The organism is Streptomyces tateyamensis (genome assembly GCF_003205575.1).
In the GTDB taxonomy this organism is placed as follows: Bacteria; Actinomycetota; Actinomycetes; order Streptomycetales; family Streptomycetaceae; genus Kitasatospora; species Kitasatospora tateyamensis.
The window spans coordinates 151,699-236,249 of record NZ_PYBW01000030.1; the positions used below are offsets into that span (position 1 = coordinate 151,699).

Below are 84,551 nucleotides of genomic sequence, written 5' to 3' on the forward strand. Positions count from 1 at the left end.
CCGGCCCCAAGGAGCTGCTGCACGGGCTCACCTGGAACCTCGGGCCCGGCGACCGGCTCGGCCTGCTGGGCGTCAACGGCGCCGGCAAGACCTCGCTGCTGCGGGCGATGCAGGCCGCGTACGCCTCGCAGGGCGACGTGCAGCCGGCCTCCGGTGTGATCAAGGTGGGCAAGACGGTCCGGCTCGCCTACCTCTCCCAGGAGATCGCCGAGCTGGACCCGGCCACCCGGGTGCTCCAGGCCGTCGAGCAGGTGCGCGGCCGGGTCGACCTGGGCAAGGGCCGGGAGATGTCGGCCGGCCAGCTGTGCGAGCAGTTCGGCTTCGGCAAGGACAAGCAGTGGACCCCGGTGGGCGACCTGTCCGGCGGCGAGCGGCGCCGGCTCCAACTGCTGCGGCTGCTGATGGACGAGCCGAACGTGCTCTTCCTCGACGAGCCCACCAACGACCTGGACATCGAGACCCTCAACCAGCTGGAGGACCTGCTCGACGGCTGGCCCGGCTCGATGATCGTGATCAGCCACGACCGGTTCTTCATCGAGCGCACCACCGACACCGTGTACGCGCTGCTCGGCGACAAGCGCCTGCGGATGCTGCCCAACGGGGTGGACGAGTACCTGGCCCGCCGCGCGGCGATGGCCGCGGCAGCTGCGACGGCGGTGGCCGTGCCTGCGGCCGGGTCGTCCGGGGCCGCGGACGCCGCTCCCGCGAAGTCGTCCGGCGACGCCCGCGCGGCGAAGAAGGAGCTGGCCAAGCTGGAGCGCCAGATCGCCAAGCTGGAGCAGCAGGAGACCAAGCTCCACGAGCAGCTGGCCGAGCACGCGGCCGACTTCAGCAAGGTCGCCGAGCTGGACGCCCAACTGCGCAAGGTGCAGGGGGAGAAGGAGGAGCTGGAGCTCAGCTGGCTGGAGCTGGCCGACTCCTGACGGTCGGTCAGGCCAGCCTGGCGGCCCGTCAGGCCAGCAGCTGCTCCAGTTCGGCCGCAGCCTGGTCCAGCGCGCTGCGGGCCGGGTCGTGCGGGCCCGGCGGGCGGCTGGTGGTGCCGGTGGGCGGGCGGTGCGCGCGGGCCGCGGCGGCCAGCCGGTCCAGCGCGGCCAGCACCCGGGCCACCTCGGCCGGGTCACTGGTGCGCCCGCCGTAGCGCAGTTGGGCCGCGTAGGCCGCCACCGCCCCGCTGAGGCGCTCCAGCGCCGCCGTGGCCGGCAGCCAGCTGGCCGCCCGCCGGGCGGCCGGCGGCGGTTCCGCCAGCCCCTGCCGCACCTCCTGGCGGGCCTCGGCCAGCGCGCGGTAGGCGGCGCGCCGCAGCCAGACCTGGGCCTGGTCGCGGCTGCGGGTGGCGCTCACCAGGTAGGCGCGCAGGCTGTCGGCGGCCGCCACCAGCCGCGGCTCGATCCGGTGCGGCGTGCGCTCCGGCCACAGCAGGTACCCGAAGACCAGCACCACGGCACTGGCCAGCGCGGTGTCCAGCACCCTGGGCCAGGCCTGGCCCACCCCGCTCTGCCCGCCCAACTGCACCAGGGCCAGCGCCATCGGCGTGATCACCGCCGCGTTCAGTCCGTAGTGCGCCGCCGCCGTGTACGGCAGTAGCGCCACGCACAGCGCCGCCACCGCCGCGAGTACCCACCGGTCGGTGGTGAGCGAGAGCAGCGCCGCCGTCACCGCCACCCCGGCCACCGTGCCCACCGAGCGGCTGACGGCCCGTAGGAAGACCGAGCCCAGGTCCGGCTTGAGCACGAAAGCCACCGTCATCGGCACCCAGTAGCCGCGCTCCAGCGGCAGCCCCGCGCAGAGCAGTCCGGCCACCGCGATGCACAGCGCCACCCGCGCCCCGTACCGCAGCGAGCCGCGGGAGAGCAGCCGCACCCGCAGCCGCCACGGGTCGGGCGGCGGCGCCGGAGCCGTCCGCACCAGCCGCGCCGGGTCGCCCGGGCGCCCGGCCACCGCGTCGGCGGCGGTGCGCAGCGCCTCGTCCAGTGCGCGCTGGGCGGGGGTGGCGGGGAACCAGTCGGGGACCTCCGCCGGATCCTCCGTCAGGTCCGCCGTCGGAGCCGCCGTCAGGCCCGCCGCGGTGCTGCCTGCTGGGGTGCGGGCCAGCTCGCGGGCCAGCCGCGCCGGCACCGCGACCACCTCGGCCGGTACCGGACGCCGGGCCCAGAGGAGCCCGTTGGCCGCCTCGGTGGCGGCCAGCGCCGCCTCGAAGGCCCGGCGCAGCTCGGGCGGGTCGTCCCCGGTCAGCAGGTCCTGGAACTGGTTCAGCCGTGCCGTCAGCGCCTGGCGGGCGGCGGCGCCCTGCGGCGTGTCGAGCCGGGCGAGCAGCTCGCCGAGCGCCTGGTACACCGTCACCAGGGCGCGTCGGCGCGGATCGTGCCGGGGTTGCCGCCGGTGGTGCAGCCCGAGCAGCAGCACCGGCAGCGCGCCCACCCCCAGCACCGCGGCCGCCGCCCACCACGGCCGGGTCGGCGCCATCCCGCTGCCCAGGGTGGCCGAGACCAGCAGCAGCATCCCGGCCGCCGAGCCGCGCGGCCCGGTGGCGCTCACCGCACCCGAGACGAAGCCCACCACGGTCAGCACCAGCCAGACCAGCGGGGTCCCCAGCCGCCCCTGCTCGTGCGCCAGCCCCGCCCCCACCAGCATGCCGAGCGCCGAGGCACCCAGTGCGGCGCCGATCCGGCTCAGCCGCAGCCGGGCCGGCTCGATCCGGTCGTTCAGCGTGGCGTGCATCGCGCCCAGGCCCGCGTACACCCCGAGCACCAGGTGCCCGGTGGCCAGCCCGGCGGCCAGCGGCGCCCCCATGCCCACCGCGGCCCGCGCGGCCGGCGCCCAGGCCGGCACCGGCCGCGCAGGGCGGGCGGCACGGGCCCACCAGGGGTCGGGGCGGGCGGCGTTCGACTGCTGCGGGAGGGCGTCGCCGGTCACCTCGGCCACCGTTGCCACGTCCGCGTCCGCCTTCCTGCTCGGTCCTGGTCTGCGCCGGCTTGCTGTTCTGGTCTTACTGCTCTGGCCCGCCGTCCTGGCTCGATCCTGGTGCGGCGCTGTTTCGCCGGATCGTCCGGTGCGTGACAACTCCGTACCGATAACGTCCCTTCCCGCCAAGGCCCCTGCCGCCCCGACAGTGCCGCTGGCTAGGATGTGAGGCTGGCAACTGCGGCTCGCTGAATGCCTGGTGGCCGCTCGGAACGACAAGGTGTTTTGCGTCACGGCGGCGTCGAGTCCGCCGTGCACGGGGGAGGTGGACCACGTTATGTTGATCGCAGCGGGGGACGGTCCGGGGGCGAGCCCCGCCTACTGGGCCGACCTGGCGAAGAACCACGGCTCGGACCTGGCGGTCGAGGTCGACACGCTGACGGGCTTCAAGAGCCGGGTCGACGGCATCCTCAAGTCGCTCAGCAGCAACGGGCTGGACCAGAAGACGATCGCCGCCCAGAGCCTGGAGCAGGGCCACGTCGGCACCGGGTTCGGCGAGTCGACCGAACTGCTCGGCGCGTACGACGTGGTGCACCGGAACCTGCAGACGCTCTCGCAGACCCTGGCCGACCAGATCGAGGCCATGAGCATCGCGCTGCACGTGAACATCAGCGGCTACCAGAACGTGGACGACTCGCAGCGGGTGGCACTCTGGCGGATCCACCGGCAGACCGACGCGCAGTACAACTCGGGGGTCAACCCGAACGGGATCGTGCCGACGGGCACCACGGCAGGGACCAGTACGACTACCACCGGCGGGACCACCACGACCGGCGGGACCGCCACCACGGGTGGCGGCAGCACGACCGGTGGCGGCAGCACGACCGGCGGTGTGGGATGACCACTGCACGGTTCCGCCGGGTGTGCGGGTTCGACAGCGGGAGGGCTGCCTGATGCCGAGGCCTGGAACCGACGACCTGTACTCGTACTTCGACAGCCTGACCCACCAGCAACTGGTGGACATGGTGAAGGACGCGCAGCCCAGCGTGCTCTCCGACCGGGGTGCCGCGCTGACCAAGGCCGCCAGCGACCTGGCCGACATCAGCGGCCAGCTCTCGGCGCACAGCCAGCACCTGGAGTGGACCGGCCCGGCCGCCGACAGCTTCCGGGACTGGGTCACCAAGGTCGCCGACGCCACCACGCAGTTGAGCGGCTACGCGACCACGGCCTCGACCCAGATCCAGGCCGCCGGCACCGCGCTGGGCACCGCCAAGGCCATGCCGCCGGTGCCGACCGAGCAGATGACCACCGTGCAGACCCGCACGGACCAGATGAAGTGGGCCACCCCGGACATCGACGCCCAGCGCTCGTCCGTCGACCGGTACTGGGTCACGGAAAGTCAGGCGGCAGCCGCGAAGGCGCAGATCGACTCGGACCACCAGGCGGCGGTGAGCCACATGGTGTCGCTGGCGCAGGCGTACCAGCAGTCGACGACCGTGCTGGAGCAGCAGACTCCGCCGCTGTTCCCGCCGAGCCCGACGGCGGTGATGGGGCCGCAGCCGCCGATGGTCGATAACCAGACCGATCTGAACTACAGCGGGCCCGGCAAGTCCACCAGTGGTGGCGGCAAAACCACCACGATCCGCAAGGTCTCGACCCCGCCCGCCACGCTGACTCCGGCGCCGGTGCAGCCGGGGCCGGTGCACCCGCCGGGCACGGTCCGCCCGGGGCCGCCGGTGAAGCCGATCCCGGTGCCGCCCACGTCCGACCCGGTCCAGCCGCCCAGTACGGGCATCGACCACACCCCGCCCACCAGCACGCCCACGTTGCCCGCCCCGACCGGGCCCAGCAGTCCGAACCCGACCGGTCCGGAAGGACCGACCGGGTTCGGCGGTCTCCCAGGCGGGTTCCCCGGCGGGTACTCGGGGAGCCGGTCGCTGTCCGGCGGTGGCGGCGACTTTCCCGGAATCACCGGCGGCACCCGGGTGCCGGGCCGGGTGATCGGGGGCGTGACCAACCCGGAGGAGGGCATCAGCGGCGGGATCAAGCCTGGCGGCACGTCAGCCAAGAGCCCGTTCGGTGGCGGCCGGGTGATCGGTGGCGAGGAGGAGCCTTCCACTGGTCGCGGCGGCATGGGCGGCATGGGTGGCGGGATGGGTGGCATGCACGGGGGCGGCGCTGGCCGGGCCGGTGGCCTTGGGCGTGGCCGTGGGCTGACCTCCACCGAAGGTGGCGTTGTCGGCGGTCGGCGCAGCAGCGTCGGGGCCGAGGGCGAGTTCACGCCCGGCGGGACCGGGCTGCGACGCGCGGGCGGCGAGGCTCGTGCTGCGGGTGAAGGCGAGCCCGGCTACCTGCCTGGCGGTGGATCCGGCGGTGCCGGCAAGCGCAAGGACCGCCGCAACCGGGCCGACTACCTCGTCGAGGACGAGGAGACCTGGACGGATGGCACTCCGGAGAGCAACCCGGACGTGATTGAGTAATACGAACGGATCTCCTGCCCGGTCACTGGGTCAGCCCCAGTGACCGGGCAGGCCCGTTCGGTCCGGCAGGAACCCGGAGACGACGAGGAGTGTGCGATGCGGTCGACCCGTACGAGGCTGCGAGTGGTGGGGACTGCCCTCGCGACGGCGCTGGCCCTGACGACGGGAAGCGTCTTCGCGGTGGGCGCCCAGGCCGCTGATAATCCGCGCCAAGGCGAGTGGTACCTGGACGCGTTGCACCTGCCTGAGATCTGGCAGACCAGCACCGGGAACGGGATCACCGTCGCGATCATCGACACCGGCGTCAAAGCGGACCACCCCGACCTGGTCGGCCAGCTGCTTCCGGGCAAGGACTTCAGTGGGCTGTCCGGCGGTCCGGAAGTCGATCCGGACGGCCACGGCACCGGTATGGCCAGCATCATCGCCGGATCGGGCAAAGGCTTCGACGGAAACGGCGTCAAGGGCCTGGCGCCGGGTGCTCGCATTCTGCCCATCAAGATCGACTCCAGTCGAGATCCGAGCAAGATGCTCCCGCCGCCCGCCTTTCTCAAGCAGGTTGACCAAGCGATCACCTACGCGGTGGACCAAGGCGCCCAAGTGATCAACATCTCGCAGGCCGTCCGGAGCGTGGACATCTCCCCGGCTGACGTTGCTGACCTGCAGACTGCGGTCAACTACGCCATCAGCAAGGGACGTCTGGTCGTCGCCGGCGCTGGCAACAGTGGTCAGGAGGGCAACCCGGTCATGTACCCGGCCGACGTGCCCGGCGTCGCCGCTGTCGCCGCGCACGACCACAACGGATCGGCCACCTCGGAGTCCGAGCACGGCAAGTACGTTGCACTGGCTGCTCCGGGCGTAGACACGGTCGAGGCCTGTATCGGCAGCTCCGGCTACTGCCAGGCCCACGGCACCTCCGACTCCACCGCGATGGTCTCCGCCTCGGCGGCCCTGGTCTGGTCTCTGCACCCCAGCTGGACCGGCAACCAGGTCCTCAAGGTCCTGATCGACACGGCGAACAAGCCCAACGACGGTGGTCAGCACAGCGATTACATCGGCTTCGGCAACATCAGTCCGCGCACGGCCGTCCAGTACACCGGTGACCCGGGCCCGGCGGACGTCAACCCGTTGGTGGCGGCCGGGATCAGCGTGACACCCCCGGCGTCCGAGTTCCTCCCCGGCACCGCGTCTTCTGCCTCGGTGGCAGCCACTCCCACGCCCGCCCCCGCCACCACCCACCCCGGCACCGGTGCCCTCCCCGGGCCCGCCCAGGCCGGGGCCGGCCCCGCTTCCGGCTCCGGCGCCCTCCCCCTCGTGCTCGGCGGCGCCCTCGCCGCCCTTCTGGTGCTGGCACTGGTGATCGTGCTGGTGGTGCGCCGCAACCGGATGAACTCCACTGGGCAGCCCCCGTACGGCCAGTCCTGACCTGCCCTCAACTCACTCTCTCCATGGACCGGATGCCCCAGCTCGAGATCTCCGACCTGATCACGGCGGCCGACCCCGCCACCCGTCGGCGTCTGCCGGTACGCCGTGCCGAGGTCGTGAACCAGCACAGCGCCCACGGGCACCGCCGCGCGGCCCGGATCGGCGCCGGCCTGCCGGTCGGCCCCGACGGGGTGCTCGATCCGGTGGCGGTCGACCACCTCCTCATCAGCGTGCACACGTTGGGCGCCTACTTCCTGCTCCCGTTCCGGGGCCGACGGGGGTTCGGTGACTGGGGGGCGTCGCGGCGCGGGCCTTACCGGGCTGCCGGGCCGGAGGCGAAGAACGCCCGCGGTGGCCAGGGCGAGGCCGAGGTTGTTCTGGAGGTCCGTCAGCAATCCGGCGCGCGGGCCCTGCATGAGGGGCCCTGGTCAAGCCTGCCGAGGTCCTTGAGGAATCCCTCTGGACCGAGCGAGGTGTAGAAAGCCGAGGCGAACCGGGGATCCGTCCCGTGCGCCTGCAGTAGCGCGTCGAGCTGGGCGAGCTGGGCGTCGGTGGCCTTGTCCCCGAGCCGCATCAGATCCGCTGCCTTCTGTGCCTCGACCTCCGAAATGCCGCCCAGAGGGCTGCTATTGAAAGCGCCGGTGTTGCTGCCGGTATCGGCGGCCAGGGCAGTCACCAGCGCCTTGTCGGCCTCGGTGGCCCGGGCGACGGCGGCGATGGCCTGGTTAACCAGGTCGGCGTTCTGCTTGGCGGACTTGGCGCGGGCGGTGGCCTGCGGGTCGCCGGGGTCCCCCTGCGGCGCCGCCCAGTGCACGGTGCCGTCGCCGTCCACCGTCATCGCGTGGTCGGCGGCCCCCTGCAGGGCCCGGGCCAGGTCCTGCTGCGCTCCCAGGAACTCGGTGTGCGCGTCACGCAGGGCGGCGGCGAGGGCGCCGGCCTCGTCGAAGGCGCCGTCGAGCTGGGTGCGGATGCCGGTGATGGCGGTGGCCGCACTGCTGGCGGCATCGCCCCGCCAGTTCGCCCCGCGGAGGGTGGCGAGCACGCCGCTGTCCAGGGATTCGCCGAGATCCCACCTGCGGACCAGCCGCTCGAAGGCGGAGGCGAGCGCGTCCAGCGCGGCGAGGTTGGTGGTGTGGAGCTCGTAGAACGTCACCATGACCGACTCCTCAGGAGGGCTGGAACCGCCGCTGGTTGTGGTCCTCGCCCTGCGCGTAGGTGCGGGCCGTGGTCTCCAGCTGGTGATCAGCTGGTCGAACGCACTGTTCAGTGCCTGGCCTTGCAGACTCCAGGTGTGCCACGCCGCACTGATCGCCGCGCTGCTCGCCCACCCGGTCAACGATGCGACGGCCGCCCCCAGACTCGCCTCCGGACCGCCGCACTCACTGCGCGCGGCAGCCTGCAAGGCGACAGCCTGCTGTCCGGCTCGCTGCACCGCCGCCGGATCGACCGTCACCACCGACCCCCCACCGGCCGGACTCCAACCAGGAGCCGGTGCCCCCGCGGCCGCCGCCGCGAGATCGGGAAACTGCTGTTTGGCCTGCTCGGTCAACTTGCCGGCCTCGTCGAACAGCCACGGATTCACCCGGCGTTCGAACTCCCGCGGATCGCTCCTGCGCCCCCCAGCGCTCCCACGCCACGGGGCGAGTTCTGTGACCGTGGATCAACATACCGTCACATCGGCCAAGTGTCCCGCGAACTCAGTGGGACCAGAAGGGGTCGTCGATGGTGGGGAGGAGAGCAAGGTTGCCGTTGGGGGCGCTGGGTTCGGCGGGCCTGGGACCGAAGGGGTTGCCCTTTGTCAGGTCAGGGGCGTCGATCGGGCTGACGTTCGCAGTGAACGTGATGTTGCCCGGGTAGCCGATGGTTAGGTGGATGGCGGAGCGGTCAGGGGTCCTCGCGAAGATGGCTGGCATGGCGGTATCCGGGTTCACACTCTCGATCGTGTAGCCGCGAGCCTTCCAGTGTCGTTCAACCAGACCTAGCAGGGCTCCGTATTTGGTCGGGTCGACCCTGGTCGTGACGAACCGGTCGAGCGAGACATTGGCAGTCCCTCGGGGGGTGTCGTTCTCCGTGACGTCGGGCCAACTGTCCCTGAACCCAAGAGGTGGAGTGACCGCGGTGAGGGTGTCGTCGAGCAGGGCGGTCAGCCTGGCCCGCGCTTCGGTCGGAGACATCACAGTGGCCTCGGATCTGGGCCTCGTGGCTTGGCAACCGCTCGCGGCCGTGAGCGCCAGCAGGAGGGCGAGCAGGAGCGCGAGTGGGTGGGGAAGTCCATGACGCTTCATCGGTAGGGCTGGCTCTTCACTCGGTCGGCATGCCCGGTGACGATCTGTCCGATGTTGGTCAGTGAGCCGCCTCCGCTCGAGTCAAGGTAGTTCGAATGCGCGGCGAAGCTATGCGGCGGTCCGTCGGCGACCTCGAACCGCTGGGCGCCGAATTCGGCGCTCGCCGGATCGCGGCCGAACCAGCGCTCGCCCAGGTCGCCGGTGAGATTGCTGAAGGGATCGGGAGCGTAGGTGACCGGATCGTTGTCGGCGGCACCCACCCACACGTGGTCGGACGCGACGCCGAGTTGTGATGCATGTTCAGCATCCGTGCCCGGACTGCCGATGAGGATCATGTCGTCGGCATGGTCACCACCAGGTAGCTGGCCGGACAGGCTGACGGTAAGTGATCCGTAGCTGTGCCCCAGTGCGGTTACGTGGGCGGACGGACCGTCATGGCTGCTGGCCCGAAGGCCTGCCAAGAAGTCCGCGTAGCGGGCGGCTCCGGCCTTCGCGCGCTGGTCGTCCATCACTCCCAGCGAGGTCGGATCAAGCTGGTCGAGCCCTGGGGGAGGGTCGTAGCCGAGCCAGACGATGGAGGCCGCTGCGCGAGTGGGGTCCGCCTTGTTGGCGGCCTTCCACACGTTGTACGCCCGATCCCCGTCCTTCCCCCCGACGTTCCCCAACTCCGTGCCCAGCCCCGGGACGTACGCGCTCACGTTCTGCGCCGTGTCGGGGTTGCCGAAGGACAGGATGGCTCGCCCCTGGCCCGTGTCCGACAGGCCCAGGAGCAGGACAGGGGGCGTTCCCCTGGTGGTGCTGGCCAGCCTTGCCTGGATGGCGCGGAAGCCGGCCAGCTTGGTCTGGTCGGCGGCACCCGCCCGGCCTGCGTAGGTGGCCAGGTAGCCGGCCAGGGTGGCGCGGTTGGCCTGGTCGCGGGCGGGGCTGGGGAAGCCGTCGCGGTTGCCGATCAGGTCGGGGCGGGTGGCGATCAGGTGCTGCTGTTCCGAGGCGGGCAGGCTGCGCCACCAGGCGGCGGCCTCGGCCGGGGTGGCCGTGGCGGGCGGGAAGGCGGCGGCGAGCAGGTCCGGGGCGGTGACGGGCGGGGAGAGCGGGTCGGGGGCGAAACCGCGGTAGTCCAGGGCCGTGCCGTCCGTCGCGGCCCTGGTGTGGGCGGCGAGCAGTGCGGCCAGCGAGCGGTCGACCGTGTCCGCGTCGATCAGGGCGGCGCTGATCCGCTGCCCGAAGTCGCCCTCCTGGCTGCCCGTCACGTGGCCGTCGCCGTCCACCGCCACCCCGGCGGCCGCGGCTTCGGCCAGGGCGTCGGTGAGGCGGGCCTGGGCCAGCAGGAGGGCCTCGCCGCCGCTCTGCAGGGTGGCCGCGAGGGTGCGCAGTTCGGTGTGGGCCGAGGTCAGGCGGTGCTCGGTGCCGGCCAGGGTGGTGCGGCAGCTGTCGGCGGCGGCGCCGAGCCAGCCGGAGTTGACGGTGCGGCAGATCACCTCCTGCTGCCACTCGACGGCCTGGTCGCGGAGGGCACCGGCCAACTGCTCGCAGGCCTCGGCCGCGTCGGGCAGGGCGGTGGGACGGGCGTCGCGCAGCGTGGCCAGGTCCATCAGCGGCCGGCCAGGGCGCTGCGGAAGGCCGCCGCGGCGGTGAGCTCGCCGCTGCGGTACCGGTCGGCGGTGTCGGCCAACTGATCGGCCTGGCCGCCCAGCTCCTGCCCCAGCGCGCCGAGCACCCCGTGCCACGCGGCACCGAGCGCCCCCAGTGCGGCAGCGGTGCGCCAGCCGGGCAGGCCTACCGCCGCGCCCTCCACGGCGGCGCCCAACTGCTGGGCCTGGGTGGGGAGAACGGCGGCCACGGCGTGGGCGGCGGAGCCGGCGGCGGTGAGCTCCTCGGGGCGGACCTGGAACCCGTCGCCCGTCACCGCGCCCACTCCAACCGCCATCGCCACCGCGACCGCCGCTGCCGTCGCCCTGATAGCCGCAACGTCATGTCGCCAAGCATATACAAAGGGTGACGATCGTCTGCAAACCGACGCCGCGCCCGCTGCGCCTCTCCCGCCTCGGGTCGCTGTCGGCGCACCGCCAAGGAGTGTGTACGAACTTTGCGCGCCCCCGTCACCCGGGCGGCGGCTGTTGGCGGCCGTCCGCGCCCGGCAGGGTCGGTGGCATGACGATTCGGCAGTGGCATGACGAGTGACACGGCGTCAGGGCAGGGGGTACCGGCAGGCCTGGGGCGGGTGGCGGCTGCCGCCTTCGTCGGGACGGCGATCGAGTTCTATGACTTCTTCCTGTACGGGCTGGCCGCGGCCCTGGTCTTCGGGCGTGAGTTCTTCCCTGTGCTCGGTGCCGCCAATGCCCTGCTCGCCGCGCCCTCGGTGTACGCGGTGGCCTTCGTCGCACGACCGCTCGGTGCGGTGTTCTTCGGGCACTTCGGGGACCGGTTGGGGCGCAAGGCCGCACTGGTGGCGTCGCTGCTGCTGATGGGGCTGGCCACCGCGGCGGTCGGCCTGCTGCCCGGGTACGGGCGGTGGGGAGTCTGGGCGCCGCTGGTGCTGGTGGTGCTGCGGTTCGGGCAGGGGTTCGGGCTCGGCGGCGAGTGGGGCGGCGCCGCCCTGCTGGTGGCCGAGTACGCGCCGCGGGAGCGGCGCGGGCGGTGGGCGGGCTACCTGCAGCTGGGGCCGGCGGTCGGCAGCGTGCTGGCCACTCTGGCCTTCCTGAGCCTGTCGCTCTTCCTGACGGAGCAGCAGTTCACCTCCTGGGGCTGGCGGTTGCCGTTCGTCGGTTCGCTGCTGCTGGTCGGGGTCGGGCTCTTCGTCCGGCTGCGGATCGCCGAGACCCCGGTCTTCGCCCAGGCCCGGGCAGCCGCCCGGGCGGCCGCCGAAACGCAGCCGGCCGCCGAAATGCAGCAGCCTGCCGCCGAGGCCGAGGCCCCCGGGGGCGGCATCCCGGTCCGCACCGTGCTGCGCGAGCACTGGCGCACCGTGCTGCTGGGCGCCGGCGCCCTCTCCTTCGGCTACGCGCTCTTCTACCTCGCCAGCACCTACGCGCTCGGCTACGCCACCGGCCAGCTCGGCGTGCCGCGCACCCTGATGCTCGCCATGCAGCTGCTCGCGGCGCCGACCGGGGGGTTGGCGGTCTGGTTCAGCGCGGGGCTGTCGGACCGCTGGGGGCGGCGGCGCACCGTGCTGATCGGCACGGGGTTGGCCACGCTCTGGTCACTGCTGCTCTTCCCGGCGCTGGAGAGCCTGTTGCCCGAGGTGATGCTGCTGGCGCTGGTCGGCTGCTCGCTGCTGATCGGGGTGCAGCTGGGGCCGATCGCCGCCTACCTGCCGGAGCTGTTCCCGACCCGGGTCCGGTACACCGGGGCCGCGCTCACCTACAACCTTGGCGGGGTGGTCGGCGGCGGCACGGCGCCACTGCTGGCCACCCGGTTGACGGCGAGCTACGGCACCGCCGCCCCGGTCGGCTGGTACCTGGCGGGGCTGGGCGCGGTGGCGATCGGCTGCCTGCTCGCGATGCCGGAGACCAGCGGGGTCGACCTGACGGAGAATCAGCTCACCGCGATCCCGGAGCCCGCCCACCGCTCGGCGGCGATCAGCGGCGGCCCGGCCGGGTGACGCCGCCGACCGGAGTCCGGGCGGGCCCGGACTCCGGTCCCGCCCGGACCGCAGCCCGGCCCCCGTCCGCCCCCGCATTCACCCCCTCGCCCGGGGGCGTACCCCCGGCCGAGGGGCGTGCGCCGCCCGGCGGTCACCGATTTCCCAAGAGCGCCGATGGCCATGTAATGTCTTCCTCGTTCGACCGGTTCGCCCCTATAGCTCAGTCGGTAGAGCGTCTCCATGGTAAGGAGAAGGTCTGCGGTTCGATTCCGCATGGGGGCTCCAGAGAAAGGCCTCCGCCATCACGGCGGGGGCCTTTTCGCTATTCTCCTGCTCTCCCGGGTGCCACTGTCGCACCAGCCGGCGCCACTGTCGTGCTAGCCCTAGCGGCCCGGGACCGGATGCGCTGTGATGGGGCGTCAACAGGCAGGTGGCGTACGGCCGGTACGCGGCGAGCGGGGTGTCCCGCGCAGGGCAGGGGAGGACCCCTTGGGCGTACGGCTGGTCGTGGTGGACGATCACAGACTGCTGGCCGAGGCACTGGCTGCCGCGCTGCAGGTGCGCGGGCACCGGGTGCTGGCGATCGGCTCGCCCGGCTCCAGTGCCCCTGAGCTGGTGGCCCAGCGCCGCCCGGACGTCTGCCTGTTGGGCGTGGCCCGCCCGGGCAGCCAGGGCGCCTTCGCCGGGGTGCGGCGGCTGCGCCAGGAGCGCCCGGAGGTCGCCGTGGTGGTGCTCGCCCCGGTGGACGACCTGCGCGGGGTGGCCAACGCCTTCGCAGCCGGCGCGGCCGGCTACGTGCGCAGCGACGAGCGGATCGAGGTGGTGGACCGCTCGATCACCCGGGCCCGGGCCGGTGAGGCGGCGGTGGCCGTCGAGGTGCTGCAGGCCGCCTTCGACTGGCTGCTGCACCCGGTCCGCGAGCCGGACGACGAGGCGCTGCGGCTGCTCGGCTCGCTGACCCGGCGTGAGGTGCAGGTGCTGGCCCGGATCGCCGAGGGGCAGGACACCCACCAGATCGCGGCCGGCATGGGCATCGCCCCCAGCACCGCCCGCACCCACGTGCAGCGGGTGCTGATGAAGCTCGGCGCCCGCACCCGGCTGGAGGCGGCCGCGGTGGCCGACCGCACCGGCCTGCTGGCCCGCCTTACCCGCGAGTAACGAAGCCCCGACCCCCGCCCCGCACAGGCGCGGGGCCCCGGCATGCGCGGATCCTGCCCAGTCTGTTGACTGCTGATGAGTAATGTTTGATTATGTGTGAAGCAGGCGGCGATGCTGGCTTCACCGAGGGCGGAACACTGTGCGCAAGACCACGACCAAGCTGGCGGACGGCCGCGAGCTGATCTACTACGACCGGGACGACCGGCAGTTGCGCGACGCTCCGGACCGGCGTCCGCTCGAGCCGACCAGCAGCCTGGCCGAACTGCGCCGCGATCCGGTCTCCGGCGACTGGATCACCGTCGCCGCGCACCGCCAGGGCCGCACCTACCACCCGCCCGCCGACCAGTGTCCGCTCTGCCCCAGCCAGGGCGAGCACCTGAGCGAGGTCCCGGCCGCCGACTACGACGTGGCGGTCTTCGAGAACCGCTTCCCGTCCCTGGACTTCGACTCGGCCGCCGCCGTGCGCGCGGTCGAGGACGATCCGCTGCACCAGGTCCGCCCGGGCATCGGCCGCTGCGAGGTGGTCTGCTTCACCGCCGACCACCAGGCCTCGTTCGCCGACCTGGACGAGGGCAAGGCCCGCCTGGTGCTGGACGCCTGGACCGACCGCACCGCCGAGCTGAGCGCCGCGCCGGGGGTGGAGCAGGTGTTCTGCTTCGAGAACCGCGGCGTCGAGATCGGGGTGACGCTGGCTCACCCGCACGGACAGATCTACGCCTTCCCCTTCACCACCCCGCGCACCCTGAAGATGATCGCCAGCGCCGACGAGCACCGGGCCCGCACCGGCCGCAACCTGTTCGAGGACCTGGTGGCCGCCGAGCGCGCCGAACCGGTGCGTGTGGTGCTGGCCGGCGAGCACTGGACGGCCTTCGTCCCGTTCGCCCCCCGCTGGCCGTACGAGGTGCACCTGTACCCGAACCGCCGCTCCGCCGACCTGACCGAGCTCACCGAGGCCGAGCGGGCCGAGTTCCCGGGCCTGTACCTGGAGCTGCTGCGCCGCTTCGACCGGCTGTTCGGCGAGGGCGCTGCGCCCACGCCCTACATCGCCGCCTGGCACCAGGCCCCGCGCCGGGGCGGGGCCGAGCTGGCACTGCATCTGGAGCTCTTCACGATCCGTCGTACCGTAGGCAAGCTGAAGTTCCTGGCCGGGGTCGAATCCGGCATGGACGCGTTCGTCAACGATGTGTCGCCCGAGGCGGCGGCGCAGCGCCTGCGGGAGGTCGCATCATGAGCAAGTACCTGGTCACCGGCGGTGCCGGTTACGTCGGCAGCGTGGTCGGCGCGCACCTGCTGGAGGCGGGGCACCAGGTCACCGTGCTGGACGACCTGTCCACCGGCTTCGTCGAGGGCGTGCCCGCGGGCGCCGAGTTCGTCCGCGGCCGGATCCAGGACGCGGCCGAGGTGCTCGACTCCTCCTACGACGCGGTGCTGCACTTCGCCGCCTCCTCCCAGGTCGGCGAGTCGGTCGCGGACCCGGAGAAGTACTGGCGCAACAACGTGGCCGGCTCGCTCGAGCTGATCAGCGCGATGCGCAAGGCGGGGGTGCGCAAGCTGGTCTTCTCCTCCACCGCGGCCACCTACGGCGAGCCCGAGTCCTCCCCGATCGCCGAGACCGCCCGCACCGCGCCGACCAACGCGTACGGCGCCACCAAGCTGGCGGTCGACCACCTGATCACCAGTGAGGCGATCGCGCACGGGCTGGCCGCGGTCAGCCTGCGCTACTTCAACGTGGCCGGTGCGTACGGCGCCTACGGCGAGCGGCACGACCCCGAGTCGCACCTGATCCCGCTGGTCTTCCAGGCGGCGCTCGGCCAGCGGCCGCACATCTCGGTCTTCGGCGAGGACTACCCCACCCCGGACGGCACCTGCATCCGCGACTACATCCACGTCGCCGACCTGGCCGACGCCCACCTGCTCGCGCTGGCCGCCGCCAAGCCGGGCGAGCACCTGATCTGCAACCTGGGCAACGGCAGCGGCTTCTCGGTCCGCGAGGTGATCGAGTCCGTCAAGCGGGTGACCGGGCGTCAGATCCCGGTGGTCACCGCGGGCCGGCGCCCGGGCGACCCGGCGGTCCTGGTGGCCTCCGCCGAGCGGGCCCGCCGCGAGCTGGGCTGGGAGCCCAAGCGCCCGGAGCTGGACGCGATCGTGGCAGACGCGTGGGCCTTCACCCTCAACAGGTACGAGCAGCAGAAGCAGCAGTAGCAGCACCAGCAGTTAGCAGGACCAGCAGGGCCGAGGCCCCCAGGCCGAGGCCGCCCCCCGGGCCGGTCTGACCATTCCCTAGCGCGGGAGAGCGTGACGTGACGGACGAGTTCGAGCAGGTCTTCGGATCGGTGGCCGCCGGTGTCTGGGCGGCCCCGGGCCGGGTGAACCTGATCGGTGAGCACACCGACTACAACGACGGCTTCGTGCTGCCGATCGCCCTCCCGCACGCGGTCAAGGTGGCCGCCGCCCCGCGCACCGACGGCCGGCTGCGGCTGTACAGCAAGCAGGGCGACGACCGGATCACCGACATCGAGCTGGGCGCGCTGGCCCCCGGGGCGCCGAACAGCTGGGCCGGCTACCCGGCCGGTGTGGTCTGGGCGCTGCGCGAGGCCGGGCACCAGGTGGGCGGCGCCGACCTGTACTTCGACAGCGACGTGCCGGGCGGCGCCGGGCTCTCCTCCTCGGCGGCCCTGGAGTGCGCCACCGCGATCGCCTACCGCGACCTGTACCAGTTGGACCTGTCGGCCGCCGAGCTGGCGGTGCTGTCCCAGCGCGCCGAGAACGCCTTCGTCGGGGTGCCCTGCGGGGTGATGGACCAGATGGCCTCCGCCTGCTGCGAGGACGGGGCCGCGCTCTTCCTGGACACCAGGGACCTGAGCTGGCGCCAGGTGCCGCTGCGGCTGGCCGAGCAGGGGCTCGCGCTGCTGGTGATCGACACCCGGGTCAAGCACGACCTCGGGGACGGCGCCTACGCCGGGCTGCGGGCCGGCTGCGAGGGGGCCGCCGAGCTGCTCGGGCTGGCCGCCCTGCGCGACCTGCCCGAGGCCGGGCTGGCCGAGGCGCTGGCCGCGCTGCCGTCGGAGCTGGCACCGCTGGTGCGCCACGTGGTGACCGAGGACGCCCGGGTGCTGCGGGCGATCGAGCTGCTGGACAAGGGGGAGTTCGCGGCGCTGGGGCCGATCCTGACGGCGGGCCACGCCTCGCAGCGGGACGACTTCGCGATCTCCTGCGCGGAGAGCGACCTCGCGGTGCGGACCGCGTTGGCGGCGGGCGCCCTGGGGGCCCGGCAGACCGGCGGCGGCTTCGGCGGCTCGGTGATCGCGCTGGTCCCGCAGGAGCTGGCGGCGGCGGTCGGGACGGCTGTGCACAACGCCTTCACCACCGCGGGCTTCACCACCCCGGTCAGCTTCCTCGCCACCCCGTCCCGCGGCGCCCACCGCCTGGCCTGACCCGGGTCCGGCCCCGCCCCACCGCCCCCGGGCGGTCAACTCCGCAGTGCGTCCGAGGTCTCCGGACGGTGACGTTTTCCTGGGGAAGTTCACGGATCCACCACCTGACGGCCGGTCAGACCGTACTCTGGTGCGGGTATCGGTGGGGCCGGAGCAGGGGGGACACCGAGATGGGGCGGATCCGCGTGCTGGTGGTGGACGACCACCGGATCTTCGCCGAGGCGCTCGCCACGGCCCTCTCCGCCGAGCCTGAGATCGAGGTGGGCGCGGCGGGCAGCGCCGCGGCCGCCGAGCACGCGCTGGAGCGGGCTGCCGCCGAGGGCCGCCCGTTCGACGTGCTGCTGGTCGACGTCGACCTCGGCTCCACCGGCACCGCGCTGGCCCCGCCGCGCCGCCCGCGGCCGGGCGGCGAGCCCGAGCAGCCGCACCCCGGCCCGCGCCGCACCGGCCCCGGCGTCGTCCCGGCCCCGCGCGGGGCCGGCAGCAGCCTGGCCGCCGTGCCGCGCGCGGGCACGCCGGCTTCCCTGACAGCCGATCAGCAGTCCCCGGCCGCGCCGCGCCGCCCGGTGGACGGCATCACCCTGCTCGGCCGCGCCTGCCACGGCTACCCGAACCTGCGCGCGGTGGTGCTGGCCGCCGAGGAGGATCCGCGCCGGGCCGTCCGCGCGCTCTACGCGGGCGCCAGCGGCTGGGTGGCCAAGGAGAGCTCGCTGACCCGCCTGCTGGCGGTGCTGCGCGGGGTGCTCCGCGGCGAGACCCACCTGCCGCCGCTGCTGCTGACCGGCGTGGTCCGCGAGCTGACCACCGCCCGCCGGGACCGCACCGAGAGCGAGCGCCTGGTCGACTCGCTGACGCCGCGGGAGAAGCAGGTGCTGCGCTGCATGGTGGCGGGGCTGGGCCGCCAGGCGGTGGCCGAGCGGCTCTACCTGTCCCCGCACACCGTGCGCACCCATATGCAGAACGTGCTGGGCAAGCTGGGCGTGCACTCCACCCTGGCCGCCGTGGCGCTGGCCCGCCGCGCGGGCGTGGGCCCGGTGGAGGCCGGCTCCGCGCTGTAGCCGGAGCGGCCCCGGTCCGGCCCTAGCCGGGGATGTTGTCGAAGGGGGCGACCAGCTGGCGCAGCAGCGCCGCCAGTTCCGACTGCTGACCGCCGGACAGCTCCGCGAGCAGCTCCCGCTCGTGCGCCAGCAGCCCGGCCAGCGCCTCGTCGGCCTTCACCTGCCCGCCCTCGGTGAGCCGGACCAGCACCCCGCGCCGGTCGTCGGGGTCGGGCAGCCGTTGCACCAGGTCCTTGCCGGCCAGGCGGTCGATCCGGTTGGTCATGGTGCCGGAGGTCACCAGGGTCTGGGTGAGCAGCTGGCCGGGGGAGAGCTGGTAGGGGCGCCCGGCCCGGCGAAGGGCCGTCAGCACGTCGAACTCCCAGGGCTCCAGCCCGTGCTCGGCGAACGCCGCCCGGCGGGCCCGGTCCAGATGGCGGGCGAGCCGGCTGACCCGGCTGAGCACTTGGAGCGGCTGCACGTCGAGGTCGGGGCGCTCGCGGCGCCACGCTGCGACCAGCCGGTCGACCTCGTCCTCCATGTGGATCAGTGTATCGGTGGTTCTGTCGATATGAAGCCTCTTGACATCGAGAAAACAACCGCTGAACTCTCCCGACACCGCCCGCGGGTGCCGACCGCCCGCCGCGGGCCGGGCCGTCGGCGCCTCCCGGGCCGTCAGTTCTGCCGCTCGCCGACCAGCTTCGGGTGCCGCTCCATGCCCTCCAGCCCGTGCCAGGCCAGGTTCACCAGGTGCGCCGCCACCTCCGACTTCTGCGGCTTGCGCACCTCCAGCCACCACTGGCCGGTCAGCGCGACCATGCCGACCAGCATCTGCGAGTACATCGGCGCCAGCCGCGGGTCGAAGCCCCGGGCCTTGAACTCCAGGCCCAGGATGTCCTCGACCTGGGTGGCGATGTCGCTGATCAGCGAGGCGAAGGACCCGGTGGACTGGGCCACCGGGGAGTCGCGGACCAGGATCTTGAAGCCGTCGGTGGAGGTGTCGATGTAGTCCATCAGCGCGAACGCCGCCTGCTCCAGCAGCTCCCGCGAGTGCCCGCCGGTGAGCGCGCCGGTGACCATGTCGAGCAGCAGCTGCATCTCGCGGTCGACCACCACCGCGTACAGCCCTTCCTTGCCCCCGAAGTGCTCGTAGACCACCGGCTTGGAGACCCCGGCCCGCTCGGCGATCTCCTCCACCGAGGTGCCGTCGTAGCCGCGCTCGGCGAAGACCGAGCGGCCGATGTCGAGCAGCTGCTCGCGGCGCTGCTTTCCCGTCATCCGCACCCGCCCGGCGCGACCGCGGGGCGCTCCGGCGCCCTGGCCGGCGGTCCGGGCGGGCGGACGATGGCCGGAGGTGTCTCCGTTGCTCCCGTTCACCCCCCCATCATGCTGTAGTCGAGGGGTCATGCGGCGCGCCGGGCGGCGATGCGCCCCGCGTCGGGCCAGCGCACGTCCCGCGCCCAGCCGGCCTGCTCGAACCAGCGGATCAGCCGGGCGGAGGAGTCCACCTGGCCGCGCAGCACCCCGTGCCGGGCCGCGGTCGGGTCGGCGTGGTGCAGGTTGTGCCAGGACTCGCCGCAGGAGAGCACGGCCAGCCACCAGACGTTTCCGGAGCGGTCCCGGGACCTGAACGGCCGCGAGCCGACCGCGTGGCAGATCGAGTTGATCGACCAGGTGACGTGGTGCAGCAGCGCGACCCGGACCAGCGAGCCCCAGAAGAAGGCGGTCACCGCACCCTGCCAGGACCAGCTGAGCAGGCCGCCGATCAGCGGCGGGATCAGCATCGAGAGCAGCGTCCAGAGCCAGAACAGCCGGGAGACGGTCCGGATGTCACGGTCCTTCACCAGGTCCGGGGCGTAGATGTGCTGCGGGGTCTGCTCGCCGTCGAACAGCCAGCCCATGTGGGCCCACCACAGGCCCTTCAGCAGCGCCGGCACGGTCTCGCCGTAGCGCCAGGGCGAGTGCGGGTCGCCGTCCTGGTCGGAGAACTTGTGGTGCTTGCGGTGGTCGGCCACCCAGCGCACCACCGGGCCCTCGACGGCCAGGCTGCCGGCCACCGCCATGGCGATCTTCAGCGCCCGGCCGGTCTTGAAGGAGCGGTGGGTGAAGAACCGGTGGTAGCCGACCGTGACGCCGTGGCAGGTGAGGAAGTACATCGCGGCCGCGATCAGCACGTCGCGCCAGCCCAGGCCCCAGCCCCAGGCGACCGGCGCGGCCGCCAGCAGGGCCGCGAACGGCACCAGGATGAAGAGGCCGAGCGCGAGCCGCTCGGCCAGCCCCTGCTTCTCGCCGCCGAGGGTGGCCGAGATCCGGGTGTTGGGGTGGGTGGCGGGCTCCGCGGTGACGGTGAGGGTGACGGGGCGGACGCCGCTCGGCGCCTCGTCTGCCTGAATGGTCATGGGCGTGTCCCTAGGGAGGCGCAGCGGGCACCCGAGCCAGGCGGCCGGACCCTACGACTGCGTAACTTACGGCATCGTAGGTTGCCCTGCGGCCGCAGGGAAGCAGGCCACACCCCAGTTGAACGGATCGTCGGCCCCCCGACGCCGGGGCGCCGTTCGCACGTCACTCTGGGGATCGATGGCGATACCCAGGTGGCGGATGGGTCCGGTAAGGTCTGAGCTGCTATCCGCCGTGGGGTAATCGGCAGCCCGCAGGCCTTTGAAGCCTTGCAGTGTTGGTTCGAATCCAACCGGCGGAGCAGGAGCGGGCGGCCGGGGCGAGGTGCCCCGGCCGGTCCTCGCCGAGTGCGGCCGCCAGAATGCGGCGCGGTTATCCTCGGGTCTGGTCCAGGGTGCGGCGGGCTCAGCCGCGCGGACGGACCCGCCCGCCCGCCCGGTCCCAAGCCAAGGAGCCTCCCGCGTGAGTGCCAACTCCCCTGCCGCCGTCCTCGTGCTCGCCGCGGGTGAGGGCACCCGGATGAAGTCCAAGGCGCTGCCCAAGGTGCTGCACCCGGTCTGCGGGCGGACGCTGCTGGGCCACGTGGTGGCCGCCGCGGAGGAGCTGACGCCGCAGCACCTGGTGGTGGTGATCGGCCATTTGCGGGAGTTGGTGGCGGATCACCTGAAGCAGGCTCACCCCGAGGTGCGCGCGGTGGTCCAGGAGCGGCAGAGCGGCACCGGCAACGCGGCCCGGGTCGCGGTCGAGGCGCTGGGTGCCGACGGCATCGCGCTGGACGGCACGGTGATCGTGGCCTACGGCGACACCCCGCTGCTGACCGCCGACACCCTGCGCCACCTCGCCGAGCAGCACGCCGCCCAGGGCAACGGCGTCACCGTGCTGAGCGCCAACGTCCCCGACCCGACCGGCTACGGCCGGATCCTGCGGGCCGCCGACAACTCGGTGCACGCCATCGTGGAGCACCGGGACGCCACCGTGAGCCAGCGCGGGATCCACGAGATCAACTCCGGCGTCTACGCCTTCGAGGGCAAGCTGCTGGCCGACGCGCTGGCGAAGATCGGCGCCGACAACGCGCAGGGCGAGGAGTACCTGACCGACACGGTGGAGATCCTGCGCGAGGCCGGCCACCGGGTCGGCGCCGTGGTCGCCGCCGACTACCGCGACATCCTGGGCATCAACGACCGGGTGCAGCTGGCCGAGGCCCGCCGGCTGCTGAACGACCGGCTGGTGGAGCGCGCGATGCGCGCCGGGGTCACCGTGGTGGACCCGGCCACCAGCTGGTTCGACGTCCAGGTCAGCTACGAGCCGGACGCGGTGGTGCTGCCCGGCACCCAGCTGCAGGGCGCCACCCATCTGGGCGAGGGCTGCCAGGTGGGCCCGAACAGCACCCTGACCGACACCGTGGTCGGGGCTGGCGCCACCGTCAGCAACACCACGGCGGAGCACGCCGAGATCGGCCCGAAGGCCACCGTGGGCCCGTACGCCTACCTGCGTGGCGGGGTGGTGCTGGGCAGCAAGGGCAAGATCGGCACCTTCGTGGAGATCAAGAAGTCCCGGATCGGCGACAGTGCCAAGGTGCCGCACCTGTCCTACCTGGGCGACGCCACCGTGGGGGAGGGCGCCAACGTCGGCGCCGCCACCGTCACCTGCAACTGGGACGGCGTGAACAAGTACCCGACCGTGATCGGCCGGCACGCCCGGGTCGGCTCGGACACCATGCTGGTCGCCCCGGTCACCGTCGGTGACGGCGCCTACACGGCGGCCGGCTCGGTGATCGAGGGCGACGTGCCCCCGGGCGCGCTCGGCGTGAGCCGCGCGAAGCAGCGCAACATCGAGGGCTGGGTGGCGCGCAAGCGCTCCGGCACTGCTTCCGCCGAGGCCGCGGCCACCGCGCTGGAAGCGGCCACCGAGGCTGCCGGGGCGTGATGCGCCTCACGTGACGTCCCGTCCGGCCCTCCCGGGCCGGTCGCTTCCCGACCGGGCGCGTAACCTGGTGTACATACGTGCGCCAGGGGCCTGTAGCCCGGAGCGAGGCGTACCCAATCCCCTGTCGACCACCGGTCCGGGCGGCCTGCGCCGTCCGAATGCGGCGCGGCGGAACCATGCGGCAGCAATGCGAGGAGACGGTGCAGTGAGCGGGATCACGACGTCGGGTGAGAAGAAGCTGAAGCTCTTCTCCGGCCGTGCCCACCCCGAGCTGGCGAGGGAGGTCGCCGCATCGCTCGGCACCGAGCTCGTCCCGACCAAGGCCCTGGACTTCGCCAACGGCGAGATCTACGTCCGCTTCCTGGAGTCCGCCCGCGGGGCGGACTGTTTTGTGATGCAGAGCCACACGGCTCCGATCAACCAGTGGATCATGGAACAGCTGATCATGATCGACGCCCTGAAGCGGGCCTCGGCGCGCAGCATCACCGCGATCCTGCCGTTCTACGGCTACGCCCGCCAGGACAAGAAGCACCTGGGCCGCGAGCCGATCTCGGCCCGGCTGGTCGCCGACCTGCTGGCCAAGGCCGGCGCCGACCGCCTGATGGCGGTGGACCTGCACACCGCGCAGATCCAGGGCTTCTTCTCCGGCCCGGTGGACCACCTGTTCGCGCTGCCGATGCTGGCCGACTACATCGGCGCGCGGGTCGACCGCAGCAAGCTGACCGTGGTCTCCCCGGACGCCGGCCGGGTCAAGGTGGCCGACCAGTGGTGCGACCGGTTGGACGCCCCGCTGGCGATCATCCACAAGCGCCGCGACATCACCCAGGCCAACACCATCCTGTCCGCCGAGGTGGTCGGTGACGTCCAGGACCGGGTCTGCGTGCTGGTCGACGACATGATCGACACGGCCGGCACCATCTGCGCCGCCGCCGACGCGCTGTTCGACAACGGCGCCGCCGACGTGATCGTGGCCGCCACCCACGGCGTGCTCTCCGGTCCGGCCGCGGACCGGCTGAAGAACTCCCGGGTCAGCGAGTTCGTCTTCACCAACACGCTGCCGACCCCGGCCGAGCTCGGCATGGAGAAGGTCACCACCCTCTCCATCGCCCCGTCGATCGCCGCCGCGATCCGCGAGGTCTTCGAGGAGGGCTCGGTCACCTCGCTCTTCGAGGGCGTGCACTGACCCGGGATCCGCTGATCGGCCCCCGCCGCCCGACCCGGGTGGCGGGGGCCGATTTCATGTCGGCGTCGTCCTCCGGTTAGACTTGCGAAACTGCTCGGCGAGGGATGCGTTCTCCGCTCCGTGATCGACGCGCTGGACTAGTCCGCCGAGCCGACCCGTGTTTCTTGAGGGTGTGGCCCCGGCGGTTTTTCGCTATCTGCACCCGTTTTCCCACGCAGGAGTGCAGACATGTCCGAGATCCGCCTTGCCGCCGAGCCCCGCAACGAGTTCGGCAAGGGTGCCGCCCGCCGTGCCCGCCGGGCCGGCTTCGTCCCCGGTGTCGTCTACGGCCACGGCCTCGCGCCGGTCCACCTGAACCTCCCGGGCCACGAGCTCATGATGGCGCTCAAGACCCCGAACGCCCTGCTGGTCGTCCCGATCGAGGGCAAGGACGAGTTCGTCCTGCCGAAGGCCGTGCAGCGCGAGGCCATCAAGCGCACCATCGAGCACGTCGACCTGCTGCTGGTCAAGCGCGGCGAGACGGTCACCGTCGAGATCCCGGTGCACACCGAGGGCGAGCTGGCCCCCGGCGGCAACCTGGTCGAGAACGTGCTGAACGCGCTGCCGATCGAGGCCGAGGCCACCCACCTGCCCGAGTCGGTCACCGTCTCCATCGAGGGCCTGGAGGCCGGCGCCTCCATCCTGGCCGGCGACATCACGCTGCCCGCCAACGTCTCGCTGGCCGTCGAGGCCGACACCGTCGTGCTGCAGATCATCGGCGCCCAGGCCGCCCCGGCCGACGAGGAGGCCTCCGCCGAGGCCGCCGAGGCCTGAGCCTCCCGGTAGGTTCCACAGCGCTTCACTGCCCCGGCTCCCGTTCAATGGGAGCCGGGGCAGCGCCATGAGGTCTTGACGGAAGGAGTTCCGGATGACGGAGTACAGCGGTCCCTGGCTGGTGGTGGGCCTGGGCAACCCGGGTGAGGGCTACGCCCGCAACCGGCACAACATCGGGTTCATGGTGGTCGACCTGCTGGCCCAGCGGATGGGTGCCAAGTTCAAGGCGCACAAGAGCCGCGCCCAGGTCGCCGAGGGGCGGCTGGCCGGGCAGCGGGTGGTGCTGGCCAAGCCGATGAGCTTCATGAACCTGTCCGGCGGTCCGGTGGCGGCGCTGCGCGACTTCTACAAGGCGCCCACCGCCGCGCTGGTCGCGGTGCACGACGAGCTGGACGTGGACTACGCGGCGCTGCGGCTCAAGCAGGGCGGCGGCGACAACGGCCACAACGGGCTCAAGTCCATCACCAAGGCGCTCGGCCCGGACTACTACCGGGTGCGCTGCGGGGTCGGCCGCCCGCCGGGCCGGATGGAGGTGGCCGACTTCGTGCTCAAGGACTTCTCCTCCACCGAGCGCAAGGAACTGGACTGGTTCGTGGACCGCGCCGCCGACGCCGTCGAGGCGCTGCTGGCCGACGGCCTGGAGCGGGCCCAGGGCACGTACAACTCCTGACGCGACGTCAGGCGGCTGTCTTCTCCTGGTGACCGTCAGGGCAACAGTCGTACAACTCTTCCCCGCAGCCCCCACTCCGGTGCCGGGGCGGTCCGTTCCATCGGGTACGGTCAAGCCGGACTTGGGAAGGTGGGGGCGCTGGTGGGCGCGGGGTTGGGTACGGCACAAACGGCAGGTGCGTGGGTGCTGGCGAGCGCGGTGGTGCTCGGTGGTGCGGCGGTGGCCTGGGGCGAACCGGTGGGCGCCTCGCCCGCCGCGCAGGCGAGCGGGCCGGCCACGGCGCCCGGGACGGGCCCGCAGCCCTCGACCGGTGGGCCGAGCGCCCCGGCCTCGACGAACCCGAGCGCGTCCCCGAGTCCCTCGGCCCCGTCCAGCTGCCTTCCGGCGGTCGGCGGCAGCGCCACTCCCAGCACCTCGCCCACCCCGACGCCCAGCGCCTCGGCCACCGCCGGCCGGGCGGCCTGCCCCAGCACCGGCCCCTCGCCGTCGCCGACCGGCAGCCGCACCGTCGCACTGGCCGGTGCCGTCCGGGCCGGCAGCCGGCCGCACCAGGCACTGCCTGGTGCCGCGCCCACCGAGCCGGCCGTCCAACTGGCCGACGCCCCCTCGGCGAGCGCCGACCCCAGCACCACCCCGGCCCCGGTGGCCGGCGAGTTCACCGGCACCATCGTCACCACGTTCGGCGGCGACGCCGGGCTGACCGCGGTGGCCGGCGGGCTCTTCCTGGCGGCCGGCGGCGGCGCGATGTGGCTCAAGCGGCGGCGCAAGGCCGGCCCGGCTTCCTGACGGGCCGTCCGGAAGTCGCCCGACGATCTGTCAGGGCGGTCATCCGTTCCGCCTACCCGGTGCATCCAAGGGTCATGACCGAATCGACCTACCGGGGGTGGCCGCTTGAGCCGTCAGGACACGGCCGACCCGTTCGACACCTTCGTGGCCGCCCGGTACACGGCGCTGCTGCGGGCCGCCTACCTGATCACCGCCGATCCGCACGAGGCAGGCGACCTGCTGCACGACTCGCTCGCCCGGGTCTACCCGAAGCGGCACGCGATCCGCGATCCGGCGCTGGTCGAGGGCTACCTGCGCCGGACCATGGTGCGCACCCACGTCTCGCGCTGGCGGCGGTCCAGACGCGAGGCGGCCACCGACCGGCCCCCGGAGCTCCCGGTCGAGCCGGCCGAGCGCGACCTGGCGCTGGAGGCGGCGCTGCGCGCGCTGCCGCCGCGGCAGCGGGCAGCCGTCGCGCTGCACTACTACCTGGACCTGTCGACGGCTCAGGTGGCCGAGGAGCTCGGGTGCTCGCAGGCCACCGCCAAGACCCACCTGGCGCGCGCCCTGAAGGCCCTGCGCATCCGACTGGCCGAGCAGCGGGAGGAGGCCGGCCGTGGCGAGTGACGACTGGTTCGAGGCGGAGCTGACCCACCGGCTGCGCACCGCGGCCGAGGGGCTGGGCGCAGCGGAGCCGCCGTTGGCCGAGCTGCGCCAGGCCGGCCGACGGCGCGCCCGCACCCGGCAGGCGCACCGGGTCGCGGCCGCGGCCGACGCGGTGCTGCTGCTGGCGGGTCTGGGCTGGGGCCTGGCGGCCGGGGGCGGCACGGCCGGGCCCGCGACGGGTGGGTGGCCTTCGCCGCAGGCCGGGTCGCCCTACCGCTGCCCGGGCGCCACCGAAGCCCCGGGCCGTACGCCGAACGGCGCGGACCCCACGGTCTCGGAAGGCGCGGCGCAGCGGCTGGGTGAGGGTCAGTACCGCGAGGTGTACAGCGGGACCTGCGGCGACTCCTCGCACCACGCGTTCTACGTCTACCGGCTGCGCGGCGCCAAGGCGTTCGACCAGGCGGTGCGGGCGGCAGCCGAGCCGGGGGTGACGGTGCACTTCGTCGACTCCAAGTACCCGCAGTACAAGCTCCGCGAGCTGGCCGACCGGATCATCGACGACCCGTACTGGCACGAGCGCGGTGTGGTCATCCAGGGCACCTGGGCGCTGCCCGACGGCAGCGGCGTCCAGGTCGGGGTGCTGGGCGACCTGAAGGCGCTGCGTCCGCAAGTGATCGCCCGCTACGGGCCGATGGTGGCCGGGGTGGAGCAGGGTGCCGCCAACAGCGGCTACTGAGACGGCGGCTGCCCGGCCTTCCCGCGGGGAGACCGGGCAGCCGCCGTGCTCGGAGCCGAGCCGCCGTCAGCCGGTGTTGCGCAGACCGGCCGCGATGCCGTTGACGGTCAGCAGCAGCGCGCGGGCCCGCAGCGGGTCCTCGGTCCGGCCGGCCGCCGCCTCCTCGCGCTGGCGGCGCAGCAGCGCCACCTGCAGGTAGGAGATCGGGTCCAGGTAGGCGTCGCGGACCGTGAAGGTCTGCTTCAGCACCGGGTTGTGCTCCAGCAGTTCCGACTCGCCGGTCAGCCGCAGCACCTCACGCAGGGTCAGCTCGTGCTCGGCGGTGATCTGGTCGAAGACGTGGTGCAGCTCGGCCGGGACCAGCTGCTCCACGTAGTGCCGGGCGATCCGCAGGTCGGTCTTGGCCAGCGTCATCGCGACGTTGGACAGGAAGTTGCGGAAGAAGTGCCACTTCTCGTACATCTGCGGCAGCACGTCGCCCAGGCCCGCCTCGCGGGCGGCGGCCAGGCCGGAGCCGACGCCGTACCAGCCCGGCACGATCTGGCGGGACTGGGTCCAGCCGAACACCCACGGGATGGCCCGCAGGCCGTCCAGGCCGGCCCCCGAGTCGGGGCGGCGGGACGGGCGCGAGCCCAGGTGCAGCGAGGCCAGCTGGTCCACCGGGGTGGCGGCGAAGAAGTACTTCGGCAGGTCCTCCTGCTCCACCAGCGCCCGGTAGCAGCGGTGCGCGGCCTCGGAGACCTGGTCCATGCAGGCGTCCCAGCGGGCCAGCTCCTCGGGGGCCTGGCGGGGCGCGGTGTGCAGCGCGGAGGCGGCCAGCGTGGCGGAGAGGGTCAGCTCCAGGTTCTCCCGGGCCAGCGAGGGCAGCAGGTACTTGTCGGAGATCACCTCGCCCTGCTCGGTGACCTTGATCTCGCCCTCCAGGGTGCCCCAGGGCTGGGCCAGGATCGCCTCGTGCGAGGGACCGCCGCCGCGGCCCACGGTGCCGCCGCGGCCGTGGAACAGACGCAGCCGGATGCCGTAGCGGTGGGCCACGTCGCGCAGCCGGCGCTGGGCCCGGTGGATCTCCCACTGCGAGGTGGTGATGCCGCCGAACTTGGAGGAGTCGGAGTAGCCGAGCATGACCTCCTGGATGTCCCCGCGCAGCGAGACCAGCAGCCGGTAGGACGGGTCGGAGAGCATCTCCTCCAGGATCCGGTCGGCCTGCTGCAGCTCGTCGGTGGTCTCCAGCAGCGGCACGATGCCGATCTTGGCGATCCCGGCGTGCAGGTCGATCAGGCCGGCCTCGCGGGCCAGCACGGCCGCGGCGAAGACGTCGTCGGCGCCCTGGCACATGGAGATGATGTAGCTCTCCACGATCTCGTCGCCGAACCGCTCGAAGCCCTCGCGGATGGTGGTGAACACGCCCAGCGTCTTGGCGCCGGCCGGGTCCAGCGGGGCCGGGGTGGGGGCCAGCGGGCGGCGCGAGCGCAGCTCCTTGGCGAGCAGCTTCTGGCGGTACTCGCGCGGCATGTCGCTGTAGCGCCAGGCCTCCTCGCCGAGCCGGTCGAAGAGCTGGCCGAGCGCGTGGTGGTGGGCCTCGGCGTGCTCGCGCACGTCCATGGTGGCCAGCTGCAGGCCGAAGGCCTCGACGGTGTTGATCGCCCGGGCCAGGCGCCCGTCGGCGATCAGGCCGCCGCGGTGCGCGCGCAGCGAGTCCTGGATCAGCCGCAGGTCGCCGACCAGCTGACGGGTGCCCAGGTAGTCCCGGCCGGGCACGTGCGGGGTGCCGTTGGCCAGCCGGTCGCGGGTGTTCTCCAGCTTCAGCCGCACACAGGTGGCCTTGAGCCGGTAGGGCTCCTCGGCGTTCATCCGCTTGTAGCGCGGGCTCAGCTCGGGCAGCACCTTGAGGTCGGCGTCCAGCGAGGCCAGCAGCTCGTCCGAGGCGCCGGCGAGGCGGACCGAGGTGGAGAGCGAGTTGCGCAGGTCGTCCACGGCCGCCAGGGCGTCCTTGATGCCGTACTCGTGCTGCAGGTTGAGCACGTCCCAGGTGACCCGCGGGGTGACGTTGGGGTTGCCGTCCCGGTCGCCGCCGATCCAGGTGCCGAAGGTCAGCGGACGGACCCCGTCGGGCAGCGCCAGGCCGACCCGGGCCAGCTCCTCGTGCAGCTCCTCCAGCACCTCCGGGACGGCCTCGCGGTACAGCTCGTCCAGGTAGTAGACGGCGTTGCGCGCCTCGTCGGTCGGCTCGGGGCGGGCGATCCGCAGCTCGTCGGTCTGCCAGAGCAGGTCGATCACCTCGGCCAGCCGGCGGTCGGCGGACCGCTTGGCCGAGGTCTGCCGGGCCGAGTCGGTGCCGGACTGGCCGGCCGCGGCGTGCTCGCGGTGGCTCATCTCCACCTGGAAGCCGCGCTCCAGCAGCTCGCCGATCCGGCGCAGCTTGTTCAGCACGCTGCGCCGGGCCGCCTCGGTCGGGTGCGCCGTGAAGACCGGACGGACCGCCAGGTGGGCCAGCGTGTCGGCCAGGTGCTTGGGGTCGGCCTCGGCCAGCTGGTCGGCGGTCTGCGCCAGCAGCGATCCCTCGCGGGCCCGGCGGGCGGCGAACTCGCGGCCGCGGTGCACCTGCTCGGTGACGTTGGCCAGGTGGAAGTAGGTGGAGAAGGCGCGCACCAGCTTGGCGGCGGTCTCCAGGTCGATGTTGGCCAGTAGTTCGGCGGTGGCCTCGCCGTCGGTGCGGCTCAGCAGGCGGACCTGCTCGACCAGGCCGAGCACCTCCGCGCCCTCCTGCCGGACCAGCGTCTCGCCGAGCAGGTCTCCGAGGCGGCGGATGTCGGCACGCAGGGCGGCATTGTCGGCGGCCGGGTCGACGGCGTTCCCGGTGCTGGACTGCTCACTCGGGTGGTCGGCCGAGGTGGGGACCGAAGCGGTCACGGCTGGCTCCCTGGGGTGGTGGGGTACGGCAACGGCGGACCGCGCTGTCCGACCGGGTCAGCATATGTGGCCACCGCCCGCTGTCCGCGGCAGTGGCCGGATGGCGGACACCTTGGACAGCCCCGCTCGGGCGCGGCTGGAACCGGGAAGTCGGTGGGGCCGCTGCCGGGCCCTCACTTAGGCTGACCCCATGAGCTTGTCGCCTGGGGAGGGCGCGCGGGGCCGCGGGTTGTGGTGGTGGGATCGGCGGCGCAGTGCGGCCCTGGACATGTGCCTGGCCGCACTCGCCGCGCTCGAGTGCGCCGCGGGCGGCTGGTCGCTGGCCGCCAACCAGTTCCACGTCGGTGGGGCGCTGGCGGTGGCCTGGGCCGTGGTCGGCGCGCTGGGCGGGGCCACCCTGCTGGTGCGCCGGCGCTGGCCGGCCGTGCCGGTGCTGGTCACCATCCTGCTGGTGCCCGCGCTGTTCGGCATCGTGCTGCTGGAGGTCGCGCTGTACACCCTGGCGTCGACCTGGAACTGGCCGATGCGCCGCGGCCGGGTGGTGGCGCTCTCCGCGGTGGTCTTCGTGGAGACCACCGCGATGGTGCTGCTGATCTTCCTCACCGGGACCCCGCGGCCCGGCGAGCAGGTGCCGGCCACCTGGGTCTTCGTGCTGATCGCGGTGCTGGTCGCGGTCGGGCTGACGGTGCCCCCGGTGGTCACCGGGCTGTACCTGGGGGCCAAGCGGCGGCTGGTGGAGTCGCTGACCGACCGCGCGCTGGGCCTGGAGGCCGAGCTGGACCTGCTGGCCGAGCGGGCCAGCGAGCGGGCCCGGCGGGCGCGCCTTGAGGAGCGGACCCGGATCGCCCGCGAGATGCACGACGTGGTGGCGCACCGGGTGAGCCTGATGGTGGTGCACGCGGGGGCGCTGGAGCGGATCGTGGCCGGGGACCCGGACCGGGCCGCGCAGAGCGCCAAGCTGATGGCCGAGACCGGTCGGCAGGCGCTGAACGAGCTGCGCGAGATCCTCGGCGTGCTGCGGATGAACGAGGAGGCCGCGGCCGGTCCGGCGGGCAGCGGGCCGCTGGCCGAGCTGGCCCGCCTGGTGGAGCAGTCCAAGGCGGCCGGGATGCGGGTCACCCTGACGGTGAGCGGGGACCGGCAGCCGTACCGGCACGAGGCGGAGCGGACCGCCTACCGGGTGGTGCAGGAGGGGCTGACCAACGCGCACAAGCACGCCGGCGGGGCCGAGGTGCTGGTACTGCTGACCTACCTGCCGAACGGGGTCCGGGTGGCGGTGGCCAACGACTGCCCCGACGGCGGGGAGCAGGTCCGGCTGCCCAGCGGCGGCAACGGGCTGCTGGGCATGGAGGAACGGGTGCGGGCGCTGGGCGGCAGCTTCACCGCCGGGCCGGAGAACGGGGGCGGGTTCCGGGTGGAGGCACTGCTGCCGTCCCGGCTGGTCGAGCGGGCCGACCGGCTGAGCTGATCCGGTGGACCGGGCAGCTGCGCGGACCAGCCCGGTGCGCCGGCTCAGACCAGGTCGGTGATGGAGCGCAGCCGCTGCGGCGCGGTGCCCAGCACCAGGGTGGAGACCGCCTGGTCCAGGTCGTTGCCCAGGAACCACTCGCCGGTGTGGTCCAGGCTGAACACCCGCCCGCCCTCGTCGATCGCCAGCAGCGCCTGCCCGGGCAGCTCCTCGCCGAGCGGGGCCAGCCGGGTGTCCAGCGCCCGGCCCAGGTCGGCCAGCGTGCGCGCCTGGTGCAGCCCGCGCAGCGGGTCGAGTAGGAACGGGGTGCGAGCCACCTCGCGGCCGGCCCCGGACAGCTCGAAGTGCAGGCCGCCGAACTCGGCCCAGGCCTCGATCGCGGCCGGGAAGACGGCATGGCCCGCCTGCTCGCCTGCGCGGTGGTCGAGCAGCTGGTCGGCCCAGTCCTCGGCGCGGCGGATCTCCCAGCGCCCGGGGTGCCAGCCGGCCTGCTTGAGGGCGGCGGCGACGTCGGCGGAGAACCGGGGCGTGGTGCGGGCCGGACCGGCGGTGGGGGTGGCGAGCGGCTTCAGCGGGTGCTCCGAGATCGGTGGACAGGAACGGCGGGCGGCGGGGCGGCCGCCGGGCCGGGTGCGCCGGGGACGCGGACGGCGCCTCGGTGGCGGGCGGTGGCGGGGCGGCTCAGGAGGCCGGGGCGACCGCCACGCCGAGCACCGCGAAGTGTTCCAGCAGGGGGGCGCAGGACCGGCAGGGCGGGGCGTGGGTGCCGTGCGCCGGGTCACCCTCCTCGCGGATCCGCACCGTGGTCAGCTTGGCGCCGCGGAACGCCTTGCGGGCCTCGTGCAGGGTGAGGGGCTTCTTGGCGGCCCGCTTGGACCGGGCCGCGTCCACCGAGTCCAGGTACTGGGAGAGCAGCACCACCTCGGGGCAGCGGCCGGTGAACCGCTCGCGCTGCGCGACCGGCAGCTGTGCCAGGAACTCGCCGACCAGCGGGTGCGGCTGCGGCAGCGCGTCCGCCTTGCGGCCCACCAGGGTGTGCACCTCGCCGTTCTTCAGCGACAGCGCGGCGGCCACCGTGGGCAGCAGGCTGTCCCGGAGGTGGCGCAGCAGCGGGGCGCCGGGCGGCGGGGGCACGGGCGTGACCGGGGTCGGGTGCGGGGCGGTGGTCAGGTCCACGACGGCGCTGCCTTCCTCTGGTCACGAACGGACTGGTCTTCGGCCCCCAGCCTGCCAAACGGCTCGGACGGCCGGGCAACCGGGGGTCTCGGCGGGGTGCTGATGATCCGTCAGTAGTCCTCGGCGGACACCCGGGCCGGCCGGGGCGGATCAGCACCGGGCCGGGGGGACCGCTCGCAGCCCCGACCCCATACCCTGGTGCCGGCACAATCCGGCTTCAGCCATGGGGGCTTGCAGATGACGACAGGTCGGCCCGGCGCCGCCGCCGCGCCCAACGCGGCCTACGCGGGTCAGGTGGTCCACTTTCCCGATCCGGTCCGGGCGGCCAGGTACCCCGAGGGCGTCCGGGTGGACGCCGGCGGCTACCCCGACTTCGGCCCGTACGCGAAGGCGGTGGCCGAGGTCGCCGACCCGCCCGAGGGCTTCGGCGTGGACGAACTGCGGCTGACCGACTACGTCTCGGCCAACGCCGCCCTGTTCAGCCAGGGCCACGAGCTGTGGGCCGACCAGGAGAGCGCCGTCGCCACCCCGGCCGGCTGGACCTGGCACCACGCGGTGGGCGGCTCGGCCCCCGGCTGGCGCCGGATGGAGCTGGTCCCGGTCGAGGTCAAGGCGCTGCTGCGGCACCACGGCGGGCTGGCCCGCTCGGCCGCCGACCACGGCCGGCGCGGCACCCGCCCGCTGCAGGAGCACCGGGCGGCGCACTTCTCGATCTCCAAGGAGGGCGGCGACCCGGTCACCGTCTCCGAGGACCTGGTGCAGGCGGCCGAGGAGCGCCTCGGCTACCGGCTGCCCGGCCCGTACCGCGAGTTCCTCAAGCTGGCCGGCGGCCGCGGCCCGGTCGGCGTGGCCCTGGACACCGAGCTGGGCCTGCTGCTGGACCAGCCGTTCCTGACCCTGTGCGAGGAGTACGGGATCGACGACCTGGTGTACGCCAACAAGTGCCTGCGCGACCACCTGACCAAGGACTACCTGGGCATCGCCTACGTCCAGGGCGGCATCCTGGCGCTCAAGGTGCGCGGTGAGCGGCTCGGCTCGGTCTGGTTCTGCCTGTACGACGACGCCCGGGACACCGGTGCGCCCGAGGAGGCGGCGGACCGGGTGGCCCGGCTGCTGCTGCCCTGCGGCGACACCTTCGACGACTTCCTGCTCCGGCTGGCCGGCAGCCCGCCGGAGCTGGAGTCGGTGGCGGAGCTGATGGTGGACGGCGGCTTCGCGCGCGCCGTGCCGATGGGCTGAGGGACGGGGAGCGGCAGTGGCTGAGACGGTGAAGGTGAAGGCGGTCCTGGCATGGTGACGTACGCGCAGGCGCAGGACCTGGCGACCGAGTGGATCAACGGCGGGGTCCCGCAGTTCCAGCAGCGCGAGGTGCGGGTGCGGGAGTTCGAGCTGGGCTACGTCTGCTGGGCCGAGGACCGGGCCGGCGGGCCGGCTTCGGACGGCGGCGGCGCCAAGCTGGTCATCGCCCGGGAGAGCGGGGCGAGCACGCTCTGGCCGGCGCTGCCGGTCAACGAGGTGGTGCGGCAGTACCAGCAGCGGTACGGCCGGCCGGCCGGTGCGGGACGGGTCGACCTGTCCAAGCCGCTGCCCGGGCCGGTGGAGGCGACCTCCTTCCTGCTCAGCCCGCCGCAGTGGGTGCAGGAGGCGGCCGTGGCGGCGGTCGCCGCTGAGTCGGAGCGCCTCGGCGCGGCACCGGCCGGGCCGGTCCAGGCTCCCGCGCCTGCCCCTGCTCCCGTCCCGCCGCCGGCTCCCGCGCCGGTGGTCCAGGCCCAGGTGGCCGCCAGCCCGATGCCGCCGGCGCCCGCGCCGGTCGCCGCCGCTCCCATCGCCCCCGTGCCGGTCCCGCCGGTGCCGCCGGTCGCCGACCAGCCGCCCGTGCCCGCACCCGCTCGGCTGACCGCGCCGCCGGTCTCCGACCGCCCGGCCGGGGATGCGCCGACCATGCTCGCACCGCCGCCCAGCTGGGAGCTGGACGAGCACGGCGAGGAGGAGCCGGAGCCGCTCACCCCGCCCGAGGCCCGCACCGTCCGGATGCCCCCGCCGGTGTCCACCCGCAAGCTCGGCAGCACCCCGCCCGCCGCCCCGGTCCACCAGCCGCCGGTCCAGCCGCCGCCGGTGGTCCAGCAGCCCCTGGCCGTGCAGCAGCCGCCGGTCGGCGGGTACGCGCCGACCGTGCTGGCCACCGACGGCCCGCCCGGCCTGCTGGGCCTGCCCGGTGCCCCCGGCACGCCCGGCACCCCCCAGCCCCCGGTCCCGCCGGCGCCCGCCGTCGAGTACGCGCCGACGATGCTGGCCACCGACGGCCCGCCCGGCCTGCTGGGCCTGCCCGGCGCCCCTGGCACCCCCGCGGCCCCGGCCGGCCGCGGCCGCGGCGAGAGCAGCCCCCCGCCGCCCCCGCCCCCGCCGGGCCTGCGCGGTGGCGAAGGCCGCCCCGGTGCCGCCCCGGGCGGCGGCCGCGGCGCGGTCGGCGCCCCGCCCCCGCCGCCCCCGGGCGGACTGCTGCACGCGCCCGGCAGCACCCCGGACCACCACGCGGCCGGCGGCCGCAGCGCCGGCACCACCCCGCCGCCGCCCCCGCCCGCCGTGCTGCGCGGCTCTGGCCAGCCGGCCGCCGCGAGCACCCCGGCCCCGGGCGCGGCCGACCTGGCCGACGCCGCCACCAGCAAGGCGGTGCTGCCGCCGCGCCCCGGTGCCGCCCAGGCCCAGGCGCCCACCCAGCTGGCCGCCCCCGGCCCGGGCGGCTACGGCTTCCCCGGTCCGGTCCCGGCCCAGTCCGGCGCCCCGGTGCCCGGTGCCGCCGCCCCCGTGCCCGGCCTGCCCCCGCAGGGCGCGCCGGTCCCGCCCGGCGTGCCCGCCATCGGCCCCGGCTACCTCGCGGTGCTCAGCTACCGCGCCCCGGACGGCTCCGAGCAGAAGGTGATGTTCCGCAGCGAGCCCGGCACCCCGCACCCGGAGTGGCGGATCCTGCAGGAGCTGCGCCGGCTGAACGTGCCGGCCGAGCAGGGGCTGGAGCTGCACACCGAGCTGGAGCCCTGCGACCTGCCCGGCGGCTACTGCCTGCGACTGGCCAAGAACTCCTGGCCGAACGTGCGGATCAGCCACACCGCCGCCTACGGCCGCGACCTGCCGGCCCGCCAGCAGGGCATGGCCCACCTGCTCAACCACCTGGACGAGCTGCACCAGACGGCCGGCGGCCCGCGCCGACCGCGCCCGGTGCGCGCGCCGCTGCCGGCGCCCGGCACCGTACCGCCGCGTCCGCCGGCCCCGCCGCAGCAGCTGGCCGCCGAGCTGGGCCAGGTCTTCGGCCCGGCGGTGTTCCGCTACGAGCAGCGGGCGGTCTCCCGGCAGGGGGTGCCCGAGGTGGTGGCGCAGACCCTGGTCTGGGCCGGGCTGCCGACCAACTTCGGCCCGTTCTTCTGGGCCCACGCCTCGGAGAACCGGCCGATCCCGACGCTGGCCGAGCTGGCCGCCGAGCGCGGCCGCCCGGCCGCCCCGGACGCCGGCGGCTACCTGGTGCTGGGCAACGACTACGGCCGCCAGCTCTGTGTGCAGTACGGCACAGCCGCGGTGGTCGCGGTGGACCTCGACGGGGGAGGAACCGGCGAGCCGCCGCGCTTCGTCAACAGCGGTGTGCCGGAGTTCGTCCGGTCGCTCGCCCTGCTCGGTCGGATGTGGCCGCTGCGCCACGGCCTGACCCCCGATCAGGCCGGTCGCTGGACCACCGACTTCCAGGCCGAGCTGATCGCGCTCGACCCGGCCGCCCTCCAGACGCCGGACACCTGGTGGGCGATCCTCCTTGAGCAGTTCTGGGACGGCCTGCTGTAGGCCCGCGGTCCGGTCCACCCGCCCGGGTGGACCGGGCGGCGGTGTCGCTTCCTTTGGCTTTCCAGATGATCTGCGCAAAATAGGTCAAGAGGAACAGGTACCCGGCCGGCCGGAACCGAGGGGACTAGGACGTGAGCGAGCCAATGAAGCACACCACCGAGCGATGGGGGCACCCCCTGCCGACGGCTGGGGGAGAGGCGAGCAAATGAGCGACGCGATCCCCTCCTACGGCTTCACCAGCGCCCGCCGCGGCTACGCGCCGGAGCAGGTCGACCATGCGCTGGCCGCACTGACCGCCCAGCGGGACGAGGCCTGGCACCACCTGAGCCGGCTCGGCAACCAGGTCCGCGACCTGGAGGCGGCGCTGACCGCTGCCCAGCAGGCCGTGGCCGAAGCCCCCGAGCCCGACTACGCCACGCTCAGCGAGCAGGCCGGCGACCTGATGGCGATCGCCGACAACGAGGCCCGGCAGATCCGTGACAAGGCGGAACGATTCGCCGAGGACACCCGGGACGAGACCTACCAGGCCGGCCAGGAGCTGCAGCGCAAGGCCGCCGAGTACGCCGCCACCACCCGCTCCGACGCCGACCAGGCGGCCCGCCGCACCGAGGAGCGCACCCGGGCCGAGGCCGAGAAGCTGCGCGGCGAGGCCGACCGGGACGCCCGCGCCATCCGGGACGCCGCCACAGCCGAGGCCGCCGCCATCCGGGTGCGCGCCGCCGAGGCCGGCGAGCGGGCCGAGGCCAAGCTGGCCCAGCTGCGCCGCGAGGCGGACGAGAGGTTCGCCGGCGAGGAGGCCGCCGCCCAGGCCGAGGAGGCCGAGGTGGCCGCCGCCGCGGAGAGCCGGCTCAAGGAGGCCGAGCAGCACCGCGAGACCACCCTCGGGCGGATCAAGCAGCTCGACCACGAGGCCCAGGCCCAGGCCGACAAGCTGGTCGAGCAGGCCCGCCGGGAGGCCGAGCGGATCCTGGCGGCCAGTGCCGCCGAGCACGCCGCGTTCGAGGAGCGGCTGGCCACGGTGCAGACCCACCTGGACCACATCAAGGGCACGCTGGCCTCGCTCACCGGCAAGGCGGTCGGCATGATCGAGCCGGGCGAGCTGCCGAAGGCCGCCCTCGAGACGGCAGCCCCGGTGCCGGACGCCCCCGCACCGGCGACCCCGAAGCAGGACGCTCCCGCACCGGTCGCTCCCGCACCGGTCGCTCCCGCTCAGGACGCTCCCGCACCGGTTGCTCCCGCGCAGGGCGCCCCCCGCACCACGGGCGACGAGCCCACCGCCGCGCTCCGCCTGCCGGACGCGCTGCGCGAGGCGGCCGCGGCCCGCCCGGCGCCTCCCGCCGGACCGGTGGACCCGCGAACCGCGCTGCGCGCCGCTGGCGCCGGCCGGCCCCCCGTGCCGCCCCGCCCGGCCACCCCGCCGCCGACCGCCCCGGTCCAGCCGCCGCAGGCCCCGGCGGTCCGGCCCGGCGCGCCGCAGGACGCGGCGCCGCACAAGGCCGTGCCGCAGGACGCCGTGCCCCCCGCCAACGCCGAGGACGAGACGGCGATCATCCCCAAGATCATCATCATCGACGACGGCACCACCATCGACAGCCTGCCCAACACGGTGGGCCGGCGCCGCGCCTGACCACTCGTCAGAGCGCTTCGACGCAGGCCCCGCTGAGCCGGTTGCGGCAGTCCAGCACGTACCTGGCGTGCGTGGTGACCGCCGCGTAGTCGAAGTCGTCGTGGTCGGCCAGCAGCACCACCGCGTCCGCCGCCGCGAGCTCCTCGGGGCTCGCGGCGACCCGGCCCACCTGGCTCAGCGGCCCCGACCGCTGGCCGGGCAGGTGCACCCCGGCCAGCACGTGCGGGTCGGCGGCCCGCACCTGGGCGCCGAGCCGGGTGAGCAGCTCGGCCACCCGGGCGGCGGGGGTCTCCCGGGCGTCCCCGGTGTTCTTCTTGTACGCCAGGCCGAGCAGCAGGATCCGCGAGCCCTTGACCGCCAGGTGCCGCTCGTTGAGCGCCCCGATCAGCCGCCGCACCACGTAGTCGGGCATGTGGCTGTTGACGTCGTTGGCCAGCTCCACGAACCGGAACGAGTGGCCCAGCGCCCGCTCGACCCGCCAGGACAGGAAGGACGGGTCGATCGGCAGGCAGTGGCCCCCCACCCCGGGGCCGGGGTCGAACCGCAGGAAGCCGAACGGCTTGGTGGCTGCCGCCTCGATCGCCTCCCAGACGTCGATGCCCAGGTCGTGGGCGAACATCGCCAGCTCGTTGACCAGGGCGATGTTGACGTGCCGGAAGGTGTTCTCCAGCAGCTTGGTCAGCTCGGCCTCCTTGCAGGAGGAGACCGGCACGGTGCGCTCCACCAGCTGCCGGTAGAAGCCGTCCACCGCGGCCAGCGCGGCCGGGTCGGTCCCGGAGACCACCTTGGGGGTGTTCTCCAGCCGCCACTGCCGGTTGCCCGGGTCGATCCGCTCGGGGCTGTAGCCGAGGTGGAAGTCGGTCCCGGCGGTCAGGCCGGAGCCCTTCTCCAGCACCGGCGCGAGCAGCTCCTCGGTGGTGCCGGGGTAGGTGGTGGACTCCAGCACCACCAGCGCGCCCGGGCGCAGGTGGCGGGCCAGCAGCTCGGCGGAGGCCTCGATGTAGGAGAGGTCGGGCACCCCGTCGCGCAGCGGGGTGGGGACGGTGATCACCGCGACCTCGAAGCCGGCCACCTCGGCGGGATCGGCGGTGGGCCGGTAGGCGCCGCCGGCCAGCAGCGGGCCGAGCCGCTGGTCCGGGATGTCCTCGACGTAGGAGCGGCCGGCCGCGAGCGAGGCGATCCGCTGGGCGTCCACGTCGTAACCGACCACCCGGTGGCCCACCTCGGCGGCGCGTACCGCCAGCGGGAGACCGACATAACCCTGTCCGGCGATGACCACACGCATGGCCGCCAGCCTAGGCAGCGCCCCGGCCGCCGCAGCGCCGGTGCGGGCCGCGGGCGGCAAAGATCACCGGAAAGAGGACGGTACTCGAACAGTGCCGGTCCGTGAACGCGGAAAGGCCAGGACCCGTGGCGCCCTCCAGGACAGGGCGCCACGACTCCCGACGCTTGGGCGGGCGCCCCCACCCAGGGTCGCCCGGCCTCGCATCCCGACCCCCATCGAGATGCGATGGTGCCGACCAGTCCATCCCCCACGGTTGGAGCGGCGGGCACGAGAACCATGGTGCGCGGCGTCCATGGACAGCCAGTGACAGGAGTATGTCCACTTCTTGACAATCGGCTGCGCGGTCCGAACCGCAGGTCATGGCCATGGCGGCAAGGACGCGGTACGCCGCGGCCCCGACCCGGGGGCGCCGGGGACCGTGGCTGGCCGCGTCAGCGACTGCCGCTCGGCGTACCCTGGAGCCCTGACCCGGCCCCCTGCGCCACCTGCCGGGCCCTTCAAGCTGCCCGGGCGCAGGAGCCGCTGCGGCCACCGGGCTCCGCCGCGACGCAACGGGACGAAGAAGATCGCATGAGCCTGACCGGTTTGCTCGATGTCGTGGTCCGCGACCCCGCCCTCGCCGAGGCGATCGAGGCGGCGTCCGGCGGCCACCGACCGCAACTGGACGTGGTCGGCCCGCCCGCCGCCCGGCCGTTCGTGATCGCCGCGCTGGCCCGCTCGCTGGCCGCCGGTTCCGGCGCCGGTGCTGCCGGCCGTCCGGTGCTGGCCGTCACCGCCACCGGGCGCGAGGCGGAGGACCTGGCCGCCAGCCTGCGCTCACTGCTGCCGCCGGACTCGGTGGCCGAGTTCCCGGCCTGGGAGACGCTGCCGCACGAGCGGCTCTCGCCGCGCTCGGACACGGTCGGACGCCGGCTCGCGGTGCTGCGCCGGATCGTCCACCCGGCCGCCGACGACCTGGCCGCCGGGCCGGTCCAGGTGGTGGTGGCCCCCGTCCGCTCGGTGCTGCAGCCGCAGGTCAAGGGACTGGCCGAGCTGGAGCCGGTGGCGCTGCAGCGCGGCCAGTCGCACGACCTGGACGCGGTGGCCCGCCGGCTGGCCGCGGCCGCCTACGCCCGGGTCGAGCTGGTCGAGAAGCGCGGCGAGTTCGCCGTCCGCGGCGGCATCCTGGACGTCTTCCCGCCCACCGAGGAGCACCCGCTGCGGGTGGAGTTCTGGGGCGACGAGATCGAGGAGGTCCGCTACTTCAAGGTGGCCGACCAGCGCTCGCTGGAGATCGCCGAGCACGGGCTGTGGGCGCCGCCCTGCCGCGAGCTGCTGCTGACCGAGCAGGTCCGGGCCCGGGCCGCCGAGCTGGCCGAGCAGCACCCGGAGCTGGCCGAGATCCTGGACAAGATCGCCCAGGGCATCGCGGTGGAGGGCATGGAGTCGCTGGCCCCGGTGCTGGTGGACGACATGGAGCTGCTGCTGGACGTGCTGCCGGCCGGCTCGGTCGCGGTGGTCTGCGACCCGGAGCGGGTGCGCACCCGGGCCGCCGACCTGGTGGCGACCAGCCAGGAGTTCCTGCACGCCTCCTGGGTGGCCGCGGCCTCCGGCGGCGACCGGCCCATCGACGTCGAGCAGATCGACGTCTCGGCGGCCTCGCTGCGCTCGCTGGCCGAGGTGCGCGAGCACGCCCAGCGGATCGGCCTGCCCTGGTGGTCGGTCAGCCCGTTCGCCACCTCGGACTCCGAGGTCAGCGCCATCCTGGAGTTCGACACCAACACGCTCACCCTGGGCATGCACGCGGTGGAGGCCTACCGCGGCGACACCGCCCGCGCCATCGCGGACGCCAAGGAGCGGCTGGCCGCCGACTGGCGGGTCGTCATGGTGACGGAAGGCCAGGGCCCCGCCTCCCGGCTGGCCGAGGTGCTCGGCAACGAGGGCATCGCCGCCCGGCTGGTCGCCGAGCTGACCGAGGCGCCGACCCGGGACGTGGTCTACGTCAGCTGCGGCTCGATCGAGCACGGCTTCGTGGACGAGGCGCTCAAGCTCACCGTGATCACCGAGACCGACCTGTCCGGCCAGCGCTCCTCCACCAAGGACATGCGCCGGATGCCGTCCCGGCGCCGCAACGCGATCGATCCGCTGGCCCTGCAGGCCGGCGACTACGTGGTGCACGAGGCGCACGGGGTCGGCCGCTACGTCGAGATGGTGCAGCGCACCGTGCAGGGCGCCACCCGCGAGTACCTGGTGCTGGAGTACGCGCCCGCCAAGCGCGGCCACCCCGGCGACCGGCTCTTCGTGCCGACCGACCAGCTGGACCAGGTGACCAAGTACGTCGGCGGCGAGGCCCCGACGCTGCACCGGCTCGGCGGCGCGGACTGGGCGAAGACCAAGCAGCGGGCCAAGAAGGCGGTCAAGGAGATCGCCGCCGACCTGATCAAGCTGTACAGCGCCCGGATGGCGGCCCCCGGCTATGCCTTCGGCCAGGACACCCCGTGGCAGCGCGAGCTGGAGGACGCCTTCCCGTACGCGGAGACGCCGGACCAGCTGACCACCATCGCCGAGGTGAAGTCGGACATGGAGAAGTCGGTCCCGATGGACCGGCTGATCTGCGGCGACGTCGGCTACGGCAAGACCGAGATCGCGGTCCGGGCCGCCTTCAAGGCCGTCCAGGACGGCAAGCAGGTGGCGGTGCTGGTGCCCACCACGCTGCTGGTGCAGCAGCACTTCTCCACCTTCGCCGAGCGGTACGCCAACTTCCCGGTCGTGGTGAAGGCGCTCTCCCGGTTCCAGACCGACAGCGAGGCCAAGGCCGTGCTGGAGGGGCTGCTCGACGGCTCGGTGGACGTGGTGATCGGCACCCACCGGCTGTTCTCCTCGGACACCAGGTTCAAGGACCTGGGCCTGGTGATCGTGGACGAGGAGCAGCGGTTCGGCGTCGAGCACAAGGAGCAGCTGAAGAAGCTGCGGGCCAACGTCGACGTGCTCACCATGTCCGCCACCCCGATCCCGCGCACCCTGGAGATGGCCGTCACCGGGATCCGCGAGATGTCCACCATCACCACCCCGCCGGAGGAGCGGCACCCGGTGCTGACCTTCGTCGGCCCCTACGACGAGAAGCAGATCTCGGCCGCGATCCGGCGCGAGCTGCTGCGCGAGGGCCAGGTCTTCTACATCCACAACCGGGTGGAGTCGATCGACAAGGCGGCGGCCCGGCTCAAGGACCTGGTGCCGGAGGCCCGGGTGGCCACCGCGCACGGGCAGATGGGCGAGACCCTGCTGGAGAAGGTGGTGGTCGACTTCTGGGAGAAGGAGTTCGACGTGCTGGTCTCCACCACGATCGTGGAGTCCGGCATCGACATCTCCAACGCCAACACCCTGATCGTCGAGCGCGGCGACACCTTCGGCCTCTCCCAGCTGCACCAGCTGCGCGGCCGGGTGGGCCGCGGCCGCGAGCGCGGCTACGCCTACATGCTCTACCCGCCGGAGAAGCCGCTCACCGAGACGGCGCACGAGCGCCTGGCCACCATCGCCCAGCACACCGAGATGGGCGCGGGCATGTACGTGGCGATGAAGGACCTGGAGATCCGCGGCGCCGGCAACCTGCTCGGCGGCGAGCAGTCCGGGCACATCGCCGGGGTCGGCTTCGACCTCTACATGCGGATGGTCGGCGAGGCGGTGGCCGAGTTCCGCGAGGCGCTCGAGGCCGGCGGCGAGGTGGAGGAGGAGCCGCTGGAGGTGAAGATCGAGCTGCCGGTGGACGCCCACGTGCCGCACGACTACGCCCCCGGCGAGCGGCTGCGGCTGCAGGCCTACCGCTCGATCGCCGCGGTCAACTCGGAGGAGGACATCGAGCAGGTCCGCGCCGAGCTGACGGACCGTTACGGGAAGCTGCCGGAGCCGGTGGAGAACCTGCTGATGGTGGCCGCGCTGCGGCTGTACGCGCGGCGCTGCGGGGTGGCCGACATCACCCTGCAGGGCAACTTCGTCCGCTTCGGGCCGGTCGAGCTGCGCGAGTCGCAGAGCCTGCGGCTGAACCGGCTCTACCCGCGCAGCCAGGTGAAGGCGGCCACCCGCCAGGTCCTGGTGCCGCGGCCCGCCACGGCCCGGATCGGCGGCAAACCGGTGGTCGGCCGGGAGCTGCTGGCCTGGAGCGGCACCTTCCTGACGGCCATCTTCGAGGAGCTGGCGGCGGGGCGCAAGTGACCGCGGGAGAAGCGGGCGTGACGACCGGACTGCCGGTGCGGGACCACTCGGTGCCCGCCGAGGTGCTCGACCGGCGCGAGGGCCGCTACGGCGAGGTGGTGCTGCGCCGGCGCGGCGAGCTGTTGGAGATCATCGCCAACGGGTGCTTCCTGATGGACACCCACGACGGCCGCTCGGAGCGGCTGCTGATGGACGCCGCACTGGAGCGGCTGACGGCTGACGCCCCGGCGGTGCTGATCGGCGGGCTCGGGGTCGGCTTCTCGCTGGCGCACGCGGCGGCCGAGCCGCGCTGGGGCCGGATCGCGGTGGCCGAGCGGGAGGGCGCGATCATCGACTGGCACCGGGCCGGCCCGCTCGCCGCGATCTCCGCCGCCGCGCTGGCCGACCGGCGGGTGGTGCTGCTCCACACCGACCTGGTGGCCTACCTGGCCGGGACCGGCGACCGGTACGACGCGCTCTGCCTGGACATCGACAACGGCCCGGACTGGACCGTCGACGAGGCCAACGACGCGCTCTACGGCCCCGCCGGCCTGGCCGCCGCCCGGGCCTGCCTCAACCCCGGCGGCATCCTGGCGGTGTGGAGCGCCCAGCCGTCCGCGGCCTTCGAGCAGGCCCTGCGGACGGCCGGCTTCACCGAGGTGCAGACCACCGAGATCCCGGTCGGCCGGGGCGTGCCGGACGTGGTCCACCTGGGCCGGCGGCCCTGACCGACCGTCAACCCGCCGTCCCCCGTTGGGGTGAGGGCGGGCGTGGCAGACGGCCGGGGCGGCGGAGCGGCTGTCCTAAGCTCGGCACACGTGACCCAATTCGGGAGGCCCCGGGTGCATCGCCGTACCGCTGTCCGCCGGTTGCTGCCGGCCCTGGCCGGCACCGTCCTCGCCGCCCTCGCGCTCACCGGTTGCGGTGCGCGGGCCGGCGGCTCGCCCGGGACGGCCGCGCTGGTCGGCGAGGACCGGATCACCGACCAGGCGGTGCAGGCCCGGGTGGCCGAGTTCCGGGCCGAGGCCGCGGCGCTGCCGCCGGGCCAGTACCAGGAGCAGGCCGGACTGGTCGGCACCACCGTCTCGGCGATGGTCTTCGACGCGGTCGCCGGACACGCGCTGGCCGCGCACGGGCTGGCGGTCTCCCCGGGCGAGGTGGCCGGCTTCCGCGAGGAGCAGGCGCGCGGCTGGGGCGGCGAGCCGGCGCTGGCCCAGATGCTGCTGCTCAAGCACGCCGTCCCCGCCGACTGGATCGACCGGTACTGCGCCGAGCAGCTGGGCCTGCGCAAGCTGGCCGAGCTGAGCGGGCAGCAACTGGGCACCGCCGAAGGCAACCGGACGGTCCATCAGCTGCTCGCCGAGGCCTCCGCCGAGCTGCGGATCGCGGTCAACCCGCGCTACGGCGCCTGGGACTCGCAGCAGTCGGTGCTGGACGGCCCCACCGACCCCTGGCTCCCCGCCGCGGGCGCCGCGGCCTGAGCCCGCACCGGCGCGGTAGGTTCGAGGGGTGCAGACCGCGAAGCTCACCCTGTTGACGACCACCCACCGGATCGCCCCCGGGCTGCTCAGCTGGCCCGCCTGGGAGGCGCTGCGCCAGGCACCCCTGGTGCTGACCGCCGACCCGGCGCACCCCCAGCTGCCGGCGCTGGAGCAGGCCGGGGTGCGGGTCGAGCAGGTGCCGGCGCAGAGCGCCCCGGCGCTGGCCCGGCTGCTGGTGGAGCGGTCGCCGCTGGTCTTCCTGGTCGGCTCGGACGGCGACCCGGGGCTGACCGACGCGCTGGCCCGGATCGCGGTCGAGCAGGCCGGCCAGGCGCCGGAGATCGAGCTGCTGCCCGGCTCCTACGACCTGCCCGGCGCCCGGCTGCTCGACCTGGTCACGGTGATGGACCGGCTGCGCTCGCCCGGCGGCTGCCCGTGGGACGCCGAGCAGACCCACGGCTCGCTGGTGAAGTACCTGGTGGAGGAGGCCTACGAGCTGGTCGAGGCGATCGAGCAGGGCGACCGGGCCACGCTGCGCGAGGAACTCGGCGACGTGCTGCTGCAAGTCTTCTTCCACTCCCGAATCGCCGAGGAGGACACCGAGGACCCGTTCTCCATCGACGAGGTGGCCGGGGACATCGTGGCGAAGCTGATCTACCGCCACCCGCACGTCTTCGCCGACTCCGATGCGGCCACCACCGACCAGGTGGAGGCCAACTGGGAGACGCTCAAGGCGGCCGAGAAGCAGGACCGCGAGTCGGTGCTGGACGGCGTGCCGAGCGGCCTGCCCGCGCTCGCCTACGCGGTCAAGCTGGTCTCCCGGACCCGCCGGGCCGAGTTCGGCAAGGTCCCGGACGCGCCCTACGCGCTGCCCGAGCAGCTCACCGAGGCCAGCGCGGGCGAACTGCTGCTGGCCGTGGTGCAGCGGGCCCACGACGCCGGCGTGGACCCGGACGCGGCGCTGCGCGCGGCCGCCCGCGACTACCGCCGGGCGGTGCGCGCCGCCGAAGGGCTCACCGAGGACTGACGGGGAGCCAGGGCCGCCGCCTAGCGCACGGCCGAGCCGCTCGGCGCCCGGCGCTGGGCCGGCAGCACCTCGCCGATCGCCTCGCCCAACGGGTCGAGCAGCTCGGCCAGTCGATCCAGGTCGCCGGGCAGGTCGGCCAGCGCCACGATCCGCTCGCCGTCGGGGCCGGCCACGCAGAACAGGTCGATCCGGCCCAGGTGCTTCTCGGCGGTGTCCACCAGTGCGGCGATGTCGCTGGGCTGGTGGATGTCGGAGCTGACCCCGGCCACCGGGCAGCCGGTCCGGTCCAGCGCGGCGGCCAGGTCCTCGGCCACCCCGGGCCGCGGATCGGCGATGAGCAGCCCCGCAGCGCCGGCCGCGGCGAACCGGCGGGCCGGCCCGTCCCCGTCGCCGCCGTCGAGCACGGCGATGACCACCACTGCCCCGGCTACTCGCATGTCCTGCTCCTCCCTGTGGACGACACCGCACCGGCGTCCACACCACGTATCGGAGGATCGTAGGCGTCTCCTGACCCTCCGCAACAGGGATTACCCCCCAGGTGAGCAGACTCACTCTCCCGGCTGAGCGATAACGTCGGGGCATGCCGGACCAGTTCCAGAGCCCCGCGATGCCACCCCTGTTCACCTGGGAGTTCGCCGCCGACCCCTACCCCGCCTACGCCTGGCTGCGCGAGCACGCCCCGGTGCACCGCACCACGCTGCCCGCGGCCCTGACCGTCGGGGCTACGCGGGAGTGAATTCGACCGGGAGTTCCCGCAGCCCGCGCATGATCAGACCGCCGCGCCAGCGCAGCTCTGCGGGGTCCACGGCGAGCCGCAGGTCCGGTAGGCGGGTCAGCAGGCTGGAGAGCGCAACCCGGCCCTCCAGACGGGCCAGTGGGGCGCCGATGCAGTAGTGGATCCCGTGACCGAACCCCAGGTGCGGATTGTCAGCGCGCGCCAGGTCGAGCGTGTTCGGCCGGCTGAACCTGGCCGGATCACGGTCAGCGGCGGCGAGGACGACGAGAACCGGGTCACCGGTCGAAACGGCTTGGCCGCCGATTTCGAGCGGCTGGGTGGCGTAGCGCCAGGTGGCCAACTCCACCGGGCCGTCATAGCGCAGCAGTTCCTCGATCCCCGTGTCGAGCAATCGGGAATCTCCGGCCGCAACGGCAGCCTGAAGGAGTGCTCGCTGCGGCGGATTCTGAAACAGCGCCAGCGCGCCGTTGCCGATCAGATTAATAGTCGTCTCAAATCCTGCAAACAACAGCACGAAGCACATCGCGACAGCTTCGTTCTCGGTGAGGTGCTCGCCATGGTCGCTGGCCCTGATCAGGCCGGAGATCAGGTCGTCGCCGAGGTCCGCCCGCTTGCGATGGATCAGGTCCGCCAGATACGCGCGGATGCGTTTCACGGCGCGGCCCACCCCGCCACGTGGACCGCCGCCGTGGCGGATCATCATGCCCGCCCAGTTGCGGAAGTCCTCCTGGTCTTCTTTGGGAACACCGAGGAGGTCGCAGATCGCGTAGATCGGCAGCGGGAAAGCAAACTCATGGATGAGGTCCGCTGCTCCCGCGCCGGAGAATTCCGACAGAAGTCGATCCGCAAGGCTCTGTACCTGGGGCTCGAACCCCGCTACCCGGCCCGGTGTGAACGCCTTGGAGACCAACCGACGCAGGCGGGTATGGTCCGGCGGGTCGATGTTGAGCAGGTGCGTCATCAGATTGGCGCTGCGCTCCCCCGGGATCCCGGTCTTCCCCTTCGCGTGCGCCGACTCGTCGTGGTGAGCCGGGTTCTTGCTGAGACGGCTGTCCGCGAGCGCCTGGCGGGCATCGGTGTAGCGGGTTACGAGCCAGGCTTCGACGCCGCTCGGCAACTGGGCCTTGTACACGGGTGCATGCTCACGCAGCCACGCGTATGCCGGGTAGGGGTTGGAGGCGAACCCCCAGGTGAAGAGTTCAGGCCGATCAGACATACCCCGACGGTATCCCGCTGCGGGTGCTCGGAGAGCATCGGATCTCTGGACGTCCGGGCCGCCGCGGTGTGAGCCGTCAGCCGATTTCGATTCGGGAGAACACGCTGTTCGTGTCCGGCCTGACGATCAGACAGATACACTCGCCCGAACATGGGTGACCCCGACGGCGCTGCGAACACCTCGGGGTCCGGCCACTCTGGTGAGGAGTGACATGAGTAATTCAACCTTGCCCGGACGCCGCGTCGCAAGCCGCGTCGCGGCTCGCCAGAAAGCCGGCCTGTCGGTTCGGATCGCCGTCTACCTCCGCGTCTCCACCAGGAATCAGGTCGAAGGCTCCGGCCTGGATCAGCAGGAGAAGGACGCGCGAGCGTGGATTGAATGCTGGTTCCGCGACATGCCCTTCGAAATCGTCGGAATCTTCGTCGATGACGGTATCTCAGGGAAGATCGACAACCGTCGCGACCAGGTGAAGCTCAAGACGGTGATCACCGCCGGTGAGGTTGACCTCGTCATCTCGCAGAGGATTGACCGGTTCGGGCGCACCATGCGTGATATCCAGCGCTGGGTGTGGGAGATGAACGACCTGGGCCTTCGAGTCGTCACCGCCGACGGCCGCATCGACTCGGAGCACGAGATCGCAGACCTCCTCCTCATGTGTCACAAGAACAAGCTGTCGGACCGGGTGCGAGAGAAGTCGCTCGCCAGGCCCCACCGGGAGCTGATGGCTCTTCAGGCATCCCTTCAAGAGGCCCAGGCATGGCTGAAGGACTGCGAGGCGACACAGCAGGAGGCGAAGGAGAGGGAGGAGTTCATCTCTTCGGCGCGGCTGCGGGTGGGGAGTCTGACCCTGGCGGAGAAGTCGGCGCTGTTCGCGATGTTCGATGTCCGGGTGTCAGCGGGGAACCACCGGTTCAGGAAGCGGTCGGGTAGGCCGTGCCCGGTGACGGAGTGGCACAAGGGCACGCAGCACCCGGTGCCGGCCGATATCGACGAGGAGGACTGGGCGGGAGTGAGGGAGATCCTCGCGGGCTACGTGGCGAAGTCGTCGTTCACGAAGACGACGATCGACCTGCGCCTGGCCTTCAACGGCATGTTCTACCGCCTGCGCACCGGGACACCGTGGAACGAGATGACGGACGCCTTCGGCAACCCGCAGCGGATTCGCGAGCGGCAGCTGACCTTCTTCCAGCGCGGCGCGTGGCAGGCAGTGGTGGAGATGCTGAACCAGCGCGGTGGCGGGACGCCCGTGTACGTTGCGCCGACGGTTCCTCCGCTGAAGATCACGAGTTGCGCCGGCGCGGCGTTCTGATCATGCGCGGGCTGTGGGAGTTGCCGGTCTCGTTCACAGCGGAGGCCGCAACCCGCGCTGCGGCAGCTGCTGACGGCGTGTCGACCTGATCAGTCGCCAGGTGGTCCGAAACCGCATCGATCCGGACGGACTTGGCCAGTTAGTAGGCGATCCATGACGGGCCGTAATTCTTGTGTGATGTCAGCGATATGAGCTTGTGATTGGTCAGTCCATCTGCCTACCCTCCGGGGAGTTCGCGAAAGCGAGCCCCGCGCGCGGCAACGCCGAGCCCTGCCCGCCGCGCGGCCGGGACACCGAACCGACCCGGGCAGGGGCGGGGGACCCACCCGTTCCACTGCCGTCCTCGCGACGGCTAGGGGTGAAGCCGGACAGCGGAGTTCGCGTGTCCGGCCGGGCCATCCTCACCGGTCCGAACCCGACAGCTCACCTCGCAGGCGTGCGGAGAGGACAGCACATGTTCACTGGCACTGGCCGGCACCGCCGTCGCAGTACTGCCGAGATGGCCCTCGCCGTGGCCGGCGTCGCCGGGGCGGGGCTGGCGATTCCGCTGCTCACCGCGACCGGTGCGCATGCCGCCCCGGTCCCGGTCTGGGACAAGGTCGCCAGCTGCGAGAGCACCGGCAACTGGTCGATCAACAGCGGCAACGGCTTCTACGGCGGCCTGCAGTTCACCTCCTCCACCTGGGCCGCGTACGGCGGCACCCAGTACGCCCCGCGGGCCGACCAGGCCTCGAAGGACCAGCAGATCGCCGTCGCCGAGCGGGTGCTGGCCGGTCAGGGCCCGGGTGCCTGGCCGGTCTGCTCGGTCAAGGCCGGCCTGGCCCGCAGCGGCTCGGCCCCGCAGCTGGACACCGGTGCCCAGGGCACGCCGAGTTCACCGGCGCCCAGGGCCAAGTCCGCGCCCCGCCCGGTCACCCCGAGCCCCGCCCCGCAGTCGGCGAAGGCCGCTGCTCCCGTCGGGATCCCGGCCGCGCCCGCGACGGTGAGTCCCGCCAAGCCCGCCGCCGCGCACGGCTACACCGTCAAGTCCGGCGACACCCTCTCCAAGATCGCCCAGGCCCGGCAGATCCTCGGCGGTTGGCAGGAGCTGTACCGGTCCAACCGGGCGGTGGTCGGCGCCGACCCCGATCTGATCCTCCCCGGTCAGGTCCTCGACCTGGGCTGATGCCCCGTCGGCGGGCGCGGGGCCTGCGTCAGCGGCCCCGCGCCTGCATTCAGGTGAACTACTGGCAGGTAGCAGAGCCACTGTGTGAGACGGCAGCCAGGTCCGGGTGGCCCGCCGGGCGGGTGCGGCTAGGCTCTGGTCGTAACGCCTCCGCCATCCCTGTCCGCAGGACCGCTTCCGCAAGGAGATGCATAGTGCCGTCCATTGATGTCGTTGTCGCCCGTGAGATCCTCGACTCCCGCGGCAACCCCACGGTCGAGGTCGAGGTCGGCCTCGACGATGGCAGCACCGGCCGTGCGGCCGTGCCGTCCGGCGCCTCCACCGGCGCCTTCGAGGCGCTCGAGCTGCGCGACGGCGACAAGAACCGCTACGGCGGCAAGGGCGTGGAGAAGGCCGTCCTCGCCGTCATCGAGCAGATCGGCCCGGAGCTGGTCGGCTACGACGCCACCGAGCAGCGGCTGATCGACCAGGCGATGCTCGACCTGGACGCCACCCCGGACAAGTCCTCGCTGGGCGCCAACGCGATCCTGGGCGTCTCGCTCGCCGTCGCGCACGCCGCCTCCGAGGCCAGCGACCTGCCGCTGTTCCGCTACCTGGGCGGTCCCAACGCCCACGTGCTGCCGGTCCCGATGATGAACATCCTCAACGGCGGTTCGCACGCGGACTCCAACGTGGACATCCAGGAGTTCATGATCGCGCCGATCGGCGCCGAGTCCTTCTCCGAGGCCGTCCGCTGGGGCGTCGAGGTCTACCACACCCTCAAGGGGGTGCTGAAGGAGCGCGGCCTGTCCACCGGCCTGGGCGACGAGGGCGGCTTCGCGCCGAACCTGGAGTCCAACCGCGAGGCGCTGGACCTGATCACCGAGGCGATCAAGAAGGCCGGCTACACCCCGGGCAAGGACATCGCGCTGGCCCTGGACGTCGCCGCCACCGAGTTCCACCAGGACGGCGCCTACTCCTTCGAGGGCAAGTCGCTGTCGGCCGCCGAGCTGATCGACTACTACGCCGACCTGGTCGCCAACTACCCGCTGGTCTCCATCGAGGACCCGCTGAGCGAGGAGGACTGGGACGGCTGGAAGGCCATCACCGACAAGCTCGGCGCCAAGGTCCAGCTGGTGGGTGACGACCTGTTCGTCACCAACCCGCAGCGCCTGGCCCGCGGCATCGAGACCGGCACCGCCAACGCGCTGCTGGTGAAGGTGAACCAGATCGGTTCGCTGACCGAGACCCTGGACGCGGTCGAGCTGGCCCAGCGCAACGGCTACCGCTGCATGATGTCGCACCGCTCCGGCGAGACCGAGGACGTGACCATCGCCGACCTGGCGGTCGCCACCAACTGCGGCCAGATCAAGACCGGTGCCCCGGCCCGCTCCGAGCGCGTGGCCAAGTACAACCAGCTGCTGCGCATCGAGGAGATCCTCGACGACGCCGCCGAGTACGCGGGCCGCGGCGCGTTCCCGCGGTTCCGCTTCGCGGACCAGTAGGCACAGCAGGCACGAGGGCTGATCGGCCCACTCCGGCTTCGCACCCGCCCCCGTGCGCGTCAGCGCCCACGGGGGCGGGTGCGAAGCCGCATCCGGGCGTGCGGCCGGAGCCGGTTGACGTGGCGCGTGCCCGCAGCCGGGACCGGCCAGGTGCGCCCGCACCGGTGTTGACGCAGAGGGGCGGAGTCCGATGGCAGCGTGGAAGTTCCCCGGCCGGCCGAGGTTCACCAGCCGGGCCACCGTGCTGGTCCTGGTGCTCTGCTCGCTGGTGGCGATCCTGGCCTACCCGACCCGGCAGTTCATCAGTCAGCGGGCCGAGATCAACGCCCAGCGGGCCAAGGCCGAGCAGGCCCGCCAGGAGGTCCAGCGGCTGACCACCGAGAAGGCCCGCTGGCAGGACCCGGAGTTCGTCAAGGCCCAGGCCCGCAGCCGGCTGCACTACGCGCTGCCCGGCGAGACCCCGTTCGTCTCCGTCGACCCCGCCCCCACCGCCGGGCCCACCCACCCGGCCGGCACCGCCGCAGGCCCGGCGCAGCCCGCGAAGGCGGCGCTGCCCTGGTACGCCACCGTCTGGGACTCGGTGGACACCGCGGCCGGTTCCGCACGGGTGCCCTGACCAGTCCCCGAACCCCCTGAGAAGACAGCACCTGATGAGCACTGAGAACCAGCCCGTCGCCGACCGCGACCTGGCCGCCGTGGCGGCCCAGCTCGGGCGCGTCCCGCGCGGTACCCGGGCGGTGGCGCACCGTTGCCCGTGCGGGAACCCGGACGTGGTGGAGACCGCCCCGCGGCTGCCCGACGGCACCCCGTTCCCCACCCTCTACTACCTGACCTGCCCCAAGGCCGCCTCGCTGATCGGCACCCTGGAGGCGGACGGGCTGATGAAGGAGCAGACCGCCCGGCTCGCCGAGGACCCGGAGCTGGCGGCCGCGTACCAGCGGGCGCACGAGGACTACATCGCCCGCCGGGACGCGATCGAGGTGCTCGAGGGCTTCCCGAGCGCCGGGGGCATGCCGGACCGGGTCAAGTGCCTGCACGTGCTGGTCGGCCACTCGCTGGCGGCCGGTCAGGGCGTCAACCCGCTGGGCGACGAGGCGCTGGCCCGACTGCCCGAGTGGTGGGCCAAGGGCCCGTGCGTGAGCGAGCAGGACGTCGAGGCCGGAGTGGCCGCGCTGCGGGCGCAGCGCGAGGAGGCCGAGGACCACGGGGCCGTGATCGCGGCCAAGGAGCGCAAGACGGCCGAGCGGCAGGCCAAGCGGGCCGCCGCCGAGGCCGCCGAGGGGGAGCAGTGAGCCATACCCGGGTGGCCGCGATCGACTGCGGCACCAACTCGATCCGCCTGCTGATCGCCGACCTCGACCCGGCCAGCGGGGAGATCGCCGACCTGGACCGGCGGATGCTGATCGTCCGGCTGGGTCAGGACGTGGACCGCACCGGCCGGCTGGCCCCCGAGGCGCTGGAGCGCACCTTCGCCGCCTGCCGCGAGTACGCGGCGGTCATCGCCGAGCACGGGGTGGACCCGGCGCACACCCGCTTCGTAGCCACCAGCGCCTCGCGGGACGCGCAGAACAGCGCCGACTTCACCAAGGGCGTGCGCGAGATCCTGGGCGTCGAGCCCGAGGTGGTCTCCGGCGACGAGGAGGCCCAACTCTCCTTCACCGGCGCCACCAAGGAGCTGACCGGCGCCGCGGTGGCCGCTCCGTACCTGGTCTTCGACCTGGGCGGCGGCTCCACCGAGTTCGTGCTGGGTGCCGGGGAGGTCGACGCGGCCCGCTCGGTGGACATCGGCTGCGTCCGGCTGACGGAGCGCCACTTCGCGGGCCAGGAGGTGCCGTCGGCGGAGCGGATCGCGGCGGCCCGGGCGGACATCGAGGCCGCGCTGGACCTGGCGGCCGAGGCCGTGCCGCTGACCGGGGCGGCCTCGCTGGTCGGCCTGGCCGGCACCGTGACCACGGTGGCCGCGATCGCGCTGGAACTTCCCGCCTACGACTCGGCGCTGATCCACCACGCCCGGCTGACGGTGGACCAGGTGCGCGCGGTGACCGAGCGGCTGCTGGGCGCCACCCATGCCGAGCGGGCCGCGATCCCGGTGATGCACCCGGGCCGGGTGGACGTGATCGCGGCCGGCGCCCTGGTGCTGCTGTCGATCATGGAGCGGGCCGGCGCCGCGGAGCTCGTGGTGAGCGAGCACGACATCCTGGACGGCATCGCCTGGAGCATCGCCGGCTGACCAGCCGGCGGCATTTGTCCGGCTTGCGGGGCCCCGGTCGGGGCCCCGCTCGCGTGTCGCGGAAGAAAGTTCGTGAATTTCTTCACATGGGGTTCCGGCCGTTCTCCGTACGGGTGGAGCCGGTTCGTCCGGAATCCGGGACCGAAGGTCGTTCTCCGTGCTCGCCCGCTGGATCCCAGGCGGGGCTCCGGATCGGCCGACGGAATCGAATGAAGCCCCGGGAACCGCCGTGGCGACCGGATCGTTGCTGCTCAGCGGGGCCGTACCCGGTGGTACTCGCGGGGGGCGCCCGCGCGCGGTACCGCGGAGCACCCGCAGGGGCGAAGTGTGGCCGGGCAGTGTAGCAGACCCTGTCCAGAGGCTTGTGACGGGCCTCACGAAGGGTGCCGCGAGGGGTGCTGGATACTTTCGGATATGAGCACCACGGAGCGTCCTCGCATCCTCATTGTCGGCGGTGGTTACGTCGGCCTGTATGCCGCGATGCGCATCCTCAAGAAGATGCGCTACGGGGAGGCGACCGTCACGGTCGTCGACCCGCGGTCGTACATGACGTACCTGCCCTTCCTTCCCGAGGCGGCCGGCGGCAACGTCGCGCCTCGCAACCTCGTCGCGCCGCTGCGCAGCGCCCTGAAGAAGGCGGAGGTGCTCACCGGTCACGTGACCGGCGTGGACCACGCCCGCAAGGTCGCCACCATCGCGCCGCTGGCCGGCGACTCCTACGAGCTGCCCTTCGACTACCTGGTCGTGGCCACCGGCTCGGTCTCCCGCACCTTCCCGATCCCCGGCCTGGCCGAGCACGGCATCGGCATGAAGACGGTCGAGGAGGCGATCAGCCTCCGCAACCACGTCATGGCCCAGCTGGACAAGGCCGAGTCCACCACGGACGAGGCCATCCGCCGCAAGGCCCTCACCTTCGTGGTCATCGGTGGCGGCTTCGCCGGCATCGAGACGGTCGCGGAGATCGAGGACATGGCCCGCGACGCGGCCAAGCTCTACAAGACCGTCAGCCGTGACGACATGCGCTTCGTCGTGGTCGAGGCGGCCAACCGGATCCTGCCCGAGATGGGGCCGGACCTGGGTCTGTGGACCAAGGAGAAGCTCGAAGAGCGCAACATCGAGATCTACATCGAGACCTCGATGGACTCCTGCGTCGACCAGCACGTGGTGCTGAAGAACGGCCTCGAGATGGACGCGGCCACCATCGTGTGGACCGCGGGCGTCAAGCCCAACCCGGTGCTGGCCAACTTCGGCCTGCCGCTCGGCCCGCGCGGCCACGTGGACACCGCGGCGACCCTCCAGGTCCAGGGCTTCGACTACGTCTGGGCCGCCGGCGACAACGCCCAGGTGCCGGACCTCGCGGCCGGCGAGGGCGCCTGGTGCCCGCCGAACGCGCAGCACGCGGTGCGTCAGGCCGCGGTCCTGGGTGACAACGTCATCTCCGGGATGCGGGGCTTCCCGCAGGGCGAGTACAAGCACAAGAACCTCGGTGCGGTGGCCGGTCTGGGCCTGCACAAGGGCGTGGCGATCCTCTTCGGCAAGTTCAAGCTGAAGGGCCGTCCGGCCTGGTGGTTCCACCGCCTGTACCACGGCGCCATGGTCCCCACCATGAACCGCAAGGTCCGGGTCTTCACCGACTGGACCCTGGCGATGTTCCTGAAGCGCGAGACGGTCGGCCTCTCGGAGATGGAGAAGCCGTTCGGCGCGTTCCAGGAGGCGGCCGCGCCCGCCCCCAAGCCGGTGGCGGTCCCCGCCCCGGCCACCGAGGCGGACAAGGCACTGGCCGCCAAGTAGTCGGTACCCGCAGTACACGACTGGACCCCGGCACCGGACGCCGGGGTATGAGTCGGAGGCCCTCCGCCCGGCAGCGTCGCCGGACCACGACCTCCGTGGTGCTCAGCCGGCTGGCGACCGGGCGGAGTACAAACGCAGTAACAAGGGCGAGGCAGAGGGCCTCGGCCCGGTGGTGAGGACCCACCGGGCCGAGGCCCTTCTTCGTGTCCGCCGACGCCCGGTCAGGCAGCCTTGATGCTGTCCAGGATGTCGAGCTTGGCGGCCCGTCGGGACGGCCAGATCGCGGCCACCAGGCCGACCAGGCCGGCCAGGCCCAGGAAGAGCGCCAGCTTGCCGAACGGCAGCACCGTGGTCAGGCCGGTGAGGTCGTTCCTGAGCGTGCCGTTCACCGCCCAGGCCAGGAAGCAGCCCAGGCCCAGGCCCAGCACCGCGCCGAACAGCGAGATGACCACCGACTCCAGCCGGACCATCCGCTTGACCCCGCTGCGGTTGAGGCCGATCGCCCGCAGCATCCCGATCTCGCGCTTGCGCTCGAAGACCGACATCGCCATGGTGTTGACCACGCCGAGGATGGCGACCAGCACCGACATGGCCAGCAGGCCGTACATCATGTTCAGCGCGAAGGCGATCTGCGAGCTGAACTGGTCCCGCAGGTCCTGCTTGCTGTCCACCTTGATCAGCGGGTTGTCGCCGCCGGCGTCCACCAGTGCCTGGTGCAGCGCGCTGCTCTCGCCGCCCGCGCCCTTGACCAGCACCACGTCGGTGGACGGCGCGGCGCCGTGCCGCACCAGCGCCTCGTTGGACATCAGCAGCGGGTTGACCAGGTGGTTCTCGGCGAACACCCCGCCCACCGTGAGGGTGCCGGTGCTGCCGTCCGGGAAGACGGCCGGCACGGTGGAGCCGACGGTCAGTGCCTTCTCCTTGGCCACCTGGTCGTTGACCAGCAGCCGGCCCTGGCCGAGTGCCGCGGTGGAGCCGGCGGTCAGCTTGACGTGCAGCACCTGGTCGGCGGCGGCCGCGTCGATCCCGGAGACGGCGCGCTTCTGGCCGGCCACCTCGAAGTAGGAGCCGGTCAGCGCCGAACTGGCCGTCACCCCGGGGGTGCGGGCGACCTGGGCGGTGATCTCGGGGGAGACGCTCAGCCCGTGGGAGAGCTCGACGGCGTAGTCGGCCTTCATGGTGTCGGTGACCGCCCGGTCCAGCACCCCGTTGACCGAGGCGCCCAGCACGGTCAGCGCGCTGACCAGGGTCAGCCCGATGGTCAGGGCGGCCGCGGTGGCGGCGGTGCGGCGCGGGTTGCGCACCGCGTTCTGCCGGGCCAGCTTGCCGGAGACCCCGAACAGCCTGCCCAGCAGCGGTCCGACCAGCGCGATCAGCGGGCGGGAGAGCAGCGGGATCAGCACGAAGGTGCCGATCAGCGCGGCCACCGCGCCGCCGGCCACCAGCCACTTGCCGTTGGACCCGGCCGAGGAGCCCCACAGGATCAGTGCCAGGCCGCCGCCGGCGACCATCGCGCCCACGCTGTTGCGCACCAGCAGGCCCTTCTGGGTGCTGGGCAGCTCGCCGCTGCTCATCGCGGCCACCGGGGGGATCCGCGAGGCGCGCAGGGCGGGCAGCACGGCGGAGACCACGGTCACCAGCACACCGGTGACCAGCGCCGCGACCACCGTGGCCGGGCCGACGATCAGCGGGCCCGAGGGGGTGTCGGCGCCGGCCAGCGAGCCCATCAGCGACTGCAGCCCGGCCCCGATCCCGACCCCGGCCAGCAGGCCGGCCACCGAGGCGAGCACGCCGATCAGCAGCGCCTCCACCAGCACCGAGCCGGTGACCTGGCGGCGGCTGGCACCGATCGCCCGCAGCAGGGCGAGCTCCCTGGTGCGCTGGGCGATCAGCATGGTGAAGGTGTTGGCGATGATGAAGATGCCGACGAAGAGCGAGATCCCGGCGAAGGCCAGCAGCATGGTGCGCATCCCGCTGAGCGCGCCGTCCAGGTCGGCCTTCTCCTGGTCCTGCAACTGCTGGGCGGTCTTGACGGTGATCGAGCCGGCGTCCGGCAGCACCTTCACCACCTCGTCCTGCAGCGCCTGCTGGCTGGTCCCGGCCGCACCGGTGACCTCGATCCGGTCGAACTGACCCGGCGTCAGCAGCAGTTGCTGGGCGCTGGCGGTGTCGAACAGGACCAGCGGGTTGCCGGAGCTGACCTGGGGCGAGTCGCTGGTGAAGATCCCGGTCAGGGTGGTGCTGCGGGCCGGGCCGTTGATCGCCACCCGGACCGTGTCGCCCACCCGGTAGCCGCCCTTGTCGGCGGTGGCCCTGTCCAGCGCGATCTCGCCGGTGTGCTGCGGGCCGCGCCCGGCAGCCATCGGGTAGCGCGGGTCCTGGCCGTTCGTGGCGGGCGCGTAGTTGGAGCCCCTGGAGTCGCGGCCCTGGCCGAGCGCCTTGCCGCTCTTGTCGGCCACCGCGGTGAAGCCGTCGACCACGCCGACCGCGCGGGCCACCCCGGGCAGCGCGGCGATCTGCCCGACCGTGCCGGTGGACAGGTGCGGGGCGGCGGAGCCGGTGAGGTCGGCGGTCCGGGTGTCGTTGCCGGCCCCGGAGTCGGCGACCTGGACCGAGAAGTTGCCGAAGTCCTTGGAGTAGCTGTTCTTCAGCGCCGAGCCGAAGGTGTCCGAGAAGACCATGGTGCCGGCCACGAAGGCGGTGCCGAGCATGACGGCCAGGGCCGTCATCAGCAGCCGGCCCTTGTGGGCGAGCACGTTGCGCAGGGCGGTGCGGAACATCAGTTGGTCCGGCCCTTCGCGTCGAAGCGGCGCATCCGGTCCAGCACGGAGTCCGCGGTGGGGGCGGCGAGCTGGTCCACGATCCGGCCGTCGGCCAGGAAGACCACCCGGTCCGCGTAGGAGGCGGCGACCGCGTCGTGGGTCACCATCACCACGGTCTGGCCGAGTTCGCGCACCGAGTTGCGCAGGAAGCCGAGGATCTCGGCGCCCGAGCGGGAGTCCAGGTTGCCGGTGGGCTCGTCGGCGAAGATGATCTCCGGGCGCCCGGCCAGCGCGCGGGCGCAGGCCACCCGCTGCTGCTGGCCGCCGGAGAGCTGGGCCGGCCGGTGGCTCAGCCGCCCGGACAGGCCCACCGTGTCCACCACCGAGTCCAGCCAGGCCTTGTCGACCTTGCGCCCGGCGATGTCCATCGGCAGCGTGATGTTCTCCAGCGCGGTCAGCGTCGGCAGCAGGTTGAAGGCCTGGAAGACGAAGCCGATCCGGTCGCGGCGCAGTTGGGTCAACTGCTTGTCGCGCAGCCCGACCAGCTCCACCTCGCCGATGGTGGCGGAGCCGGCCGAGACCGTGTCCAGGCCGGCCATGCAGTGCATCAGGGTCGACTTGCCGGAACCCGAAGGGCCCATGATCGCGGTGAACTCGCCCTGGTGGAACTCGACGCTGACGTCGTCCAGGGCGACCACCCGGGTCTCCCCGGCGCCGTACACCTTGCTCAGGCCGGTCGCACGGGCGGCCGCCCGCCCGGTCCCGACGGCGGTCGCGGTCGTCGTGGTCATCGGGGAACTCCTTCGGTCGGCACCGTCACGAGGCGGCGCTCTGGGATACCTCCCCATGCTCCCGGCGGTCGGACGCCGGTTTCGTCGCTCCGGCGGACGGTTGGGCCGTCGACCGCAGTGCCATACCGGCGGCCGTCGTCTCCTCCTGCGGTATGACGCCGACCCTGATGGCCGGAAGGCGTTCCCGGCTGGCCGAATCACGGACAGTTCGTCAGATGGCAAGGAAACATGACAACTTCCCCGGCTGGGAACATGCGCGAGAGGGATCGGGACGACTAGGCTCAGGGGTGGCCCTCGATCGGGGGCGGCGCTCCCGGCCCGGATGGTGGAACGCAGACACGGGCAGCTTAAAACTGCTTGGCCGTAAGGTCGTGCCGGTTCGAGTCCGGCTCCGGGCACCACGCTTGGTGGCCTCTGGGCCATCGCTTTGCCAACCCATTACCCTTGCTCTCGTGGGCGGCGCCGTGCTGCCCCGGGAGGAACAGCATGCGCAGCAGCAATCCGGTCTTCTCGCAGGGGCCGTACGGGCAGCAGCCCGGCCGTTCCCGCTACCAGGACGCGACGGCCCAGGACCTGACCGCCGAGCAACTCGCGGAGCTGTACCGCGCCCCCGCCGCGGGCCCGGCCGCCACCGGCCGGCTGACCATGGACGACGTGGTGACCAGCACCGCGCTGAGCCTGCTGGTGCTGGTCGTGGCCGGCGCCGCCGCCTGGATCGCACTGCCCGCGGCGGCCTACGGGATCGCCGGGCTGGCCGCACTGGCCGCCTTCGGCGTCGGCCTGGCGCTGAGCTTCAAGCGGCGCGCCAACCCCGCCCTGGTGCTGCTCTACGCGGGCCTGGAGGGCTTCTTCCTGGGCGCGACCACCAAGGCGCTGAACGCGCTGTGGCCGGGCATCGCGGCGCAGGCGGTGCTGGGCACCGCGGCGGTCTTCGCCGGGATGCTGCTCGCCTACCGGGCGGGCTGGATCAAGGTGACGGCGCGGTACGCCCGGATCGGGCTGGCGGTCGCCCTCGGCTTCGTGCTGCTGCTCCTGGTCAACCTGGTGGCCTCGCTGTTCGGCGCCTCGCTGGGCCTGGACTCCGGCCCGCTGGGCATCGTGGTCGGCCTGCTCGGGGTGGGCCTGGGCGCCTTCTTCCTGTCGCTGGACTTCGCCGCCGTCCAGGACGCGATCCGCCGCGGCGCCCCGCGCGAGGAGGCCTGGCGCTCGGCCTTCGGCCTGACCCTCTCGCTGGTCTGGATCTACCTGGAGATGCTGCGCCTGATCGCGATCCTGCGCGGCGACGACTGACGGTCAGGTTGTCGGAGGAAACGCTCTAGGCTCTTCGCCATGTCAGTGATGTTCGACGTGCTCGACCTGCAGGACGCGGTGGACGCGTTGGCCGACCGGTTCCGGGCCATGCCGCAGAGCCGGCTGCTCGGCGCGGTCGAGGGCCACCGCTCCAGGGCGGCCGCCGCGCTCGCGCTGGCCCGGGAACTGGCCGCCACCGCGCAGCTGGTGGAGTTCGGGCCGGCCGGGCCGCCCCGAGAGATCCCCGAGGCGGGCGCCTTCGCGGTCGGGGACCAGCTGGCGGTGGCCGGGCACGACCTGGTGGCCGCGCTGGGCCCGTTGGAGCCGCAGGCCCGGATCGCGACGCGCGACGGCGCCCACCGCACTGCGGCCGACCTCCTGGCGGAGGCGGTCGCGGCGGTGGGCGCCGTGTCCGTGAGCTGTTCCTAGCTCCGGCGTTCCCCCACGGTGTGTCAGATGCTCGCCACCACCCGGTCGGCCAGCACGTAGACGGTCTCCTCGTCGGTGGAGAAGGTCAGCGAGTAGGAGCCGGAGAACCGCGAGCCGCCCAGCAGCCGTACGTCCTCGCCGGCCCGCACCGCGTCGATCAGCCGGTAGGCCGCCTCCCGGTCGCCGGGGGCCACGCAGAGCGTGGTGCCGTCGGCGAAGGCGTACACGTCCAGGGTCCCCAGCGGGCCCGGGCGCACGTCGGTCAGCGCTATCCGGTCCTCGGCCAGCATGGTGAGCCGGGTGTCGGTCCACTCGCGCGAGGGGGTGGGGCTGGGCACGAAGTCCGGGTGCGAGGGGTGGCGGCGCGGGTCGGGCGCGGGGGCCGGCTCGGTGGCGGTCTCCGGGGCCGGGTCGAGCAGGCCGGCCTCCAGGCCGGTGGCGGCCAGGTCGGCGTCGCGGCGGGCCCGCTGGTCGCCCTCGCCACCCTGGCCGGGGGCGCCCGGGGCGCTCGGGTGGCCGCCGCCGGCGGGCAGCGGGCCACTGTCGTTGATCATCTCCTCCAGCGCCGAGCGCAGTGCGTCGCCGAAGGCCGGGTCCATGGTGCCGGCGTTGTCGGCGGCCTCGGCCGGGCCGGTGGGGCGCGGGAAGAAGACCGGCCAGTTCTCCACCGGGCCCAGGCCCTGCAGGCCGCTGAGGCCGTGGCCGAGCTCGCCGTCGCCCCAGGCGTCGTTCAGCGGGGTGTCCAGCAGCGGGTCGTCCTCGGCCGCCCGGGCCTCCTGCTCGGCCCAGAACGCGCGCGCCTCGCTGATCTCCCGCTCCCGGTCGGCGGCCAGCGCCTCGGTCACGGCGCGGCGTATCGCCGCTTCGTCCACGGAACTGGCCGGGGCCTCGGCCAACTTGCGCCGCAGGCCCCGCAACTGGAGCAGCACGGTGGTCGTGGCGGCGATCAGGACCAGCAGCAGGGTGACATACACGGCGCTCACGGAACGTACTCCTTGCGCGGAGTGGAACGGGGGAACGTCTCCACCCTGCCGCATGGGCGGCTGGTGCCGCAGGGGAAGATGTCCGTTTTGTCCGTGACGTTCGTCATTGTCCGAAAACCCCATTGGTCCCTGGTGTACGCTGCGCAGTTGGTCGACCCCGGGGGGTGGCGATCGGCGCTCCGGGGAACGGGTCGAGGGCCGGTCCGTACCCGGTGGTATGGACCAGCCCTCGACTACGCAGAGTGAGAATCAGCCGGAGCCGACTCGGCTCGGCTCAGCTCAGCCGCTCGATCACCATCGCCATGCCCTGGCCGCCGCCCACGCACATGGTCTCCAGACCGAACTGCTTGTCGTGCCACTGCAGCGAGTTGATCAGAGTGGTGGTGATCCGGGCGCCGGTCATGCCGAAGGGGTGGCCGACGGCGATGGCGCCGCCGTTCACGTTCAGCTTGTCCAGGTCGACGCCCAGGTCGCGGTAGGACGGGATCACCTGGGCCGCGAAGGCCTCGTTGATCTCCACCAGGTCGATGTCGCCGATGGTCAGCCCGGCCCGCTGCAGCGCCTGGCGGGAGGCCTCCACCGGGCCGTAGCCCATGATCTCCGGGGAGAGCGCCGAGACGCCGGTGGAGACCACCCGGGCCAGCGGCGTGATGCCCAGCTCGCGCGCCTTGATGTCGGACATGATCACCAGGGCGGCCGCGCCGTCGTTCAGCGGGCAGCAGTTGCCCGCGGTCACCGTGCCGTCCGGGCGGAAGACCGGCTTGAGGCCCTGCACCGCCTCCAGCGTCACACCGGCCCGCGGGCCGTCGTCGGTGCTGACCACGGTGCCGTCCGGCAGCGTGACCGGGGTGATCTCGCGCTCCCAGAAGCCGGCCTTGATCGCGGCCTCGGCCAGGTTCTGCGAGCGGACGCCGAACTCGTCCTGGTCGGCCCGGGTGACGCCCTTGAGCGCGGCCAGGTTCTCCGCGGTCTGGCCCATCGCGATGTAGGCGTCGGGCAGCAGGCCGTCCTCGCGCGGGTCGTGCCAGCCGGCCTCGCCGGTGCCCTCCTCGGCGCGCTTGGCGGTGCGCGCCACCGCCGCGTCGAAAAGCGGGTTCTGGGTGTGCGGCATGCCGTCCGAGGTGCCGTTGACCGACCGCGAGACGGTCTCCACGCCGGCCGAGATGAAGACGTCGCCCTCGCCGGCCTTGATCGCGTGCAGTGCCATCCGGGTCGTCTGCAGCGAGGAGGAGCAGTAGCGGGTGATGGTGGTGCCGGGCAGGTAGTCCATGCCCATCTGCACCGCGACGATCCGGGCCAGGTTGTGGCCCTGCTCGCCGCCGGGCAGGCCGCAGCCCAGCATCAGGTCCTCGATCTGGCGCGGGTCCAGCTGCGGGACCTTGGCCAGCGCGGCCTGGATGACGTGCGCGGTCAGGTCGTCCGGGCGCACGTCCTTGAGCGAGCCCTTGAAGGCGCGGCCGATCGGCGAACGGGCGGTGCTGACAATGACGGCTTCGGGCATGACGGCTCCTTTGCGGACTCTCCGACGCAACAGAGAGGAAGTTACTCCCAAGTAGGGCGCCCGTCACCTGCCTCCGCGTGTGAGGTGGCCGACGCCGCCCGTCCGGAGGCCTCCGCGCCGGCGGGCACCCCGGGCGCGGGTTCGTCCGGGGTGGGCAGTCCCAGCCGCAGCCGGTGCTTGACCAGGGCCCAGCGCCGCCCGCCCGCCCCGTCGGTGGCCGAGGCCACCTCGGTGCCGGAGCTGCCGGCCGCGGTGGCCGCCGCCACCGCCATCGGCAGCACCGCCTCGCGCCGGGCCGGCTCCTCCTCGGCCACCTCGGGCCACAGGTCCAGCGCGGCGCAGACGCTCGGCAGCACCGCCATCGCGGCGGTCGCGTAGCCCTGGGCGGAGGGGTGGAAGCGGTCCGAGGCGAACATCTCCGGGCGGGCCGCGAACTCCGGGCCGAGCAGCGAACCCAGCGACACGGTCCGCCCGCCGGCCTCCACCACCGCGATGGTCTGCGCCGCCGCCAGCTGCCGGCTGACCCGGCGGGCCACCCAGCGCAGCGGCGGGTGGACCGGCTTGATCGTGCCCAGGTCGGGGCAGGTGCCGACGACCACCTGGCAGCCGAACGCGCGCAGGTCGCGCACCGCCTCGCCGAGCAGCCGCACCGCCTGGGCCGGCGGGGTGTGCCGGGTGACGTCGTTCGCCCCGATCATGATCACCGCGACGTCCGGGCGGGCCTCCACGACCAGGCGCACCTGGCGGGCCAGGTCGTGCGAGCGGGCGCCGGAGACCGCCACGTTGACCAGCGACACCCGGCGCTCGGCCACCGAGGCCAGGCCAGCGGCCAGCAGCGCCCCCGGGGTCTCGCGGGCCCGGCGCACCCCGAGGCCGGCCGCGGTGGAGTCACCGAGGAAGGCGAGCACCAGCGGCTGCTCCCCGTCCAGCGCGGGGTCGGCGAACGCGTCGCCGTACAGGCCGTCGGCCTTCGGCGGGGCGCCCTCCAGCACCCCGACGGCCCGGATCGCCAGTCGGCTCTCGGTGATCAGCACACCGGCCAGGCCCCCCCCCAGCAGGCCGAGGCCGCCCCCGCCGTAGGCCGCCGCGGTGGCGATCCGGCGGGCGACCCTGGCCCTCGATTGCTGCGCTCCCGGCATCGGACGACCCCCTTCGCGTGCGCTGTCCTGCCTGCCCGTTCCACGCCTGACTGTACAAACACCTGTCTGTTCAACGGTGGGAAGTGTCGTTCGCACTCCCGCTGCGTGCATACCCCTGGACACCGGGGTGCTACCGGAGGGCATCGGCCATCTGGCGCCATAGGCTTGGACCACCGAAAGAACTGACATGGCCACAGACCGGGAGGACCCCCGTGCGGTACCACAATTCGATCATCGAGCTGGTCGGTGACACCCCCCTGGTGAAGCTCAGCAAGGTCGCCGAGGGGATCTCGGCCACCGTGCTGGCGAAGGTCGAGTACTTCAACCCCGGGGGCTCGGTCAAGGACCGGATCGCGCTGCGCATGATCGAGGCGGCCGAGGCCTCGGGCGCGCTCAAGCCCGGCGGCACCATCGTCGAGCCGACCTCGGGCAACACCGGGGTGGGCCTGGCGATCGTGGCCCAGCAGAAGGGCTACAAGTGCATCTTCGTCTGCCCGGACAAGGTGTCGACCGACAAGATCAACACGCTCCGGGCGTACGGCGCCGAGGTCGTGGTCTGCCCGACCGCGGTCGCCCCGGAGCACCCGGACTCCTACTACAACGTCTCCGACCGGCTGGTCCGTGAGACCCCGAACGCCTGGAAGCCGGACCAGTACTCCAACCCGGAGAACCCCGCCTCGCACTACCACTCCACCGGCCCCGAGCTGTGGGAGCAGACCGAGGGGAAGATCACCCACTTCGTGGCGGGCGTGGGCACCGGCGGCACCATCTCCGGCACCGGCCGGTACCTGAAGGACGCCTCCGGCGGCCGGGTGCAGGTGATCGGCGCCGACCCGGAGGGCTCGGTCTACTCCGGCGGCACCGGGCGGCCCTACCTGGTCGAGGGCGTCGGTGAGGACTTCTGGCCCACCGCCTACGACCGCAGCGTGGCGGACGAGATCGTGGCGGTCTCGGACAAGGACTCGTTCCAGATGACCCGCCGCCTGGCCAAGGAGGAGGGCCTGCTGGTCGGCGGCTCCTGCGGGATGGCCGTGGTGGCCGCGCTGGAGGTGGCCCGCAGGCTCGGCCCCGACGACGTCGTGGTGGTGCTGCTGCCGGACGGCGGCCGCGGCTACCTGTCGAAGATCTTCAACGACGACTGGATGGCCGACTACGGCTTCCTGCCCACCGCCGCGGACGAGGCCACCATCGGCGAGGTGCTGGCCCGCAAGGACGCGATCGAGCACGAGGGCATCCCGCAGTTCGTCCACATGCACCCGGGCGAGACGGTCGGCGAGGCGGTGCAGGTGCTGCGCGACTTCGGCGTCTCGCAGATGCCGGTGGTCTCGCCGGGCGCCGGGCACCCGGACATCATGGCCGGCGAGGTGATCGGCTCGGTGGCCGAGCGCGACCTGCTGGCGGCGCTGTTCAGTGGCGGCGCGCAGCTGACCGACCTGCTGGAGCAGCACATGTCGCGCCCGCTGCCGGTGGTCGGCTCGGGCGGGTCGGTGACCGGTCTGATGACGGTGCTGGAGCAGGCGGACGCCGCGGTGGTGCTGATCGACGGCAAGCCGCAGGGCATCGTGACCCGCCAGGACCTGCTCGCCTTCATGGCCGGGCGGGCCGGGCACTGAGCCCGGGCCCGGCCGGTCTCGCTGACTGTGTTTCAGCTGGTCGTTCGTTTCCCGAGGAACTGGTACACCGGCGTCACGCCGGTGCAGCACCTGGTTAACACGAGCCGGGCATCGTAGTGGTCACGGCAAGACGCCGAGCGGGACGGTGGTGGTGACCGGGAGCGGCTCCCCGATCACGGCAACCGTCCGGACACACGGACCGGTCCTGACCCGGTCGCCTGTGTCTCCCTCCGCCATGGGTGGTCGGAGGGGCCCCTCGTGGGGGTCGTCGTCGTCCCGCCCCTGGCCCGTGGGCCAGGGTGCGGCGGCTCCCACGGCACCTCGCGCCCTCGTGGCGCGGCTCCGCAGCTCCCGGGTGGGGGAGCAAGGCGGCGCACCGGCAGGGCCGGCCCCGGTCTTCGGGGCCGGCCCTCGCCCGTGCCGGGCCAACTTCGCGAAACGGCACGGTTCTCGCCTACGCTTCGCCCCATGACCAGCACCGAAGACATCACCACCGACCCCGACGCGCCCCGCTACGTGCGGCTCAGCATCGAGCTGATCGCCGAGATCACCGACGAGGGCGCGCTGAAGGGCGCCGCGCTCGCCCAGGTCCAGGCCGACGAGTACCTGGACGACGAGGAGCGCGCCCAGTCCGTCGAGGCGATCGAGCTGGACCCGTCGGGCTCGCTCGCCCACTTCATCGACCCGGTCGCGCTGCTCGGCGACGTGCCCGGCGTCGAGCTGACCCAGGCCACCTGGGAGTCGGCGCAGGTCGCCTTCGACCCGGAGGAGGACAGCTTCGAGTTCGAGGTCGAGTAGTCCCCTCGCCTCGTCTCCCCGTACCGCCTGACGGCGCATCGTCAGGCGGTACGTCCATTGTTGGCGCGCTCTTTCCTCGTCCCGTGCCGGGCCGACGGCTCGGAGGGCAGGGCGACTGCCGCGCGCGGCGCCGGGCTGTCAGCCGTCGGTCTTGGCGATGCCGATCGGGCAGGAGGCACCGGTGCCGGACAGGCCGCAGTAGCCGTTGGGGTTCTTGCTGTCGGACAGGTACTGCTGGTGGTAGGGCTCCGCAGGGTGGAAGGCGGGGGCGGGGGCGATCTCGGTGGTGACGGAGCCGTGGCCGAGGGCGGTCAGGGCGGGCTGGAAGGCGTCGCGGGTGGCCAGGGCCTCGGACTGCTGGGCGGGGGAGTGGGTGTAGATCGCGGAGCGGTACTGGGTGCCCACGTCGTTGCCCTGGCGGTGGCCCTGGGTGGGGTCGTGGGACTCCCAGAAGGTCTTGAGCAGGGCGGCGTACGGCAGGACGGCCGGGTCGAAGACGACGCGGACCACCTCGGCGTGGCCGGTCAGGCCCGAGCAGACCTCCTCGTACGTCGGGTTGGGGGTGTACCCGCCCTGGTAGCCGACCAGGGTGGTCCACACGCCGGGCAGCTGCCAGAAGGCGCGCTCGGCGCCCCAGAAGCAGCCCAGGCCGAAGTCCGCGACCTCCAGGCCGGCCGGGTAGGGCCCGGTGAGCGGGGTGCCCAGGACGGTGTGCGGCTCGGTGAGGGTGAAGGCGGGCACCGGCCGGCCGGGAAGGGCCTGGTCGGCGCTGATGAGCTGGGTCTTGTGACGGCGGTCGAACAGCATGTCTGGAGAACGTGCCGAGCGGTCCCGGGATTCCACGCTGGCACTAGTCTCAGGCGTATGACTGAGCACCAGCACCCTCAGGGCTTCGAGACCCTCGCCATCCACGCGGGGCAGGAAGCGGACCCCCGTACCGGGGCGGTCGTCCCGCCGATCTACCAGGTCTCCACGTACAAGCAGGACGGCGTCGGCGGGCTGCGCGGCGGCTACGAGTACAGCCGCTCGGCGAACCCCACCCGCACCGCGCTGGAGGAGTGCCTGGCGGCGCTGGAGGGCGGGCAGCGCGGGCTGGCCTTCGCCTCCGGCCTGGCCGCCGAGGACACCCTGCTGCGGACGATCCTGGCACCGGGCGACCACATCGTGATCCCCAACGACGCCTACGGCGGCACCTTCAGACTCTTCAGCAAGGTGCTCTCCCGCTGGGGCGTGAGCTTCGACGTAGCCGACACCCAGCACCCGGAGCAGGTGCGCGCGGCCCTCAAGCCGACCACCAAGGCGGTCTGGGTGGAGACCCCCTCCAACCCGCTGCTCGGCATCACCGACATCGCCGCGGTGGCCCAGATCGCGCACTCCGCCGGCGCCCTGCTGGTGGTCGACAACACCTTCGCCAGCCCCTACCTCCAGCAGCCGCTCGCCCTCGGCGCGGACGTGGTGGTGCACTCCACCACCAAGTACATGGGCGGCCACTCGGACGTGGTCGGCGGCGCGCTGGTGGCGGCCGACGCGGGCCTGGGCGAGGAGCTGGCCTACCACCAGAACGCGATGGGCGCGGTGTCCGGCCCGTTCGACGCCTGGCTGGTGCTGCGCGGCATCAAGACCCTGGGCGTGCGGATGGACCGGCACAGCTCCAACGCCGAGCAGATCGTCGCGCTGCTCTCCCGCCACCCCAAGGTGACCCAGATCTTCTACCCGGGACTGGCCACGCACGCCAACCACGAGGTGGCGGCCAAGCAGATGAAGGCCTTCGGCGGCATGGTCTCGTTCCGGGTCGAGGGCGGCGAGCAGGCGGCCGTCGAGGTCTGCAACCGCGCCAAGCTGTTCACCCTGGGCGAGTCGCTGGGCGGCGTGGAGTCGCTGATCGAGCACCCGGGCCGGATGACCCACGCTTCGGTGGCCGGCTCGCTGCTCGAGGTCCCGGCCGACCTGGTCCGGGTCTCGGTGGGCATCGAGTCCGCCGACGACCTGGTGGCCGACCTGGCCCGGGCGTTGAACTGACCGTCAGCCGGGCGCTCCGCACCGCCGGAGCGCCCGGCCCCCGGCGGGCCGGGACGGGTGATGCGGGCGGTGCGCTCTCGCGCTAGGTTCGAACGAAGCGCGCCATCCGCTTCGAGGAGAGCCCCCATGGCCCCAGCGATCCAAGCAGAGAACCTGGTCAAGACCTTCGGTGACGTGCGTGCGCTGGACGGCGTGAGCCTGGACGTCCCGGAGGGCACCGTTTTGGGCCTGCTGGGCCCCAACGGCGCCGGCAAGACCACCATGGTCCGGGTGCTGACCACGCTGCTGCGGCCCGACTCCGGCCGCGCCACGGTGGCCGGGGTGGACGTGCTCAAGCACCCCAACCGGGTGCGCAGCCTGATCGGCCTGTCCGGCCAGTACGCCGCGGTGGACGAGTACCTGACGGGCCGTGAGAACCTGCAGATGGTCGGCGAGCTCTACCAGATGACCGGTCGGGCGGCCAAGGCCAGGGCGGACGAGTTGCTCGAGTGGTTCAACCTCGACGAGGCCGCCGACCGCACCGCCAAGACGTACTCCGGCGGCATGCGCCGCCGCCTCGACCTGGCCGCCGCCCTGGTGGTGCGCCCGCCGGTGATGTTCCTGGACGAGCCGACCACCGGGCTGGACCCGCGCAACCGCCTCGCGCTCTGGGAGGTGATCGAGACCCTGGTCGAGCAGGGCACCACCCTGCTGCTCACCACCCAGTACCTGGAGGAGGCCGACCGGCTGGCCCACGACATCGCGGTGGTGGACCACGGCCGGGTGATCGCCCGGGGCACCGCCGACCAGCTCAAGGCGCAGATCGGCGGCGAGCGGGTGGAGCTGGTGGTGCACGACCGGGCGCTGATCGAGACCGCGGTCGAGGCGCTCAAGAGCTTCGCGGTGGGCGACCCGAGCGTGGAGCGCAACACCCGGAAGATCACCATCCCGGTCAGCGGCGGCGCCCGGGTGCTGGCCGACGTGATCCGCGAGCTGGACTCGCGCCGGATCACCATCGACGACATCGGGCTGCGCCGCCCGACCCTGGACGACGTCTTCCTCTCGCTGACCGGGCACGTCACGTCCGGCGAGGCCGAGGAGAACGAGAGGGCCGGCGGCGGCGAGGACGCGGAGGCGAAGCGATGACCACTGCCACCGAACACGCGATCGGCGGGGCGGTCCCGCGCCAGCGCCGGGGCCTGGCCGCGATGGCGCACGACTCCTGGGTGGTGGCCAGGCGGAACCTGCGCCGGATGACCCGGATCCCGGAGATCGTGGTCTTCGGCCTGATGCAGCCGGTGATGTTCGTCCTGCTCTTCTCGTACGTGATGGGCGGCGCGATCACCATCCCGATGGCCGGGGCCAGCTCGAACATCTACACGCAGTTCCTGATGGCCGGCATCTTCGCCCAGACCGTCACCTTCGCGGTGGCCGGCGCCTCGGCCGGCATCGCGGAGGACATGACCAAGGGGCTGGTGGACCGGTTCCGCTCGCTGCCGATGACCCGCTCGGCGGTGCTGGTGGGGCGGACCCTGGCGGACCTGGTGCAGACCGCGTTCACCCTGCTGGTGCTGGCCCTGGTGGCGCTCGCGGTGGGCTGGCGGATCCACAACGGGGTCCTGCGGATGCTGGCCGCCTTCGCGCTCCTGCTGCTGCTGGGCTACGCCTTCTCCTGGATCGGGGCGCTGATCGGCCTGTCGGTGCGCAGCCCCGAGGCGGCCACCTCGGCGGGGCTGATCTGGCTCTTCCCGCTGACCTTCATCTCCAACGCCTTCGTGCCGATCTCCAGCATGCCGGGCTGGCTGCAGCCGGTCGCCTACTGGAACCCGTTCAGCGCCACCGTGCAGGCCTGCCGCAACCTGTTCGGCAACCAGATCGGGCCGGTGGACAAGGCCTGGCCGATGCAGCACGCCTACGGGGTGTCGATCGTCTCCTCGCTGATCGTGCTGGCGCTCTTCTCCTGGCTCTCGGTGCGCAAGTACCGCTCGGCGGCCGGCTGACCCCGGGCACGCGCAGGGCCCCGCACCGACCGGTGCGGGGCCCTGCGCGTGCTTGGCAGCCGGTGTCAGCCGCTGTACGGCTTGGCGGCCACGATCTTGACCGTGGCCTTCTTGCCGTTCGGCAGCTCGTAGGTGGCGTCCTCGTCGACCTTCTTGCCGTTGATCGCCTGGCCGAGCGGCGACTGCGGCGAGTAGACGTCCAGGTCGTCGCCGGCCACCTCGCGCGAGCCGAGCAGGAAGACCATGGTGTCGTCCAGGTCGCCGTCGAAGGCGACCGTCACGACCATGCCGGGAGCCACCACGCCGGAGTCGGCGGGGGCCTCGCCGACCTGGGCGCGCTCCAGCAGCTGGGTGAGCTGGCGGATCCGCAGCTCCATCTTGCCCTGCTCCTCGCGGGCGGCGTGGTAGCCGGCGTTCTCCTTGAGGTCGCCCTCCTCGCGCGCCTGCTCGATCTTCTGGGTGATCTCGGAGCGGGCGGGGCCGGTCAGGTGATCCAGCTCGTCCTTGAGCTTGTCGTAGCCGGATTGAGTGAGCCAGGTCACGTTCTCGCTGGTCTGGGTCACGGGAGCTCCTCGTCGGTGCTGGGCGATGCTGCATCGGGTACTGCTTGCGGGCAACCACTGGGGGTTACTACAAAGGAACGCCCGCTTCCGGAGTTCTTCGGGCCGGAAGGGGCGAAACCACGAGCCTAACAACCTCAGGCCGCCGATGGGAGTGCCGTTGGCGGCGCGTTAACGGTCTGTTTGAAGAGGACTGCCCGCTGGACGGGCCGGTCATGCCGCGTCCGGGCTGCTCGGGGGGCTACTTCGTGGGCGTACAGCCCAGCAGTTCGGCGGTGGTGCCCCGGGCGGTGGTGCGGATGGTGACCACCTTGACGAAGCTGGTGCCGTCCCCGGGCACCGGGACGTCCAGCTGGCCGACCACCGTGCCGTCGGCGGACTGCGAGCGGATCGTGCAGCTGCCGGCCGTGCCGGCGCTCTTGGTGACCGAGAGCTGGGCCTGCACCTCGGTGTCCGAGACGACCTGGAACTCGGGCACGGTGCCGCTGAGCTTGCTCGCCTTCAGCAGGTACGAGCCGCCGAGCCAGGCCACCAGGGCGATCAGCAGCACCCCGAGCACCGCGCCGACCCGCTTGAGGGTGCGGTCCGCCTGGGCGTCGCTGCGGCCGCCGTAGCGGCCCCGGGGCGGGGCGCTGGGGCTGGTCTCGCTGCTGGCGGTCATCCGGATCAGTCCTCGGGAATGTGCGGGGCTTCCAGTCCGTCACTATAGGGGGGCGGCGCTGAGCGCCCCGAAGCTGAGCCCTGACCGAGGGCTCGCAGCCGAGCCCCACCATGGCGAGCCCGGACATTCCCGGAAGGAACCAGGCGTTGACTGAGCAGTTGCGGCTGATGGCGGTGCACGCGCACCCGGACGACGAGTCCAGCAAGGGTGCGGCCACCATGGCCATGTACGTCGCCCAGGGCGTGGAGGTGCTGGTGGCCACCTGCACCGGCGGGGAGCGCGGCTCTGTGCTCAACCCGAAGCTCCAGGGCAAGCCGGAGATCGAGGAGAACATCCACGAGGTCCGGCGCAAGGAGATGGACCGGGCGCGCGAGATCCTCGGGGTCGAGCAGGCCTGGCTCGGTTTCGTCGACTCCGGCCTGCCGGAGGGGGACCCGCTGCCGCCGCTGCCGGAGGGCTGCTTCGCGCTGCAGGAGGTCGAGGCGGCGGCCGAGCCGCTGGTCCGGCTGATCCGCGAGTTCAAGCCGCAGGTGATCACCACCTACGACGAGAACGGCGGCTACCCGCACCCCGACCACATCATGACCCACAAGATCACCATGCACGCGTTCGACGCGGCCGGGGACCCGGACGCCTACCCGCAGGCCGGCGAGCCCTGGCAGCCGCTGAAGCTGTACTACAACCACGGCTTCCCGATGGGCCGCATCCGCGCCCTGCACGCCTACCTGAGCGAGCACGGGCACGACTCCCCGTACGGCGAGTGGATCGCCGGCTGGGAGAAGAGCGGGCGCACCGAGCGCGAGATCACCACCCGGGTGGAGTGCGCCGACTACTTCCCGACCCGGGACGCGGCGCTGATCGCGCACGCCACCCAGATCGACCCGGACGGCCCGTGGTTCCGCGTCCCGCTGGACGTGCAGCGCGAGGTCTGGCCGACCGAGGACTACGAGCTGGCCCGCTCGCTGGTCGACACCGACCTGCCGGAGAGCGACCTGTTCGCCGGCCTGCGCGCGGTCAGCCTGGCCGGCGAGCCCAAGTAGCGCAGGTGCCTGGTCCGGGCCGCTGTTGAGCGGCCCGGACCCGACACACCCCACCCCGGTGCGTTGATCGCCGGGCAGCGGGGTCACCATGGAGGCATGAGCGCTCCCGTGTACCTCTCCCAGGCCGCCGCGACCCTCGCGGTGGACGACGCCAAGGTCACCCCCGGCCTGCTGGGCTTCGTGGTCTTCGCCGTGCTCGGCGTGGCCACCTGGTTCCTGCTGAAGTCGATGAACTCCCGGTTCAAGAAGATCGACTTCATCGAGGAGCCCGAGGCACCCAAGGAGTAGCCCCTGCGGGGGAGTCAGCGCGCCCGGTGCGCGCTGATCAGTTCGGCGTACCGGTGGCCGCTGCGCTTGACGGTGCGGCGCTGGGTCTCGTAGTCCACGTGGACCAGGCCGAACCGCTTGTCGTAGCCGTACGCCCACTCGAAGTTGTCCAGCAGCGACCAGGCGAAGTAGCCGGCCAGCGGCGCGCCCTTGGCCACCGCGCGGGCGCAGGCCGCCAGGTGCTGCTCCAGGTAGGCGGTGCGCTCGGCGTCCTCCACCCGGCCGTCGGCGGTGACGGTGTCCCGGTAGGCGGCGCCGTTCTCGGTGACGTAGAGCCTGCGCACCCCGTACTCCTCGGTCAGCCGCAGCAGCAGCTCCTCCAGGCCCGGGGCGTGCACCTCCCAGTCCATCGCGGTGCGCTCGGGGTTGGGCCCGGGCAGCTGGCGGAACCGCGGCACCGGGCCGGCCGGGTCGTCGGCGACGATCTGGCGGAAGTAGTAGTTCAGCCCGACCCAGTCCAGCGGCGCCCCGATCAGCTCCAGGTCGCCGTCCTGGACCGGTAGTTCGACCCCGTAGAGGTCGACCATGTCCTGCGGGTAGCCGCGGCCCAGCACCGGGTCCAGCCACCAGCGGTTGATGTGCCCGTCGGCCCGCCGGGCGGCGGCCAGGTCGGCCGGCGAGTCACTGGCCGGCTCGATGCTGCTGAGGTTGTTGACGATGCCGATCCGGGCGCCGGGCACCGCCGCGCGCAGCGCCCGCACCGCCAGGCCGTGGCCCAGGTGCAGGTGGTACGAGGTGCGCACGGCCGCGGTCAGGTCGCGCCGGCCGGGGGCCATGGTCCCTTCCAGGTGGCCCAGCCAGGAGGAGCAGAGCGGCTCGTTGAGGGTGCACCAGTCCTGCACCCGGTCGCCGAGCTTCTCAGCCACCACCGCGGCGTACTCGGCGAACCGCTCGGCGGTGGCCCGCTCGGGCCAGCCGCCGCGGTCCTGCTGGGCCTGCGGCAGGTCCCAGTGGTAGAGGGTGGGGAACGGGGTCATCCCGCGTTCCAGCACGGCGTCCACCAGCCGGTCGTAGAAGGCGAGGCCGGCGGGGTTCACGGTGCCGTCGGCCAGCGGGACCACCCGGGGCCAGGCGATCGAGAACCGGTAGGCGTCCAGGCCCAGCCGGCGGGCCAGGTCGAGGTCCTGGGGCCAGCGGTGGTAGTGGTCGCAGGCGGTGTCGCCGGTGTCCCCGTTGGCCACCTTCCCCGGGGTGTGCGAGAAGGTGTCCCAGATGGACGGGGCCCGGCCGTCCTCGCTCGCGGCCCCTTCGATCTGGTAGGCGGCGGTCGCCGCGCCCCACCGGAAGTCGGGCGGCAGCGCGTCGAGGTCTGTCACGGAAGGCCTTTCGTGGGCGGGGTGGTGGGGGTTCGGGTTCGTCACTTCACGGCTCCGGCGGTCAGCCCGGCCACCAGGTAGCGCTGCAGCAGCAGGAAGCCGGCCACCACGGGGATGCTGACGACCAGTGAGGCGGCCATCACCTGGTTCCAGTACACGTCGGTCTGGGTGGCGTAGCCCTGCAGGCCGACAGCGAGGGTGCGGGTCTCGTCGTTGGTCATCACCGAGGCGAACAGCACCTCGCCCCAGGCCGTCATGAAGGCGTACACGGCCACCGCGACGATGCCGGGGATCGCGGCCGGGACCACGATCCGCAGCAGGGTGCGGACCGGCCCGCAGCCGTCCACCGCGGCCGCCTCGTCCAGGTCGCGCGGGATCGAGTCGAAGTACCCGACCAGCATCCAGATCGAGAACGGCAGCGAGAAGGTCAGGTAGGTGAGGATCAGGCCGCCGCGGCTGCCGTACAGCGCCACCCCGGTGGAGTTGCCGATGTTGACGAAGATCAGGAAGAGCGGCAGCAGGAACAGGATGCCGGGGAACATCTGGGTGGAGAGCACCGTGACGGTGAACAGCCGCCGGCCGCGGAAGCGGTAGCGGCTGACCGCGTAGCCGGCCAGTATCGCGATCAGCACCGAGAGCGCGGTGGCGCTGCCCGCCACGATCAGCGAGTTGGTGAAGTAGCGGGCCAGCGGCACGGTGGACCAGATGTCCACGTACGGACGCAGGGTCAGGTGGCTGGGCACCCAGCGCCAGGGCCCCTGGACGTCCTGCAGCGGCTTGAGCGAGGAGCTCAGCATCACGGCCACCGGGGTGAGCGTGAAGACCAGGAGCAGCAGCAGCACGGCGCGGCGCAGCCAGCGGAAGGAGGCGGGCGGGTTAATCATCGGCGCCCCTGCGGCGGGTGGTGGCGAACAGGTAGACGGAGGTCACCAGCAGCAGGAAGAGCAGCAGCAGCACGGACATCGCCGAGCCGGCGCCGAAGTTCCAGGTGACGAAGGAGCTCTGGTAGATGTGGATGGAGATCAGGTCGGCGGCCTTCGGGGCCGCCTTCCCGAACAGCACGAACGGGGTGTTGAAGTCGTTGAAGGTCCACAGGAACAGGACCAGCAGCAGCACCTGGTTCACCGGTCGCAGCGAGGGCAGGGTGATCCGGCGGATCTGCTGGCGGATCCCGGCCCCGTCGATCGCGGCCGCCTCGTACAGCTCGCGCGGGATGTTCTGCAGCCCGGCGGTCAGGGTGAGGAAGGCGAACGGCCAGGACTTCCAGACCGAGACGGTGAGCAGGGCCCAGAAGCTGTTGTCCCCGATCAGCCAGAACGGCTTGTCCTTCACCAGGTGGAGCTGGTCGTGCAGCACGTGGTTGACCAGCCCGGTGTCCCGCTGGAACATGAACGACCAGGTGATCACCGCGGCGAAGACCGGCAGCGCGTAGGGCAGCAGGAAGGCCGCCCGCAGCAGGCCGCGGCCGCGGAAGGTGTCCTGGGTCATGATCGCCGCAGTCGTGCCGATCAGCCAGGACAGGCCCACCGAGAGCAGGGTGAAGGTGCAGGTCACCCAGAAGGAGTTCAGCAGGGCCTGGCCGACCGGGGCGTGGAAGTCCACCGCCATCCGGTAGTTGGCCAGGCCCGACCAGGGGGCCGTGGACCAGTCGCGGATGTAGAACTGGGTCAGTTGCTTGAAGCTCATCACGATCCCGGTGACCATCGGGACCAGGTGGATCAGCAGCTCCACGGCGAGCGCGGGCAGCAGGAGCAGGTAGGGGAGTGCGGTGCGGCCCGTGGACCGTCGTGGCTGCTTCATCGCGTCAGCTGGCCGGCATCTGCTGCTGGGCCTTGGTCAGTTCGGCCTTCACGGAGGCGTCGGTGACCGGCTGGCCGGCGGCGGCAGCGGCGAGCAGGTTCTTCACCGCGGTGCCGATCAGGGTCTCGAACTGGCTCTCGCCGGCCACCTGGGGCAGCGGAGCGGCGCTGTTCTGCAGCACGCCGGCCAGGGTCTTGAGCTCCGGGGTGCCGAAGGCCGGGTCGGACTGGGCGGCCTTGACCGGGGGCAGCGAGCCGTAGGTGCCGTTGAGCTGCTTCTGCTCCTCGTCGCTGGTCATGAACTTCACGAAGTTCAGCGCACCGTCGAGGTTCTTGGTGTTCTTGAAGACGGCCAGGTTGATGCCGGCCACCATCGAGGTGACCGCCTGGGTGCCGGTGGCGCCGGCCGGGGCGGGGATCGGCACCACGCCGTAGTCGTCCGGGTTCATGCCGTGCGACTTGAGGTTGGCGCCGGCCGACTGCCACATCAGCATCGCGGCCTTGCCGGTGGCGAAGTCGGTGACCGACTGGTTGGCCGCGTACTCGGCGTTGCCGGGGGCGGCGATCTTGTCGGCGGCGATGAAGTCCACGTACTGCTTGACCGCGGCGACCGCCGCCGGGCTGTCGAACTGCGGCTTGCCGGCGGCGTCGAAGAAGCCGGTGCCGTGCTGCTGGCCGAGCATGAAGGCGTTGTGCACGTTCTCCGAGACGTTGCCGCCCTCGATCGCCACGCCGTACTGCGAGCCGGTGGTGAGCTTCTTCCCGTCGGCCACGAACTCGTCCCAGGTGGTGGGCGGTTGCGCGATTCCGGCGGCCTGGAAGAGCTTCTTGTTGTAGTACAGGCCGTAGGCCATCGAGTAGAGCGGGACCGCGGCCGGGTCCTTGCCGGCGGCGCCGGCCGAGGCGATGGTGGCGGGCAGGAACCGGTCCTTGCCGCCGATCTTGTCGAAGGCGGCCTGGTCGAACGGGAGCAGCGCGCCGGTGGCCTGCAGCGAGGCGGACCAGGTGTTGCCGATGTTGAGCACGTCGGGGCCCTGGCCGGAGGCGGTGGCGGCCAGGATCCGGTTGAGCAGGTCGGACCACGGGATCACCTCGAGGTTGACCTTGATCCCGGTCTGCTGCTCGAACTTTCTCAGCTCGGGCTCCAGGACCTGCTTGTCGTTCTCCAGGCTGCTGCCCTGGTTGGAGGCCCAGTAGGTGAGGGTCTTGGGGCTGGTGTTGGAGCTGCCGCTGGTGCTGGAGCCGCCACCGCAGGCGGTCGCGGTGAGTGCGAGTGCGGCGGTCAGGGCGAGGGTGGCGGGGAGGCGGTGGGTTCGCATGGGTGGGCCCCTCTCGGGCTGGGGTGCGGGAACGAGGGGTGAGGGTCGCTGCTGGAGAGCCACGGAGCTTGTCGGGCCCGTAACTTCATGGCGTGATTTAACGTGTGAGAAAACCTGGCGTCAAGACCTTGCGCAAGGCAGGATTGACCGGGAGGAGGGAGCACCGGATGGCAAAGCAGGGCAATCAGACCGTGCGTGACCTGCGGCGAGGCAACCGGGCCACGTTGCTGCGCCACCTGTACTTCGACGGGCCGTTGAGTCGTCAGGAGTTGGGACGCAGTAGTGGGCTGAGTGCCGGATCGATCAGCAACGTGGTCGGCGAGCTACTGGCCGACCAGCTGGTGGAGGAGTGCGGCTCGGTGGAGTCGGACGGCGGCCGGCCGCGGATCCTGCTGCGGGTGCGGCCCGGGCTCGGGCACCTGGTGGGGGTGGACGTGGGGGAGACCCAGGTCCGGGTGGCGCTGTTCGACCTGGCGCTGACCGAACTGGCCGCCAGCGATTACCCGCTCTCCGACTGCGGGCACGACGTGGACCACGTGGTCGAACTCATCCTCACCGGGCTGGCCGAGGTGCTGGCCGCCACCGGGGTGGCGCCGCAGACCGTGCTCGGCGTCGGCATCGGCGTGCCCGGCGTGGTGGACCAGGGCGAACTGCCGGGCGGTGCCGGGGTGGTGGTGCACGGGCCGACGGTGGGCTGGGACGCGGTGCCGCTCGGGCGGCTGCTGCGGGCCGGCACCGAGCTGCCGCTCTTCGTGGACAACGGCGCCAAGACGCTGGGCCAGGCCGAGATGTGGTTCGGTGCGGGCCGCGGGGCGCAGCACGCGGTGGTGGCGCTGTTCGGCTCCGGCGTGGGCGCCTGCGTGATCGCCGACGGGGTGCGGTTCCGCGGCGCCACCAGCAGCGCGGGGGAGTGGGGGCACACCAAGGTGCACGTCGGCGGGCGGCTGTGCCGGTGCGGGGCGCGCGGCTGCCTGGAGGCGTACGTGGGGGCCGAGGCGCTGGTCGAGCGGTGGGGGCAGGGTGCGCCCGGCGGCAGCGAGAAGGCCGGGCTGACCGAGCTGCTGACGGCGGCTCGGGCCGGCCGGGCGGACGCGGTCGAGCTGCTCGCCGAGGCGGCCGAGTACTTCGGCGCGGCGATCGCCGACCTGATCAACCTGTTCAACCCCGAGCGGGTGGTGATCGGCGGCTGGGCGGGCTCGCTGCTGGGGCCCTACCTGCTGCCGATGGTGCAGGACGCGGCCACCCGGTACGCGCTCAGCTTCCCGCGCGAACAGACCGTCATCGGGCTCTCCAGCCTGGGCCCGGAGGCCGTCACGACCGGTGCGGCGACCCTGCCGCTGAGCCGCTTCCTGACCTCCGGCGGGGAGTTGGCGGAGGGGACGAAGGAAGGCGCAATGCTGCGCGGGGGGTTGACGGGGGCTTTTCTCACCCGTTAAATCACGCCATGAAGTTACGGGGCGGTGCGCTCCCTCATCCCGTGCCCGGCTTCCCACCCTCACTCCCCCCACCCCACCCCCTTTGCAGGAGAAGCCCCATGAGGCTCGCTTCAGCACGCCCCGCCGCCGTCAGTCGAGGAGGCCGAGCCGCCGTCGGACGACGCGGCAGCGCCCTCCTCCTCAGCCTGGCCCTGCTCTCCGGCGGCGGTGCGCTCGCACTGCCGGCCGCCCTGGCCACCGCGACCACCGCCGTCGCGGCCACCGACGTCCTGCTCTCGCAGGGCAAGGCCGCCACCGCCTCCTCCACCGAGAACGCCGGCTCCCCCGCCTCGGCGGCGGTGGACGGTGACACCACCACCCGCTGGTCCAGCGCCTTCAGCGACCCCCAGTGGCTCCAGGTCGACCTCGGCGCCTCCGCCACCATCGACAAGGTGGTGCTCAACTGGGAAGCCGCGTACGGCAAGGCCTACCAGATCCAGACCTCCGCCGACGGGGTCAACTGGACCACCGTCTACTCCACCACCACCGGCGCGGGCGGCGTCGAGACGCTGACCGTGGCCGGCACCGGCCGCTACGTGCGGATGAACGGCACCGCCCGGGCCACCCAGTACGGCTACTCGCTCTACGAGTTCCAGGTCTACGGCAACCCGTCGAGCAGTTCCAGCTGCGGCACCGCCGACGTGGCGCAGGGCAAGACCGCCACCGCCTCCTCCACCGAGAACGCCGGCACCCCCGCCTCGGCGGCGGTGGACGGTGACCTGACGACCCGTTGGGCCAGCGCCTTCAGCGACCCGCAGTGGCTCCAGGTCGACCTCGGCAGCACCCAGCAGGTCTGCCAGGTGGTGCTCAACTGGGAGGCCGCGTACGGCAAGGCGTACCAGATCCAGACCTCCGACGACGCGGTGAACTGGACCACGATCTACTCCACCACCAGCGGCGCGGGCGGCACCGAGACGCTCAACGTGGCCGGCTCCGGCCGCTACCTGCGGATGAACGGCACCGCCCGGGGCACCGGCTACGGCTACTCGCTCTACGGGCTGTCGGTGCACACGCTCGGCTCCTCGGTCCCGCCGGTGCAGGGCGGCGGCGACCTGGGCCCCAACGTCATCGTCTTCGACCCGTCGATGAGCAGCACCAGCATCCAGGCCAGCCTGGACAACGTCTTCAAGCAGCAGGAGAGCGCCCAGTTCGGCACCGGCCGGTACGCGTTCTTCTTCAAGCCCGGCAACTACAGCGGCCTGAACGCCCAGATCGGCTTCTACACCTCGATCGCGGGCCTGGGCCTGAACCCCGACGACACCCACATCAACGGTGATGTCACCGTGGACGCGGGCTGGTTCAACGGCAACGCCACGCAGAACTTCTGGCGCTCGGCGGAGAACCTCTCGCTCAGCCCGGTCAGCGGCACCGACCGCTGGGCGGTCGCCCAGGCCGCGCCGTTCCGCCGGATGCACGTCATGGGCGGCCTCAACCTGGCGCCCAACGGCTACGGCTGGGCCTCCGGCGGGTACATCGCCGACAGCAAGGTCGACGGCACCGTGGGCAACTACTCGCAGCAGCAGTGGTACACCCGGGACAGCTCGATCGGCGGCTTCACCAACGGGGTCTGGAACCAGGTCTTCTCCGGGGTCCAGGGCGCGCCGGCCCAGTCCTTCCCGAACCCGGTGTACACCACGCTGGCCACCACCCCCGAGTCGCGCGAGAAGCCCTTCCTGTACCAGGACTCCGGCGGCAACTACCAGGTCTTCGTGCCCTCGCTGCGCACCAACGCGAGCGGGGTCAGCTGGGCGAACGGCGCCACCCCGGGCAGCTCGCTGCCGCTGAGCCAGTTCTACGTGGTCAAGCCCGGTGCCACCGCGGCCACCATCAACCAGGCGCTGGCCCAGGGCCTCAACCTGCTCTTCACGCCCGGCGTCTACCACGTGGACCAGGCGATCAACGTGACCCGGCCGGACACCGTGGTGCTCGGCCTGGGCCTGGCCACCATCGTCCCGGACAACGGGGTGACGGCCGTGCAGGTCGCCGACGTGAACGGCGTCAAGCTGGCCGGCCTGCTGATCGACGCGGGCACCGTCAAGTCCCCGACCCTGCTGCGGATCGGCCGGCCGGGCGGCACCGCCGACCACAGCGCGGACCCGACCAGCATGCAGGACGTCTTCGTCCGGGTCGGCGGAGCGGGCGCCGGCCTGGCCGGCACCGCGGTCGAGGTGGACAGCAACAACACCATCGTCGACCACACCTGGATCTGGCGGGCCGACCACGGCACGGGGGTGGGCTGGACCGTCAACCCGGCCGACTACGGCCTGGTGGTGAAGGGCAACGACGTGCTGGGCACCGGCCTGTTCGTCGAGCACTTCGAGAAGTACGACGTGGAGTGGAGCGGCGAGCGGGGCCGGACGATCTTCTTCCAGAACGAGATCGCCTACGACGCGCCCAACCAGGCCGCGGTGCAGAACGGTTCGACGCGCGGCTACGCGGCCTACAAGGTGGACGACACCGTGACCACCCACGAGGCCTGGGGCGTCGGCAGCTACTGCAACTTCACCACCGACCCGACCATCGTGATGGACCACGGCTTCGAGGTCCCGACCACCCCGGGCGTGAAGCTGCACGACGCCTTGGTGGTCTCGCTGGGCGGGATGGGCCAGTACAACCACGTGGTGGACAACACCGGTGCCCCGACCTCGGGCACCTCGACCACGCCGTCGAACGTGGTCAGCTACCCGTGACCGGGTGACTGCTCGACCGAGGAGTGCGTGACCGAGTGAGTGCGTGACCGGGTGACCGGGCCGCTGCCTTCGAGCAGTGGCCCGGTCACCTGGTCAGCTGTGCTTGACGATGACCGAGATGCCCCAGCCGATCGCGGCGAGCACGACCGCGAAGCACAGGACGGCGACGGCATAGCCGACCGGGCCACCGGAGCGGGGAGCTGCGGCCCGCTCGCCGGCGCCCGCGCGGTCCGGCGGGCTCAGGGCGCGCAGGCCGAGCGCGAAGACCGCGGGCAGGCCGGCGCCGGTCAGGGCGCCGACGACGACGATCTTCCACAGCGCGTGGAGGTTGATCCACTGGTTCACGAGGCCGCCTTGTCGTGCTCGGCTGCCGGGACGACCGTTCCGGTCCACGCGGCATTGACGTTCTCCGGCGTGACGGCCGGGTGGCGGGAGGCGACGAAGAAGGCGATCGAGGCGAGCACCAGGACGATGAAGATCACCACCACCCCGCCCGTCCCGCCGATGCCGTGCGCGACCCAGTAGGCGACGGCGCCGACCAGGGCCGCGGCGGGCAGCGTGAGCAGCCAGGCCGCCACCATCCGGCGGGCGATGTGCCAGCGGACCTCGGCACCCTTCTTTCCCACCCCCGAGCCCAGGATCGACCCGGTCGCCACATGGGTGGTGGAGAGCGAGTAGCCGAAGTTGGTGGAGGCGAGGATCACCGCGGCGGAAGCCGATTCCGCGGCCATCCCCTGCGGCGGCTCGATCTCCACCAGGCCCTTGCCGAGCGCCCTGATGACCCGCCAGCCGCCGATGTAGGTGCCCAGCGCGATCGCCACCGCGCAGGAGGCGATCACCCAGTCCGGGGATTTCGCCCCGGCGTGCAGGGTGCCGTTGGCGATCAGCGCCAGGGTGATCACGCCCATGGTCTTCTGCGCGTCGTTGGTCCCGTGGGCCAGCGACACCATGGAGGCCGAGCCGATCTGGCCGATCCGGAAGCCGTGGCCCTTGGGGCCCTCGCGCATGCCGATGGTGAGCCGGTAGACCAGGTACGTCCCGAGCGCCGACACCGCGCCGGCGATCACCGGCGACAGCGCGGCGGGCACGATCACCTTGGCCACCACGCCCTGCCACTTGATCGCCGACGAGCCGGCCGCCGCCATCGTGGCCCCGATCACGCCGCCGATCAGCGCGTGCGAGGAACTGGACGGGATCCCGAGGTACCAGGTCGCCAGGTTCCACAGGATGCTGCCCGTCAGGCCCGCCATCACCACCGTCAGCGTGACGGCGTGGCTCTGCACCAGGCCGCTGGCGATGGTCGCCGCCACGGCCGTGGACAGGAACGCGCCCGCCAGGTTCAGCACCGCCGAGACGGCCACCGCGACCCGTGGGGGGAGGGCTCCGGTCACGATCGAGGTCGCCATCGCGTTGCCGGTGTCATGGAATCCGTTGGTGAAGTCGAATCCCAGCGCGGTGGCGACCACCAGAGCCAGGACCGCGTCGTTGCCGGTCACGGGCACGAAGATAGCCCGCTGAGCAGCATGATCTGACGGTACGACACCCGCTCGAACGGATGAGCCGCTACCGCCCCGGGCAGAGCTGGCGCACCGTCACGGCGTCGCCTGCCCGGCGGGCAGCCACCCGCGCTGGACTGCCCGGACGCCGAACTCGAACCGGCTGCGGGCGCCCAGGCGCTCCATCCCTTGTTCTTCGCAGGGAATCCCGGCCTTTAGGCCGGGCGGGATTGCGATCCTTGATCCGGAGTCGCGAAGCGGCGGAGTGCTC

General features: G+C 72.8%; 72 protein-coding genes, 3 tRNA genes, 1 pseudogene and 1 riboswitch (1 of these 77 running past the window's edge). Of the genes and pseudogenes, 47 read left to right on the forward strand and 29 right to left on the reverse strand.

Annotation, left to right across the window (positions count from 1 at the left end):
• A protein-coding gene (locus C7C46_RS10125; protein ID WP_110668008.1) for an ABC-F family ATP-binding cassette domain-containing protein crosses the window boundary here: on the forward strand, positions 1–923 show its 3' portion. Its footprint begins 898 nt before the window's first position; the window shows 923 of its 1,821 coding nt (coding positions 899–1,821); the start codon falls outside the window, past its left edge; it ends in the stop codon at positions 921–923.
• Between the two features lie 28 nt (positions 924–951).
• Here C7C46_RS10125 and C7C46_RS10130 read toward each other — a convergent pair whose 3' ends face one another.
• Entirely contained in the window at positions 952–2,931 is a 1,980-nt protein-coding gene (locus C7C46_RS10130; RefSeq protein ID WP_146259042.1) for an FUSC family protein, read from the reverse strand.
• Positions 2,932–3,238: 307 nt separating this feature from the next.
• On the opposite strand from C7C46_RS10130, the gene C7C46_RS34255 reads away from it, so the two are divergent.
• The 3 genes from C7C46_RS34255 (at position 3,239) to mycP (ending at position 6,803) form a co-directional block, all read left to right on the forward strand.
• The gene (locus C7C46_RS34255) at positions 3,239–3,802 is read left to right on the forward strand and encodes a hypothetical protein (RefSeq protein WP_146259043.1); all 564 of its coding nucleotides are present in this window, start codon (positions 3,239–3,241) and stop codon (positions 3,800–3,802) included.
• A gap of 52 nt (positions 3,803–3,854) precedes the next feature.
• Positions 3,855–5,381, forward strand: a complete 1,527-nt coding sequence (locus C7C46_RS10145; protein WP_110668017.1) for a WXG100 family type VII secretion target — start codon at positions 3,855–3,857, stop codon at positions 5,379–5,381.
• Positions 5,382–5,507: 126 nt separating this feature from the next.
• Positions 5,508–6,803 (forward strand): type VII secretion-associated serine protease mycosin, encoded by a 1,296-nt coding sequence (gene mycP, locus C7C46_RS10150; RefSeq protein WP_181442281.1) that lies wholly within the window; start codon positions 5,508–5,510, stop codon positions 6,801–6,803.
• 388 nt (positions 6,804–7,191) lie between these two features.
• Here mycP and C7C46_RS34260 read toward each other — a convergent pair whose 3' ends face one another.
• The 4 genes from C7C46_RS34260 to C7C46_RS10175 all read right to left on the reverse strand — a co-directional run bounded on the left by C7C46_RS34260 (position 7,192) and on the right by C7C46_RS10175 (position 10,994).
• A complete protein-coding gene (locus C7C46_RS34260; protein WP_146259044.1) occupies positions 7,192–8,385 on the reverse strand; it encodes a hypothetical protein in 1,194 nt (397 codons plus the stop codon).
• 115 nt (positions 8,386–8,500) lie between these two features.
• The gene (locus tag C7C46_RS10165; protein ID WP_146259045.1) at positions 8,501–8,977 is read right to left on the reverse strand and encodes a hypothetical protein; all 477 of its coding nucleotides are present in this window, start codon (positions 8,975–8,977) and stop codon (positions 8,501–8,503) included.
• A 107-nt stretch (positions 8,978–9,084) separates the two neighbouring features.
• The gene (locus C7C46_RS37285) at positions 9,085–10,680 is read right to left on the reverse strand and encodes an alpha/beta hydrolase (RefSeq protein ID WP_110668026.1); all 1,596 of its coding nucleotides are present in this window, start codon (positions 10,678–10,680) and stop codon (positions 9,085–9,087) included.
• Positions 10,680–10,994 (reverse strand): hypothetical protein, encoded by a 315-nt coding sequence (locus C7C46_RS10175; protein ID WP_110668029.1) that lies wholly within the window; start codon positions 10,992–10,994, stop codon positions 10,680–10,682. Before C7C46_RS10175 ends, C7C46_RS37285 begins: the two co-directional genes overlap by 1 nt.
• A 264-nt stretch (positions 10,995–11,258) precedes the next feature.
• Between C7C46_RS10175 and C7C46_RS10180 the strand changes: the two genes are divergently transcribed.
• From C7C46_RS10180 to C7C46_RS10210, 7 genes are all read left to right on the forward strand, one after another.
• Positions 11,259–12,689, forward strand: coding sequence for an MFS transporter (locus C7C46_RS10180; RefSeq protein WP_110668031.1), 1,431 nt, complete (start codon positions 11,259–11,261; stop codon positions 12,687–12,689).
• Positions 12,690–12,880: 191 nt separating this feature from the next.
• A tRNA-Thr gene (locus tag C7C46_RS10185) sits at positions 12,881–12,956 on the forward strand.
• A gap of 204 nt (positions 12,957–13,160) precedes the next feature.
• Positions 13,161–13,829, forward strand: a complete 669-nt coding sequence (locus tag C7C46_RS10190) for a response regulator transcription factor (RefSeq protein ID WP_110668032.1) — start codon at positions 13,161–13,163, stop codon at positions 13,827–13,829.
• A gap of 139 nt (positions 13,830–13,968) precedes the next feature.
• Positions 13,969–15,060, forward strand: a complete 1,092-nt coding sequence (gene galT, locus C7C46_RS10195; protein ID WP_110668035.1) for a galactose-1-phosphate uridylyltransferase — start codon at positions 13,969–13,971, stop codon at positions 15,058–15,060.
• Positions 15,057–16,031, forward strand: coding sequence for a UDP-glucose 4-epimerase GalE (gene galE / locus C7C46_RS10200; RefSeq protein ID WP_110668037.1), 975 nt, complete (start codon positions 15,057–15,059; stop codon positions 16,029–16,031). The genes galT and galE overlap by 4 nt, the downstream gene beginning before the upstream one ends.
• A gap of 98 nt (positions 16,032–16,129) precedes the next feature.
• Positions 16,130–17,263, forward strand: a complete 1,134-nt coding sequence (gene galK, locus C7C46_RS10205; protein ID WP_110668039.1) for a galactokinase — start codon at positions 16,130–16,132, stop codon at positions 17,261–17,263.
• Between the two features lie 170 nt (positions 17,264–17,433).
• Complete coding sequence (locus C7C46_RS10210) at positions 17,434–18,321, forward strand: response regulator transcription factor (RefSeq protein ID WP_110668041.1); 888 nt, start codon at positions 17,434–17,436, stop codon at positions 18,319–18,321.
• Positions 18,322–18,343: 22 nt separating this feature from the next.
• On the opposite strand, the gene C7C46_RS10215 is transcribed toward C7C46_RS10210, so the two are convergent.
• The 3 genes from C7C46_RS10215 to C7C46_RS10225 all read right to left on the reverse strand — a co-directional run bounded on the left by C7C46_RS10215 (position 18,344) and on the right by C7C46_RS10225 (position 20,699).
• Positions 18,344–18,841: a MarR family winged helix-turn-helix transcriptional regulator gene (locus C7C46_RS10215; RefSeq protein ID WP_110668043.1), complete on the reverse strand. Its 498-nt coding sequence runs from the start codon at positions 18,839–18,841 to the stop codon at positions 18,344–18,346.
• 134 nt (positions 18,842–18,975) lie between these two features.
• Positions 18,976–19,707, reverse strand: a complete 732-nt coding sequence (locus C7C46_RS10220) for a TetR/AcrR family transcriptional regulator (protein ID WP_425470046.1) — start codon at positions 19,705–19,707, stop codon at positions 18,976–18,978.
• On the reverse strand, positions 19,704–20,699 hold the full coding sequence (locus C7C46_RS10225) for an acyl-CoA desaturase (protein ID WP_110668048.1): 996 nt from the start codon (positions 20,697–20,699) through the stop codon (positions 19,704–19,706). Before C7C46_RS10225 ends, C7C46_RS10220 begins: the two co-directional genes overlap by 4 nt.
• 226 nt (positions 20,700–20,925) lie before the next feature.
• Between C7C46_RS10225 and C7C46_RS10230 the strand changes: the two genes are divergently transcribed.
• The 5 genes from C7C46_RS10230 to pth all read left to right on the forward strand — a co-directional run bounded on the left by C7C46_RS10230 (position 20,926) and on the right by pth (position 25,289).
• Positions 20,926–20,998, forward strand: a tRNA-Gln gene (locus C7C46_RS10230).
• A 161-nt stretch (positions 20,999–21,159) separates the two neighbouring features.
• Positions 21,160–22,623, forward strand: coding sequence for a bifunctional UDP-N-acetylglucosamine diphosphorylase/glucosamine-1-phosphate N-acetyltransferase GlmU (gene glmU / locus C7C46_RS10235; protein ID WP_110668050.1), 1,464 nt, complete (start codon positions 21,160–21,162; stop codon positions 22,621–22,623).
• Positions 22,624–22,828: 205 nt separating this feature from the next.
• Complete coding sequence (locus C7C46_RS10240) at positions 22,829–23,806, forward strand: ribose-phosphate diphosphokinase (protein ID WP_110668052.1); 978 nt, start codon at positions 22,829–22,831, stop codon at positions 23,804–23,806.
• A gap of 228 nt (positions 23,807–24,034) precedes the next feature.
• Positions 24,035–24,619, forward strand: coding sequence for a 50S ribosomal protein L25/general stress protein Ctc (locus tag C7C46_RS10245; protein ID WP_110668054.1), 585 nt, complete (start codon positions 24,035–24,037; stop codon positions 24,617–24,619).
• A gap of 94 nt (positions 24,620–24,713) precedes the next feature.
• Positions 24,714–25,289 carry an aminoacyl-tRNA hydrolase gene (gene pth / locus C7C46_RS10250; RefSeq protein WP_110668056.1) on the forward strand — a complete coding sequence of 192 codons (576 nt, stop codon included), beginning with the start codon at positions 24,714–24,716 and terminating at the stop codon, positions 25,287–25,289.
• A 110-nt stretch (positions 25,290–25,399) separates the two neighbouring features.
• On the opposite strand, the gene C7C46_RS34265 is transcribed toward pth, so the two are convergent.
• Complete coding sequence (locus C7C46_RS34265; protein WP_146259046.1) at positions 25,400–25,948, reverse strand: hypothetical protein; 549 nt, start codon at positions 25,946–25,948, stop codon at positions 25,400–25,402.
• Here C7C46_RS34265 and C7C46_RS34920 point away from each other — a divergent pair.
• The 3 genes from C7C46_RS34920 to C7C46_RS10265 all read left to right on the forward strand — a co-directional run bounded on the left by C7C46_RS34920 (position 25,932) and on the right by C7C46_RS10265 (position 27,396).
• Positions 25,932–26,075 carry a hypothetical protein gene (locus tag C7C46_RS34920; RefSeq protein ID WP_181442283.1) on the forward strand — a complete coding sequence of 48 codons (144 nt, stop codon included), beginning with the start codon at positions 25,932–25,934 and terminating at the stop codon, positions 26,073–26,075. The two genes, C7C46_RS34265 and C7C46_RS34920, sit on opposite strands and share 17 nt — an antisense overlap.
• A gap of 105 nt (positions 26,076–26,180) precedes the next feature.
• A complete protein-coding gene (locus tag C7C46_RS10260; RefSeq protein ID WP_110668060.1) occupies positions 26,181–26,681 on the forward strand; it encodes a SigE family RNA polymerase sigma factor in 501 nt (166 codons plus the stop codon).
• Positions 26,671–27,396, forward strand: coding sequence for a hypothetical protein (locus tag C7C46_RS10265; protein ID WP_110668062.1), 726 nt, complete (start codon positions 26,671–26,673; stop codon positions 27,394–27,396). The genes C7C46_RS10260 and C7C46_RS10265 overlap by 11 nt, the downstream gene beginning before the upstream one ends.
• A gap of 66 nt (positions 27,397–27,462) precedes the next feature.
• On the opposite strand, the gene ppc is transcribed toward C7C46_RS10265, so the two are convergent.
• Complete coding sequence (gene ppc, locus C7C46_RS10270) at positions 27,463–30,216, reverse strand: phosphoenolpyruvate carboxylase (protein WP_110668168.1); 2,754 nt, start codon at positions 30,214–30,216, stop codon at positions 27,463–27,465.
• Positions 30,217–30,496: 280 nt separating this feature from the next.
• On the opposite strand from ppc, the gene C7C46_RS10275 reads away from it, so the two are divergent.
• The gene (locus C7C46_RS10275) at positions 30,497–31,774 is read left to right on the forward strand and encodes a sensor histidine kinase (RefSeq protein WP_110668065.1); all 1,278 of its coding nucleotides are present in this window, start codon (positions 30,497–30,499) and stop codon (positions 31,772–31,774) included.
• Between the two features lie 44 nt (positions 31,775–31,818).
• Here C7C46_RS10275 and C7C46_RS10280 read toward each other — a convergent pair whose 3' ends face one another.
• Entirely contained in the window at positions 31,819–32,346 is a 528-nt protein-coding gene (locus C7C46_RS10280; protein WP_110668171.1) for an SUKH-3 domain-containing protein, read from the reverse strand.
• 109 nt (positions 32,347–32,455) lie between these two features.
• A complete protein-coding gene (locus C7C46_RS10285; RefSeq protein WP_342775393.1) occupies positions 32,456–32,950 on the reverse strand; it encodes a YwqJ-related putative deaminase in 495 nt (164 codons plus the stop codon).
• A 237-nt stretch (positions 32,951–33,187) separates the two neighbouring features.
• On the opposite strand from C7C46_RS10285, the gene C7C46_RS10290 reads away from it, so the two are divergent.
• From C7C46_RS10290 to C7C46_RS10300, 3 genes are all read left to right on the forward strand, one after another.
• Complete coding sequence (locus C7C46_RS10290; RefSeq protein WP_110668175.1) at positions 33,188–34,189, forward strand: SMI1/KNR4 family protein; 1,002 nt, start codon at positions 33,188–33,190, stop codon at positions 34,187–34,189.
• 51 nt (positions 34,190–34,240) lie between these two features.
• Entirely contained in the window at positions 34,241–36,775 is a 2,535-nt protein-coding gene (locus tag C7C46_RS10295; protein ID WP_110668068.1) for an SUKH-4 family immunity protein, read from the forward strand.
• 205 nt (positions 36,776–36,980) lie between these two features.
• Positions 36,981–38,402 carry a coiled-coil domain-containing protein gene (locus tag C7C46_RS10300; protein WP_110668070.1) on the forward strand — a complete coding sequence of 474 codons (1,422 nt, stop codon included), beginning with the start codon at positions 36,981–36,983 and terminating at the stop codon, positions 38,400–38,402.
• Positions 38,403–38,409: 7 nt separating this feature from the next.
• Here C7C46_RS10300 and C7C46_RS10305 read toward each other — a convergent pair whose 3' ends face one another.
• Complete coding sequence (locus C7C46_RS10305) at positions 38,410–39,687, reverse strand: nucleotide sugar dehydrogenase (RefSeq protein WP_110668073.1); 1,278 nt, start codon at positions 39,685–39,687, stop codon at positions 38,410–38,412.
• Positions 39,688–40,257: 570 nt separating this feature from the next.
• Between C7C46_RS10305 and mfd the strand changes: the two genes are divergently transcribed.
• From mfd to C7C46_RS10325, 4 genes are all read left to right on the forward strand, one after another.
• The gene (gene mfd, locus C7C46_RS10310; RefSeq protein WP_110668075.1) at positions 40,258–43,875 is read left to right on the forward strand and encodes a transcription-repair coupling factor; all 3,618 of its coding nucleotides are present in this window, start codon (positions 40,258–40,260) and stop codon (positions 43,873–43,875) included.
• Between the two features lie 17 nt (positions 43,876–43,892).
• On the forward strand, positions 43,893–44,582 hold the full coding sequence (locus C7C46_RS10315; RefSeq protein WP_245984326.1) for a spermidine synthase family protein: 690 nt from the start codon (positions 43,893–43,895) through the stop codon (positions 44,580–44,582).
• Positions 44,583–44,696: 114 nt separating this feature from the next.
• On the forward strand, positions 44,697–45,335 hold the full coding sequence (locus tag C7C46_RS10320; RefSeq protein ID WP_146259047.1) for a hypothetical protein: 639 nt from the start codon (positions 44,697–44,699) through the stop codon (positions 45,333–45,335).
• 28 nt (positions 45,336–45,363) lie between these two features.
• Positions 45,364–46,362, forward strand: a complete 999-nt coding sequence (locus C7C46_RS10325) for a nucleoside triphosphate pyrophosphohydrolase (RefSeq protein ID WP_110668079.1) — start codon at positions 45,364–45,366, stop codon at positions 46,360–46,362.
• A gap of 20 nt (positions 46,363–46,382) precedes the next feature.
• On the opposite strand, the gene C7C46_RS10330 is transcribed toward C7C46_RS10325, so the two are convergent.
• Positions 46,383–46,799, reverse strand: coding sequence for an SDR family NAD(P)-dependent oxidoreductase (locus tag C7C46_RS10330; RefSeq protein WP_146259048.1), 417 nt, complete (start codon positions 46,797–46,799; stop codon positions 46,383–46,385).
• 143 nt (positions 46,800–46,942) lie between these two features.
• Here C7C46_RS10330 and C7C46_RS34925 point away from each other — a divergent pair.
• Positions 46,943–47,074, forward strand: a pseudogene (locus C7C46_RS34925) (cytochrome P450); the annotation flags it as partial.
• 10 nt (positions 47,075–47,084) lie between these two features.
• On the opposite strand, the gene C7C46_RS10335 reads toward C7C46_RS34925, so the two are convergent.
• Positions 47,085–48,314, reverse strand: coding sequence for a cytochrome P450 family protein (locus C7C46_RS10335; protein ID WP_110668083.1), 1,230 nt, complete (start codon positions 48,312–48,314; stop codon positions 47,085–47,087).
• A gap of 211 nt (positions 48,315–48,525) precedes the next feature.
• Between C7C46_RS10335 and C7C46_RS10340 the strand changes: the two genes are divergently transcribed.
• The 7 genes from C7C46_RS10340 to C7C46_RS10370 all read left to right on the forward strand — a co-directional run bounded on the left by C7C46_RS10340 (position 48,526) and on the right by C7C46_RS10370 (position 56,293).
• Complete coding sequence (locus C7C46_RS10340; RefSeq protein ID WP_110668086.1) at positions 48,526–49,623, forward strand: recombinase family protein; 1,098 nt, start codon at positions 48,526–48,528, stop codon at positions 49,621–49,623.
• A 288-nt stretch (positions 49,624–49,911) separates the two neighbouring features.
• A riboswitch (cyclic di-AMP (ydaO/yuaA leader) is annotated at positions 49,912–50,074 on the forward strand.
• 3 nt (positions 50,075–50,077) lie between these two features.
• Positions 50,078–50,788, forward strand: coding sequence for a transglycosylase family protein (locus C7C46_RS37290; protein WP_110668088.1), 711 nt, complete (start codon positions 50,078–50,080; stop codon positions 50,786–50,788).
• A 194-nt stretch (positions 50,789–50,982) separates the two neighbouring features.
• Positions 50,983–52,272, forward strand: a complete 1,290-nt coding sequence (gene eno, locus C7C46_RS10350) for a phosphopyruvate hydratase (RefSeq protein ID WP_110668091.1) — start codon at positions 50,983–50,985, stop codon at positions 52,270–52,272.
• A 190-nt stretch (positions 52,273–52,462) separates the two neighbouring features.
• Entirely contained in the window at positions 52,463–52,888 is a 426-nt protein-coding gene (locus tag C7C46_RS10355) for an FtsB family cell division protein (protein WP_110668093.1), read from the forward strand.
• A gap of 34 nt (positions 52,889–52,922) precedes the next feature.
• Positions 52,923–53,564 carry a DUF501 domain-containing protein gene (locus C7C46_RS10360; RefSeq protein ID WP_110668095.1) on the forward strand — a complete coding sequence of 214 codons (642 nt, stop codon included), beginning with the start codon at positions 52,923–52,925 and terminating at the stop codon, positions 53,562–53,564.
• Entirely contained in the window at positions 53,561–54,502 is a 942-nt protein-coding gene (locus tag C7C46_RS10365) for a Ppx/GppA phosphatase family protein (RefSeq protein ID WP_181442284.1), read from the forward strand. Before C7C46_RS10360 ends, C7C46_RS10365 begins: the two co-directional genes overlap by 4 nt.
• Positions 54,503–54,916: 414 nt before the next feature.
• Entirely contained in the window at positions 54,917–56,293 is a 1,377-nt protein-coding gene (locus C7C46_RS10370; RefSeq protein ID WP_110668099.1) for an NAD(P)/FAD-dependent oxidoreductase, read from the forward strand.
• A gap of 221 nt (positions 56,294–56,514) precedes the next feature.
• Here C7C46_RS10370 and C7C46_RS10375 read toward each other — a convergent pair whose 3' ends face one another.
• Both C7C46_RS10375 and C7C46_RS10380 read right to left on the reverse strand, forming a co-directional pair.
• A complete protein-coding gene (locus tag C7C46_RS10375; RefSeq protein ID WP_110668101.1) occupies positions 56,515–59,073 on the reverse strand; it encodes an ABC transporter permease in 2,559 nt (852 codons plus the stop codon).
• Entirely contained in the window at positions 59,073–59,846 is a 774-nt protein-coding gene (locus C7C46_RS10380) for an ABC transporter ATP-binding protein (RefSeq protein ID WP_181442285.1), read from the reverse strand. Before C7C46_RS10380 ends, C7C46_RS10375 begins: the two co-directional genes overlap by 1 nt.
• Before the next feature lie 316 nt (positions 59,847–60,162).
• Between C7C46_RS10380 and C7C46_RS10385 the strand changes: the two genes are divergently transcribed.
• The 3 genes from C7C46_RS10385 (at position 60,163) to C7C46_RS10395 (ending at position 61,565) form a co-directional block, all read left to right on the forward strand.
• A tRNA-Leu gene (locus C7C46_RS10385) sits at positions 60,163–60,247 on the forward strand.
• An 85-nt stretch (positions 60,248–60,332) separates the two neighbouring features.
• Complete coding sequence (locus C7C46_RS10390) at positions 60,333–61,136, forward strand: Bax inhibitor-1/YccA family protein (RefSeq protein ID WP_110668106.1); 804 nt, start codon at positions 60,333–60,335, stop codon at positions 61,134–61,136.
• A 48-nt stretch (positions 61,137–61,184) separates the two neighbouring features.
• The gene (locus C7C46_RS10395) at positions 61,185–61,565 is read left to right on the forward strand and encodes a hypothetical protein (RefSeq protein ID WP_110668108.1); all 381 of its coding nucleotides are present in this window, start codon (positions 61,185–61,187) and stop codon (positions 61,563–61,565) included.
• 23 nt (positions 61,566–61,588) lie between these two features.
• Here the strand turns inward: C7C46_RS10395 and C7C46_RS10400 are convergent, their stop codons facing one another.
• The 3 genes from C7C46_RS10400 to C7C46_RS10410 all read right to left on the reverse strand — a co-directional run bounded on the left by C7C46_RS10400 (position 61,589) and on the right by C7C46_RS10410 (position 65,188).
• Positions 61,589–62,548: a hypothetical protein gene (locus C7C46_RS10400; protein ID WP_245984327.1), complete on the reverse strand. Its 960-nt coding sequence runs from the start codon at positions 62,546–62,548 to the stop codon at positions 61,589–61,591.
• A gap of 274 nt (positions 62,549–62,822) precedes the next feature.
• The gene (locus C7C46_RS10405; protein ID WP_110668112.1) at positions 62,823–64,049 is read right to left on the reverse strand and encodes an acetyl-CoA C-acetyltransferase; all 1,227 of its coding nucleotides are present in this window, start codon (positions 64,047–64,049) and stop codon (positions 62,823–62,825) included.
• Between the two features lie 41 nt (positions 64,050–64,090).
• On the reverse strand, positions 64,091–65,188 hold the full coding sequence (locus tag C7C46_RS10410; RefSeq protein ID WP_110668114.1) for an SGNH/GDSL hydrolase family protein: 1,098 nt from the start codon (positions 65,186–65,188) through the stop codon (positions 64,091–64,093).
• Positions 65,189–65,400: 212 nt separating this feature from the next.
• On the opposite strand from C7C46_RS10410, the gene C7C46_RS10415 reads away from it, so the two are divergent.
• Together C7C46_RS10415 and C7C46_RS10420 are read left to right on the forward strand one after the other, a co-directional pair.
• Positions 65,401–66,801, forward strand: a complete 1,401-nt coding sequence (locus C7C46_RS10415) for a cystathionine beta-synthase (protein ID WP_110668116.1) — start codon at positions 65,401–65,403, stop codon at positions 66,799–66,801.
• Positions 66,802–67,269: 468 nt separating this feature from the next.
• Positions 67,270–67,599: a hypothetical protein gene (locus C7C46_RS10420; RefSeq protein ID WP_110668118.1), complete on the forward strand. Its 330-nt coding sequence runs from the start codon at positions 67,270–67,272 to the stop codon at positions 67,597–67,599.
• Positions 67,600–67,737: 138 nt separating this feature from the next.
• Here the strand turns inward: C7C46_RS10420 and msrA are convergent, their stop codons facing one another.
• Complete coding sequence (gene msrA / locus C7C46_RS10425) at positions 67,738–68,406, reverse strand: peptide-methionine (S)-S-oxide reductase MsrA (RefSeq protein WP_181442286.1); 669 nt, start codon at positions 68,404–68,406, stop codon at positions 67,738–67,740.
• A 57-nt stretch (positions 68,407–68,463) separates the two neighbouring features.
• Here msrA and C7C46_RS10430 point away from each other — a divergent pair, with 57 nt between their 5' ends.
• From C7C46_RS10430 to C7C46_RS10440, 3 genes are all read left to right on the forward strand, one after another.
• Positions 68,464–69,618, forward strand: coding sequence for a cystathionine gamma-synthase (locus C7C46_RS10430; RefSeq protein ID WP_110668120.1), 1,155 nt, complete (start codon positions 68,464–68,466; stop codon positions 69,616–69,618).
• Between the two features lie 126 nt (positions 69,619–69,744).
• Positions 69,745–70,743, forward strand: a complete 999-nt coding sequence (locus tag C7C46_RS10435) for an ATP-binding cassette domain-containing protein (protein ID WP_110668122.1) — start codon at positions 69,745–69,747, stop codon at positions 70,741–70,743.
• Positions 70,740–71,597 (forward strand): ABC transporter permease, encoded by an 858-nt coding sequence (locus C7C46_RS10440; protein WP_110668125.1) that lies wholly within the window; start codon positions 70,740–70,742, stop codon positions 71,595–71,597. Before C7C46_RS10435 ends, C7C46_RS10440 begins: the two co-directional genes overlap by 4 nt.
• A 65-nt stretch (positions 71,598–71,662) precedes the next feature.
• Here C7C46_RS10440 and greA read toward each other — a convergent pair whose 3' ends face one another.
• Positions 71,663–72,160, reverse strand: a complete 498-nt coding sequence (gene greA, locus C7C46_RS10445; RefSeq protein WP_110668126.1) for a transcription elongation factor GreA — start codon at positions 72,158–72,160, stop codon at positions 71,663–71,665.
• 238 nt (positions 72,161–72,398) lie between these two features.
• Complete coding sequence (locus C7C46_RS10450) at positions 72,399–72,818, reverse strand: DUF4307 domain-containing protein (protein ID WP_110668128.1); 420 nt, start codon at positions 72,816–72,818, stop codon at positions 72,399–72,401.
• Positions 72,819–72,964: 146 nt separating this feature from the next.
• Here C7C46_RS10450 and mca point away from each other — a divergent pair, with 146 nt between their 5' ends.
• Complete coding sequence (mca, locus tag C7C46_RS10455; protein ID WP_110668130.1) at positions 72,965–73,858, forward strand: mycothiol conjugate amidase Mca; 894 nt, start codon at positions 72,965–72,967, stop codon at positions 73,856–73,858.
• 96 nt (positions 73,859–73,954) lie between these two features.
• Entirely contained in the window at positions 73,955–74,146 is a 192-nt protein-coding gene (locus C7C46_RS10460) for a hypothetical protein (protein ID WP_110668132.1), read from the forward strand.
• Positions 74,147–74,160: 14 nt separating this feature from the next.
• Here the strand turns inward: C7C46_RS10460 and C7C46_RS10465 are convergent, their stop codons facing one another.
• From C7C46_RS10465 to C7C46_RS10480, 4 genes are read right to left on the reverse strand one after another with little or no spacing between them, the layout of a single operon-like run.
• Positions 74,161–75,501 carry a GH1 family beta-glucosidase gene (locus tag C7C46_RS10465; protein ID WP_110668133.1) on the reverse strand — a complete coding sequence of 447 codons (1,341 nt, stop codon included), beginning with the start codon at positions 75,499–75,501 and terminating at the stop codon, positions 74,161–74,163.
• 41 nt (positions 75,502–75,542) lie between these two features.
• Complete coding sequence (locus C7C46_RS10470; RefSeq protein ID WP_110668136.1) at positions 75,543–76,385, reverse strand: carbohydrate ABC transporter permease; 843 nt, start codon at positions 76,383–76,385, stop codon at positions 75,543–75,545.
• Positions 76,378–77,301: a carbohydrate ABC transporter permease gene (locus tag C7C46_RS10475; RefSeq protein ID WP_110668138.1), complete on the reverse strand. Its 924-nt coding sequence runs from the start codon at positions 77,299–77,301 to the stop codon at positions 76,378–76,380. Before C7C46_RS10475 ends, C7C46_RS10470 begins: the two co-directional genes overlap by 8 nt.
• 4 nt (positions 77,302–77,305) lie before the next feature.
• Positions 77,306–78,619, reverse strand: coding sequence for an ABC transporter substrate-binding protein (locus tag C7C46_RS10480; protein WP_110668140.1), 1,314 nt, complete (start codon positions 78,617–78,619; stop codon positions 77,306–77,308).
• 167 nt (positions 78,620–78,786) lie between these two features.
• Between C7C46_RS10480 and C7C46_RS10485 the strand changes: the two genes are divergently transcribed.
• Positions 78,787–80,055: an ROK family transcriptional regulator gene (locus tag C7C46_RS10485; RefSeq protein WP_110668142.1), complete on the forward strand. Its 1,269-nt coding sequence runs from the start codon at positions 78,787–78,789 to the stop codon at positions 80,053–80,055.
• A gap of 185 nt (positions 80,056–80,240) precedes the next feature.
• Positions 80,241–82,784 carry a discoidin domain-containing protein gene (locus C7C46_RS10490; RefSeq protein WP_245984335.1) on the forward strand — a complete coding sequence of 848 codons (2,544 nt, stop codon included), beginning with the start codon at positions 80,241–80,243 and terminating at the stop codon, positions 82,782–82,784.
• A gap of 93 nt (positions 82,785–82,877) precedes the next feature.
• Here the strand turns inward: C7C46_RS10490 and C7C46_RS10495 are convergent, their stop codons facing one another.
• Together C7C46_RS10495 and C7C46_RS10500 are read right to left on the reverse strand one after the other, a co-directional pair.
• Entirely contained in the window at positions 82,878–83,129 is a 252-nt protein-coding gene (locus C7C46_RS10495; protein ID WP_110668146.1) for a hypothetical protein, read from the reverse strand.
• A complete protein-coding gene (locus C7C46_RS10500) occupies positions 83,126–84,280 on the reverse strand; it encodes an inorganic phosphate transporter (protein WP_110668148.1) in 1,155 nt (384 codons plus the stop codon). Before C7C46_RS10500 ends, C7C46_RS10495 begins: the two co-directional genes overlap by 4 nt.
• Positions 84,281–84,551 lie beyond the last annotated feature (271 nt).

Coding starts and splice junctions, on each gene's coding strand:
- C7C46_RS10180 (WP_110668031.1), top strand. CDS start 11,259: ATGACGAGTGACACGGCGTCAGGGCAGGGGGTACCGGCAGGCCTGGGG.
- C7C46_RS10295 (WP_110668068.1), top strand. CDS start 34,241: ATGGTGACGTACGCGCAGGCGCAGGACCTGGCGACCGAGTGGATCAAC.
- C7C46_RS10485 (WP_110668142.1), top strand. CDS start 78,787: ATGGCAAAGCAGGGCAATCAGACCGTGCGTGACCTGCGGCGAGGCAAC.
- pth (WP_110668056.1), top strand. CDS start 24,714: ATGACGGAGTACAGCGGTCCCTGGCTGGTGGTGGGCCTGGGCAACCCG.
- galE (WP_110668037.1), top strand. CDS start 15,057: ATGAGCAAGTACCTGGTCACCGGCGGTGCCGGTTACGTCGGCAGCGTG.
- C7C46_RS10480 (WP_110668140.1), bottom strand. CDS start 78,619: ATGCGAACCCACCGCCTCCCCGCCACCCTCGCCCTGACCGCCGCACTC.
- C7C46_RS10390 (WP_110668106.1), top strand. CDS start 60,333: ATGCGCAGCAGCAATCCGGTCTTCTCGCAGGGGCCGTACGGGCAGCAG.
- C7C46_RS10145 (WP_110668017.1), top strand. CDS start 3,855: ATGCCGAGGCCTGGAACCGACGACCTGTACTCGTACTTCGACAGCCTG.
- mfd (WP_110668075.1), top strand. CDS start 40,258: ATGAGCCTGACCGGTTTGCTCGATGTCGTGGTCCGCGACCCCGCCCTC.
- C7C46_RS10225 (WP_110668048.1), bottom strand. CDS start 20,699: ATGACCATTCAGGCAGACGAGGCGCCGAGCGGCGTCCGCCCCGTCACC.
- C7C46_RS10290 (WP_110668175.1), top strand. CDS start 33,188: ATGACGACAGGTCGGCCCGGCGCCGCCGCCGCGCCCAACGCGGCCTAC.
- C7C46_RS10335 (WP_110668083.1), bottom strand. CDS start 48,314: ATGTCTGATCGGCCTGAACTCTTCACCTGGGGGTTCGCCTCCAACCCC.
- C7C46_RS10450 (WP_110668128.1), bottom strand. CDS start 72,818: ATGACCGCCAGCAGCGAGACCAGCCCCAGCGCCCCGCCCCGGGGCCGC.
- C7C46_RS10360 (WP_110668095.1), top strand. CDS start 52,923: ATGAGCACTGAGAACCAGCCCGTCGCCGACCGCGACCTGGCCGCCGTG.
- C7C46_RS10355 (WP_110668093.1), top strand. CDS start 52,463: ATGGCAGCGTGGAAGTTCCCCGGCCGGCCGAGGTTCACCAGCCGGGCC.
- C7C46_RS10210 (WP_110668041.1), top strand. CDS start 17,434: ATGGGGCGGATCCGCGTGCTGGTGGTGGACGACCACCGGATCTTCGCC.
- C7C46_RS10395 (WP_110668108.1), top strand. CDS start 61,185: ATGTTCGACGTGCTCGACCTGCAGGACGCGGTGGACGCGTTGGCCGAC.
- C7C46_RS10460 (WP_110668132.1), top strand. CDS start 73,955: ATGAGCGCTCCCGTGTACCTCTCCCAGGCCGCCGCGACCCTCGCGGTG.
- C7C46_RS10245 (WP_110668054.1), top strand. CDS start 24,035: ATGTCCGAGATCCGCCTTGCCGCCGAGCCCCGCAACGAGTTCGGCAAG.
- C7C46_RS10475 (WP_110668138.1), bottom strand. CDS start 77,301: ATGAAGCAGCCACGACGGTCCACGGGCCGCACCGCACTCCCCTACCTG.
- C7C46_RS10380 (WP_181442285.1), bottom strand. CDS start 59,846: ATGACCACGACGACCGCGACCGCCGTCGGGACCGGGCGGGCGGCCGCC.
- C7C46_RS10215 (WP_110668043.1), bottom strand. CDS start 18,841: ATGGAGGACGAGGTCGACCGGCTGGTCGCAGCGTGGCGCCGCGAGCGC.
- C7C46_RS10220 (WP_425470046.1), bottom strand. CDS start 19,707: ATGACCCCTCGACTACAGCATGATGGGGGGGTGAACGGGAGCAACGGA.
- C7C46_RS10375 (WP_110668101.1), bottom strand. CDS start 59,073: ATGTTCCGCACCGCCCTGCGCAACGTGCTCGCCCACAAGGGCCGGCTG.
- C7C46_RS34255 (WP_146259043.1), top strand. CDS start 3,239: ATGTTGATCGCAGCGGGGGACGGTCCGGGGGCGAGCCCCGCCTACTGG.
- C7C46_RS10370 (WP_110668099.1), top strand. CDS start 54,917: ATGAGCACCACGGAGCGTCCTCGCATCCTCATTGTCGGCGGTGGTTAC.
- C7C46_RS10430 (WP_110668120.1), top strand. CDS start 68,464: ATGACTGAGCACCAGCACCCTCAGGGCTTCGAGACCCTCGCCATCCAC.
- C7C46_RS37290 (WP_110668088.1), top strand. CDS start 50,078: ATGTTCACTGGCACTGGCCGGCACCGCCGTCGCAGTACTGCCGAGATG.
- C7C46_RS10300 (WP_110668070.1), top strand. CDS start 36,981: ATGAGCGACGCGATCCCCTCCTACGGCTTCACCAGCGCCCGCCGCGGC.
- C7C46_RS10340 (WP_110668086.1), top strand. CDS start 48,526: ATGAGTAATTCAACCTTGCCCGGACGCCGCGTCGCAAGCCGCGTCGCG.
- C7C46_RS10435 (WP_110668122.1), top strand. CDS start 69,745: ATGGCCCCAGCGATCCAAGCAGAGAACCTGGTCAAGACCTTCGGTGAC.
- C7C46_RS10405 (WP_110668112.1), bottom strand. CDS start 64,049: ATGCCCGAAGCCGTCATTGTCAGCACCGCCCGTTCGCCGATCGGCCGC.
- msrA (WP_181442286.1), bottom strand. CDS start 68,406: ATGCTGTTCGACCGCCGTCACAAGACCCAGCTCATCAGCGCCGACCAG.
- C7C46_RS10410 (WP_110668114.1), bottom strand. CDS start 65,188: ATGCCGGGAGCGCAGCAATCGAGGGCCAGGGTCGCCCGCCGGATCGCC.
- C7C46_RS10420 (WP_110668118.1), top strand. CDS start 67,270: ATGACCAGCACCGAAGACATCACCACCGACCCCGACGCGCCCCGCTAC.
- C7C46_RS10470 (WP_110668136.1), bottom strand. CDS start 76,385: ATGATTAACCCGCCCGCCTCCTTCCGCTGGCTGCGCCGCGCCGTGCTG.
- C7C46_RS10440 (WP_110668125.1), top strand. CDS start 70,740: ATGACCACTGCCACCGAACACGCGATCGGCGGGGCGGTCCCGCGCCAG.
- C7C46_RS10305 (WP_110668073.1), bottom strand. CDS start 39,687: ATGCGTGTGGTCATCGCCGGACAGGGTTATGTCGGTCTCCCGCTGGCG.
- C7C46_RS37285 (WP_110668026.1), bottom strand. CDS start 10,680: ATGGACCTGGCCACGCTGCGCGACGCCCGTCCCACCGCCCTGCCCGAC.
- C7C46_RS10275 (WP_110668065.1), top strand. CDS start 30,497: ATGAGCTTGTCGCCTGGGGAGGGCGCGCGGGGCCGCGGGTTGTGGTGG.
- C7C46_RS10165 (WP_146259045.1), bottom strand. CDS start 8,977: ATGTCTCCGACCGAAGCGCGGGCCAGGCTGACCGCCCTGCTCGACGAC.
- C7C46_RS10330 (WP_146259048.1), bottom strand. CDS start 46,799: ATGCGAGTAGCCGGGGCAGTGGTGGTCATCGCCGTGCTCGACGGCGGC.